The following is a 115,343-nucleotide window of genomic DNA, read 5'->3' on the forward strand; positions in this document are numbered from 1 at the left end:
TTCCACTACTATCAGGGCTAGGGCATTCAGTTTCATAATAAAGTCATTAATATTCAAGTCACGTTTGTCATCCTGAACGGAGTCGAAGGATCGCCAATTAGAACGTAGGCTTCGACTCCGCTCAGCCTGACAAAAAAAGTAAATAAAATCCGCATAAATCCGCGTTTTCGCGATAGCGAATCCGTATCATCCGCGTGCCATTTCTTCATGATTAACCCCAAATTGCAAACTATTTTAAGTACTTTTGACTCCAGAATTATTGCATAAAATCTTCATGAAAAAATCAATCACCATTATAATCACATTTCTAATTTTTACTTCTTCTTTCAGTCAAAATAAATTCGGAAATCCAGAAGTAAATCCAATTCAAATTCAAAAAACTTTCAGTGATTGGTCAGCTTATCAAAGTAAAAATATAATGCTTTCCAGAGATTTTACGGCACTTGATTCTTCTTCAAGTGAAATTTCCAAAGAAGCTTTTTTAGATCAATTAGCAAATGGAAATTTTATTCCAATTAGATTAAAATCAGAAGAGGCGGTTTTTTATTATAAGCTATTCAAAATTCAGCCCAAAACAGATACCAGTATAAAAGCAACGATCAACCAAATAGGTTTTGACGCTCTTAAGAATTATAAGATGGAAGGAACTGCTTTTCCGCTATTTTCATTTAAAGACTTAGATGGAAATGTAGTTTCAAACGAAACCATGAAAGGAAAAATAATCGTGATAAAATGCTGGTATATACATTGTACGCCATGCATAAGAGAATTTCCGCAGGTAAATAAACTAACTGAGGAATACAAAGACAGAAAAGATATTCTATTTATAAGTCTAGCCGAAGATTCAGCAGAACAATTAAAAACATTCTTAGCGAGAAAACCACTTTCATATTCAGTAATTCCAAATATGAAAGAATACATGAATGAATCGTTACAATTGAATTCATTTCCAACACATTTTATTTTAAACAAAGAAGGATTAATTTCTAAAGTCCTGCCAAATTTCGAAAGCTTAGAAGTGGCTTTGGCGAAAGAAAGCAAACTGTAGTTGAATTAATCTCGCAAAGTAACCTCATTTTTGTCATTTCGAGGAACGAGAAATCTTCGTAAGCAGCTCCGCAATAATAAGCTAATCTTTGTCGAGTTCCTCGCGGAGATTTCTCGTTCCTCGAAATGACAAGATTGAGTAATAATCATTTGGATGAAACAAAACTCTGCGTCTTTGCGACTTTGCGAGAAAATCCTCGTTCGCATAAAAAAAACTTAGTCCCTTTGCACCTTTGCAACTCTGAACCTTTTTCACTACTTTTGCACCAAATTAATTAAAAAGACATTCATGTTAACAGTCAATAATTTATCAGTTCAATTTGGCAAACGAATTTTGTTTGACGAAGTAAATACCACATTCACTCACGGAAATATTTACGGCGTTATTGGAGCCAATGGTGCTGGAAAATCTACATTTCTAAAAATTATTTCGGGAGATATGGACCCAACTTCGGGACATATTCATTTAGAACCGGGAAAACGTATGTCGGTTTTAACGCAAAACCATAACTTGTTTGATGAGCATACCGTTTTGGAAACCGTTTTAATGGGAAATAAAGTTTTGTATGCTGTTAAAAAAGAAATGGATGAACTTTATTTAGACTACAACGATAAAAATGCAGACAGAATAGGGGAGCTTCAAGTTCAGTTTGAAGAAATGAACGGATGGAACGCTGACTCTGATGCGGCAGCAATGTTGTCTAACTTAGGAATTAACGAAGAGCATCATTATACCACAATGGGTGATTTGGAAGGAAAAATTAAAGTTCGTGTGCTTTTGGCGCAGGCACTTTTTGGAAACCCAGATTTGCTTATTATGGATGAGCCTACCAACGATTTGGATTTCGAGACAATCGCTTGGTTAGAAAATTTCTTAGCAAACTATGAAAATACTGTAATTGTAGTATCTCACGACCGTCACTTTTTAGATGCGGTTTGTACACATATTTCTGATATTGATTTCGGAAAAATCAATCACTATTCAGGAAACTATACGTTCTGGTATGAGTCTAGCCAATTAGCGGCAAAGCAACGAGCACAACAGAACAAAAAAGCAGAAGAGAAGAAACAAGAGCTTGAAGAATTTATTCGTCGTTTTAGCGCCAACGTTGCGAAATCGAAACAAGCAACTTCTCGTAAAAAAATGATTTCTAAATTGAATATTTCTGAAATCAAACCTTCAAGCCGTCGTTACCCTGCGATCATTTTCGATCAGGATCGTGAAGCCGGGGATCAGATTTTAAATGTAGAACACTTATCTGCATCTGTAGATGGTGAACTATTGTTTAAAGATGTTCATTTGAATATGGCAAAAGGAGATAAGATCGTTCTTTTCTCTAAAGATTCACGTGCAACAACAGCTTTCTACGAAATTTTAAACGGAAACCAAAAAGCAGATTCTGGAACTTTTGACTGGGGAATTACAACAAACCAAGCGTATCTTCCTGCTGAAAATCATTCTTTCTTCGAAAATGATTTGACTTTAGTTGATTGGTTACGCCAATACGCTAAAACAGAAGAAGAGCGTGATGAGGTATTTATTAGAGGTTTCTTAGGGAAAATGATTTTCTCTGGAGAAGAAGCTTTAAAAACAAGCCGAGTTTTATCTGGAGGAGAAAAAGTACGTTGTATGCTTTCCAGAATGATGATGGAGCGTGCTAACGTTTTAATGCTTGATGAGCCTACAAATCACTTAGATCTGGAATCTATTACAGCTTTTAACAACTCATTGAAAAACTTTAAAGGTTCTGTAATTTTTACAACACATGACCACGAGTTTGCACAAACTGTGGGTAACAGAATCGTAGAATTAACACCAAACGGAGTTATCGACCGTTACATGACATTTGACGAATATCTTGATGATGAAAAGATTCAGGAACAAAGAAAGAAGATGTATAATCTTTAATTTTTAAATTCCAAATTCCAATCTTTGATCTTAGAACTTTGTCAAAGTTTAAAACTTTGACAAAGTTCTACATCCATAAAAAAATCCCAAACTCCAAGTTTAATCTGGAGTTTGGGATTTTTTATTTTTTTATTTATTACTATTTACTACCGAACATTTTTGCAAAGATCCAGATAACAATTGCAATTATAAAAATCACAATAAATATCCCGAATCCCATTCCGGCTTTAAAAATGTCTCCAATAACTTCGCAGCTTGTAAATGAAAATAGTATAACGAATACCATTAACAATCTTGTAATTTTATTTTGCATGATTCTGAGTTTTTAAATTTCTATATTAAAATTACTTCAGAAATCAGGAAAAAGCCTTATACAATTTTTGGAAAAAGTTTTAGGATTTGGATTCTAGTTTTACAGTTTTTTTGCGAATGTTTCAGGTCCATCTCTTTGATAAAAGAATTGCGATTGAAATTTTTTACAAATCCAGACTTTTCTCCTTTTTCTAATTCTTTAATTATATTTTCTTTTTTGAACATTTTTTTTCTGATTTATACTTTGTAAATCTTAAAACAAATAACTTTTATTGTTAGCACTCATAAACTGATCAAAATAGCCGCTTAAATTCCTTTGACCAACGGCAACGACTTTTAGTTCAGCGTTTTCTTTTGCAACCATAAAATAATCTGTTCCAAATAAAACCCGCTCTGGGAGGATAAGACCATTTTTCAAATCACTAGATAACTGTATCATGCAATTTTCATCGCACAACGAATACGAAATATCTGTAAACGCATTAGGATATTTATCTATCAGGATTTTTTGTTTGATAATGTCATACCATGATGTTAGATTACCTTCCAGAGTTTTTGCTGCCTGAAACAATTTGGCAGTTTTTGCATCTGGGTTTTTCACACCCAATATTTCAACATCTCCTCCCATATGCGCAATACAAAGTTTTAGTTTAGGGTATTTATCTAAAACAGGAATATAATTTTCAGGATGCGAAAAAAGATTGCATGCTCTCGCATTTTCTCGAAATGATTTGTCAGAAGCCTTTTTATAAGCAGCAATACGGGCTGTAATTACAGGCATTAAAGGATGTGCCGGATTTACTGATGTAGGATTGTCAGGAATAACCGACCAGACATTTTTACCTAAATAATAACTGCCGCCGCGTGTACAATGCGTCATAACAGGAATGTTATTTTTTTCGGCATATTGATAAAGACTGTCTAATCGTGCATCAAAAGGAAAAAAGCCGTTTGCGGGATATAATTTAATTCCAACAAAGGTTTTACTTTCAATTGCTTTTTTAAGATTTTCAAGGTTTTTAATATCCGGGTTTCTTGGATCTACGCCATAAAAAGGGAATAAGTCATTTGGGTATTCTTTTTTTAATTTGTAGATATCTTGTATTTGGGAGTTAAAATCTTTTTCAGGTTTTTTATTAGGATCACTCATATAGTCCATATCAATAGTAAGAGCGATGATTTTTATTCCGCTGTATTCAGAATTATCATAAGCTCCTTTCAAGTCAAGAAAAACTTCTTTTTGCGAAGCCATAACACCAATTTTTAGGAATTGTAAAATCCTTTTCGGAATTAAATTTCCCAATTTTGTAATTAACCAAGAGACAGGTCGGGTTAATATTAACCATTTAAGAAACGTAGAAGCTCCGTCTCCAAGTTTAGCAGCTACCTGTAAAAAGTCTTTCGGGGCACATTTTCCTGTAAAGATGTGCGAATGAATGTTATATATATCGTTCATGATTGTATAATTTTAGGATGGTTTTATTCCGGCTCTTCTAATATTAATTGCTTTAACCATAACTTCAAACCAAAAAGGCGCTCCAAAACTGAGAGCAAATGCTGAAATTATAATTCCACAAAGCCACCACAACAACATTGGCAAAAACTTTTCTTCTTTTGATTTTAAAAAATCAGAATTATATCCAATTGGAAGAGAGCTATCTTCTATTTGAGTAATTACTGATTTGATGCTTTCTATATTTTTAGCAATATCAACTGAATCAATTTTTTGAGCATTAATTTTATTCTCAAGTGCCTTTTTTTCGGCTATTAACACAAGATCTTTGCGATACTTGTCATCAGAATTTAATTTTTTAATTAGAGTAATAGAATCAACATTCAGCGCCAAGCAAACTAAGAAACTTATAATAAGTAAACTTCTTTTTGTTTTTGTTTTATACCAGCCGCTCACTCTTTCCATATAGTCATCAAACCATTTGGTGATTTTCTCCTTTAATTCAGTATAGTTTTCCGTTTTTTCATAGAATGCCCTTAAATAACTTTTTAATGGACTGTAATTCATTTGATCAAGTCCTTTTTTAAATCTCTTATAAGGATCTTCAATACGTTCTTCGACTAGCTTAACATCTACTAGATTTGTAGATCCTTTTGGATCAAAAATATTTTCAAATTTTGTGGTTTCAGACTGACTTCCAATAATATCAATCAAGGCATCTGCAAACATATCAGATGAAATGTATTGCGGGTAAGAATCCCTGTTTTTTTTAAGCTGATCAATGCTAAAGTGGCTGTATAAGCTGGCACCATAGCTTTTGTTGACAGGATCGTTTAATAGTTTAAGAATTGTTTCGTAAAGGAATCGGCCTCTTTTTTGGGTTTTGAAGGAGTACCATTCAAAGAGCAACGAAACGAGCGTACTAAAGAGAAAGTAAAATAAACCTAACGCAATTAGTATTTCCAGAATTTTAGATACTTGCATAGATAATTTGTTTTTGGTTAAAATTTATTAGTTCAATTTTGGTTAGTAAGAAAAACCGTAGCTAATTTATTTAAACAAATGTTAAAATATTATTTGTAAGGTAAATATTTCACTTTAACGAATCTAATTTGTTGTTTAGCGATTAAAATATGAATGAAAAAAACTACAATTTAAAAAGTGTTCACTTTTAAAGCTAAATTGTATACAAACAGATTTATCGACCAAAAAATGCGTTATAGGATTTTTTGAAAATTCTTTAGGATTTAGTGATAAATCTAATTGCGGAGAAATCAACGAAGAGCCAACGGCTCGATCGATATTATAGGACCGGATTTCAATCCGGTTTATCGATTAGGTATAAAAATTTTTCGTTCTCTAACGGATTGAAATCCGTTTCTACAATATGAATCATTCCTTCGGAATTTTAAAAAGAGAATGTTGAAACCCTTGGATTGGATTTATTTTCTAATCGTTTTTATTTCCAGAAATACAAGTCCGGCTATAACAACGATTTCTCCTAAAAAGTAAATAATACCAAATATAGAAATGCTCTTGTAATTAGATAATAAAATACCAAATGTCAAAATACAATAGAGTATGTTAGCGGTACAGATTATTTTTAAATACAATTTCCAATTATTTTTTGCTAGAAAAAAGCAGGTAAGAGAATAAATTGAAAAAAGGAGTGCCAGTAAAGAAAGATATTCTAAAGTGGTTTTTGATAAACCAAAAAAGGTATTGAAAGTTCTAAGAACGAGAAAAAGCAATATAAATGTGAGTAATGCTCCAACAGCATCTATTAGAAAGATGTTCTTTGGTTTTGCTAGAAATTGTTGGACGCTTTTTTTCATTTATATATCATTTTATTCGTCCATATTCCTTTAGTAAATCTTTTAATTGCTGAATTATGTTGATCATTTAAATTATATAGATTATAGTATCATTAATATGAACAATCACTTTCTGAATTGATTATCCAATTTTCTTAGCAATTATTATGGTGTGAATTTCTACATTATCAGCTTTTGGATAATTTATGTCAAACAATTTAATAATGTCAAAATCATTTATTAAAAGTTGATTCCTGATATCTTCTAGAGTATGGTAATAAAAATAAGTGCGATCGCCAGTGCTTCCAGAAATAAAACCAGATTCGGAAGGTTTTCCCTGAACAAAACTTAAATATAAAACTCCATTGTTAGAAAGTATTTTTTCTGAATCGATTATTAATTGAGAACAATCTTCTTCAGATAAATAAGGTAAACAAAAGCCACACATAATGGCATCAAATTTTTGATTTAAGGAACTAAGCTCTCTTGTATCCATTACTTCAAAGTTGGCAGAAGGATTATTTGCTTTTGCCAATTCAATCATTTTTGGAGCAATGTCAATACCTGTAATTTTTAAACTGGGATTTTTGGATAACAAATATTTTGTAACATTTCCTGGCCCGCAGCTAATTTCAAATATGTTTATTTGATCTTGTTTTAGAGTGCCGCAAAAGAAGTTGTAAGTCTCATCGTATAAGCTTAAATTCATAAACTTATCTTCATAGAGATTGGCAATTTTATTCCAGGTTTCAAAAGTTTCTTTGTATTTATCCATTAGATTTTAGTTATGTTCTACTGTTGTCAAAACAAAGTAAGGAGACTTCGCAGAAAGGGAAACTTTTTTAGTTTATTTTTTAATTTAAAATAAGACTAATACTTCCAGATGAACAAGATGTACAAATTTCATCATCTTTTAATATTTGCCCACAATACAAACATTCTGAATTTCTATGTAATTTTCTATTACGGATCCCTAATTTATCTAAAATAGATGATTCATTAATTTCTAATTTACAGAACTCACATTTTAACATTCTTATTTCATGGCCAATTGTTTCTTCAATTAATCTAAGTTGATTAAATTCAATGATAGGTTTTAAATAAATTATTGCAATATTTTTGCAAGATGGACACTCTGTTTTGTCTTTATGACTTGACTGTAAAAGTATTTGAGTCGTTTTTTCTTTTTGCAGAATAAAATTCTCGTTACCACTTGACGATTTCCATATCTCTTGATGAATCTCTAGTAACAATAATAATTTTTTATCTAAATCGGTTTGTAAAGAAGCTGAAATTTTAGAAAGTTTTATGTGTTTTCCATCAAAAAAATGCTTTTTGTCAATTGCAAGCTCTTTTGAAAAAGAAACAAGCATTGTGTAAAAATCACGTTGAATAATTTCTTTAATACTCTGCTTGTTCAATTGATTAAGCTCACAATGAGCTATTACATCTCTTGCTTTAGAGATTGCAAATAAGATGTTTTTATGACTTGAGGTGCTTTCCGAAATTATTTGTGCTCTCAGTAAACTATTGTTAAAAGATATTACATCTGAATTTGGCTTGTTTTCTAATTGTTTAGATTCAGATATGGTTGATAATATTTTATTTGGATATAAAGTTCGTAAAGAATGTTTAAAATCGGGTTCTATTAGAATATATGTTGGGTTTATTTCGTATAGGATACCTTTTAATAATCTTTCACAACCTAATGCCAAATTAAAAGCTAATTGTATAATTTCGGTATCTGGGATATTAGTTTCAATTCTTCTAGAAACTTCTTTAAAGAATATGAAGCTATCATTTAAATAATTATTCATAATTTTTAGAGTCTTTAAATTGTTTTTTTGGAGTGTAAAATACTTTTCCATTTTTAAAAAAGTATCTAAAGTACCCTATCAATAGTATATGTACAATAATAACATAGATTGTGAAAAAATGAGGCTTTGAACAGTATTCGAATTGGAAGAATATAAAATTTTTGTCTAAAGAATTAAATAAATCTTTAAGCCATAAAAGAAACCATAATATAACGGTTAAGTCACTTAATAACATTGTTAGTTTTGAAACAGAAAATCTATAAGGGGAAGTTGTAAAATGCTTACTATTTTTGTAAATTAAGTTCGAAGTTTCACTTTTGAACAAATCAAAATCTAATTCGTTTTCGTAGATTACCGCCATTGTTTCCCAATGTTCTTGCCAATATTTACTTCCTCTAACACTTAATGAAAATATTACATTATAAAGAAGACCTATTAAAGAAATAAATATAAGATATTTTTCATCTACTTTAGATCCAAAATAACCAGCTAGAACAATTGCAATTGTTCCCCAGAAAAAAAGTGTTCGCTTCCAAAAATTTTCAATTTCAAATTTTCGTAATTCTAAAATTTTATCGTAAAGATTTATACCGTAAATTTCCTTTAAATTTTTAAATGTACATGGTATATTTTTGTTACTCATGGTTTTTGATCTATAAAGTAATTGTAATAAGTTTTTTTGACTTTTTACATATTTTATTTGCTAAAATATAATTTTGACTGGAAAAATAGTTTTAAAAATAAGATTTTATTTTTAAAAATTCAGGTATATGTATTCAAAAGTACTATTCTTGACATGAAATTCGCATCTATTCAAAAATAAATATTTCCAACCCCAACACCCCAACAAATAAATTCTGATTTTGTATATTTGCCCAACCAAACATTACAATTACTTATGAGCCAAAAAGTATTACTTAATTCAAAAGAAGTTACTATCATACTCCATCGTTTGGCTTGTCAGTTAATCGAAAAACATCTTGATTTCTCTGATACAATTTTAATCGGGATTCAGCCGAGAGGTGTTTATTTGGCTGAGCGTTTAAAACAAATTTTAGAGAACGAATACCAAACTCCTGAAATTTCACTGGGATATCTTGATATTACTTTTTTTAGAGATGATTTCCGCAGAACCGATAAACCGCTTGAAGCCAATAAAACTCAGATAAATTTTATAGTCGAAGACAAAAAAGTCATTTTTATTGATGACGTTTTGTTTACCGGACGAAGCATTCGTTCTGCCTTAACTGCAATTCAATCTTTTGGAAGACCTTCTGAAATTGAATTGTTAGTATTAATCGACAGACGTTTCAGCCGTAATTTACCAATTCAGCCTGATTACAGAGGCCGTCAGGTAGATGCAATTAATGGCGAAAAAGTAAAAGTGAGCTGGAAAGAAAATGATGGTGAAGATGTGGTTCACCTAGTGACAAATTAAGTTTAATCGGTTAACCGGTTAATTGTTTAATCGGAAGGAACGATTAAACAATTGAAAAAATTAAAAAAGTTGAACCGTTAAATCGGTTAACTGTTAATCGTAAAGAAAGCGATTAAACGATTAAACAAATAAACAGTTAAACATTAAACATGAAAGAATTAAGCGTAAATCATTTATTAGGAATTAAATACATCAATGAGAATGATATTAACCTGATTTTTGAAACGGCAGATCATTTTAAAGAAGTCATTAACCGACCAATTAAAAAAGTTCCTTCATTACGAGATATTACCATTGCCAATATTTTCTTCGAAAACAGTACCAGAACCAAACTTTCCTTTGAATTAGCGCAGAAACGTTTATCTGCAGATGTTATCAGTTTTTCTGCAGCGCAGTCATCGGTTAAAAAAGGAGAGACTTTGATTGATACTGTAAATAATATCCTTTCGATGAAAGTTGATATGGTTGTAATGCGCCACTCTAATCCCGGAGCGGCTTATTTTTTATCTAAAAATGTCAAAGCGAGTATCGTAAATGCCGGAGACGGTGCGCACGAACATCCAACTCAGGCTTTGTTAGACAGTTATTCTATCAGAGAAAAATTGGGCGATGTTGCCGGAAAAAAAGTAGTTATTGTAGGTGATATTCTGCATTCGAGAGTTGCCTTATCCAACATATATGCTTTGCAAATGCAAGGCGCAGAAGTAAAAGTCTGCGGACCAAAAACACTGATTCCAAGATATATTGAATCTCTTGGTGTTACGGTTGAACCAAATTTGCGTAAGGCTTTAGAATGGTGTGATGTTGCGAACATGCTTCGTGTACAAAACGAACGTATGGATGTAAACTTTTTCCCGTCAACACGTGAATACGCACAGCAATACGGAGTTGACAAACCGCTTTTAGATTCTCTTGGAAAAGAAATCGTAATCATGCACCCGGGACCCATTAACAGAGGAGTAGAGATTACTTCTGAAGTTGCTGATTCTGATCATTCTGTTATATTGAATCAGGTAGAGAATGGTGTTGCGATTAGAATGGCGGTTATTTATTTATTAGCGTCTAAAATTCAATAATACTGCATTTTGAGAGATACGCTGAAAATAATAATCCTACTAGTTGGTTTTATATGTAAAGCGCAGGATGTTAATGAAATAAAAATAGATACTGTCTACAATAATTTATTAAACCGAACACCTAAAAATTTTAAAGTAGACGAAATTTCGAAACCAAATAATAGATTTTTTACTTTGGATTTGAATAGTATTGGTAGATTAGAAAGTATTTATCAGTTTCAGAATGAATTTAAACTTAATGAAGCTGAAATTAACTGGCTCAATAAACAAATTGATCAAATTGCTTTGGCATTTTATTTAGAAGGAAACCCAATCTTGATAAGAAAAGTTGGTGGTTATGATGGATGCCCAAATGAAAATGTTTACACGGAAACTATAAAAAGAAAAAAGGTAACGATCTTAAACTTTTGCTTTACTTGTTCTGGTGCAGGAAAATTAGATAAGTTTATTCAAATTTTTAATAATAGAACAAATTCGTTATTGAAATAAACGAGGGCTTCGACTTCGCTCAGCCTGACAAACTTGAAACCTAAAACTTGAAACAACAAGAAAAAAACTTCGTACCTTAGCGCTCTGAAAAATCAATTTTTATATTAGCCCCACAAATTATAAAATGAAAGTAGATCAAAAAGGACATACCGTTACCATAAAAGATACGCAAGGCGATTTTAATGGCTTTGTAGAAAAAGTAACGCAGCAGTTTAAAACCTTTGAAAAACAAAATATTATAATCGATTTGTCGTCAGATTCTGAATTGACGGAAAATGATTTGAAAGTTTTTTTACCGCTGGTTAAGCTTCAGAAAAAAGCAAAAAAATCGTTTGTAATTGTAGCTTCTGATCTTGATTTTAATGCTGTTTCAGATAAATTGGTTGTTGTTCCTTCTCTTTTAGAAGCGCACGATATTATCGAAATGGAGGAAATTGAAAGAGACTTAGGGTTTTAATTTTAGATTTCTGATTTTAGATTTTAGATTTTTTTTAATGCTAAATCTAAAATGTTTTTATCTATGTAGAATCTAAAATCAACAATCTAAAATCTAAAATGAAATTAACTATACTTGGCTGTTATGCCGCAACTCCCAGAACACTTACTAATCCGACTTCACAGGTTTTAGAAATTAAAAATCGTTTGTTTTTAATTGATTGTGGAGAAGGAACTCAGGTTCAGCTTCGAAAGAATAAGATTAAATTTTCAAAAATTAATCACATCTTTATTTCGCATCTTCATGGAGATCATCTTTATGGATTAATTGGAACTATTTCGACTTTTTCTCTTTTGGGAAGAACGACCGATTTGCATATTTATGGACCAAAAGGAATTAAGGAACTTATTCTGCTTCAATTAAAATTGACAGAATCCTGGACGACATATAATTTGTTTTTCCACGAATTAGAGTCGAAGGAAAGTGAGGTTATTTTTGAAGATAATCGTGTCATTGTAAAAACGATTCCGTTGAAACATCGTGTTTATACGAATGGCTATTTATTTCAGGAAAAACCGGGAGAACGAAAGTTAAATGTCGAAGCGGCTCAGCATTATAATATTCATACAGCTTATTATCAAAAAATAAAAAACGGAGGGAACGTTACGCTTGACGACGGAACTGTAATTGAGAACGAAAAATTATCTTTTGACCCAATTCCGGCAATGAGTTATGCTTTTTGTTCGGATACGGTTTATAATGAAGATGTGATTCCGATTATAGAAAATGCCGATGTTTTGTACCACGAATCTACTTTTTTAGAGTCTGAAGCTCCTTTGGCACAAAAAACACTGCATTCAACAGCAAAAGAAGCGGCCAGAATCGCTTTAAAAGCAAATGTGAAGCATTTGGTTTTAGGTCATTATTCAACTCGTTACGACGGAATTGAACGTTTTAAAGAAGAAGCCGAAGAAATTTTCCCAAATGTTATTTTGGGAGATGATGGGTTAAGCTTTGAATTTTAATATAAGGTTCTAAGTGACTGAGGTACTAAGATTCTAAGTTTAGTAACGTGACAACGCATGTCACCCTGAGCGCAGTCGAAGGGCTTTTGTAGCACGAGGGGCTTCGACTTCGCTCAGCCTGACAAACTGAAACCTGAAACAAAAAAATCTAAAATCTAAAATCAACAATCTAAAATAATAAATCATGAGTGATTTAAGCAATTATAGAAAATCTTACGAAAAGAGTGAATTATTAGAAACTAATATTCCCGAAGATCCAATTAACCTTTTTAACCGCTGGTTTCATGAAGTGGAAGATTTTGGCGGAAACGGTGAAGTAAACGCTATGACTGTTTCAACAATTGGCTTGGATGGATTTCCAAAATCTCGTGTGGTTTTATTAAAGAAATTTTCTGAAGAAGGATTTATATTTTACACGAATTATGAATCTGAAAAGGGAAAAGCTATTACGGCAAACCCAAACGTTTGTTTGTCGTTTTTTTGGCAGGAAATGGAACGTCAGGTTATTATAAAAGGAATTGCGCAGAAAACTTCTGAAATTATTTCTGATAACTATTTTGATTCCCGACCAGACGGAAGTAAGCTTGGAGCGATTGTTTCGCATCAAAGTGAAGTTATTCCGTCGAGAACTTTTTTAGAAGAGAATTTAAAGAAACTGGAAGCTGAATTTGAAGGAAAACCAATTCCAAGACCTGAAAATTGGGGTGGATTTATTGTAACGCCGCTGCAAGTAGAATTTTGGCAGGGAAGACCTAACAGATTACATGACAGAATTCGATATACAAGCCAGTCTGATTTTTCATGGAAGATTGACCGTTTATCGTCATAATTGTAAGATTTTTATATTATTTTAAAAAATTTTAATGTATTTCGTCGATTATTTTTGTAGTTTACCGACAAATTGAATACGTTTGGACAATAAAACAGAGAAAAATTGTCACATAATAATTTTTAAAGAATTTGCCCCAACATTTACTTTAAAGCATTAAACTACTACAGATTATGAAAAAGATTATGTGCGCCATGGTGTTCATTGTGATATCTATCACAATGAACTCATGCTCTGCCGATGGCGCCGAAGGGAATGAAAGTAGTACTTCAACAGAACAAGTAATTACTGACTACAACTATAATGCATCTGAATTGGAAACAATGCAGTTAATAAACGATTACAGAGTAAGTATCGGCTTAAATGCATTAGAAAAAATCAATCACATTTCTTATAAGTGCGAAGAGCACAACAAATACATGATCGACAATAATGTTGTTAATCATAATGATTTTGTGTCTCGTTCTAACAATATTATGAGCGTTCTTGGTGCCAAAAAAGTAGGCGAGAATGTTGCTTATAACTACAAAACATCTGCAGCAGCAGTAAAATCATGGCTGGAAAGCCAAGGTCATAGAGAAAATATAGAAGGAAATTATACGCATTTTGGTATTTCAATTACTACAGATGCTTCTGGAAAAAAATATTACACAAATATATTTGCTAAAATTTAAATGTGAACATTTGAACACTGGTTGGTTAGTTTTCGTTGCATTCTTGAGTTGCAGCGTTGTTTTTTTAAAAAAGCTGTCTATGAATAATAGACAGCTTTTTAATTATAGATTGGTTTGGTTTTTACAATTTATAATCCGGTAATGATAAACTCGCTTCGTCTGTTCATTTGATGTTCTTCTTCTGTACATTGTACGCCATCCGAGCATAAATTTACCAGCTGTGTTTCTCCATAACCTCTTCCGGTTAAGCGATTTGTGGCTACTCCGTTGTTTATAAGCCATTCAATGGTTGATTTTGCTCTTCGGTTAGATAAGGCTTCATTGTATTGATGAGAAGCTCTGCTGTCTGTATGAGAACGAATATCTAATTTCATTGTTGGATTCTGTTTTAAAACATCCAGGATTTTTTCTAAGTCTAAAGCAGCTTCGGTTCGAATATTAGATTTATCTAAATCAAAATAAATTCTTTTAATACCAAAGCATTTTCCTAAATCATCGCCCACAACAACTTTGCAGATTGATTTTTCTAAAGCGATAGGAAGATCGGTTTTTCCACTTTCTTTAGAAATTGTTACGCTGACTTCTTTAGTGGCATATTCCGGTTTTTCTGCGCGTACATAATACGTTTTTCCGCATTCGACAGCAAAACTGTATAGTCCGGAAGCATCTGCAACAGCAGAGTTTTTTATTCGCTGCATGCCGTCATACAAAGTAACTTTTGTTCCGGGAAGTATAATTCCGGTTGCAGTATCTGTAATTACGCCGCTTAATTCCTGTACGCATTTTAAGCGTTTAGTTTCTAAAAACTTGTAAATATCATCAGAACCAACTCCGCCGTCTTTATTAGATGAAAAATAACCTCTTCTTGAAACGGGATCTATAATGTAGGCGAAATCATCTTTAGGAGAATTAATATCGGCACCTAAGTTTTGAATATCATCAATAGAACCATCTTTTTCAATTTGCCCCACAAAAACGTCAAGGCCGCCAAGTCCGGGATGCCCGTCTGAAGCAAAGTAAATTTCGTTTTCACTGGTTACATACGGGAACGTTTCTTTTCCTTCGGTATTAATTCCTTTTCCTAAATTTTCGGGAGAACTAAAACCGCCGCTGGCGTTAATGTTTACTTTGTAAATATCAGATTGTCCCATTGTGCCCGGCATATCTGAAGCAAAATATAATGTTTTTTCGTCTGGACTTAATGCAGGATGAGCTGTGCAGTAATTATCGCTGGTAAACGGAAGTGCCGTTACATTTGTCCATTTTCCGTTTTCGAGACTGGCTTTATAAATTTTTAATAAAGTAACTTTATTGGCATCCTTTCCTTTTTTACCATCAACAAAATTGTTTCTTGTAAAGTATACCGTATTTCCATCTTTAGTAAAAACAACTGAAGATTCATGAAATCTGGAATTTACGGTAGATCTGATTTTATTTACTTTTGATGTTGAATCATTTTGAGCACTTATGTCGGCATCGTAAATGTTAGTAAAATATTCGCCTGTCCATTTGTGTTTTCGCTGACTGAAATTTCCGGTGTCTCTTGCAGATGCGAAGTATATTTTATTATTATAAACAAAACTTCCGTAATCTGAATATTTAGAATTGATTCCGGCATTTTCGATTTTATAACGCCCTGAATTTGCTTTAATTTTATCAAGATAATTTACGTTTTCTCTGTAAAGCTTTGCTCTCGAATCATTTTTGAATTTTGCATTAAACTCCTCAAGAATTCTATTGGCTTTGGCTGTTTGGCCTGTTGCTTTTAGAGATTGTGCATATCTGTAATAATATTCAGCTTCGGGAGAAGTATTTATACCGAATAATTCATCGTACCACTTGACAGCACCTTCAAAATTAGAATTGAAGTAATAGGAATCGCCAAGTTTTCTGTATAAAACTTCAGACTTATATCCTTTTGCGGCTACTCGTTCGTAGGTTTTAATAACGTCAACATAGGCGTAGTTGTCGTATTTTTTGGCACCAGCGTTTAATTTTGACTGCTGCGAATAGCTGGAAAAAACATTTAGAGTTATTAAAATAAGAAGAGTAAAATTTTTCATAACTATTATTTTTAAAAGAAACGTGGAGTTACCATTTTGCTGGTGTTTTTAAAGAATTCGTAACGCAGATATATTTCGTGCGATCCTGAATTGTAGTTATTTAGTTTTGTAGTTTCCCGGTCGTAACCATAACCTAAATAAAGTCCGTCTGTGATTTGAAATCCAACAATGCCGCTTACAGATGCGCTCCATCTATAAGAAAGTCCTGCGACAAATTTTTCGAAAAACATAAAATTGGCAGAAACATCGACCTGCAGCGGTGCACCCTCGACCATTTTCACTAATGTGGCAGGTTTGAATTTTATGTATTGTAATTTGTCAAGATCAAATACATAACCGCCCATTAAATAATAATTGATTTTGCTTTTATAAATAGCATAATCGTTATCATCAAATTTTTTGGTTTCGATAAAATTTGGTACTGATAAACCGATATAGGCTTTATCTGAATGCCAGTAAACACCAGCACCAACATTTGGTGAAAATTTATTATCTAAATCCTGAAATTGTGGATCTCCTTGAGTTTCCGGATTTAGTTTGCTAATGTCTAAATTGAATAAATTGGCGCTTCCTTTTATACCAAATGAAAGTTTGAAATCTGGAGATGTTTGAAGTGTATACGATAAATCTGCAGAAATAGTGGTTTCATTTGTTGGCCCGATTTTATCGTTTACCAGCGAAGCACCAACTCCTAAATTACTGTTGTTTATTGGTGAATTTGCAGAGAAACTGGCTGTTTGCGGCGCTCCTTCTAAACCTACCCATTGTGTTCTGTAGAGACCAAAGATGCTCAAAACCCCTCTGGATCCTGCATAAGCCGGATTTACATTTATAGCATTGTACATGTACTGAGTATACTGTGAATCTTGTTGTGCATAACCAGAAATAGTTACAAACATAATGACGAAGAAAAATAATTTTGTTCTCATAGTAGATGTGTATTATTGATTATTACTCATTGATTTCTTAATTATCTTTCAATCAAAAAGTCAATATTTTGCTTATTCAAAAATAAGAAATTTTTTACTATTTTTAACGTAATACATTATATAAGAATGATTTACATAATGTATTACGCTGTTTTTATTTGGACAGATATAGATATCCGTCTTCCTTATTATTTTGAATTTCATTATTACCATTTAATGATTTATAAGTAAGAATGTAGAAATAAGTACCAGATGGTAGTCCGTCAGATTTATTAACAGTAGTTCTTCCTCTGGAAGTTCCATCAAATGCATTGGTCGTATTATTGTAATTTGAGGTTTCAAATACTAATATTCCCCAACGATTATAGATCTCTACTGTATTTTCAGGATAACAGGTTATATCATTAATACTGTCAATTACGAATACATCATTTATTCCGTCGCCATTTGGAGAGAAAGCATTGTGTACTAATATGTTTCCACAGGCTAAAACGTGGCAGTCATTGTTAACTTCCATATTTAGCAGTACACTTCTTGGACAATTTTCATCGGTAATTTTATATTCGAATATATAATTGCCAAGTGCTAAACCAAACGGATTGAATATATTTCCTTGTAATGCATTAGTTTCGTTTGTGTCAATCCATGTTCCGGTTATTGGTGTGCCTTCCGGAAGCAGATTAGACAAGTTTATTAAGCTGGAGTCATCATTACATGACTCGCTGGTTATGTTTACAATTCCATTAGGAACAACTGTTATGGTTACCGTTGCAGTATCGCAATTTTCTGCACTTAGTTTATCACAAATACGATATGTGTAGGTATAAGTTCCGGCTGGTGTTAAACTTGAAACGGTAACATTTCCTTGATTATCGATTGTGATATTTGGATCTGTTTTAGCATTGTTTTCATTTTCTGCAAGCAATGTAAAATTGACTAGTTCAAGTGTCGCAGGAAGTTGTCCTTTGAAATCATTACTTAATACATTTCCAACTAATCCAAAAGTGTTACAGCCAATGTTTGTATATACATCATCATTTGCAACAACCGGAGTAGGAGGTGCAGGTTCAACAATAATTACCGTTACAATGGCAGTATCACAGTTTCCAGCATCGGCATTTTCACAAATTTGATACGTTAATGTATACGTTCCTGCGAGTGAATTTGGAGCCACATCTACAGAACCATCAGGGTTTAATGTTATGGTATTTGTTGGATCTGGCGTTACTGTTGTAAGTGTAACATCGGCAGGGTTTACAGGATCATTATTTAAAGTATCGTTATTGTATACATTTACAATGTTTGTTACTCCGGCTGGTGCTGTAATTGCTGGCGGATTATCATCATTTGCGACAATTGCAAATGTTGGTCTGGCAATACAATATGGATCTGCCGGTGGATAATTAACAGTTATAGTTTCACTTGGATTAACTGATATCGTTAAATTAACTGTTGGACGTAATGATTCAAAACCATCAGCGCCTTGAACCCATTTATTGTTTTCGAAAATCCATCCAGGCCAGTCAATTCCATTTCCAGCTTCATTAACCACAGCTCCCGGCCATAAAACACGACCGCTTAGTGGTAAATTAGTCATAGTGGTTATTACCGTATTTTGTGCATTTGCCCAAGCTATTGTTACGCCATTTACCGGAATGAAATTTCCGGGTGTTACTACATAATCAATATAAGGAACATCGTTTACACAAATTGGTGTTGCGGTTACCGTCATAACCGGAGCTACAATAGTAATCGTTACTGTTGCAGTATCGCAGTTTGAAGTTTGATCTGCTTCACAAATTTGATAAACTAATGTAAGCGTGCCAACCGGAGCATTTGGTAAAACATCTACAGAACCATCTGGATTTAGTTGTAAAAATTCGTTTGGTGTTACTGTAGTAATAATTACGTCAGAAACTGTTACGGCATTACCTTCAAGCGTATCATTTACGAGTACGTTTAGAACATTTGTTGTAGTATGATTAACGCCTGCAAGAGGTCCGGCAGAATCATCATTGGCAACAATATCTCGGTATTCTTTACAGTTTATTCCAAAATCATTATCTAAATGAACTAAATCTTGCGGCGTAACATTTACAATATAACTGTTTGGGCTGGTTGTAGAGCATACTGTATGCATTTGAATTTTGCCCGTTTTAGCGGTTGCTTTTTTATTAGCTAAATTTGGAAGTACTTTTACAAGTCCAGTTGCGCCTAAGGCAGCAGCCATAGCATCCAGATTTGCATCTTTAACTAATTTAATAGTATACTGACCATACGGATTTTCTGTATTAGGTCTGTCTCTCCAATATCCCTCAATTCCTATAATTACTTCTTTGTGATAACCGTTTGGTCCGTCAATTATAACATTTGGACTTGCTGCATTTCCAAAACCTCCGGCGTTTAATTCACCTACGTTTGATGGGCCTTGATAGCTTCCGTCTCCATTAAAATCGATCCATTCCCATAAGCTGTAGTCGATTCCGCCGCCTGAATCAGGAACATTTTTAGTCACAACGCCATCATTGTTAGCATCATACCATTCGTCCTGAATTCCGTTGCTATTTACATCATACCAAACATAATCGCCTAAAACCGGTAGTGTAGAAGATCCATAATTAAATGTATGTTCCTGGAAAGTACAATCTTCAAGAACTGTGAAGAATAAACTTGAATCTGTTGGATATAATTGATAAACACTATTTAAGGTTGCATCTTGCACCTGAACTAAATAACTTCCAGCAGACATTCCTGTGAAGCTGTATCCGCCATCTGTTCCGGTTATGCGTAATAAAATTGGTCCTGTTGTAGTTCCTTGCGGAATCAAGGTCACCATTACATTTGCAATACCAGAGTTGTTGTTTACATTCATAACATAACCTGATATTTTTGTAGAATATTCAGGCTGAGTAATAACAACGGTTGCAGTTGCAGTACAAGTTTGATTTTCACCATTTACAGCAGATGTTGCTGTAAGTGTATAAGTTCCGGCAGGTAAATTAGTGTTGCCAATAACTTCATTTTGATCATTTGTAATAACAACAGTTGATCCCGGACTATTAGTCACTAAAATCGAACCATCGTTTTTTCCAAAGCAGGTAACATTAGTAGCTATGCCTGTTACAGAAACTTTATTCTCAACAGTAAAGGTTTGAACAAGTTCTGTTTTGTTTCCAGAACAATCTGTCAGCGTATATGTTCTGGTTAAGATATAAGCATTTCCATTACAGCCACTTCCTCCGTTATTAGAATCACTAATCGTAATCGTTACTGTACTGCTGCAATTATCTGCTGCATCTATAATAACCTGCGGATTTGGTGCCGGAATGTCAATAATACTTTGTAAATCTGTAACATCAGCCGGAGCAGTTCCTGTTGGCGGAGTTGTATCTCTAACCGTAATAATTTGAGTATGAGAAACGGTGTTGCCGCCACAATCACTAGTAGTCCATTTGCGTGTTAAAGTATAATCTGTGCCGCATTCGTTAAGAACATTGCTTTTAATTTCAGAAAATACAATTGGTAGATTTCCGCTGCAATTGTCAGAAGCTTCAATGTTTGCAGGTTCCGGAACAGCATCACAAGAAACAGTAATATCAGTTGGAAGATTTCCAGTAAAAGCCGGAGGAGTTGTATCTTGAATAGTTATTATTTGGATAAAACTATCAGTAACATTTCCGCAGTCATCTTTTGCGATCCAGCTATTGGTATATGTTCCAGCATTTGAACATCCTTCAGAAGAAACGAATTGTCCGCTTGTTTTTTCATAAGTAACAACTGTACAGTTTGCAGTTGCAGTTGGAGCCTGATTTTGAGCGTTTTCTAAACCAGCAGTATCACTGCATTGTAAAGTTACATTTAGAGTTCCTGCCTGCGTAACCCAAGTTGGCGCTGCAGTATCTTGAATAGTAATTACTTGAGTAAAAATAGTTGAAGTGTTGTTACAGCTGTCTTTTGCTGTCCAGGTATTCGTATAAGTTCCTGTACTTCCACAGCTTCCTCTTTGCAGTTCGCCTGTTGTTTTAGTATAAGTTACAGTTCCGTTGCAATTGTCCGTCGCAATTGGTGCCTGAGTTTGAGCATTGTTCAATCCTTCAGTATCGGTACATTGTAACGTTACATCTAAAGAACCAGTTTGCGTTGTCCAAGTTGGAGCAGTAGTATCCTGAATTGTAATGATTTGCGTGAAAGTATCAGAAGTATTTTCACAATTGTCTTTTACAGTCCATGTATTGGTATAAGTTCCTGCATTTGAACATCCTTCAGAAGCAACAAACTGACCGCTTACTTTAGTGATATTTGAAACATCTGCATCACATAAATCAGAAGCAGTTGGGAATAAAGCCTGGGCCGAAGTTAAAGCTTCAGCATTACTGCACTCTATAGTCTGGTTTAAAGAACCAGCCTGTGTTGTCCAAGTCGGCGCAGTTGTATCTTGAATTGTAATGATTTGAGTGAAAGTATTAGAAGTATTTCCACAGTCGTCTTTTACAGTCCAAGTATTGGTATAAGTCCCAGAATTTGCACATCCTTCAGAAGCCACGAATTGTCCGCTTACTTTAGTGATATTAGTTACATCTAAATCACATAAATCAGAAGCAGTTGGGAATAAAGCCTGAGCTGTTGCTAAAGCTTCCACATTACTGCATTCAATAGTCTGGTTTAAAGAACCATTTTGTGTTGTCCAAGTTGGAGCCGTTGTATCCTGAATTGTAATGATTTGAGTGAAAGTATCAGAGGTATTTCCACAGTCATCTTTTACCGTCCAAGTATTAGTATAAGTTCCAGAATTTCCGCATCCTTCAGAAGCTACAAACTGCCCGCTTACTTTAGTGATGTTAGAAACATCAGCATCGCATAAATCAGAAGCTGTAGGGAATAAAGCTTGTGCCGAAGTTAAAGCTTCCGCATTACTGCATTCGATAGTCTGATTTAAAGAACCACTTTGTGTTGTCCAAGTTGGAGCAGTTGTATCTTGAATGGTAATTACTTGAGTGAAAGTATCAGAAGTATTTCCACAATCGTCTTTTACAGTCCAAGTGTTAGTATAAGTTCCAGAATTAGCACATCCTTCAGAAGCCACAAACTGTCCGCTTACTTTAGTGATATTCGAAACATCTGCATCACATAAATCAGAAGCTGTTGGGAATAAAGCCTGAGCTGCAGTTAAAGCTTCAGCATTACTGCACTCGATAGTTTGGTTTAAAGAACCACTTTGTGTTGCCCATGTTGGCGCAGTTGTATCTTGAATTGTAATGATTTGCGTGAAAGTATCAGAGGTATTTCCACAATCATCTTTTACCGTCCAAGTATTGGTATAAGTTCCAGAATTGGAACATCCTTCAGAAGCAACGAATTGTCCGCTTACTTTAGTTATATTCGAAACATCAGCATCGCATAAATCAGAAGCAGTTGGGAATAAAGCCTGCGCCGAAGTTAAAGCTTCTTGGTTGCTGCATTCAATAGTCAGATTTAAAGAACCACTTTGCGTTGTCCAAGTTGGAGAAGTAGTATCTTGAATGGTAATTACTTGGGTGAAAGTATCAGAAGTATTTCCGCAGTCATCTTTTACAGTCCAAGTGTTAGTGTAAGTTCCAGAGTTTGCACATCCTTCAGAAGCTGTAAACTGTCCGCTTACTTTAGTGATATTTGAAACATCAGAATCACATAAATCAGAAGCTGAAGGGAATAAAGCTTGAGCTGCAGTTAAAGCTTCTTGGTTACTGCATTCAATAGTTTGATTTAGAGAACCAGCCTGTGTTGTCCAAGTTGGAGCAGTTGTGTCCTGAATTGTAATAATTTGTGTGAAAGTATCAGAGGTATTTCCACAGTCATCTTTTACAGTCCAAGTGTTGGTATAAGTTCCAGCATTTGAACATCCTTCAGAAGCTGTAAACTGCCCGCTTACTTTAGTTATATTCGAAACATCGATATCGCATAAATCAGAAGCAGTTGGGAATAATGCTTGTGCTGAAGTCAAAGCTTCCGCATTACTGCATTCGATAGTTTGGTTTAAAGAACCTGCTTGTGTTGTCCAAGTTGGCGCGGTTGTATCTTGAATTGTAATAATTTGAGTGAAAGTATCAGAAGTATTTCCACAGTCATCTTTTACCGTCCAGGTATTAGTATAAGTTCCAGCATTTGCACATCCTTCAGAAGCCACAAACTGTCCGCTTACTTTAGTGATATTCGAAACATCGGCATCACATAAATCTGAAGCAGTTGGGAATAAGGCTTGCGCCGAAGTCAAAGCTTCCGCATTACTGCATTCGATAGTTTGGTTTAAAGAACCTGCTTGCGTTGTCCATGTTGGTGCAGTTGTATCTTGTACAATAATAGTTTGACTTACAGGAAGCGAAACATTTCCACAAGAATCAGTTGCTGTCCAAGTTCTGGTTTTTGTATAAGAACCTGCACAATTTCCTGGAACAATAGCATCTTCATAAGTTAAAGAAGCAATAGTTTCAATATTGTCTGTTGCAGTCGCTTGTGCAAAAGCTGGTTCTGCAGGACAATTGATAGTTGAGGTTTCTGGTAAAGGATCAATTATTGGTTTAACCGAATCTCCATCAATGATAGTAACAGATTTTGTAACGGTACACAAATTCGCATCGGTTACAATAACAGAATAATTGCCTGCTGCTAGCGTAGTAGCGGTAGCAGAAGTTTGCGCAGGATTTGTATTCCATGAATAAGTATATGGACTTGTTCCTCCAGAAGCAAAAACTGTTGCAGATCCTGTATTTCCTCCACCGCAAACAACATCAACTTGTGTCGTTGTGGCGCTAAGAGCTTCTTGAGGCTGAGTAATTGTAACAGTGCAAGTTGTAGTATAACCCAATTTATCAGTAACCGTAACAGTATGTAATCCTGCATTTAAAGAAACTGCCTGAGTTGTCGTTTCATTATTGTCCCATAAATAAGTATAATCACCGTTTCCGCCAATTGCAGTTACAGTGGCTTGACCGTTACTTTCTCCAAAACATTTAACGGCACTATTCTGAGTAATACTGCAAGATAAAACGTTAGGCTCTGTAATTGTTATGCTGCAAGTCGTTGTACAGCCTTTTTCATCAGTTACAGTTACAGTATGTAATCCGGCATTAAGTCCAACAGCTTTTTGTGTCGTTTCATTGTTATCCCATAAGTAAGTATAATTTCCATTTCCACCAATTGGAGTTACAGTAGCTTCTCCGTTGCTTAAACCATTTGCTGTTACCGCTTTATTTTGTGTAATTGAACAAGTTAAAACTGCACCCGGTTGAGAAATTGTAACCGAATTAGATTGAGAAGAACAATTGTCAGTAACAGTCAAAGTATAAGTTCCTGCCGGAAGATTGGATACAGAAGCAGTATTTCCAACTGAAACATTTGAAGAATTTGTCCAATTGTAAATTACGGTTCCAACGGCATTAGTTACTGTTCCTGCTGTTAAACTTCCTGTGCTTTCTCCAAAGCAAGAAACATCAATTTTGGAAGAAGCAGAAAGTGCTAAAGCCGCACTAGGCTGATTAATTGTAACGGAATTAGATCGAGAAGAACAATTATCAGAAACAGTCAAAGTATAAGTTCCCGCAGGAAGATTGGATACAGAAGCTGTATTTCCAACAACAGCGTTTAAAGAATTTGTCCATGAATAAGTTACAGTTCCAACGGAATTCGTTACAACGCCCGCAGTCACCGTTCCAGTGCTTACACCAAAACAAGTTACATCCGTTTTAGAAGAAGCTGCTAAAGCTAAAGCAGCACTAGGCTGCGTAATCGTAACGGAATTAGTTTGAGAAGAACAGCTGTCAGTAACAGTCAAAGTATAAGTTCCTGCTGGAAGATTCGAAACTGTAGCTGTAGTTCCAACCGTAGTATTTGAATTATTTTTCCAGGTATAAGTCACTGTTCCCACAGAATTTGTTACTGTTCCCGCAGTCACAGTTCCGGTACTTGCACTATAACAAGTTACATCTGTTTTAGAAGAAGCAGAAAGTGCTAAAGCTGCACTAGGCTGCGTAATCGTAACGGAATTTGTTTGTGAAGAACAGCTGTCAGTAACGGTCAAAGTATAAGTTCCCGCTGGAAGATTCGAAACCGAAGCTGTAGTTCCAACAGTTACATTTGAAGCATTTTTCCAGGTATAAGTTACCGTTCCCACAGAATTAGTTACCGTTCCCGCAGTCACAGTTCCTGTACTTGCACCAAAACAAGTTACATCTGTTTTAGAAGAAGCAGAAAGTGCTAAAGCCGCACTAGGCTGAGTAATCGTAACTGAATTTGATTGAGAAGAACAATTATCAGAAACCGTCAAAGTATAAGTTCCCTCCGGAAGATTCGAAACCGAAGCTGTAGTTCCAACAGTTACATTTGAAGCATTTTTCCATGTATAAGTTACTGTTCCTACGGAATTGGTTACAACACCAGCAGTCACAGTTCCTGTACTTGCTCCAAAACAAATTACATCCGTTTTAGAAGAAGCTGCTAAAGCCAAAGCCGCACTCGGCTGTGTAATTGTAACCGAATTAGTTTGTGAAGAACAGCTGTCAGTAATCGTCAAAGTATAAGTTCCTGCTGGAAGATTCGAAACCGAAGCTGTAGTTCCAACCGTAGTATTTGAACTGTTTTTCCAAGTATAAGCCACCGTTCCCACGGAATTGGTTACAGCACCCGCTGTTACTGTTCCAGTACTTGCTCCAAAACAAATTACATCAGTTTTAGAAGAAGCTGCCAAAGCTAAAGCCGCATTAGGCTGTGTAATTGTAACAGAATTTGTTTGTGAAGAACAGCTGTCAGAAACCGTCAAAGTATAAGTTCCCGCCGGAAGATTCGAAACCAAAGCTGTAGTTCCAACAGTAACATTTGAAGCATTTTTCCAAGTATAAGTAACCGTTCCCACGGAATTGGTTACAACGCCCGCAGTCACAGTTCCAGTACTTGCTCCAAAACAAATTACATCAGTTTTAGAAGAAGCTGCCAAAGCTAAAGCCGCATTAGGCTGTGTAATTGTAACAGAATTTGTTTGTGAAGAACAGCTGTCAGAAACCGTCAAAGTATAAATTCCAGCCGGAAGATTCGAAACCGAAGCCGTACTTCCAACAGCTACATTTGAAGCGTTTTTCCAAGTATAAGTTACTGTACCAACGGAATTACTTACCGTTCCCGCAGTTACCGTTCCGGTACTTGCACCAAAACAAATTACATCCGTTTTAGAAGAAGCTGCTAAAGCTAAAGCTGCACTAGGCTGCGTGATCGTAACAGAGTTAGTTTGAGAAGAACAGCTGTCAGTAACAGTTAAAGTGTAAGTTCCCGCCGGAAGATTCGAAACCGAAGCTGTAGTTCCAACAGTAACATTTGAAGCATTTTTCCAAGTATAAGTAACCGTTCCCACAGAATTGGTTACAACACCTGCTGTTACTGTTCCAGTACTTTTTCCAAAACAAGAAACATCAGTTTTAGAAGAAGCAGCAAGAACCAACGCCGCACTAGGCTGTGTAATTTCAACAGTTAAAATTCCTGTAGCACATCCATTACTATCTGTAGCTGTTACTCTGTAAGTTCCAAAACTTAAATTCGTTAAATCTTTTGTAGTGGCAAAATCGACATTGTTTTTTGTCCATTTATAAGTGTATGGAGCTTGTCCGCCAGTAGGAGTGTTTAAAGTAATAGCCCCGTTATTTACTCCAAAACAGGTTACATTTGTTTGCGATGCCAATGTTATAATTGGACAAGGCACATTAGTAGTAGGCGAGGTTATATTTTGAAATGTGGTGACACAAGCAGCATTTTGAAAATCTAGTCTTGATGTACTTACTAATTGATTTCCGCAAGTATTAGGTTTTGGAGTCAATCGGTATTTTAAAGTGATAGTTTCAACATTCAAAAAGTCAATGTTCCAGTTGATTTGCTGTCCCACAATTGTTACCGTTCCTTTTGATGGAGTTACCGTTCCAATTATAAAATTACTGTCAACAGTCTCTTTTTCAAAAGCTGTTGAAGGTATTTGTTTTGCAACCCAGGATAATTGAGTAAAAATCTGACCATAAATTCCAGTTAAGTCAGCTGCATTTTCTGTAAAAAAAGAACCTCCAGACTGAATCTGATTTAAAGTATATTGTGCATTAGTTTGTTCAGTGCCGGAAATAGCACCAAATAATCCAACAGAAAAAATTTGATTGTTATAACTCGTACCAGAAACCGTTACCGTTTTTGCAGCCGTCGCAGCTGTTATAGCACTTTGAATACAAGTTCCCTGCTGACCATCAGAACAGCTTGCACCATTCGTTCCTGTTGCGTTAGCAACCCCATCAGTTAATAAAACAATACTTCTGGCAGTAGCACAGTCATAAGTAGCGCCGTCCAAAACTGTTTTTGCTTTTACAAGACCATCCTGAATATTGGTACTTCCATTTGCAGAAAGCCCATTTATAACAGATATTAAATCTGCCTGTCCAGAAGCGAGGGTTAAATTTCTTCGTATTGACGCTGTAGTACTGTAAGTTACTATAGCTACTCTGTTTTTGTTGGTTGTATTATTTGCAGGTAAAAACATTTTGTTGATAAAATCAATAGCAGCATCTTGCGCCCGGGATAATGGCTTAGGATTGTTTCCATCTCCCATACTTCCTGATACGTCAATTACTAAAACAACTTCTAAAGGTCTTGCCACAGGATTTGATCCCTGAATTTTTAGTTCTACATCTAATGCACCACAGACTCCGGGAGCTACAGTAACAATTTTTGTTGGTGTAATGGTTTGTGCAAAGCCTATTGTAGAAAAAAGTAAAAACAACAACAGATAAAATGCTTTGTTAATCTTTTTTGTAAACTTGAAAGAGTGTAAAGTTTTTTTCATTTTATGCAAGTTTAAATTGAAAAACGGCTAAATATTTTTTCAGAATATTTAATTTTCAGAAGGATTGTTTACAATCGTATGTACCACAGTGTTAACTGTGTAGTTAGAGCAGTTTGTAGACACAGCGTTTATTTGCGTGCAATTCCATTTATTGAATGACGTACCTTGCGGAACTGTCAGATGAATTGAAAAAGTTGCAGTTTGATTGGCTGGAACTGTAATAGAAGTTATCAGAGATGAATTGTTATCCAAAAAAGCACTATTTAGATTAACATTATCAGATGTACGGGTACCATCGTTATTGGAGCAGGTTGAATTTACATTAATGGCATTCAAATTATAAACATCTGTCGAATTGCCTTCATTCGTTAAAACAAGAGTAAAATAAGCACCACCTTCGCCAGCATTACTATAGTTTCTGTTTTTCTCAACTTCTAAAGTCGTTTTGCATGCACCCGACTGTGCAAATGAGATGGTAGAGATCAGGAAGAGTGTTAATGAAAAAATGTTTTTTTGAAAGATATTTTTAGAGAGTAAAAAAATATACTTACAATTGCTCACAAATTTTACGGCCTTTTTAAGAGTAGTTTTACTTTTCATAACTTAAAGAATTTAGTTTGTGATATTCTTGAAATTTTAACATAATCAAAATTATATTAGAGTTTTTCTAATTGATTTTTTTTATCTGTAACTAACCTAAAAACTCGTTTAACTACTCTTTTTTTATCAAAAATTGCCTCAAAAAAAGTTTTTTTTAACTGGTTCGGTAAAATTTTATTACTGATTTTTCTTTCTTTTTTGTCAAAAATTATGTTACTTGATCGATACTAAATGGTTAATAATCAATTATTTGGTTAATTTATTGTCAATATCAAAATCTCGTCTAAATGCAGTTTTACTAGACGAAGAACATTTTTTTAGAAATAGAAAAATCAAAAAAAACGGATTGTTAACGTTTTGAGGATTATTTATTCTTGTTAAAATTTCCATTTAATGTTAACAGAAATAAAAAAAAGGGGAGTATTAAAATATCTTTTGTAAATTAGAACTTAAATAAAATCGCAGTCCTTTTTTGCGGTTTTTTAAACCTCCTGTTTATGAAAAATTTAATTTTAATACGTCATGCTAAATCAAGCTGGGAAGCCCCTTTAAAAGATTTCGACAGACCTTTAATGAAGAGAGGGATTTTAGATGCTCACGAAGTTTCGACAAATATTTCAAAATATCTTCCTAAGACTTATATTATATGGAGCAGTACGGCTGCACGTGCTTCAGAAACCGCTTTGATTTTTGCACAAAACATTTCATACCCCATAGAAAGCATCATTTATAAAGACGATCTATATACTTTTGATGAAAGACAACTCGAAAAAGTTATCAAATCGTGTGATAATAGTTTAGAAAGCGTTATTCTTTTTGGACATAACGAGGCTATTACAAATTTTGTTAATAAATTTGGGGATGTTTTTATCGATAATGTCCCAACTTCAGGCTTTGTTTCATTGCAATTTGATTCAGAAAGCTGGGATTCAATCAATAAAGGCAAAACCAATAAAACATTATTCCCCAAAGACCTAAAATAAATCAAGTGTACGAACAGAAATATATCGATAGAGAAAAAAGCTGGTTAGCGTTTAATGCAAGAGTACTTCAGGAAGCCGCAGATAATACGGTTCCGCTTTTAGACAGACTGCGTTTTGTTGGAATTTTTTCAAACAATTTAGATGAATTTTTTAGAGTTCGATACGCGGCAATTCGAAGATTAAGCCTTTCCGGAATTTCCGGCGAAAAATATTTAGGCGGAGTTTCTGCTCATCAATTAATTAAAGATATTACAGAAATTGTAATTCAGCAGCAATCAGAAAGTTTACGTATTCTTGGAAATATCGAAGCTGAGCTTGAAGCAGAAAATATATTTATAATAAACGAAGATCAGATTACAGCAAAACAAGAATGTTTTCTAAAGGACTTCTTCATGCAAAAATTAAGTCCGGAGTTAGTCACCATTATCTTAAATGACCTTGCTGTATTTCCGGTTTTAAAAGATACATTGGGATATTTAGCCGTTCGTCTTGAATTAAAAAATGATGAGGTTCGTTACGCTTTAATAGAAATTCCTAAAACCATAAACAGGTTTGTCGTACTTCCTTCAGAAGATGACAAACAATACGTGATTTTAATTGATGATGTTATTCGTTACAAACTAAAAAACATCTTTAATATATTCGATTACAAAAGTGTTTCGGCACACATGATCAAAATTACGCGTGACGCACAGTTAGATATAGACAGCGATTTGAGTAAAAGTATGCTCGAAAAAATTGCTACATCTGTAAAAGACCGTCGTATAGGAGAACCTGTTCGTTTTATTTACGACAGTTTAATTGAAGATGATACGCTGCGATTCTTTTTAGATAAAATGAAAATCGTAGAAACCGATAGTATAATTCCCGGAGGAAGATATCACAACCGACGCGATTATATGGATTTTCCAAATTTAGGGCGTTACGATTTACTTTATAAACCAAATGAACCTTTACCGGTTCCGGGTTTGAGTCTTGACGGAAGTATTCTGGAAAAAATCAATAAAAAAGATTATCTGATACATACTCCATATCAGTCATTTTCGTATTTGACAAAATTTTTGAGAGAAGCAGCCCTAGATCCAAAAGTAACAAGTATAAAAATTACGTTGTATCGTTTAGCAAAGAACTCACAAATTATCAGTTCATTGATTAATGCCGCAAAAAATGGTAAAAAAGTAGTCGTTCAAATTGAACTTCAGGCACGTTTTGACGAAGCTTCGAATATTTCCTATGCAGAGCAAATGCAGACCGAAGGAATTGAACTTATTTTTGGAATAAAAGGACTAAAAGTGCACAGTAAAATATGTGTAATCGAAAGAACCGAAGACGGAAAAAATCGTCGTTACGGATTTATTTCAACAGGAAACTTTAACGAGTCGACTGCTAAAATTTATACCGATGTAACACTTTTTACCTGCCATCAGGGAATTTTAAAAGATGTTTCGAAAATATTCGAATTCTTCGATATCAATTATAGAATTCACAGATACAAGCATTTAATAGTTTCGCCGCATTATACAAGAACAAAATTTATAAAACTGATAGACCGTGAAATTCTTCATGCATTAGCCGGAAGAAAAACATTTATCAAATTAAAAATGAATAGTTTATCTGATTTTAAAATGATAGATAAGCTATACGAAGCAAGTAATGCCGGAGTTAAAATTCAGTTGAATGTAAGAGGAATTTGCTGCCTGATTCCGGGAATACCTGGAATGAGCGAAAACATTGAAGCCATAAGCATTGTCGATAATTATCTGGAACATACAAGAGTATACATTTTTGGAAATGCAGGTCTAAACGAAGTATACATTTCGTCAGCCGATTTCATGACCAGAAACCTTGACGGAAGAGTAGAAGTAACCTGCCCGGTTTACGATCACGAAATCAAAAAAGAACTAATCGACAATTTCAATATTGCCTGGAAAGGAAACGTAAAAGTAAGATACCATTCCTATAAATTAGATAATAAATATAAGCCTAGAAATCATCATGCCCCATTTAGAGCACAATTTGAAACCTATAAATATTATCAAGATAAAATTGCGGTACTAGAAGAGGTTCCTCAAAAAGTAGACTAAATAATTAAATTCAATTACAAAAATCATAGAGTGAGCATGATTAATATAAGGAAATTTGCAGCAATAGATATCGGTTCAAATGCCATGAGGCTTCTGATTTCGAATGTTGTAGAACAAGATGGAAAAGAACCGCAGTTTAATAAAAGTTCACTTGTTCGTGTGCCAATTCGTTTGGGACAAGACGCCTTTACCGTAGGAGAAATTTCAGAAGAAAATATAGATCGAATGGTCGATGCCATGAAAGCATTCAACCTTTTGATGAAAGTACATAAAGTAGAACGTTATATGGCATTTGCAACCTCTGCAATGCGCGAAGCTTATAACGCAAAAGAAGTTGTGGCTTTAATCAAGAAAAAAGCCGACATTAAAATTGAAATTATTGATGGTAAAAAAGAAGCAGCAATTATTGCTTCTACAGATTTGCATCATTTATTAAAAAGAGACGAAACCTATCTTTTTGTTGATGTTGGAGGCGGAAGTACAGAATTTACTTTGTTCTCTGACGGAAAAATGATTACTTCAAGATCATTCAAAGCCGGAACGGTTCGTTTGCTGAATAATATGGTTCACGAGGTAGTTTGGGATGAAATCGAAAAATGGATTAAAGCCAATACTGCAGATTACGATGAAGTTACATTGATTGGTTCTGGAGGAAACATCAATAAACTGTTTAAAATGTCTGGAAAACAGCAGGAAAAACCGCTTTCATACATTTACATCAATTCACAATATGCCTTTTTAAATTCATTGACTTACGAACAAAGAATTGCCGAATTAGGTTTAAACTCAGACCGTGCCGACGTTATTATCCACGCAACCCGCATTTATTTAAATGCGATGAAATGGAGTGGAGCGCGCCAGATTTATGTTCCAAAAATCGGACTTTCTGATGGAATTGTAAAAGCGATGTATTACGGTAAAATTTAATTTTTTTAGCCACGACTCGAGCGATAGCGAACAGGCGAAGCAATTACACGAATTTACACTAATTTCGTTATTCAAAAGTGTAAAAATAATTCGTGGAAATTCGTGTAATTTGTGGCAAAACCTTCATAAATGAAATCAATTTTTCAGTCCATACAGGATTTCTCTGAGGGAGAATTATCCCTTTTAGATGATTTAATAACTTTTCGTACACTGAAAAAAGGGGAACTTTTATTGACTGAAGATCAAGTTTGCAACGAAATTGTATTTATAAAGAAAGGAATTTTACGTTCCTTTTTTTTGAACCATAAAGGCGACGAAATCACGAATTGTTTCGCTTTCGAAAATGAATTCATGGCCTCATTTGCCAGTTTTATAACAGAAGAAAAAGCAGAAGAAAACATTCAGGCCTTAACTGAAACTGAACTTCAGATTTTAGATCGTAAAGGTTTAGAAAAACTCTATCAATCAGGCTCTAACTGGCAGGAAACAGGAAGAAAATTAACAGAATTAGAATTTGTAAACCTGCATAAAAGAATGGTTTCTTTTCAGAAATTATCCGGAGCCCAACGTTATGAAGAATTGTATAAGAATCATCAAAAATACATTCAGTTAATTCCGCTACAATATCTAGCATCTTATTTAGGCGTAACACCAAGGCATTTAAGCCGAATCAGAAAATCAGTTTTGAGTTTTTAATTTGAAGATGTAAAAGAAAAAATCTAATATTTTTAATTAGTTTTTCAGATTTAAAAAAAATCATTAAAATCCTTTTAATCTGTGGCAAAAAATAAATTTTTCTAGACATTTGTCCAGTAAAATAAATAACCCGAATAGTATTTTTGAAAAAAAATTGATATGAAAAAAATACTGATTATAAACGGACATCCAAATCCCGACAGCTTTAATTTTGCTATTGCCGATGAATATAAAGAAGGAGCACTTGCTTCTGGCGCAATTGTAGAAACTATTACAATTGCTCATTTAAACTTTAGCCCAAATCTAAAATTCGGTTACCAAAAACGAACCGAATTAGAACCGGATTTATTAGAATCGTGGGAGAAAATCAAAAGAGCCGATCATTTGGTTTGGGTACATCCCGTTTGGTGGGGCGGACTTCCGGCAATTACAAAAGGATTTATAGACAGGTTATTTTTACCCGGAATGGCTTTTCAATACAGAGAAAATTCAGTTTGGTGGGATAAATTACTAAAAGGAAAAACAGCACATATTATAACTACTTTAGATCAGCCAAGCTGGTATTACAGATTATTTTTTGGAAGACCGAGTGTAAATCAATTAAAGAAATCAACGTTAGAATTCTGCGGTGTAAAACCCGTAAAAGTAAGCTACGTTGGAATTATAAAAGGATCTCACGATCTCCAAAGAGCAAAATGGCTCGATAAAATCTACGATTTCGGTTTGAAAAATAAATAGTATTTAGCCACGAATTTCACGAATTTCCACGAATTATTTTTTAGAATTTCAGCATAAAGAAATTAGTGAAAATTTGTGAAATTTGTGGCTAAAAAAAACTAAGAAGGTAATTCCAATCCAAATGTAGAACGTAAAAGTTCAATGTTTGGATTGATTTCATGTAAACGATTGTATCTGTCCTGATCGTTTAAATTTCTTTTAGTTTCAACTTTTTCATTTACAATTACTTCAATAGTAATATCATGATTGTGCAGATGACCTCTTAAATGCCCTAAAAGTGCATTCATCTGACTTTCGAATTCCAGTTTAGAACCTTCGTTAGGAAGTTCATAAGTAATGTTAGTTCCGTTTAAAACAGGATCATTGATTAATAAGATCGACTCCATGATCTTCAAACCTTTCTGGCCTAAACGTTCGGCATATTTATTCCATTGCACTAACATTTCTGTTTCTGTAAACTCTTCAGTAGGCAAAACAGATGAAGATGATGGTTTAACGTAAGATTTACTGCTTAATTCTAATTCTTTCTTCTTGCGAATACTCGCCAAAGAAAATGCAGAAACTTTTGGTTCACCGCCTATTTCTACTCTTGGAGTAGGAGTTTCAACTTTTGGAGTTTCAGCAACAGGAGTTTCACTCGCAGTATTTACAGCAGGTTTATCATTGTCATTGCTATTTTGATTGATATTGACATTGGAATTTCCTTCCGTATTTGGAATTTGGGATTTTAAATTTGGAACTTCAACAATTGAAAAACTACCGTTTTTAAAATAAGTAGGCGGAATTATGAATTGCTCAACTTTTTTTTTTCTCCATCAAAGTTGATAGAGGCCAATTGCATCAAACATAATTCGACTAAAAGACGCTGATTCTGACTCAGTTTGTATTTTAAATCGCAGTCGTTTGCAAGGTCAATTCCTTTCAATAAAAATTCCTGAGAACATTTTTGAGACTGAACGCCATACATTTGCTGTGCCTGTTCTCCAACTTCTAATAAAGCAATTGTAGCAGGAGTTTTGCTTACTAACAAATCCCTAAAATGAGACGCTAATCCGGCAATAAAATGATGTCCGTCAAAACCTTTTGAAAGAATGTCGTTGTAGGCAATTAAAAGATCCGGGATTTTATTTTCTAAGATCAAATCTGTAACAGAAATATAAGTTTCGTAATCTAAAACATTTAGATTTTCGGTTACAGCCTGACGCGTTAAGTTAGTTCCGCAATACGAAACCACACGGTCAAAAATAGATAAAGCATCACGCATCGCACCATCAGCCTTTTGAGCAATAATGTGCAAAGCGTCATCTTCAAAATTGATTCCCTGACTTGTTGCAACTTCTGCTAAATGTTCTTTAGCATCTTTTACGGTAATTCTTTTGAAATCAAATATCTGACAACGAGATAAAATCGTTGGAATGATTTTGTGTTTTTCTGTTGTTGCTAAAATAAAAATAGCGTGTTTTGGCGGTTCTTCTAATGTTTTAAGAAAAGCATTAAAAGCAGCCGAAGACAACATATGAACCTCGTCAATAATATATACTTTATATTGTCCGGTTTGCGGCGGGATTCGAACCTGATCAATAAGGTTACGAATATCATCAACCGAGTTGTTTGAAGCAGCATCTAACTCAAAAACGTTAAAAGCAAAATCTTCAGTTGGATCATCATATCCGGGTTGATTTATTTTACGAGCCAGAATACGTGCACAGGTAGTTTTTCCAACTCCACGCGGTCCGGTGAATAAAAGAGCAGAAGCAAGGTGATTGCTGTCAATAGCATTCAACAACGTGTTGGTAATGGCTTTCTGCCCCACAACATCCTTAAAGGTCTGCGGGCGATATTTACGAGCCGATACTACAAATTGTTCCATATTCTTTTTTATTCGATAGCAAATATATGACTTTTGTTTCGTTGTTTAAAGTCGATTTTGCTTATTTGCCGAAATTCTTTTTCTTTATAAAAATAAAGATTAAACTCAGAAATAATACGATGTTGACAATCAAAGAAATGATGATATATCTGCTGTATGTTTCAAGTTTTGCCTCGGTCTTTTCTTTTACTGAAATTTCATTTTGAGATTTTTTATAAGCTCTTAATTTCTCTATTTGATAAATCCAATCTTGTAAATTTCGATTTTCAAATTTCAGGTCCCAAACATAAAAAGACAATGTTTTTATTTGATCATCTGTCTTTTGAGAGATTTTGATTTCGGGTGGGGAAGGCATAGAGTCACTTCCATAGGGTTGAAATCCTGTACTTGGAGAACAACCACTCACTTCTATAGTTTTATCGTCATTAAAATTGGCATAAACAATCCAAAGTTGTTTTAAAGATGGAACATCAGAACAATTACCCGAATACTTTTGTGTAATGAACTGAGAATTGTATTTTCCTTTAAAGAGTTCTATGATTCTAAAAGTATAAATTCTGTTTATTGAATCTACTTTTATAACTTCTCCATGAAATACAATTTCATACTTTAATCCTGTTTCTACTATATTTTTACGGTCAATTGGTTTACAATCGCAAGAAAAAGAATAGTTGTAAATAAAAAATAATGCAGATAAAAATATATATTTTAATTTCATAGGCTAAATTTTTAATACAATGATAATCATTATTCAGAATCAAAAAAAACATTATTTTAGCCACAACCAAAAACACATTTAAATAAACTAACCACTTTCTGAAATGGAAAAAATACCCTCTAAAATTCTTTCTTTACAACCTGTAACTTTCATAATGTTATTTATTATTTTGCCCTTTGTTTCGTTAATAGTTACAGGAATAATAACTTTTATAGGCTTTTTTGCCAATTTTGAATTTATCTTTCCATTAGTTTTAATTTCTGTAACTATAGTAGGGATTGTATATTTTATCTGGGTTTGGAGTATTGTATATCATATCGAAGAAAAAGAAGTTTCAGAGAAAAAGTATTTTAATATTTCGTTTTGGATATTATTTTCTTACGGTTTAATTAGGTTCATATTAGGTTTAGAAATGGACATCACAAAAAATCCAATTTTATTAGAAAACTCAACTTGGGCTATTCTTGAAGCTCTTGGGAGTTTATATACATTGATTGTATTTGCCAGCTACATTTACGTAAGCTATTTTGTTGCTAAAAAAATCACTTTATTGCAAAATGACACTCGCATTCCAGAATTTTTTTATTTTGCGGCAGCTTGGTGCTTTCCTATCGGGATTCCTTTTTTGCAAGCCAAGTTGCTAAAGAAAAAGACCATTTTTGATTTGATTTCTAAATAATAATAAGGAAAGAAATATATTAAAATCATTTCAGATCATAATAATGAAAAAACATACTCAACATTTTGAAAATATGCAGATGATGTGCCGCTATTTTGAGTCAAACTCAAAATTAAATAAATTCTATTTACCAGAATTCACAATATCTAAGAAGATAAATGATATAATTGAAAATGAAGAAAACAGTTTTGACGGCATAATGAAAATATTAGAATTATTAGCTGAAATTGACAATTTAGAACATCCAAATGATGTACACTGGTTCGATTATAAATTACATGTCTTGAGCGTATTAAGACAAAACGGATTTAGTGAAAATGAATAAGTAAATCAAAAAAAAACTTAAACAAATCTATATGAAACAATACACTCTGGAATTTAATACTCTAAACTTAAAAGTAAAAAAATCGCCTTTTATAATTCGGCTAATTATGTTTCTTTTGGCTTTTTTGTTTTTTGTCGTTCCCGTATTAGGAGTTATTTTAAGTATTGCAACCGGAAATGGATTACATATAGGTTATTTCATAGCAATTGGTGTATTTGGACTTATAGGATTTTATCTTTTGCGAGTTTCATTGTGGAATACATACGGAGAAGAAATTATAGACTTTTTACCCAATAAAATTATTTATGAAGCCAATTACGGCTGGTTTAAAGATGCTAAAAAAGAAATGGAATTAATCCTTCCTCAATATTCGTTTAAGTCCGTTGGTTATGAAGAAGATAATGAAGCCGTTTTAGTTATAACTTGTGAAAATTCTGAAATAGAAACCGCTGTAAAAATGCCAATAGCTCAAGTTGAAGAATTGATTATGGCTTTGCAGCCGTCATATAATTAAAGGCTAGAAGAAAAAACAATTGAAATATATTTATGAATCAGAATAACCTATATTCGTTATTAGATTTAATTTGGGAAAAGCCACATTTGTATATTGGGGATAAACATTTATCAACACTTTATTATACGATAAACGGTTATCAATTATATGTTTTGAATAATAAAGTAAACGAAAATCTAATTCCAGAATGGAGTTCATTTCATGATTTTGTATCTGTACAATTAAATTATTCTGAATCTACTTCGGGTTATAGAACGATGATACTTGAAACCTGCAATTTTGATGAAGAAAAAGCATTCATTGAATTTTACAGACTTTTTGATCTTTTTAGAAAAATCTAATTTAAACGAAACTAATTATTTGAAAATTACAAGTCAATTCTCAGTAGAAGATTTTGAAAGGATTAAACAATTTATTCTAAAAAAAGGAAACAGAAAAACCTATCGAAACTTCGATAACAATAATCCGTTTTATGATTTTGGAAAATTTCAAGGTTATTTAGGAGCCGACATTGGACAGCAAAATATTTACAACGACCCTAAAATATCTGATTTTAATGAATTGACCTTAAAAGATAATGATCACTATTATAAAATTCTGATTGTTAGAAAGGGAGATATTCTAGCTTCTAAAAAAGGAATTCAAAACGGAATGCAGGAAAATGAAGTTTATTTTGTAGATGTTTATCAGGAAAGATTAGATAAAGCTCCTGATTTGCTATTGGAGTATCTGAACTTAATAAAAGCAATTAATTAGTTACATTAAATGAAAGACAATAAAGAGATTGATGAAATACGAATAAAGTCTAGATTCTTTTCCCGACTGCTTATTTTCGAAGTTGCCTATTGCTCTGTTTGGTATATGTTTTTTGCTGTTTGTATTTCAAAATCTAAGTTTCTTTTTTCTGCGTATCTATCTGTTTTAATCGTTTTGCCATTTGTATTAAATGTTTATCTCTACCGCAAAAGCATTAAAAATCAAGATTATATTCAGGCTAATAATGTGATAATTATTCAAATTTTAATTTTATTCCTTTTGTTTAAATGTTTTATTCATAAGTAGAAATAGCTTTTTATTTAACCGCAAAGTTCGCTAAGCTTTACGCAAGGTTCGCAAAGTCATTGGGAGGAACGAAGCAATCTCATGTAGAAATTCGGCAAAGATTTTTTGTAAATATTATCAATTTTAGGCAACTTTACATTTTAGATAAAATTTATATGGAAAGAAATCCTTCTACATCTTTAGTATATCATTCAGATGATTTCATTGAAAATAATTTTTCAGAAAGAAGATCTGAAAAAAAGAATGAAGTTAGAGATCGATTTGAAGACGATAATAAATTATTAATTTTAAAAAGATTAGTTCAGGAAGGAATTGACAGTGGTCTTAGTTTGAATTTCGATCCTAAAAATCATCTCGAAAATTTAAAATCAAAAAGAAAAAAATGACTAAATATCTTTGACCAATTAAGCATTCAAAAATTAGTAGATTAATTGTAAAAATTTCCACATTTTATGTCATTTCGACGAAAGGAGAAATCGCACTAGAAATTCCGTACAGTTGATCTTCAATCTTCGTCGAAATGACAAAACTGGATGTAATCATAATTACCTTCCCCTAATACTTAAATCAAATAAAAATTTGGCAGTTTCCTGATCTGAATCGGCGGAAAAACCTGCTACATAAACGCCCTTTTTACCGTTAACGGACTTAATTCCGTATACAACTGCCTCATCGCCAGGGTCAGATTCCCCTTCGTATCGATACACATGAACAATTTCAAATTTCTCAGGATTCTTTTTAATCGCGTCTGCATTTCGATTAAAATCACAAGTAAATCCTTTCTCATTCAATTGATCTAAAGCCTTTGAAACAGTTGCGTAGTGATACATTCTTTTCATGATAGACCGAATTTAAAAATTATGGAATTTTAAAGATAACTATTTTAAAATTAAAATGTTACGAAAACCAAGCGAAAATCAGAAATTTAAATTCATTATTCTTAGTCTATAAAGTGTTACTTTTGCAGCGCAGACCGCCTTATCGCCGTTCCAATTAGGGAGGGAGGAAAGTCCGGACACCACAGAGAAGCATAGCGGGTAACGCCCGTCGGTCAAGATAACTTGTTATCGGGATTAGGACAAGTGCAGCAGAAAGTATGTACAGGTAATGCTNNGCTGTAGTGAAACCAGGTAAACTCTATGCGGTGAAATACCAAGTATATCAGCATTTAAGGGCTTCTCGTCCGTTGTTGAAGGGTAGGTAGCTTGAGTCATGCAGTAATGCATGATCTAGATAAATGATAAGGCCTTGATTTATCAGGGACAGAATCCGGCTTATAGGTCTGCTTTTTTTATATATTTGTGAAAGACTCTAATCTATCTTCATGAATATAACCACTCCAAATCCTGCTTCAAAAGCAAACAAAAGCCTTTTTAAAACTATAATTACCAATCTGACATTTTGGGTTTTAATAGCCATTATTGCCGGTGTTTTACTCGGACATTTTTCACCGGATAATGGTGTGAAAATGAAAATTGTAGGCGAAAGATTTGTCGATATTATCAAACTATTTATTGGTCCAATTATCTTTTTGACTATTGTCTTAGGAATTTCCGGAATGGGAAATCTAAAAAAAGTAGGCCGAATTGGGGTTAAAGCTTTAGGATATTTTGAAGTAGTTTCAACCGTTGCATTAGCCATTGGCGTTGCAGTTGCTTATTTATTTCAACCCGGAAAAATTGACAAATCGGGATTGACTTTGGGTGATGCAAGCCAATATACAAACTCAAGTGCAAAAGATTTTTCTTGGCTTCAGTTTTTCTTTTCCAATTTTACACTACAGGTTTTACTGGCAGCAATTGTATGCGGAATTGCCTTGAATTTTTATAAAAAAAGAGAGCAGACCATTTTAGTTTTAGAACGAATTTCAAAAGTCGTTTTCATCGGCTTAAAATATGTAATGTACCTTGCTCCAATTGGTGCTTTTGGCGGAATGGCCTATACAATTGGTAAATTCGGATTAGAAACTTTAATTCCGTTAGGGAAATTAATGCTTTGCGTTTATCTCACCATGGCGTTGTTTGTTTTCCTAATTTTAGGAACGATTCTGCGCTATTATAAAATAAGTATACTTTCGATTTTAAAATACATTAAAGAAGAACTTTTACTGGTTTTGGGAACTTCCTCTTCTGAAGCTGCTTTGCCAAGTATTATGGTTAAACTCGAAAGAATGGGCTGCAGTAAATCGGTTGTGGGATTAGTGATTCCAACAGGATATTCCTTTAATCTCGATGGAACTTCGATTTACTTGTCGATGTCGGTGATATTTTTGGCGCAGTTGTACGACGTACATTTGAGTTTTTTCGAAATTTTGACAGTTATCGGAATATTGATGATTACTTCAAAAGGTGCAGCAGGCGTAACCGGAAGCGGATTTATTGTTCTAGCGTCAACTTTAACAGCGCTGCATAAAATTCCTGTAGAAGGTTTGGCTTTTTTATTAGGAGTTGATAAATTTATGAGCGAAGCGAGAGCTATTACAAACTTGATTGGAAATACAGTCGCAACGATTATAATTTCGAAAACAGAACACGATTTTACAGAACTGGATTTGAATCCTGTTTTGGAGGAATAATTTTGTTTTGCCACTAAGACACAAAGGCACTAAGTTTTTGTTTTTCTTTTTGGCTTAAAATAACTTTGTGACTTAGCGCCTTTGTGGCATTAATTTGTAGCATTAAATTGATTTATTATGAAAAGAATTGGAATTTTAGGACTTGGAGGGGTTGGAGGTTATTTCGGCGGACTTTTGGCGAAAGCCTATCAAAAATCTGATGATGTTGAAATCATTTTTATCGCACGAGGCGAAACTCAAAAAGCGATTGCCGAAAATGGATTAAAGATTGTAACTGATGATTCTGAAGTAATTGTTCGTCCGAATTTAGTTTCGAATAATCCGTCGGAAATTGGAGAATTGGATTATTTAATCTGTGCAACCAAAACATATGATATTGAAGAGAGTTTAACGTCTTTAAAAAATTGTATTAAAAAAGAAACAATAATTCTTCCGTTATACAACGGCGTTGATGCGCAGGAAAGAATTCAAAAAATATTTCCTGAAAATGAAGTTTTACAAGGCTGCGTTTACATTGTTTCGATGATTTTTTCGCCTGGAACTATTCGTAGAATCGGATTTTATGAAAAGTTGTTTTTTGGATCTAAAACAGCTTCGTTTTCAAAATTAGAAGAATTACAGAATATCCTTCAAAAAGCAAAAATCGAAAGCTATTTAGTGGAGAATATAGAAGAAACCGTTTGGGAAAAATTCATTTTTATTTCAGCTTTAGCATCTGCAACTTCTTATTTAAATCAGAATATTGGTGAAATTTTAAGTAATTCAGAAGCGAAAATAACCTATATCGAACTACTTCATGAAATTGAAGATGTGGCACAGGCAAAAGGCCTGAAATTACCACATGATATTGTAGCGCAGACGATTCAAAAATTAGAAAAATCGCCAAAAGAAGCGACTTCGTCAATGCACAGAGATTTACTGGCCGGAAAAAATACCGAAGCACTATCACTCACACAATATGTGGTAAACGAAGGAAAAAAATACGGCGTAAAAACTCCTCTTTACGAAAAGATTGCAGCTGTTTTGGTCAAATAAATTTTTTTAAAACACATAGAAACATAGGTTTTTAGTTTTAATTAAAAGAATAAAAAAATCTCGCTTTTACACATAGTTTGCTATTGTAACTTAATGCGAGTGAAACGACTTTTTTACGTCTTAAAACTATGTTTTTATGTGTTTAAAATATTATGATTCGTCTTTTGTTGTACGAACCAAACTGATTCCTGACGTAAAGAAAACGATTCCCAGAATACCGTAAATAATTACAGATTTGATATCTCTGGTTTCTGCTGATGCGCCGGCAAAAAGTACCGCCGTATAAATAAGTCCTACAATCCCGAGAATTGTTAATAATCCTCCGAAAAATCTTTTTAGGTTCATGACTTTAGATTTTTAAGTTATTAACAAATATAGGATTACAATCTGTAAGAGTTGTTACAGAATTGTTTCGTAAACTTTATATGATTTGCAGGATTATTTTTGAATTTTAAATTCTAAACCAATATTTCGAACGCTTTCAATTTTGATTTTTGGATCTGAATTAAAATATTTTCTAAGCCTGCTGATAAAAACATCCATGCTTCGACCTGAGAAATAATCGTCTTTTTTCCAAACAGACATTAAAATATCATCTCTCTTTAATAATTGATTATGGTTGAGATATAAATACTCAATAAGAGCAGCTTCTTTCTCTGTAAGCTGCTGCACGTGATTTTTGTTATTGAGCGTTAAACGTTCGTTATCAAAAATATACGAACCAATTTCAATAGTATTGTTTCCGTCCAGACTTCTTTTTTGCTCGATTCTCTTCAGTATATTCTGCAAACGCAGTACCAGTTCGTCGACTTCAAAAGGTTTCGCAATATAATCGTCTGCACCTAGTTTTAATCCAATGATTTTGTCTTCTTTTAACTTTCTTGCCGTTAAAAAAATAAAGGGAGTTTCGGGATTGATTGTAATTATTTTTTCGGCCAATGAAAAACCGTCCAGTTTGGGCATCATTACATCAAAAATACAAATATCAAAAGTTTGATTTTTAAAATAATCCAAAGCTATTTCGCCATTTTCTGCCCAAATTACTTCAAATTGATGAAGTTCTAAATATTGTTTTAAAATTGCTGCAAAATCGTGATCGTCTTCAGCTAAAAGTAATTTTTTCAAAATAGGGTAATTAAACTTTTAATAAAATAGTAAACTGAGTTCCTTTTCCTAAATCACTAATCACGTTAACAGAGCCCTGATGCGCTTTTACGATTTGGGCAACATAATACAATCCTAAACCTAAACCTTTTGTGTTGTGGAGATTTCCTTGTTCAACACGATAAAATTTCTCAAAAAGGAGTGATTGTTTGCTTTTTGCAATTCCAATTCCATTATCTTCAATACTAATCGAAAATTGATTTTCAACTTGTTTCGTTTTTACAATAATCGTGTTCGAACCGTATTTTACAGCATTTTCCAAAACATTTAAAAGAGCCGTTGTTAAATGAAATTTATCCAGAATCAGATTCGTTTTTTGAGTCTGAAAATCAGTTTTAATGCCAATTTTAGGATACGTGATTTTAAAATCATTTACAATTGTCTGCAGGAAATCTTCGGTTTCGATTTTTTCTTTTTTCAGTTCAATTTCATTTTCTGCCAATGAATTTGCCATAACCTGATCAATTAAACTTTGAAGACGATTGTTTTGACGCGAAATAGTATTGACAATTGCATTGAAATTTTCATCGTTTTCACGAATGTTTTTCTGTTCCAGAATTTTGGTCGAAATACCTAAAGTTGCCAAAGGCGTTTTCAGTTCATGCGTAATATTATTGATAAAATCGGTTTTTACATCGCTTACTTTTTTCTGTTTTATTAAAGCTTTAAGGGCAATTACAAAAAGCGTTATAAGCGTGAGAATCGAGAATAAAGACAAAACTAAAATAAAAGCCATTCGTCTTAAAATAATCATTTCCCAATCGATAACCGAAACGTACATCGAATCTTCCGTCAATAATTGATATTCCTGATTATCAAAAGTTCCGTTTGTAGTTCCAACATAATTGCGGACTAAAAAAGCATGATTTAGAGAAGCCAGATTTCCGTATAATTTGTTTCGAATAAAAGGCTTTTCAGAAAAAATAGTATCGGCTTTTTTGGTGTTTTTGTACAAAATAAATTTGTTGAGAACAATCGCAAAATCAATTTTGAAATTAGGTAAATCTCTTTCGAATTTTCGCTGAATTTGTGCCGTTAATGCGCTTCGGTATTCATTTTCTAAAATCCCTTTTTTAATGTCAATTTTAGAATTTTTTCCCTGAATGTATTTCTCGGATAAATGGGTATAAAGTGCTTCTTTTCTGGAAACTAAAACCGAATCAATATCGCTGTAATTATTAGAAATCTGAGCAATTTCATTTTTAATCTGCGTATGAAACTGTGCCACTTTATAATCGTAAGTGGTTTTTACCAAATAGCATTGCACAGTCGATAAAACGATCAACGCCATAACCGAAAATGCTATTAATAAATTGATTCTTTGTTTCATTTTGTTTTTTTGCCCGCGGATGATACGGATTAAACGGGTTTACACAGATTATATTTAAACTAAATCTTAAAAAATAAACCAGCGTAAACCCGTTTAATCCGTAAAATCCGTGGCCCATTTTCTCCACCCAAAAATAATGCTTTTATGCAACAAAAATGACGTTAACTCCGCATTAACCTTCAATTAACCTACGCAGCGCTTTTTTAGAAGCATTTTTGCATCATCACAAAATCAAAAAACTTTTAAAAATGAATATTTATCTGCCCTTAAAACTTCTTCTTGCGCTTTTACTTTTTTGTCTTTCATTTGCTGTAAAGGCTCAAAATGAAACACAGAAAGATTCCATTTCAAATGAACAATTAAAAGAAGTTGTTATCACTCAAAACAAAAAAACGTTTACCAATACCAACGGAAATATAAAAGTTGATGTTGCTAATTCTGTTTATAATGCAATTCCAAATACAGTCGATTTATTGGCAAAACTGCCAACTGTGCAGGTAAGTTCAGACAAAGAAAATATTACCGTTGTAGGCAAAGGAAATCCGCTGATTTATATCGACAATCAAAAAGTGGGAATAAACGATTTAAATGCTTTGGCTCCCGCTGATATTAAAACGATCGAAATCATCCAGAATCCATCTGCAAAATATGAAGCTGAAGGTCGTTCGGTAATTTTGATCACTCGAAAATTCAGTAAAAAAGACAGTTTTAGAACTGAAATTTCTGAAGTGGCTTCTTTTAAGAAAAATTACAACAATTATCTGGGATTGAATACGAGTTTCAAGAAAAACAAATTCGAATGGAAAGCTAATTTCAATTACAACCGACTCAATCCGTGGGAAAGTCATAGTATTGATTATCAAATTCAAAATGCAGACATTGCATCTAAATATGATGTTATGGCCGAAACGAAACGAAAGCAATATGTTTTTGGCGGAGGTTTATTTTATAAAATAAATGACGATGATTATTTTTCGTTTAATGTTAGTTCCAGACTTCGTACAGACACTTTTCCCATTAATACTTTTACATACAATAAAAATCAAAACGTTGAAAACAACGTTTTAACCTGGAGCGATAATTCGAGTAAAAAGGATTTTGTAAACGGATTTCTGAATTATTCAAAAAAAATAAAAGCAATAAATACACAGCTTTTTGCAGGTTTTCAATATTCGAATTTTCAGCAGAATTTAGCAACTATGGTCGAAAATAATTATAACGATACTGAATTTGCTTTGTCTCAAAACCGAAATCAAAAGTTTAATGTTGATGTTTTTTCGGGAAGAATTGATTTCGAAAAAAAGTTTAAAAACGAACTAAATCTGGAATACGGCGGAGTTTATTCTGCAGCAAAATCCAAATCAAATACTGCTATTTTTGATTTCGAAGAAAATAAAAACACAGCTTTAGATTATGATTTTAAAGAAGAGAATTCGGCGGCTTATACACAGCTTTCGGGAAAAATTAAAAAGATCAGTTTTTCTGCCGGACTTAGAGTTGAAAATACCAATGTAAGCGGAAAATATAGAACAGATACTTCGGCTTTGATCGATAAAAATTACACGAATCTTTTTCCGAAAGTGCAGTTTTCTGTGGCAATAGACAACACTAAAAATATTAGTTTAAATTATGCTAAAAGCATTTCACGTCCCAATTATTCGTCGTTAAGTAATATTGCGACTTATATAAATCCGTATTTTATATATGCAAGTAATATCAATTTGGGGCCAACATTTAATAATGAAATTTCGTCGACTTTTCAATACAATGACAAATCAGTAAAAGTGAGTTATTGGCAAAATAAAAATCCTGTTTATAATAGTTTTCTCTATGATAAAAATCAAAATATAATGACTTTTAAAGATATAAATTTTGATAAAGAAGCGGGTTTAAGTCTTGATTTTGAATTGCCTTTTACCTATAAATTTTGGACCACTACCAATTCGCTGGTTTTTATTCTCGAAAAAATAGAAGATCCTTCGGCTGAATTTTTAGACTCAAAACCGTATTTATATTATTACTCCAACAACGAATTTAAGCTTCCAAAAGAATATACTTTTGTTTTAAGTTTTTGGGGATTAACGGAACAGAAGAAAGGTGTTTTTGAAAGAAATCCCAGATTTGTTGTTGATATGGCGCTTTCTAAAACATTCTTAAAAAAATGGAACTGTACTTTAAGCTGCAACAACGTATTTAAAAATGTAATTGAAACAGAAGAATTCACAATTAATGATACCAGTTCAAAAGCAAGATATGTAGTTGATGCTCATGAAATTTCGATTTCGGTTAAATATTCTTTTGGGAAAGTGAAAGAAACCGCATTTAAGGAAAAGAATGTGAATGAAAACGAAGATAGAATTCGATAAAATAAAAGATTCCAAATTTAAAATCCCAAATTCCAATTGAAGTTTGGAATTTGGGATTTTAAAAATTTGAAAATTGATATAGATTATCCTTCGTCTTCTTCAACAATTTTTAAAGGAGATTCTCCCGGAAGTTCTTCATCATCATCTGTAGAATTCAATTCAAAGAAACTGAAAAACGAACCGCCGTAACTTTTCTGAAATGAGAAATTACTTAAATGATCCATTTTAGTATATTTCGAATGTTCGATAATCATCATTCCATCTTCTGAAAGTAATTCTTTTTCAAAAACAGTAAGAACAATTTTCTCAAACGCAGTCTGATCTAATCCGTAAGGTGGATCGGCAAAAATAATGTCGTATGAAGTTTTGCAGTTTTCCAGAAACTTGTAAACGTCACTTTTAGTGGCTGCGATATCAAAATCGTATTCTGATGAAACTTGTTTAATAAATTTAACGCATCCAAAATCACCATCGATTGAGGTAATTGGTGCGCTTCCGCGTGAAGCGAATTCATAACTGATATTGCCGGTTCCCGAAAATAAATCTAAAACCTTTAAGCCATCAAAACTAAAATGATTATTCAAAACATTAAACAATGCTTCTTTACTCATATCAGTCGTAGGTCTTACAGGAAGGTTTTTTGGTGGGAAGATCCTACGCCCTTTGTATTTTCCTGAAATGATTCTCATGATTGAAATAAGATATAATGTTTTTGATTCTGAGCTGTTGTATAGTTGTTTTTTTCTTTTAAAGAGCTAACGTCAAGAAAAGAAATATTACGGATGTATTTGTAAGCAATGTCGTAAAACGGATCGTTTTGGTGAATTGTTCCAAGCAGTTCCAATTGAAAAATCTCTGGATTTAAATTTAATTGCTCGGCTGTAAAAAGAATGTAATAAATAAAATCCTCAGGAGTTTGATATTCAAAAGAGTTGAATAACAATAACTTTTGATTTTGTACCACGATAATTTCAAAATGCTCCGGATTAAAATTAACCACCATTTTTTTCTCGTCGTTGTTTTTTGAACCTTCCAGAATTTTCTCTACTAAAATACTGTTTACGTGTTTGTAATCGAAAGAACCAACGTTATCAATTAAAAAATTATTGATATTGATATACGGAATGTAAACCGAATGCATATCGTAATTTGAGATTTGATCGAAAGTAAAAAAATCGGTCTCAAACACTTTTGTAGTATACTGCAGGTAACTTCCTAAATAATCTTCATCAAACAATGGCGTTGGCACAAAAGTCGAAAGATTGTTATTGTGAATGACTAAAATGTCGTCGTAAGTTTCTTTTAACTCAGCATAATTTTTAAAAGCAGAAGCGTATAAATCTTCAATTTTATTCTGCTTTTGGGCAGCATCAAACTGAACTTCATTAAAAGCAGTAATCGTATTATTTAAGGTATCAAAACAACAAAAAGAGAATCCGTTCAGCGAAACCTGAATCGAAAGTTTTTTGTAATTTTTTGATGTAATATTAGTATTGTGTATTGACATAATTGATTTACAATTCGTTACCTGTTTTGTTTCAAGAAAGAATTTAAGGAGAGCACAAACTTACAAATTAAAAAGCAACTAATATAATTGCAATTTTAAAAAACAATATTACAAGAACGTTAGGGCAGGATTATCGTTGCGTTATTTTTTTTCTTTTTCTAAACCATATAAGTTATATAAGTAATTTAAGCTTACTGGATGTTTGTTTTGATTTTTTTAGAACATATAAGTTATGTGAATTCAAAAAGTTAGAACACTTAGTGTAAAACTTAAATTTACTTATATCACTTATATGGTTTTAAATTATTGACTTTGCCATTTAAAAAGTCGAACTTTGTGTTTCAAATTTACCTTATGAATTCAGCATCATTTTACGGCGTTTTGCAAAAAAGATTTCCTTTTGCACCTACTTACAAACAGGATATTTTTTTTCAAAAAATCGCCATTTTTTTGACCGAACCGGCAAACAATACCATTTTTGTATTAAAAGGATATGCCGGAACCGGAAAAACAACGGTGATTTCAACAATCGTAAACAATCTTGGAGATATTAATAAAAAATTTGTTTTGCTGGCACCAACCGGACGCGCGGCAAAAGTAATTGCGAATTATTCAAATACATCAGCTTTTACGATTCACAAGAAGATCTATTTCCCTAAAAAATCATCGGGTGGAGGAGTAGCTTTCACCAGACAAGTCAACAAACATAAAAACACCATTTTTATAGTCGATGAGGCTTCGATGATTTCAGACAGTACTTTAGACAGCGGTTCGCTTCTGGATGATTTGATTAATTATGTGTATTCGGGAACCAATTGTAAAATGATTCTTTTAGGCGATACAGCGCAGCTTCCTCCGGTAAATTTAGATATTAGTCCAGCTTTAGATACGCATACTTTGGGCGTGCATTACGACAAAGAAATTGAACATATCGAATTGGATGAAGTAATGCGTCAGGAAGAAAGTTCAGGAATTTTATTCAATGCAACCGAATTACGTGAATTATTGAAAGAAAGCTTTATTACGGAGTTTAAATTCAATGTAAAAAAGTTCAAAGATATCGTTCGTTTAACCGATGGATATGATATTCAGGATGCCATAAATACGGCTTACAGCAACTATAGTATTGAAGATACGGCTTTTATTGTCCGTTCCAATAAAAGGGCAAATCAATATAATGAACAAATCAGAACCCGAATTTTGTTTAAAGAAAGTGAGCTTTCTGTAGGCGATTTTTTAATGGTCGTAAAAAATAATTATTTCTGGCTGAAAGAAACGGATGAAGCAGGATTTATTGCAAACGGTGATATTATTGAGGTTTTGGAAATGTTCGGGATCAAAGAATTGTATGGTTTTACTTTTGCGAGAGTAAAAATAAGAATGGTCGATTATCCGGATCAAAAACCTTTTGAAACAGTATTGATTTTAGATACGATAAAAAGTGAATCTCCATCATTAACCTACGAAGAATCAAATCGTTTGTATGAAGAAGTAATGAAAGATTATGAAGATGAATCGACAAAATATAAGAAATTTCAAAAGGTAAAAGAAAACGAATATTTTAATGGCTTACAGGTTAAATTCTCATACGCTATAACGTGTCATAAATCACAGGGAGGGCAATGGAACACGGTTTTTGTAGAACAGCCGTATTTACCAAACGGAATCGATCATGATTATATAAGATGGCTGTACACAGCAATGACGCGTGCCAAAAATAAATTATATTTGATAGGATTTAAAGACGAGAGTTTTGAAGAATAGTTTTTTTGCCACAGATTAAAAAGATTCTCACTGATTTTAAAAGCAGACTTAAAAATCTTTTTAATCCTTTTAATCTGTGGCAAGAAAAAATAATTCGTGCTAATTCGTGAAATTGCTTCGCCTGTTCGCTATCGCTCGGGTCGTGGCGAAAAAAACTTTAGAAAATGACAACACTAAACGACTTACATTCGATTTCGTCTACGTTTTCGAATACAGATAAAATGCCGGTTTTGTTTTTAGGACACGGCAGCCCAATGAATGCTATTGAGGAAAATCAGTTTGTGGCTGGTTTCAGAAATCTGGCAAAAACATTACCGCAGCCTAATGCGATTTTATGTATTTCGGCGCATTGGTTTACAAAAGGCACAAAAGTAACTTCAATGGAAATGCCGAGAACAATTCATGATTTTGGAGGATTTCCGCAGGCACTTTTTGATGTGCAGTATCCCGCAAAAGGAAGTCCAGAACTGGCATTGGAAACTCAAAAAATCTTAGATCCCGTTCAGGTAGATTTAGATGAACATTGGGGTTTGGATCACGGTGCGTGGAGTGTAATTAAACATTTATATCCTAATGCAGATGTTCCGGTAATTCAGTTAAGTATTGATTATACAAAATCAGGACAATACCATTTTGAGCTGGCGCAGAAATTACAATCGCTTCGTCATAAAGGCGTTTTAATAATCGGAAGCGGGAATATTGTGCACAATCTTCGTTTAGTTGATTTCAGAAATTTTGATAAAGATAATTACGGTTACGATTGGGCAATTGAAGCTAGGGAAACGGTAAATAATTATTTATTAGATGGAAATTTTCAGCCGTTAATTGAGTACGAAAAAATGAGTAAAGCGGTTCAAATTGCAATTCCAACTCCGGATCATTATCTGCCTTTATTGTATACTTTAGGTTTAAAAGAAAAATCAGAAGAATTGAACTTGTTTAATGATAAACTTTTGGCTGGTTCATTGAGTATGACCTCAGTAAAAATAATGTAAACTTTGTGAATCTCTGCGAAACCTTTGTGCATCTTTGCGTAATAACTTTCACAGAGATTCACAAAGATTTGCACAAAGATTCGCAAAGAAAATAAATTAGTAATGAGGATGAGATTGCTTCGTTCCTCGCAATGACATAAAAAATGAAAATAATAGCGGTAATTCCGGCGCGATACGCATCAACACGTTTTCCTGCAAAACTAATGCATGATTTGGGAGGTAAAACAGTAATTTTAAGAACATACGAAGCTGCGGTTTCAACAAACTTATTCGACGATGTTTTTGTTGTAACCGATTCTGATTTAATTTTTGACGAAATTGTTTCTAACGGAGGAAAGGCCATAATGAGCATCAAAGAACACGAATCCGGAAGCGACCGAATTGCCGAAGCCGTTGCCAATCTTGATGTTGATATTGTGGTAAATGTACAAGGCGATGAACCTTTTACAGAAGCCGGACCTTTAGAACAAGTTTTATCCGTTTTTAAAAACGATGAAGAAAAGAAAATTGATTTGGCTTCGTTAATGCGCGAAATCACAAATGAAGACGAAATCAATAATCCGAATAATGTAAAAGTCGTTGTTGATCAATCGCAGTTTGCCTTGTATTTTTCAAGATCGGTAATTCCGTATCCAAGAGAAAAAGATGCCGGAGTTCGTTATTTTCAACACATTGGGATTTATGCTTTTAGAAAACAGGCTTTATTAGATTTTTACAGCCTTCCTATGAAATCTTTAGAAGCTTCTGAAAAGTTGGAGCAATTAAGGTATTTAGAGTTCGGAAAACGCATTAAAATGGTTGAAACCAGTCATGTTGGAATTGGGATTGATACGGCGGAGGATTTAGAAAGAGCGAGAGCTATGTTGAGAGATATTTAATTACTAGTAGTTTGAACGCGGATTTTACGGATTCGCTTTCGCGAAAGCGCGGATTAATACGGATTTTATGTCTTTGCGAGGAACGAAGCAATCTCACTTGCTAAATCTATACGTGATTATAATAGGGAGGTTGCTTCGTTCCTCGCAATGACTTTCACTTTGTGTATAAAAATAAAAGCTCCAAAATATTGGAGCTTTTTTTATTATCTAAAGAAATCAAATTTAATACACAACAACCGAAGTCACCTTACCATTTACGCCATAAAATTGTAAACTGGCCAGATAACCTTCGCAGCTGTAATCTATAGAGAATATTTTTGTTTTTCCGGAAAAGCCGTCATTGAATGCTGGAAAACAAGAACCTGGTCTGTTTGTTACTTCTTGATCAAAATTAGAATCGTTGAGTTCAAAGGCACGTGGATCAAATTTGATAATAACTATTGGGAAAAATTGAATGCGGGTAACGTTGCTGTTTTTAAAGGCTATTTCATAAGTACCATTCTTCGTTTTGTATCTATTCGCCGAATATTCGTCTCTGTTAAAACCTTGACCAACATTCATTTTAAAGTTTTTGGCAATTGGAGCTCCAAGGTAGCTTTTTACTATATCATCATTTTGTCCTATAAGAGAACGCAGTTTTATTTTATTTGGATGTTCTGTCTGCCATTTTTTAGCTGCTTCTTTTCTCTCTAAGGCAATTCTTATTTCCTCAGCTTTAGAATATTTATCATACCATGTTTTGCAGGCTTTATCACCGTAACCTTTTTCATGAAAATAGAGCAGATCTGTTTTATACAATAATAGACATGAATTTTCTGTATCTCCCATTTCTATCCCTAATGTTGCTCTTTCTATTGTTGTTTGATTATAAGCATAAGGTTCCAATTTATTGTTCTCAAAATAGTATTCAACATATTCTTGTCTTTTTTTTAGGATATCCAGCAGTTCATTTTTATCAACATTCGGATCGGCTTTTTTCGCTTTGTAAACTTTTTTTATACTATCGTAAGCAGCGGTATTTTTTTCCTGATAAACGGTAGAAATTTTGTATAAATTAGATTCGTTAAATAGTATTACTTTCTTTTTGGAATCTGTGAGTAATGAATTAATCTTTTCAGTATTAGCGATAACTTCTTCTTTTTTAAATCCATTGAGATAGGCATTAGAGAAATGTTCTAAAGCTTTATAAAAATAATATCCTTCACCAAAGTCTCCACTTTTAAATTCTCTTTCTCCACGTTCCAATGAATGCATTGCAAAATCATAATTTGCTTTAGACTGTAATTCAAAAGCTTCGCTATTATTTTTATCTAATAGTAAGGAATTACGAAGATTATCCACCGCATTTTGATATTTATAGGGATTTGTATCAGGCATTTCTAAATATTTTTTAGCGAGAAGTAGATAATAGTTGGAATCTTTCTCTTTATTTCTATAGGATTCGATTGGTCCCGGAGCATAAATTGTTCCTCTTAAGTTATATTCTGTATCAATAATTGAGGATGTTTGAGCGGTTACTTTTTGAATATTTAATGCTAATGAAATTAGAATAAGAAGTATTTTAATGGTTTTCATAATTTAGAATAAGTTGTTTTTGGTTTAATTTATACTAAAGATGGCAGAAACTGCGATTAAAAATTGGTAAGACTAAAATAATATTTATTCTGTTTTATCTTGTTAAATTATGATTGTTTTTTGAGGGTAATTATCAGCCAATTTTTAGATAACTGGATTTTTTTTAATAAAAAAAGCCCCAAATCAATTTTGACTTGGAGCTTTTACGTTATTTAAGTAATCTAAATTTTTAGTACAAACTAGGAAATTTAGAAGGATTAACTTCATTCATCATGCTGTAAATTTTCTCGAAAATATCTTCTGCAGAAGGTTTGGAGAAATAATCACCATCAGTTCCATAAGCTGGTCTGTGTGCTTTTGCAGCAAGCGTTTGTGGTTTACTATCAAGATATTTGTAAGCATCTTGTTCTTCCAGAATCTGCTGTAAAATGTAAGCCGAAGCTCCGCCCGGAACATCTTCGTCAATTACTAAAAGACGATTTGTTTTAGCGACACTTTTTACAATATCTTTATTAATATCAAACGGAAGTAACGATTGAATATCAATAATTTCACAGTCAATTCCTAAAACTAATAATTCCTCAGCAGCTTGTTGAACCAATCTTAAAGTCGATCCGTAAGAAACTAAAGTAATATCTGCACCTTCTTTTAATGTTTCAACAACACCAATTGGCGTTTTGAATTCACCAAAGTTCAAAGGCGTTTTTTCTTTTAAACGGTAACCATTCAAACATTCAATAACTAAAGCCGGTTCGTCGCACTCTAAAAGAGTATTATAAAATCCTGCAGCCTGAGTCATATCTCTTGGAACCAAAACATGGATTCCGCGAATAGCGTTTATAATCATTCCCATTGGAGAACCAGAATGCCAGATACCTTCTAAACGGTGTCCGCGGGTTCTGATAATTAATGGAGCTTTTTGTTTTCCAACCGTTCTGTATTGTAAAGTAGCCAAATCATCACTCATGATTTGAATCGCATACAATAAATAATCAAGATATTGAATTTCAGCAATAGGGCGTAAACCTCTCAAAGCCATTCCAATTCCCTGACCAATAATAGTTGCTTCACGAATCCCGACATCGGCAACACGAAGTTCTCCGTATTTTTCCTGCATGCCTTCAAGACCTTGATTTACGTCACCAATGTTTCCAACATCTTCCCCAAAAATCAATGTTTCAGGATATTTGCTGAATAAAGCGTCGAAATTATCACGAAGAATCATTCTTCCGTCTAAATCCGGTTTTGCATTTTCGGCATATTCAGGAAGTACTTTTTCTACAGAAAATACATTTTGTGCAGATTCTGAATGCAGGTTACTGCTGAATTTTCCCTGAGTCTCTCCAATAAAATTTGTAATCCAGTTTGATAAAAGAATTTTACTGTTTGGAACTTCTATAAAACGAAGAATCTTTCTTGCATAAACCAGAATTTCTTTCTTTAAAGGCGCTTTTATCGCACTTAATTCTGAAATATATTTTCTGATTCTATCTTTATGATTGATGCTTGCTTCTGCAATTTGCTCCAATAAATCTAAAAGATTTTTTTGGTCTTCAATAATCGGATTGATGAAATCATTCCATGCATCTTTTTTAGCTTCAAGAACTTCTTTCTTTAATTCAAAATCAATTTCAGCTAATTCTTCAGGAGATGCAATGTTAATAGCAATCATCCATAAACGCATCTGACGAATACAGTCAAAATCTCTTTCCCAGGCTAATCTTTCTGCATTTTTATAACGTTCGTGAGAACCAGAAGTAGAGTGACCTTGCGGCTGCGTTAATTCGTTTACGTGAATTAAAACCGGAATATGCTCTTCACGCGCAATGGCGCCCGCTCTTTCGTAAGTCGAAACTAACTCTGCATAATCCCATCCTTTTACTCTAAAAATTTCATAACCTTTAGAATCTTCATCTCTTTGATATCCTTTAAGAATTTCAGAAATGTTTTCTTTTGTAGTTTGATGTTTCGCGTGAACCGAAATCCCGTATTCATCATCCCAAACACTCATTACCATCGGAACTTGTAAAACTCCGGCAGCATTTATAGTTTCAAAAAATAAACCTTCAGACGTACTTGCGTTTCCTATTGTTCCCCATGCAACTTCGTTTCCATCTACAGAAAATTTATCTTTAATGGTAATTCCATTAACGTTTCTGTAAATTTTTGAAGCCTGGGCTAATCCCAATAATCTTGGCATTTGTCCTGCTGTAGGCGATATATCTGAACTTGAATTTTTTTGTTTTGTTAAGTCTTTCCAAGATCCGTCTTCGTTTAAACTGTGCGTTACAAAGTGTCCGCCCATTTGCCTTCCGGCAGACATTGGATCATGATTTAAATCAGTATGACCGTATAAACCTGCGAAAAACTGTTTAGAAGTTAATTCGCCAATCGCCATCATAAAAGTCTGATCGCGATAATAACCAGAGCGGAAATCCCCATTTTTAAAGGCTTTTGCCATTGCAAGCTGCGGTACTTCCTTTCCGTCACCAAATATTCCAAATTTGGCTTTTCCTGTCAATACTTCTTTACGACCTAAAAGACTACACTCACGGCTAGTTACTGCAATTCTGTAGTCGTTCAATACCTCTGTTTTAAAATCTTCAAAAGTTAAAGTTGTATTGCTTTTTTCTGTTATCATAATCTTGTGGGTCATGTTATGACTGCGAAATTACTTAAAAACAATCAATAATCATAATTCTTTAAAATAAATATAATTTAATTATTTGTATTTAAAAACAGAAAACTACGTACTTTAATTGTGTTATTTTTATGGTTTTTGTCTTTTTTGTGATAATAATTTATATTTTTGATTAAAATTTATTTAATTAAAACCATTTTCGGGTAAAAAGAGTGACTAATGCTTTTGGTGCCAAAGTGATAACAAATCTGATTTTTTCGTTGTAATTCTTTTGAGAAATTTCCCACCCGTTATTTGAATAGACCGGAAAATAAAGTTCAAAGTAGTCTGGAACAAGATTTAACCGCACTCCGCTATCATAAGCAAAAAATGCATCCTGATGTTTGTTTTTCAAAAGTCCAACATCGCCATAAACTTCAACCCAGTCCCATAAAGCATAACTGGCGTTTAAAGTGGTCATCCATTGATTACCAAATGAAGGGTCTATTTTTGATTTAAAACCTCCCTCGGCAATTACATATTGCTGGCTGAAAATCCCACTAGTTTCGGATCTTCCCAAAATATTATAGTCAAATAAATAATCTGTAGGCTTATCTAAACCAAAACTAAAATAATCAGAATTGGTTTTATTGTACAAGAAACTTCCGGCAAACAATCTTAAGTTTAGTTTTCGATTATTTTCAAATAATCTTCTGTATTCAGCTTCTCCCGAAACTTTTCCAAAGCCTCCGCCAAACTGAACATCAGTCATGAAATTAAAATGATTAACCAATTCCGTTTTTGTGTTTACATAACGCGCATCAAAAACAGAATAATTAGGTTTAGAATTATCTGTAATAAAGGCGCTTGCTTCCCTGTTTACAATTACCTGACGAAACAAAATAAGCTGTTTTCTATTGTCCCTAAAATTCTCTTCGCGAATGCGCAGCTGCACCATAGGATTTAATCGCAGGTAAGTAGCATCTGGCGCATAATGAAAATAGTTCTGACTTATAGAATATCGCACATTATATAAAGTACTGTTTCGATAAAACTGATTCAGCGAAAAAGCCGACGAACCAGAAATTGTTCCCGCTTTTATGGAATACGCAGGATTAATATCAAAAGTAAAAGGTTTGTCTAATATCGTTTTATTGTGAAAACGAATTCCCGGCGTTAATCCGTCATAATAATTATATGTCAATGTCGGAATATATAAAATCTGGTTGTAATAAGGATCTTCAAGATCTTTAGCAAAATTAAATTTTATAGGACGATTGGTAATAACCAGACTTTTTAACGATTTCCAGTTGTTTCTTTGGTTGAATTCCGGAACCTCGTTGTCGTAATTAATAACTAATTTATCCGCATTTTTTCGGTCAAATTGATAAACAGAATCTGTTTTTTTAGGTTCAATCCATTCCTTAAAAACAACTTCATTTTTCTTTAATCCATAAACCGGAATTGGAGCATAAATGTTTGTTTTGTTTTTTATCGAAAATTGAATGCTGTCTGCCGTTTTAGCAACATGCGTAAACTTATAGTCGATAATTTCTCTTGAATCGATTATAGTTTTAAAAAACCAGTCGATATTTTTTGGACTTTTATCGGTTAAGATTTTTTCAAAATCATAACGATTTGTCTGCTGCGTTTTATTTAAATTATAAAACTCCTGAATACTTTCGGGAACAATATTATGATTCAAATAATCATCAAGATAACTTAAACTTAAGCCCGCGCGGTATTTACTCGCAATTTGCTCGTTAAATTTTATCAGCGTATTCTTTGGATCTCCAAGCGGCTGATCCAGGTTTTTACGAGCCATCAGCATATAATAATAACTGTATTGCTCGTTAAAAGTCAGGTTGGTGATATTATAACTTCTAAAAAGTTTCATTCTCGAAAGTCTGCCCAGCATTTTTTCATCCAGATGATTTTCTTCCATATACTTCATCATGGCATAAATCTGGATTCCGTCATAAACCCAATTGTCTTTTCGAGGATCGAGGCGAAGTGAATTCTTTAAATAATTGTTCAAATAAGTTTTGAAGAAAGTTACTTCAAACATAAATTCATCCGAAAACGGACTCAGAAACGAAGGCAGCTGATTTAACCCATAAAAAGGATTTCGTTCATAATCTGCCTGCGAAACCGTAATTTTTTCATTAGGGTATTTACCAAGAAATTCATTTGCAAATGCTGCAACGCGATCAATTATAATCGCTTTTTGAACCTCGCTGATCTTTTTGTTTTTTAAATCCGAAAGAACTTCGATCGTCCCATTATCATAACTCTTAAAATTATTTTGTCTTTCGATAATTAAATTAAAGTCAGATCTGTTTTTTCCCGAAAAAGAATAATTAGTAAACGCCGAATTTGAAATATCTTTTGAAACCGAATTTAAATCCGTAGTAATCGAATAATCATTCGGGATTTTTATGTCAACCTCATAATCGACAACCGCATTTGCAATATCGTCAAGATTAAAGTTATTGTATCTTATAAAACGATGATTTTCAAAACGTGCAGGATTTAAAAACCAGTTTTTTAAATTCATTCCGTTTTGATTAAACCCATAATGCGTGAATTTATCACTCGGAATCTTCGAAATATAATTGATATGTAAAGTGATTTGTTCTCCCGGAAGTACTTTTTGGTTTAGCTTAACCAAAATAAAATCTGGGTTTTTATCTGTTCTTTCCCATTCAAGCACCGTAAAGCCTGAATCAGTAAGATTTAAAATTGTAGTATTTCCTCTTTCAATAGCTTTTGCCAAATGAAAACCGCGATAAAATTCATCAGAAAAACGTCTTGCCAAAGGCGTATTTTTATCTGCAAATGCATTATTCCAATCATTCAAAACAATCGAAACCAGCGTGTCGTTTGAAGTATTAAAATACGTAATATCCTGTTTTACATTCAGCGTTTTTAGCTCAAGATTAACCGCCACTTCCATCTTAGACTGATGTTGTGCATACTGTTTTATCGAACTAAATAAAACAAAAAAGAGAATTACAATTTTATATGTTGATTTCAAGAATTGGCGTAAAAATTATAAATATACCTAAAATTTCGTGCATAAATTATTCATGGCTTTATGTAAAAATAGCATAAAAAAAGCTGTTTTAAAAAACAGCTTTCAATTTTTATATCGTAATAGGTGTAAATTTAACCTTATAGGTAAAATAAGTGCAGATTTTTTTAAGAATACTTAATCTTACAAAATTTATTTACCCTACAAATATTTTAGAAATTCGGACTTAAGTCGTATTTCTTGTAGAATTTATCTAAAACATCAACAACTTCATCTTCAGTATCTACAATTTTGAATAAGTTCAAATCTTCAGGACTTACAGTTTGCATTTTTTCTACCAAAACTGTTTTTACCCAATCCAATAAACCAGACCAGAATTCAACTCCAACCAAAATAATTGGGAATTTTCCAATTTTTTTAGTCTGAATCAAAGTGATTGCTTCAAACATTTCGTCAAGTGTTCCAAAACCACCTGGCATAACCACAAAACCTTGCGAATATTTTACGAACATAACTTTTCTCACAAAGAAATAATCGAAATTCAGGTTTTTATCGTGATCTATATAAGGGTTAAAATGCTGTTCAAAAGGCAGTTCGATATTTAAACCAACCGAAGTTCCGCCGCCTAAATGTGCACCTTTATTTCCAGCTTCCATAATTCCCGGGCCTCCTCCCGTAATTACACCATAACCAGCTTTACTAATTTTAAAAGCAATTTTTTCTGCCAGTAAATAATATTTATCATCTGGTTTTGTTCTCGCCGAACCAAAAATAGATACACACGGACCAATACGCCCCATGCTTTCGTAACCGTTTACAAATTCGGACATGATTTTAAAAATCGCCCAGCTGTCATTTGTTCTAATTTCATTCCAGGTTTTTTGTTTTAAACTGTCCTGGATTACTTTATCCTCATCATTATCAAAATCTTCTAATCTCATTTTAGGTATTTTAATTATTTATATTTTATTAAGGTGTTCTATTTTGTCATCCTGAGCGTAGTCGAAGGAAGGAGCTAATCCTGCTGTCCACTATATCTTTTGCGGCGAACCCCGCCACAAAAGGATGCCGTTCCCATCAGGGCTAGGGCATTAGGTTTCAATTAAACAATTGGTTTATTCGAAGAATTCTTTATTAATACGTTTGTTCTTCAATTGATTTCGTAATGTTGCTTTTTACCTTTCCGGTATGTTCTGTAGTTTTAGATTCTATCAGCATTATCAAACATTCTTCTACCGATGAAACTCTATGATTTATACCTTTTTTTACAACAAACAAATCACCTTTTTTCATTGTAACTGCTGGTTCATTTTCAATTTCCATTAAGAGTTCACCATCGACAATGTAAAATAACTCATCTTCATTTTCATGATTATGCCACGGAACTTCCTGACCTTTTATTTTTGCTACTTTAATATATTGATCGTTTACTTCGTCAATTATTTTAGGCGAAAAATATTGGTCTACATTACTGAATTTGTCTTTTAGATTCATAGATTATATCTTAGTCTTTTTGTCAAAATGAAAAAGCGTTGACAAAAAGGGCGTACTAAATTAGTGCTTTTTTTAAGAATTGTTATAAAAATGTACATTTATTAATTGAAATGTAACATTTCTTTATTGGTTCTTTTTCTTGAAGATTAATAATCAAGGGATTAAAAATATTTCGAAAATAGGAATAGTTTTGTTGGAATTGAATTTATGATTGAAATCCGTTGTGTCAAAAAAACTAACGGATTGAAATCCGTTTCTACAATATGTACCGTTCCTTCGGAACTCTATTGTTGGGACGCGTCCGTATTTTCAACGGATTAAAATCCGTTGCTACCGATATTTGGTTCCTACGGAACTAAATTATAATGCATGGAGATTTCGGTAGATTTAAAGTTAATTATGTTTGGATTATTTCTCTAAAACTTCACCCCAATCTAACATTCTTTTGGGTGAAGCTTTACTATTTTTTAATTCTACTCAGAACTATTTTTTGATGCTCAATAGGAATTTCAATTTCATCATCCATAATTCTTAAAATGATTTTGCTTTTAAGTTTTAAATAAAGTTCCGTAGGAACGACATATCGGTAGCAACGGATTTTAATCCGTTGAAAATGTCGATTTGCCTCAACAATAGAGTTCCGAAGGAACGGTTCATATTGTAGAAACGGATTTCAATCCGTTAGAGGTTTCAATATAACGCATTTTAATCCGCTAGAGATTTCGATATAATCGATTTTAATCCGTTATTGATTTTACACAACGGATTTTAATCCATCCCAATTATTGACAATATTTTTATTCCAATTCCTTTTTCAAAAACTTAGCCGTATAACTTTTTTTATTTTTCGCCACTTCTTCCGGAGTTCCTTTTGCGATTAATTGTCCACCGCCTTTTCCGCCTTCAGGGCCAATATCAATAATATAATCCGCAAGTTTAATAACGTCCATATTATGTTCGATAACAAGAATTGTATTTCCTTTATCAACCAATTTATTGATAACATCCATTAAAACGCGGATATCTTCAAAATGTAAACCTGTTGTAGGTTCATCCAGAATATAAAAAGTATTTCCTGTATCTTTTTTAGATAATTCTCCAGCCAGTTTGATACGTTGTGCTTCACCACCAGAAAGCGTTGTACTTTGTTGACCAAGCGTGATATAACCTAAACCAACATCCTGAATCGTTTTTACTTTTCTGTGGATTTTCGGAATGTTTTCAAAAAACGGAACCGCTTCATCAACCGTCATATCTAAAACATCCGAAATTGATTTTCCTTTGTATCGAATTTCAAGTGTTTCTCTGTTAAAACGTTTTCCCTGACACGTTTCACATTCCACGTAAACGTCTGGTAAAAAGTTCATTTCGATAGTTCTAACACCAGAACCTTCGCAGGTTTCGCAGCGTCCGCCTTTTACATTAAAGCTGAAACGTCCGGCTTTATAACCACGAATCATGCTTTCAGAAGTCATGGTGAAAAGATTTCTGATTTCGGTAAAAACTTCCGTATAAGTCGCTGGATTCGAACGTGGCGTTCTTCCAATCGGACTTTGGTCAATATCAATTACTTTGTCAATATGTTCTAAACCTTCAATCTTTTTATAAGGCTGTGGTTTTTTTACGCCGTTAAAATAATAAGCATTCAAAATAGGGTAGAGCGTCTCATTAATCAAAGTTGATTTTCCACTTCCTGAAACTCCTGTAACGCAAATCATCTGTCCTAAAGGCAATTCAATCGAAACATTTTTCAGGTTATTTCCTGTTGCTCCGGTTAGTTTTAAAAATTTTCCGTTTCCTTTTCTTCGCTCTTTCGGAATTTCTAATTTCATTTTACCATTCAAATATTGAGCGGTAATAGTATTCGATTTTAAAGTTTCTGCAGGAGTTCCAATGCTGATAATTTCCCCGCCATATTTTCCGGCTTTGGGGCCAATATCAATTACATAATCTGCCGTTTCGATCATGTCTTTGTCGTGTTCAACCACAATAACCGAGTTCCCAATATCACGTAATTGCTCCAGAGATTTAATTAACTTTTCATTGTCTCTTTGGTGTAAACCAATACTCGGTTCATCCAAAATATATAAAACACCAACCAGCTGTGAACCAATTTGTGTCGCTAATCGAATACGCTGTGCTTCACCGCCCGAAAGTGATTTTGAACTTCGGCTTAAAGCCAGGTAATTCAAACCAACATTCATTAAAAAGTTCAAACGATCTTTGATTTCTTTTACAACTTCAGAAGCAATTAAAAGCTGTTTATCAGTTAAATGCTTATTCAAATCCTGAAACCAAGCCGTTAAATCTGAAATATCCATATCACACAATTCGGTGATGTTTTTTTCATTAACTCTAAAAAACAATGCTTCTTTTTTAAGACGTGAGCCTTCGCAAACCGGACAATTAATTTCGTCCATGAAATCTTTTGCCCAGCGTTTTATGCTTGTTGTTGCACTTTCGTCATATTGATTTTTGATGAAGTTTGAAATTCCTTCAAAATCAATTTTGTATTCTCTTGTAACGCCAAGATCTTTTGAGTTGATGGCAAACTTGTCTTTTCCTCCATACAAAATCATTTGCATAGCTTCTTCCGGAATTTTCTCAATTGGATCTGTAATCTTAAATCCAAATTTTTCTCCAATAGTTTCTAACTGTTTAAAAATCCATGAAGATTTATATTCGCCAAGCGGAGCAAATCCACCGCTTTTAATTGATAATTTCGGATTTGGAATAATCTTTTTAACATTGATTTCGTGAACCGTTCCTAATCCGTTACAATGCGGACAAGCGCCTTTTGGTGAATTAAAAGAAAATAAATTCGGTTCTGGATTTTGATACGAAATTCCGGTTGTTGGACACATCAAATTTCTACTGAAATAACGAACTTCGTTAGTATCCTGATCTAAAATCATTAATACATTTTCGCCATGATGCATCGCTGTATTAATACTTTCAGCCAATCGTTTTTGATTGTCTTCGGTATTTTCAATCAACATTCTGTCGACTACAATTTCAATATCGTGAGTTTTGTAACGATCCAGTTTCATTCCTGCAACTAAATCCTGAACTTCACCATTTACGCGAACTTTCAAAAATCCTTGTTTGGTAATTTGCTGGAATAATTCGGCATAATGCCCTTTTCTGGCTTTAATTACCGGAGCAAGAATATTAATGCGTTTGCCATTATAATCCTGAATAATCAAATCTTTAATTTGTTCATCAGAATACGAAACCATTTTTTCTCCGGTGTTGTAACTATAAGCGTCAGCACCACGAGCGTATAAAAGTCGAAGGAAATCGTATATTTCAGTAATAGTTCCAACAGTTGAACGCGGGCTTTTACTGGTTGTTTTTTGTTCAATTGCAATAACCGGCGAAAGTCCGTCGATTTTATCAACATCAGGGCGTTCTAATCCGCCAAGAAACTGCCTCGCATATGCAGAAAAAGTTTCTACATAACGACGCTGACCTTCAGCATAAATCGTATCAAACGCTAATGATGATTTTCCCGAACCCGAAAGACCTGTTATAACAACAAGTTTTTCACGCGGAATAGAAATATCGATATTTTTTAGATTATGAACTCTTGCACCAAGAACTTCAATAGTATTGTCTTTATCTAGCATAAATTTGAGCAAAACGCAAAGTTACCACTTTGATTTGTTCTTTTAGTACTAGAGTATAGAAGTTTATGTTAAAAATTGTAACAAAATAACGCTAGCCGAAACTAGCGTTTTCTTTTTCTTGTTGCCATATATTCTTCGATGGCTTCTTTGGTTGTGTACCAGTTTCGGCCTTCTTTATAAGCGTCAATTTTTCCTGTTCTGGCTAGTAAACTTACATATTCCTGACCGTAAGTGGCTTCTGGTTCGCTTACAATATTTATGATAGGCTGATAATCATAACTGCTTCCCGGCATTGCGGTTAAATATATATTTAACGTGCGTTCTAATGCCTGACACATCAAAAGGGTTAGTTTTTGATAATTGCCATTGTTTGCCTGATTTAACGCTTCATAATATTTCTTTCTATCATTTTTAAGTACAATCGCGGGCGGAAAACCGCATCGCATCAATAACAGATTCATACTCAAACGAACTGTTCGGCCGTTTCCATCAAAAAATGGATGAATCCAGACTAATTTATGATGATAAATAGTGGCCAGTTCTATATCATTTAATCCTAAAGGATTTGTATTGACAAACTCAATTAATTCATCGAGAAGATCTGAAACTTTATTGGCGTTTGGAGGCATAAAATTAGCTCCTGAAATTCGAACGCCGCCATTTCGTAAACGACCTGCAAAATCGTCTTCGATAGAACGTAAAACTAAACCATGAATGGAAAGAATATCAATACTTCGAAGTTTGTAATTATCATCTACAATTGAGTATAAATAATCGATTGCTTTATCGTGATTGTGTGTTTCAAAATGTTCACGAAGTGATTTCCCTTTTATAGTGATTCCTTCCTGAATTACCATTTGGGTTTCGCGTAAACTCATTGTGTTTCCTTCAATACTGTTTGAATTGTAGGTCCATTCGAGCGATAAACTTTCGCGGATTTTGTGTAAAGCGATATTGGGCAGTGGTCTGCTGTTTTGCAAATCAAGCCTTTTTTGATATAATCGATCAAATGTCGATTGAAATTCTTCTCTGTATGTTAAGTCAATGTTCCACATAATCCTACAAAAGTACTTCTTAATATCGGATACTGCAAATTTTTAACTTATCCGATATTAAGCTTATTCTATTGTCATGGAACGAAGTTTCATTCTGTATGCCTCAAGTGCAATAGATTTTGAGATCATACCGAAATATTTTTCATTTCGTAAAACGGGAAGAAAAGCAGTTTTAGATCTTTCGAATTTTGTCATTACGATTTCCATGCTGTCATTTGAAGAAATAGTTGCAGGAGGAGTTTTCATTACATCTTTTATCAAAGTATATTTTACGCGGTAAGCATTAAATATAATTTCTCTGATATCATTAAAATGGACAACACCAACAAGCTCTCTTTCATTATCTACAACAGCAAAAATTACCTGATTAGAGTGCGAAATAAGATCAACTAATTTGCTTAAATGTTCTTCTGGAGAAACGGTTAAATAGTCCGTTTGAATGATGGTATCAATATCTAAAGTTGATAAGATATTCGAATCTTTATTGCTGGTAAAAGCATGTCCTTTTTTGGCCAGATTTTTTACGTCAAGCGAATATTTTTCAAAACGTTTAGAAATCGCAAAACTAATTGATGAAACAATCATAAGCGGAATCATCAAACCGTAACCTCCGGTAATTTCTGCAATAAGGAAAATTGCGGTAAGCGGTGCATGAAATAATCCGCTCAAAATTCCGGCCATTCCAACCATTGTAAAATTGCTAATTGGTAATTTTGCTAAACCGGTTAGAATGATAAATTTCGAAAAGAAATAACCCAGATAAGATCCTAAAAACAGGGAAGGAGCAAAATTTCCTCCATTTCCACCGCTTCCAATTGTAAGTCCCGAAGCAAAGACTTTTATCATCATGGTACAACCAACAAAAAGCAATAAAACCCATTGGTTGTTTCTCCAGCTGGCAAATAAGGTATTATCTAATAATTGCCCAGGATCACTTTCAGATAAGATTTTGATACTTTCGTAACCTTCACCAAACAACGTTGGAAATATAAAAATAAGAAGTGCCAAAAGCGACGAACCAATCAATGCTTTTTTATAAGGCCCCATTTTTAATTCTGAAAAATAGTGCTCAACTTTTTGAAAATTTCTAGAATAATAAACAGCAATAAAACCTGTTAATAAACCTAAAACGACATAGAAAGGAATATTGTGATAATCAAAAGTTTCTTGTTTTTTGAAAGATAAAAGAATACTTTCATCTAACACAATTGCCGAAACCAAAGCTCCGGTCGCAGCCGAAATCATAATTGGCGTAAAGGCCGAAATACTAACATCGACCAAGAGAACTTCTATAGCAAAAAGAACTCCGGCAATAGGCGCATTAAAAGCGGCTGCAATTCCTGCCGCAACCCCACAGCCAATAAGTAAAGTTCTGTCTTTATAAGCTAATTTATAATTCTGCGCATAGTTGGAGCCAAAAGCAGCTCCCGTAATTACAATTGGACTTTCTAAACCTGCAGATCCTCCTAAACCTACAGTCAAAGAGCTGGTAACAATCTGCGCATACATTTGCTTTTTCGGAATTATACTTGCCTTTTTAGCAACTGCATATAAAATTTGCGAAGTTCCTTTTTGAATAGTTCCGTTTAAAACTTTTTTAACCACCAAAACAGTCAGTAAAATACCAATTATAGGCAGGATACTATTAATGAAACCTAATTTTAAAATTCCGCTGATATAAGTTGCAAAGGAAAAAACGCTGTGGGCAAATGTTTTTAAAACGATTACCGCAAATGCACACGAAATTCCGACCAAAACACTGGATAAAAAAATGAATTGCTTTGGTGTCAAAATAGATTGAGCCAAAGCAATAATGCTTTCTAATCTTCGAAAAAGTTTCTTTATCATTGTGTTTTTAAAAAGTTACGGAGAATGCAAATTTAGCTTTAAACATTCGATTTTGTCAAATTTTTCTACTAAAATCTTTTTTGCTTTAAAATCCCGCAGCTTTGTCATCACCACGAAAATCAGCACCTCCTTCGAGAGTATTGTCTGGCAAAACCAAAATAGCATCTACTTTACCAATTACAGGTGTCGTTTTTTCGTTGATTAAATATCCTTTTGCTTTTAAACTTTCGATTGTATTATAATTGAACGTATTTGGCTCAAATGTAATAAGATCCGGAAGCCATTGATGATGAAAACGAGGAGCATTTACAGCTGCCTGCATGCTTAAATTATATTCGTAAACATTCAAAATAGTCTGTAATACTGATGTTATAATTGTAGATCCGCCTGGAGAACCTACAACCATGAATAATTTTCCGTTTTTCTCTACAATTGTTGGTGTCATAGAGCTAAGCATTCTTTTTTGAGGCGCAATGCTGTTTGCTTCGTTTCCAACCAATCCAAACATATTTGGCGATCCCGGTTTTGCACTAAAATCATCCATTTCGTTGTTTAAGAAAAAGCCTAATTCATCACAATAATATTTAGAACCAAAACCGTCATTTATTGTTGTAGTTGCAGAAACGGCGTTTCCAAATTGGTCGACAATAGAATAATGTGTTGTTTCGGTACTTTCGTTATAAGTAATTTTTCCTTCTTTTATTTCTGATGATAATGAAGCTTTTTCGGAATCAAAATTGGACATTCTTTCTTTTAAATAAGAATCTGATAAAAGACCTTTAATTGGAATTTTTACAAAATCAGGATCTCCTAAAAACTGGCTTCTGTCTGCGTAAGCTCTTCTTTCTGCTTCCACAATTACCTGAATTGACTGTTCTGAATTGTGTCCCATTTTTGATAAATAAAACGATGAAATCATTTTCAGAATCTGTGCAAGGCAAATCCCGCCGCTGCTAGGAGGAGCCATCGAAGTAATTTTTAAATCTTTGTAATCAAACTGCAATGGATTTCTCCATTTTGCTTCGTACGATGCTAAATCTTTAAGTGTAATAATGCCGCCTTTTTTCTTAAGATAATCGACTAAAACCTGAGCCGTTTTGCCTTTGTAGAATTCATCTTTGCCGCCTTTTAAAATTCGTTTAAGCGTGCTGGCAAGTGCAGGATATTTGATTGTATCGCCTTCTTTAAATTTCCCGGCCATTAAGGTTGTTGGTCCATTTGCTTTTACAATGGCATCATGATAGTTCTCAAGCTGTTTTTGCTGTTTTAAAGTTACAACAACACCTTTTTCTGCAAGTGCGATAACTGGTTTCAGAATTTCTGATATTGGCAGAGAGCCGAATTTTTTATGAACGGCAAAAACTCCGGCGATAGTTCCGGGAACGCCAATTGCTAAAGGAGTTTCGGTACTTTTTCCAGGAATTACGTTTCCGTCTTTGTCCTGAAACATATTTTTTGTTGCGGCAAGCGGTGCTTTTTCGCGGTAATCTAAACTTCCAACTTCGCCGTTTGCTTTTCGGTAAACCATAAATCCACCGCCGCCAAGATTTCCGGCATATGGATAAGCAACAGCAAGAGCCAGTTCTGTCGCGGCCATGGCATCAAATGCGTTACCGCCTTTTTTCATTATTTCTACACCAATTTTTGATGCTTCGGCACGGGCCGAAACGACCATTGCTTTTGATGCTGTTAAACCAGTTGGTGAGGCTGTGTTTTGTGCAAAACTGTAAAGGGATATAAAATAAAATAAAAGTGAAATTTTTTTCATAACAAGAACATATTTTATAAAATGGTTAGGTTTATAAGGAAAGTAATTTTTGCTTGGCTTGTTGTTGAATATCCTCAAAAAAGAGAGTGAATTCCTGTTCAAATTCTGTATAAAATTCTTTTAATTCTTCACTAGCAAACTGCATTTTTGAAACATTTCTCGATCTTCTGTCCATCTGGGTTAAAATTTGATGAATTCCTTCGACAGTCCTGTAACTTAAAAGCCAGTTTCTTTCTATCATATAAGGCATTAAGCCTTGGGTTTTTTCGGTTAAAACATCGTAATTTTCGTGTAATGAATTGTAAAAACGATTGATAAAATCTTCTAGTTTTTCATCTGAATAATTCGACCAGTTTTTGGCTAAAAAATGATCGTAAACAATATCTATAATTACTCCGGAATAATGGTGGTATTTTTCGTGAAGACGTCTTGTGCTTTGTCTAAAAACATCGTGAGAGTCTGTGTAAGTATCTATAAAACGGTGTAAAAGAATTCCTTTTTGAACATCTTGCGGAAAATGTTCAAATTGTTTTCCGCGAATGCCATCGGCCATAAAATTGCCAATTTTAATTAAGTCATTTTCACCGGAAAGATATATATGGGCTAAGAAATTCATTTTTTTTATCTAAGTTACTAAGGTTCTAAGTTGCTAAGAAACTAAGTTGTTTTAGTAAAAGTATGAAAACTTTTTTAGATCGTTTTTATTATATTATTTAGCTTTAGATTTTTGTTATTAATTATTCTTTGAAAATCTTAGAATCTTAGCAACTTAGAACCTTAGTAACTTTTTTTTCAAAATCTTAGCCTCTTAGCACCTCAGAAGCTTAGTAACTTTTTTATATTTGTAATAAAATAACCAGAACTCACAAAGATGACTTTAATAAAATCGATTTCAGGAATACGAGGAACAATCGGTGGAAAAGTGGGAGATAACCTGACTCCAGTTGACGCTGTAAAATTTGCATCGGCATACGGAACTTTTCTTAAAAACAATACTTCAAAAGAAAAACTAACAGTTGTAATAGGCCGCGATGCAAGAATTTCCGGGCCAATGATTCATAATCTTGTTGTAAATACTTTAATAGGTTTAGGAATTAATGTAATTGATCTTGGACTTTCGACAACGCCTACGGTTGAAGTTGCTGTTCCTCTTGAAAAAGCGGATGGAGGAATTATTTTAACAGCATCTCATAATCCAAAACAATGGAATGCTTTAAAATTATTAAATGAAAAAGGAGAATTTTTAAGCGGCGATGATGGCGCTAAAATTCTTGAAATTGCCGAAGCTGAAGCTTTTGATTTTTCTGATGTTGATAATCTTGGAGAAATTACGCTGAATGATGCTTATATGGATATTCATATTGATGAAGTGCTGAATTTGCCTTTAGTTGATGTTCAGGCTGTAAAGGATGCTAAGTTTAAAGTTGTTGTTGATGGTGTGAATTCTTCTGGCGGAATTATAATTCCGAACTTGTTAGAACAAATGGGCGTTGAAGTGGTAAAATTATACTGCGAACCAAACGGACATTTTCCGCATAATCCAGAACCTTTAAAAGAGCATTTAACGGATATTTCTGAGTTGGTTGTAAAAGAAAAAGCGGATTTAGGAATTGTTGTTGATCCAGATGTTGATCGTTTGGCTTTTATTAGTGAAGATGGGGAAATGTTTGGTGAAGAATATACATTAGTTGCCTGTGCAGATTATGTTTTGAGTAAAACTCCGGGAAATACAGTTTCGAATATGTCTTCGTCTCGTGCATTGCGTGATGTAACAAACGGACATAACGGAAAATATGAAGCAAGTGCAGTAGGAGAGGTTAATGTTGTTGAATTAATGAAAAAGAATAATGCAATTATCGGTGGTGAAGGTAACGGCGGAATTATTTATCCTGAATTGCATTACGGACGTGACAGTTTGGTGGGAGTTGCTTTGTTTTTAACACATTTAGCAAATAAAAAAATAACAGTTTCGGCATTGAGAGCTTCTTATCCCGAATATTATATGAGTAAAAACAAAATCGAATTGACTCCTCAAATTGATGTTGATGCTATTTTAACGGCAATGACAGAGAAATATAAAAACGAAGATATTTCGACAATTGACGGTGTAAAAATTGATTTTGCTAATGAATGGGTTCATTTAAGAAAATCGAATACGGAACCAATTATTCGAATTTATACTGAAGCACCTTCGCAAAAAGAAGCGGATACTTTAGCACTTCGTATTATTGATGAAATAAAAGTAATTGCTGGAATTTAATTTCTGGTTTTTAAAATAAATAGAAAGGCTCTTTTGTTAATTCTAAAGAGCCTTTTTTAGATATAAGAATTTGATAAAATAAATAGAACGCAGATTTAACGGATTCGCTATCGCGAAAACGCTGATTTACACAGATTTTTTAATTTATAATATTTGATAAATCCGTTTTTTTTCTGCGTCTTTGCGATAGCAAATCCGTGTCATCTGCGTCTAAATTCTGCACAAGTGTATTAAACATCACTTAAATCTCTTTAATTCTTTATAATTTTCATTGATTTGGAAATTGAACCATAGGAAACGTTTACAATATAAACTCCGGTGGCTAATTTATCACCAATCTTAATATCTTCGTTTGTAGAATAATCATTAGAAGAGAAACATACACTTCCTTTCATGTCTACTATTTTTAAAGATATAGGTTCTGTTGTAAATGATTTTATATGAAGCGTAGATTCAACTTTAATTGGATTTGGATAAATAGTAAAAGAATCATTATCTGCTTTTGGATCATTTACACCTAAGTTTCCTGAAGCTACATCAATATAATTAAAATTCATATCGCTTGATTTGAACTTAATTTTTAAATAAACCTCACCTTTTGGCAATGTAACTCCGTTTACAACTTTATCAGCATACGTTTGATATCCACCAGTTACAGGAAATGTTTCATCTGTTTTTACTACAACATCATTAACCAGAATATCAAATTTTCCCGGAACAGTTGGCGATGCCACTCTAAACGTTAAATTATAAGTTCCTGCATTGGCAACATTAAGCATAAATTCGTTCCAATCGCCGCTGTCTATAAAACATACATTTTGTCCGGTTTCGGAATCTGTTGTGTTTTGAAGTCCGGTTCCTTTTCTTCTGTAATGTTGATTGGCTGTAATTCTACCCGGAACATTTAATTTTTTTGTTGTATAACTAACATTGATATATTCTGTTCCAATTGGTTTTAAAACACCACTTGTTGGGCTTAACAATTGTCCCTCCTGCATATCTGTCCAGTCTGCAGGTACTCGGCCTGTAAACCAAGAATATCTGTAAATATCCGGATCATTTTCAAAACTATTCAGGATTTGTTTCATAAATGCTGTTTTATCAGCTGCACTCTGAATAACTCGGTTTGCAAATTCGGTTACCCAAACTGGGCGGTTGTATTTTTTTAAAAGACTTGTTACGCCAATAACAGAGCCAGCTGTATTATCATAAGTATGAAAGGCAATATAATCGACTTTACAATTGGGACACAAAAGAAAAAACTGATCATGCCATGCAGTAGGACTGCTGATGTTGGCATAACTTTTATTTGGATCATTAAAGGCCGGAGATGCGCTTACGATTTCTAAGTTTTTTGCAGCGGCAACTTTTTCTACGTTTACCCATGCATCAACAGCTTCCTGAGGAGATAAACGAGCGCCATCATTAAAGTTAGGTTCGTTAAAAGCTAATAAATACTTAGCACCTGGTTTAATTTTGTTTATAAAGTTTTGTACGTCTGCATCGCTTAATTTTCCCCAAATCATTGGAACATATTCAACTCCAAGAGTTGCATAATTCGCATTAACGTCATTTTCAGGAAGTGATCCCCAATTGTACCACCAGGAAATTCCCGGTTTAAGTGCTAATAAATCTGCCGTTGAATTATTTCCATAAGCAATTCCGCGTTTTGGACTCTGTGCAAATGCTGTAATCGAAACGGTTATTAGCAAAAATGTAAAAAGTAAATTTTTAATCATGATTAAAATTTTGGTAAGGTTTTTTTATTCGATTTAGTTAGCTTCAAATTTATGTGGTTTAAGTAGTTTTTAAGTCAAAAAAAAATATTACAAAAACCCATCAAGATGTATTTTAAAGTCTTTAAAAACCTTATAAACAAGATTTGCCGGTTTCATCAAAAAAGAAAATCCAAAAAGCGATAATTACTTTTTGGATTTTCTTTTGTATATTATTTGTCCACACGATGTTTCCATCTTTTATGTGTCCATAGATAAAATTCAGGAGCTTCAAGAATTTGTTTTTCTACTTCTTTCAGGTATTTCTCTGTAATGTCAAAGTTTTTATAATCATGCGGATTATCAGCAATTGATAAAAAAGTAGCTTCATAATGACCTCTTGAAACCTTTTTTACTTTTACCATTATTACGCTTAAATCATATTTTTTTGCCAGCATTTCGGCTCCTGTATGTACGGGAACTTCAATACCCATAAATTTCATCGAATGAAAAATTCTGTCCAGTTTAGGCGATTGATCACTTGCAAGTCCGTACATGCTTAGTTTTCCGTCACGCTGATTTTGAGCCATTGTTGGAATCGCTTTTCTGGTTTCAACTAATTCAGTATCGTATTTTGAACGAATTTTTCGAATCAATTTATCAAAATAAGGATTGGCAATTTTTTTATAAACTGCAATTCCCTGAAAACCAATTTTAGGGTTTATTGTTAAAAGCCATTCATAACTTGCATAATGTGAAGCAACAAGAATTACACTTTTACCTCGTCTTGCATAATCCTGAACCAATTCTATATTAGTTACATGGAATCGTTTTTCCATTTCTTCAGGTGTAATGCTTATTGTTTTTACCATCTCTAAAAACATATCACACATATGGTGATAGAATTTTTTCTCGATAACTTTTCTTTCAGCCTTGCTTAAATGAGGAAAGGTAAGTGCCAGATTTTCACGTACTACACTTTTACGATATCTAATAATTCTGTAAACTAAAAAGTATACAAAATCTGATAACAAATAAAATAAGCGAAATGGGAGTATAGAGATTAGCCAAAGTAAAGGGAAGGCTATTATATAAACAATAAATTGCATCTAAAATTTTTTTCTACAAATATAATGTAAAAATGAATAAGCTCGATATTTTGGAATCTCATCAACTTATGTTTGATATTGTTTATCTTTACCCTTCACATTAAATATTATTTATGAATGCTATTTTAATTGGAATTATAGTGGCCAATGTACTGATTAGCTATAAAGGTTTTAACGATCTTTATTTTTTTAGAAAATACGAATTTCATGTTGGAAGCATCCGTGCCGGAGAACAAATCAGAATGCTTTCGTCTGGTTTTTTGCATGTAGACATTATACATTTAATTTTTAATATGTATACACTTTGGATGTTTGCGCCAGTGGTTATAGACTGGATGGGAGGTTTTTCTTTTGTTCTGGTTTATTTTGGAAGTTTAATTTTCGGAAGTCTTCTTACTATGATATTTCATAAAAACGATTACAGTTATCGTGCTGTTGGAGCATCTGGAGCAGTGACTGGAGTTTTGTATTCTGCAATTTTGCTTCATCCGGATATGACACTTGGAATTTTTGGTATAATTCCAATTCCCGCTTATCTTTTCGGAATTTTATATTTATTGTATTCTATTTATGGAATGAAAGCTAAAAATGATAATATTGGTCACACAGCGCACTTTGGAGGTGCAATTGGCGGATACTTAATTACTTTGATAAAAGAACCGTCATTAGTTTATGATAATACCTTTATTGTAGTTTTACTTTTAATCCCAATCTTGATCCTTTTTGGAATGGCTAAATTGGGAAAATTGTAATGCTGGCACAACTTTTGAAATGCTTTTATCAATAACTTAAAATATAACAGAAATGAAAAAATTAGTATTATTTTTAACAATCATGTTTATGACTATGTCTTACGGCCAAGAAACCAAGCAAATTCCTCAAATTAATGTAAATGGAGAAGGAAAAGTAAAAGTAGCACCTGATCAGGTTTGTATTTCGGCTACGGTTGAAACAAAAGGGAATAATGCTAAAGACGTCAAAAAGCAAAATGACGAAAAAATTGACGCAGTTTTAAAATTCATTAAAAAATTGAATCTTCCTGCTGCAGATTACAAAACAAAACAAGTAGCACTTAATCCGCAATACGATTACGAGAAAAAGAAAACTAGCTACAATGCGACTCAAACTGTAGAAATCGTTTTAAAAGATTTGTCTAAATATGATGAATTGATGGAAGGTTTGGTTCAGCAGGGAATTAACCGTATTGACAGAGTTTCTTTTGAATCTTCTAAATTAACAACATTACAATCAGAAGCTAGAAAATTAGCAATGAAAGATGCTAAAGCAAAAGCAGAAGATTATGTTTCAGTTTTAGGTCAAAAAGTAGGTAAAGCTTATATTATTTCAGATAACTCTCAAATTTATCACCCACAGCCAATGTATGCAGCGATGAAGTCAATGGCTGCAGATAATGCAGGAGCTGAAAACGAAACGTTAGCAATTGGAGAAATCGAAATTACAGCAAATGTTAGTGTAAGTTTTATTTTGGACTAAATAATTTAAATTCCAAATAATATAATTCCAAATTCCAATTTTACGATTGGGATTTGGATTTTTTTTTGACCAATGACGATTAATCTTTTTAACTTTGATAAAGTCAAAATATACTGAAAATGCTAAAAGAAGATTGTAATAATATGCTGGAACAGTTCTGTAATCATTTAGATCTTTTTCATAAAATTTCTTCGGAAGATAAAAATAGTATTGCGCAATATTTAGAATATAGAACTGTAAAAGAAGGTGAAATTTTAATTGAAGAAAATAAAGTTGCAAACGAAATCTTTTTTGTCTGTAATGGCGTATTGAAAATTGCTAGTGTCAGCGATAAAGGAAATGATGTTATTCATTTCTTTTTCGGTGAAAATCACTTTTGTACTATTTTGAAAAGTTTTACCGAAAATATAACATCTCCAGATATTGTTCAGGTTGCTTGTGACTCAGAAATAATTGTTTTGGAAAGAAATAAATTAGAATCTTTAATTAAAGATTTGCCTTATTTTAAACCAATGCTGGATACTATTTTTCAGCAAGCTTTGATTAATAAAGTAGAACTGCGCAATTTTTATCTTGATACTGATGCAACTTCACGTTATCAAAAGTTTATTGAGCGACAACCTAATATTGCCTCCAGAGTATCACAAACTGATATTGCCTCTTATCTTGGAATCGCCAAACAATCCTTAAGCAGAATTAAAAAGAATGCATTCTAAATTTCCTTTTTAACATTTGTTAAATCCATTCCGTAAGTGACTTTCTACTTTTGTTCGACTAAAAAATAGTCAATAATAGTAAACAAGAAACAATGGAAAATCTAAAAGACAAAAAAGTAGTTATTATAGGCGGAAGTGCCGGAATTGGTTTGGCAACTGCAAAATCAATCGCGTTAAAAGGAGCAAATGTAATTATCGCTTCAAGTAATCAACAACGTATCGATAAGGCTTTACAGGAAATAAAAGGTCATGCAAGTGGACAGGTTATTGATGTAACTGATGAATTGCAAGTCAAAAGTTTTTTTGAAAAAATTGGCCCGTTTGATCATTTGATTTTTACTGCGGGCGAAAATATTATGCTTTCCAATGTTGAAGATACTGCTTTAGAAACTGCCAAAAATTATTTTAATATTCGTTATTGGGGCGCTTTTACAGCAGTAAAATACGCTTCACCATTTATCAATTCTACAGGTTCAATTGTACTAACAAGTGGTATTGCAAGCAACAGACCAAATAAAGGCTGGACATTAGGTGCCAGTATCTGCGCTGCTATGGAAGGTTTTGCAAGAGCATTGGCAATGGAATTAGCACCAATAAGAGTCAATATTGTTTCGCCGGGAGTTGTAAAAACAGAGCTTTGGGGCGGTATGTCTGAAAGTGAAAGAAATGAAATGTATACCAATATTGGAAACGCATTGCCTGTAAAAAGAGTAGGTGAGGCCGAAGATATTGCCAAAACATTCGTTTATTTATTAGAGCAGGAATATGGCACAGGACAGACTTTAATTATTGATGGAGGAACTTCATTAGTATAATTTCAATCTAATTTAATTGATAAGATAAAGGAGCCAATGAACATTTTCAACGGCTCCTTTACCAATATTTTTGCATCCACTTTCAACTTTGCATTAAAAAAGTTTCAGGTTCAGAATCATCTTCATTTTCCAGTTCTTCCCAGTCATTTTCGTCGTATTCTGATTCCATATCATCATCGAGGAATTCATCTTCAAGATCATCCAGTTCAAGATTGAAATGTTTATGAGACATTAATGTGTTCGAAAGATTTCCTTGCAGATAATCATCATAATTTAAAAGCAGCTGCTCTTCGTAAGAATTTGTGTCGCCTGTAGATTCTTCGGGAATATAATAGTAATCGTCAAAAATCATAATAAATAGATTTAAATTTATAGCTTAAGATTTATCTAACTTTTTCAATTAGAATAACTTAAAATTAAAATTTTTTACTGCTACCATTTTATACAATTTTGAGAATCAGTTACTAAATTCTCATTTTTACTATAAATCGATTAATTATTCTTTCCAGGGAGAATGCAAAATACAATCGCAAAAATTCTTGCGATGAAAATTCGGAATCATATAGGCACAAACATCGGCTTTTATGTTTCCAAAAGTAGTTTCTGTTTTGTGTTCAAATCCGCTGAAAAAAGTTGGAATAATTTTGTTTTTGAAATCATCACGCGGGAAAGCGTCCAGAATTTCAATTCTGTTTTGATCGCTTAAATGTTCATATCCTTCTCCCATAACATCCAGACCAACTCCAGAATACATAAGCGCGACTTCTGGTTCTTTATGTTCCGCAATACCAATTGTGGTATGCAGGGCGATAGTATCCCAAACTAATTGCAACGATTCTTTTGGTAAATTATGGCTTTTTAGGAAATCTCTCGCCGCATTGGCACCATCTACTTCAAAACGTAAATCTGTACTGCTGTAGTGTTTTGTTAAACCCAAATCGTGAAAAACGGAAGCCACATACAATAATTCTTCATCATATTTAAGCTGTTTTCTTTTTCCGTTTAAAGAAGAAAATAAAAATACACGCAAAGAATGATTGTAGATAAATTCTGTACCGTGTTCTAATAAAAGTTCTGTAGCCTGCTGTGCAATAGAACTATCCGGAATAATTATTCCTGCAACTGTTTTTAGTTTGTTTACTGACATGATAATTTGTTTTTTTCAAAGGTATCGTGAGAAACTCGTTTGAGGAATGTCAAATTACGTCAAGCGCATGTCAAAAACTACGGAAATATTACTAAGGACTTAATTTCCAATATTTAAAAAAAGCAATCTGTATTCATGAGGGGAAACCTGAGCATTCTTTTTAAAGAAATGACTGAATTGCTCTGCGGTATTAAAATTGAACTGAAAAGCAATTTCTTTTATTGGGTTAGAAGTAAATTGCAGTGCTCTTTTGGCTTCGGCAATGATTTGTCCGTTTATTAATTCTTTTGCGCCTCTGTTACTGCAGCGTTTGCATAAATCTGTTAGTTTACGTGCTGAAATTCCTAAAAGTTCGGCATAATCTGCGACTTCTCTGGACGTTTTATAGTTCTTACTGATTAATTCTAAAAACTGTGCGTAGGTTTGATTTTCATAGCTGTCAAACCCTTTTGAAAGCGAATGATTTACGTTTGCAATCTTAATCATTATAATTTTTAGATACGCAGCCAACGCATCTAATTGATTAATGTATTCTTCCTTTTGATATTCATACCACAAAGATTTAAAAATTGAAATAAGCTCAATGTTATTCTGATGGTTTAACGGAATGGTTTGATTGGCAGAAGCATTATTAAATAAAACAGCTTTACAGTTGTTGGCACTCGAAGGCGTTCTTTCCCAAAAGCAATCTCCAAAACTAAGTTCGTAAGCGGTAAATTTTGTTTCGGAATTAAAACTTATAAATTGTCCTTTTGCGATTAAAAATAGTTGTGAAGATGAAATTTGAAAAATTTGATCGTCAATAATTATTTCTCCTGCACCGGATTCAATTAGTAAGATTCGGTTATAAACAAGTCTGTACGTTGATTTTTGCTCGTATCTCTTGTCTTCAAGAAAGCGTATAGAGAATGAATTTTTAATCTCTTCTTCTACAACCAAATTTGATATAGAAAGCATATTTTTTGACGTAATTGTTTAGAAAAGTGAAAACAAAGGTCAAAGGTAGTTAGAAATTTTTTGAACAGCGGTATTGGATTGTATCAAATAGCAAAGATTAAAATAAGGTTCGATGGAAATTTTCATAATAAATATCGATTAATAATTCGGCACCATTTGCAGACGCTAAATCGATCAAACTTATTTCACAAAGTGCATCTATTCTGCACATTTGATCTTTCGTCGATTTTACTTTGCCTACCGCTTTATCAAAAATGGCAATGTTTTCAATAGCATTTTTTATTATGGTAATCAATTGTTTAAAATCATCGGGAGATAATTTACTTTCTTTTACATAATTTTCTAATCGGGCACCTTCTCTGTAATTAGGATAATTTTCTAAACCCATAAAATTCAGCATCCAGACTTTATTGTAATTCCATATTGTTTTAATAATTCCAATATAATCTGCTATTAATTCATCGTGCAGATTATTAGTGGCTTGTCCGTATTTTTTGAGCGTATATAAATGCGTTAATTCATGTTCTTTTCGAATAGAAATAGAATATGAAATCCATAAATCTTCTTCTAATCCTAATTGACTTGCTGGTACATTGCTGTAAGGTTTTGTACTTAAAATGACCAATTTATCTTTATACAAAGATTTATTGGGCATAATATTGTTTGTAAACTCGGTATTCCAATCTCCAAAAGGATTGTTCTGCAGCCAGTTTTTTTTAATGATATTAAACCGTTTCGAGTTATTAAGACCATTTAACAACACAGCTCCCATTGATGCGGGAATAGGCAAGGGATTATTTTTATGTATTAACGACTGTAATATCTTTACAAAATCTTCTTTATTAGGAATAGTTAAAACCGGAATTTTGCCTGCAATACTTTGGTGAAGTTCTAAACTGATATTTTTTGTGTCTTCTAATTTTATATAAGAGGTCAATTTTATATCGTTTGTTTTTGCATTTAAAAGGATGTTGTTATACAATTCGGCTTTATCTATTTCTTTTTCAATCAGAAAATTTAATGGCGGATAACATTCTTTTAGCGCATTAAAAATGTCTTTTCCATTTGAAAAATTCTTTAAAAAATCTTCCCAAAACTGAATTTCCGGACCTTCAGTAAAAGTGGAAGCTGCAGAATCATCATTTAAAGGAAACTTATTAAAAAGATAGGCTTTAAGTTTGTCTGATAAATCAATTGATGCAACTTGATCAACTGGTTCGGGGAGAAATGAATTATTCATGATCATTACGAAATTTGGCGTTTAGCCAGTTGTGTAAATAGGCCATCTTGCTGCATTAGCTCTTCATAAGTACCACATTCTTTGATTTCTCCTTGGTCCAGAACATAAATACGATCTGCGTTTTTAATGGTACTTAATCTATGTGCGATTACAATACGTGAAGCCTGAAGTTTGTCTAAGCTTTCGGCAACAATATTTTGAGTTCTGTTATCGAGAGCACTTGTCGCTTCATCCATAAATAATAGTCTTGGTTTATGTACAATGGCTCTTGCAATCATAAGGCGTTGTCTTTGTCCTCCGGAAAATGTTCCTGCGCCTTCGCTTACAAGAGTGTGCATTTCCATTGGCATATTTTTGATATCTTCTTCCATTCCTGCCATACGCGCGGCATCCCATGCATCATCTAAGGTCAATTCTGAATTCCCAACAATATTTTGATAAATGCTTCCGGCCATAAGTGCTCCATTTTGCAATACAACACCAATTTGTCTTCTTACAAGCTCTTTGTTCATGGTATCAAAAGTATTTCCATCATAATATATAGAACCCATTTCAGCATGTTCAAATCCTAAAAGCAGTCTCATAATAGTTGATTTTCCGGAACCCGAAGGCCCAACAAAAGCGACCATTTCGCCCGGTTTAATTTTGAAAGTAATATTTTTTAAAATCAAAGGCTGATTTTCGTTGTATCTAAACGAAACAGAATTCATTTCGATATCGCCAGCCAATTCGCCCGGATCAATACTCTGATCCATAGATTCTGCTTCTTCTTCTAAAATTGGTTTTACCCTTTCATATAACGGGATAACATTTAAGGACGTTATAAAAGCCATACTTAGCCTTAAACTATCACCTAAAAATTTATTAAAAGCAGTAATAAATGCCATAAAAGAACCTACAGAGATCATGTTTGCTCCCGGAACAGTAGGATTAAGGACACTGTAATAAATGAAAGAGAAAAAGAAAATACTGGTAAAGAGGGGATAGGAACTATTGAAAATTTCAACAAAATTTTGATAACTGCCTGAGCTAAAGCCTAATTGTTTTAGTTTAGAGAATTTTTCTGCCCATAATGTAAAAACTCTTCGTTCTCCGCCTGTTATTCTTATTTTGCTTATACCGGATAAAAATTCAAAAAGAAAACCCTGAATTTCTCCCTGATATTTAGAAACTTCCCGATCATATTTTAATTTTAAACAACCCATAGTTATCATAAAAATAACAGCGATTACAGCTAATGCAACGCCAATCCATGCCAAACTAGAGTCGTAGTAAAAAAGAAGGATCAGATTTACAAAAGAGAAGGCTCCACTTAATACAGCCGTCATTAAGGTGCTTGAAAGTATTTGTCGTATCGAATTGATACTTAAAACCCTATTGGTAAGATCTCCCGCAGTATATTTTTTATAAAAAGTTACCGGTAATCGCAATATATAATCCATTACACCTGCCTGCAAGTTAATACTGGATTTTGATTCTACTCGCATTTGCAATACGCCTTGGGCAAGCTGAAGTCCTGCTGTTACCAAAGCGATTATGATCATGATACTAAATATTTCTAAATGTATTGATCTGTCTGCGGTAGGGATAACATCATCAAAAATAACTCCTGACAAAATAGGGACTAATAGTCCAATTAAGCTTCCTGCTAATGAAGCCAGAATTAATAGTTTGGCATCTTTTTTAACGCCATTCATAGCAAAATTTAATACCTTTTTCATAGAATCCATCTTGACATCGAATCCAGAAAAAAACATATAACCAATTGGTTCTAATGATGCTGCTATTTCATTGTTCACAATAGACTCAGTACCATCGGATAAATTTTTTATTAAATAAGAACTGGACGTTTTTTGTATAAGTGCAACGGGTTCGTTTTTTTGTTTGGTAAAAGCCAGCAAATGCCCGTTTTCTTCTTTCCACCAGGCATCTCTTAAAATGATTTTACGAACTCTTATTTTAGAACTTTTCGCAATAGCATACAGCAAGTTTTTTGCACTGGTTTCGTTGGCATCAATATGTTTGGGTTCTTCAAATTTAAATTGGCTGTGATCTGCAATAACCTGACAGGTTGAATAAAGTACACTTTGCTTATTTAGTTTTGAAGCGGTTACATGCGGTACACTTTTTTTACTGCCTGTTACTATAGATTTTATTTTTTCGAGTGTGTTTTTTAACTCATCTTCTTCGCTGACCAGTTTAGCATTAAAATGCTCGTTTTCAAAAACACTATTATTTTCTATTGTTTTTGCAAGTTGTGTATAAAAGTAAGATTGTATTTTTTCTAAAGAAATCAAAAGATTAACTTCTTCTTCGATAACTTCTCTGGTGCTTAATATTTTAATTTCTGTTTGATCGGATAGGGATTTTACCCATAATTTATTCGATACCGGAATTGGGAAATTAGAGGCATCATCAAAATTAACAGTGATATCTGATGAAAACGCAGAAACACTTCCGTTGTTTAAGTTTACCCAGTTTATACCGTGTGAAGGATATGCAACCGTATTTTCTTTTAAATTTATGGTATTAAAATCATCAAGCGCGGTATAAACTCTTGGCGCATTTTGAAAATTTAATTCAGAAGATGTTTTGGATATCCATTTATTGATCAGATTTTTCAAAAAGAAAGGATCAATATTCAAAAGGTCACTTTTTTGAATTGCCAGTAATTTAGCTTCATTCGAATAAACGATTAATCTAATATTTTGGGTGCATTCCTGAGGTAATAAGCTAAATAGTAATTCGCCTTGTTTTGCAGAATACAGGTATTTTAAAGGGCATAAATACTCTCCGTTTTCATCAATTTTAGTATGAAACACATTTACTTCTCCCGAAATAACCATCCAGAAACTGTCTGTGCTATTTAGAATCAATGGATTTTCAACGCCTATATGTATTTTCTCTTTCACTGACATGGTATTAAATTTATTTTGATTCGATCAAATGTGCATAAACACCATTTTGTTTTAGCAATTCCTGATGAGAACCACGTTCTACTATTTTTCCCAGTTCCATTACTATTATTTCGTCGCAATCAATAATAGTGCTTAATCTGTGCGCTACAATCAGGCAGGTACAGCCTCTTTTCTTGATATTATCCATTACCGTTTTTTCAGTAGTTGGGTCAAGGGCACTGGTGGCTTCATCCATAACTAAAATAGTCGGATTGCCGGATAAGGCTCTTGCAATTTCAATACGCTGGCGTTGTCCGCCGCTAAAATTGGTTCCGCCTTCCATTACATGACTGTCATAACCGTCACTTCTGGCTGAAATAACATCGTGAATCGCCGCATCTCTTGCAGAATTGATAATGTGTTTTTCAGAAATCATAGAATCCCAAAAAGAGATATTTTCTTTAATTGTGCCATTAAATACAATAACATCCTGATCGACTACGGCTAATGAACTTGTAATGATATTTCTTGCAATGGTTTCTCTGTTTTTTCCATCTAATAAAACTTCACCCTTCCACGGATCATAAAGTCCCGAAGCTATTTTGGCTACTGTTGATTTCCCGCTCCCTGAACCTCCTACTAAGGCAACTCTGCTTCCCGGTTTTAATTTTAAATTAAAATTTTCTATTAATGCCGGCATTGTAGTGTTATAGCCAAATGTGACATCTTTCATTTCAAAATACCCAATCAGTTTGTTTTTAGGAACTTCATTAGTGTCTGACTGATTGGATTCTTTTTCTCTAAACTGATTATCAATTTCATAATTCAATACATCATCAATTCGGCTCATATCACTTTCTGTTTCATGCAGTGTATTACCTACGGTTACCAATTGATTAACGGGTGTAATAAAATTGTTCATTAAATAGGTAAAAGCTACTAATGCACCCAGAGTCATTTCGCCGTCCATAATTCGTAAAGCTCCAATTCCCAGAATTAAGAAATTGGTTAATGAGGTGATCAAATTTGGAAGAACATTTAATCGAATAGTTAACCAGCCCAGTTCTTGCTGTGCGTTCATAACTTTAGCCAAATATCCAATCCAGTTGGTAAAAAAATCATTTTCTCTTCCAGATGCTTTTAAGGTTTCAATCATACTAATTCCGGAAGTAGTTGTACCTAACAATTTTCCGGTTTCATTACTCAATCGGCGGCTTCCGTCTTTTCGGGCTGTGGCTACACATTTTAAGATGATGATATTTAATGCCGCCATAAAAATCCCGATTAAGGTTAGCGTAACATCATAAGAAAACATTAGGATAGCATAAAAAATAACCACTATAACATTTAAGGCTGCGTTAGCTAAATCGCCGCTTAATAATTTGGCTACTTTATCATTTAAGGAAACCCTGTTACCAACTTCTCCGCTGTAACGCTGTGTGAAAAAAGCAATTGGTAAATGAAAAACGTGCCACAAAAATTTACTGGAAGTAACTAAGGCTAACTTAGTTTCGAGCTTAAGTAAAAAGTATTGCTGAAGATAAACTAAAACCGAATTAATAATTAATATTCCGCCCATTATCAATAATAAAGGCATTACAAAACCAGAAAAATTGTTGACTAAATATTTATCTATAAAAACAGTAAGAAATGAAGGAATTATTAAACCCGGAATTACTAAAAATAAGCTGGCAATAATGATATAAGTAATGCTTAATCTAGAACTGGCTACTCTTGAAAGTAAAGACCCTATAAGCCCTTTTTTCTCATTTCCTTTTTCAAAACTTTCGTTAGTATCAAAAGTCAGTACAACTCCGGTATAAGCATCATCAAATTCCTGATGACTTACAGAATATCTTCCTTGTGCGGGATCACTCAAGTATACCTTTTTTTTGGTAAAACCTTCGAGCACTAAGAAATGATTAAAATTCCAAAAAATAATGGCCGGCGTTTTAATCTGCATTAGCTTTTCAATAGATTTGGCATATCCTTTTGCATCTAATCCAAACTCTTTAGCGGCCTTAATAATATTAGTTGCTTTAAGCCCATCTCTGGAAACTCCGCAAGCTATTCTTAATTTTTCTAAAGGAACGAATTTGCCAAAATGACCTAATATAATACTTAAAGCTGCCGCGCCACATTCAACGCTTTCCATCTGTAATACAGTTGGAACCTTAACTGGCCGGGCTTGTTTTTCAATAACAAAATTTGCAATATCTCCCATTTGTATTTATTAATATAAATCAAAAAATTTCTTGAATGCGGGAACTACTATCGTCACAGGAGGTTCTTGTTTTATGGTCACTTTTCCCATGCATGAAGTACCTTCTTTTATAAAAATCTCAGGCCCTTTTGCCGATGTCCATTTAAAGCCGCTGTATGATTTTGGATCTTTTTCAAAATCAACATGAACTTCAAATAATGGACCTTGTGCCAAAAGTCCTTTTGCAAGCTGATCGTTTTTAACAGAAGTCAGCATACCTTGCTGTGTAACAGGAAAATCAGAAACATAAGTTACTTTCCCTTTTATAAAACCATATTCTTGCGGCTGAACGGTTGATGGAACTACTAAAGCTTCCATGCCTTTTCGTATTTTTTTTCCATCTTGTGATGGAATGTAAAGAATCCCTTTTAGCTCGCTTAATTTTGTTTCGTCCTGATTTTTGAGTTTAAATAAAGGCGTCCCGGATGCAACAACAATTCCGGCATCCGTTAAAACTTCAACCACTTCGCCGTCATAAGGGCTTTTTATATTTTTTTGCTGATCGTATCTTTCGGTTAAAAAATGCAGGTTTCTTTCTGCTTCTGCAATTCTCTGGTTTTGCAATGTCACTTTTTGCTGCATATCAAAACCTAAATTGTGCTGCTGGTTTAAGGTTTCTACTGTTTGACCTTTTAGTCGTTCAATAGTATTTTTTGAAGCTTCTATTTGCTGTTTGGTATTGGCTACTTCAGATTTTGTTATTAAGCCTTTGCTTATCAAACTATTTTCAGATTCTAATTGATTGTTTAAAAACGCCAGTTTCTTTTTTTCAGATTCAATTTCGCCCTGAATACTTACACGTGACTGCTTAATCATTTCGCTCTGCAATTGCGTTCCCTGATTTCCGTATGAGGCTAATTTTCCCATTTCAAACTTTCGGTCAGAGACTACTGCTTTTGCATCTTCTATTTGCTGAAGCAGTTCCGGCTGTTTTATCGTGGCAATAATGTCTCCTTTTTTAACATTGTCACCAATGGCTACTTTTAGCTCTACTAACTGCCCTTGTGAAGTAGCTACTACTTCATGAACATCGCCGCCTTGTACTACACCAACTACATCTAATTTTGTTTTTACGGTACCCGCAAAAGACCATAAAACTGCTGTAAATAATATTACCGCAACTGTAGTCAAAGCTATCCAGGCTTTTGGACCTGTAACCTTAATTAATTGATCTAACTTTTCTGGTGTAGAAAGCTTTTCTAACGCTGATTTTCTGAAAAAACTTGCTGACATAGTTTCTAAATTTTTATTAATTTTCTATAGTTGGAACAGTATAAAATACATTTTGATCTACTTTAAAACTGGACTTTTCTTTAGATAAAAGTGTTCCTGTTTCGTGTCTGAGGCTTACAATTGCATTTGAAAACTGCTGCTCTGCATTTAGATATTCTAATTCTGAATAAGTGAATCTTTCCTGAAATAACATTAAATTCAAAAGTGTGGTTAAACCCATTTGAAATTTTATTTTTTCGTTATCAAAAGCTTCTTTATGGAATCCCATAGATTCTTTTGCTTTTTCAAGAATTAAGACACTATTGTTTAGGTTATTAAGCGCCATATTTACGTTTAAATCAACATTTCGCTGGGTATTATCGCTTATTACGGCCTGATCTTTTACAGCAATTTTATTAATGGCATAATTTCCTTTTGCGAGATTATTGTTTAAAGCAAATGAAAAGGTCAGTTTTGCGCCTACGCCAACATCTTGTCCCTGATTGTTTACAAACGAAGAAAATGTTTTGTCGACTCCATTTCCCACACTTGTGCTGCCGTAATAGGCAAAACCGGTTAAATCGAGCTGAGGTTTCAAATTGTTTTCGGCTAGTTGATATTGAAGCTCTACGGCTTCGGTAACTTTTTGTATGGCTTTTAAATCTCCTCGATTGTCTTTAGCACTTTTAATAAGCGCACTTTTATTGATGTTTTGCTTGTAACCGCTTTCTGCAACTGCAGGGAAATCATTTACCGGATCGCCCAGTTCCTGACTTTCTTCATCAGATAAACCTATTGCTCTTCCCAGATTTAATCTTGCATTGTATAAATTTTGCTGCGCCACAAACGTCAATCTTTCCTGATTGGTTAAATCGGCATTTACCTGAGCCATATCGCTCTCGGGTTTTTTGTCGGCTTTTATTAATTCTCTGGTCATTTCCAGAACGTTCCTTACCCGGCTTTCGTTTTGTATGTAAACATCAAGACTTTTAAATGCGGTATAGTAATTCCAATAAGCAATGCCAATTTGCAGGATTTCATAGGAGTTTGTAAACTCAGAATCGAATTTATTTTTATCGATATAAAGACTTGCAACTTGTTCTCCGGTTGTTACTACTTTTTTTCCTCTGCCTCTTAAAAGCGGCTGGGTCAAGGAGAAATTAAGCACTCCGGTATGAGTTCCATAAAATTGACCGACAAACTCATTGAAGGTATTAAGCGGAAAATTACTGTCGTTATAGAGATATCTTAAACTTACTTCGGCAATTTGCGATGTTCTAAATCTTTTTTGCAGTCCGGCAGAAAAATCTACTGAATTTGACTTGAGTGATCTCTCGATATATTGATTTCTAGGATCTGCATCGTAGAGATTCAGTCTGCTGTTTTTGTATGAAAGTCCAGAATTCAAATTAAAATCAAATGTGCTCCATTGTACCTGAAGTTCTCCTTCGGCATTTTCTATCGCATAAAAAGTCCTTTTAATATTAGGGCTTTTATCAAATGCTATGCTTGAAATTTCAATTAAATCACATTTAATTTTAGACTGACTTTGCACGTTAGTAACAACAGCAATCCATATTGCAAAAAAGGAATAGTATAATCTCATTTAAATTTTGGTCTTAAAATTTATACTTTATTATGCCTCCGAAAATCGATGCAAAATCTGTCCAAAACGGGAGCCTGCCTGAGCAACTCCATCTAAAATTCTTGTATCGATTAAATCTTCTTCTTCCGCAGTTCCGTAACCCAATTGATCTGTTGTTTTTCTTAATCTGTTAGACAGGAATAAGGCTAAACCATAATAAAAATTGGCTTTGAAATCCGGGTTTGTAGTCAATCGCAGTTCGATCACCTCGCGGGATATTTTATAAACTACGGATGTTTTTCTAGCGATTACAGAAACAGATGGCGGTCTTGTTTCTAAAAAAGACATTTCACCAACAACTTCTCCAGATCCTAATGTGGCAATGTCTTGCTTATCACCATTCTCTGCACATACAGATAATTGACCTGATAACACGATGTATAGACTATCAATAAAATTGCCTTTTTGGATAAGTTTTTCGCCGTTTCCTAATTCTATTTTCTGGCCATTGTTAATGAACCATTCTACATCTCTGTTATTAAACTGACCTAAGAAAAAAAGTGCTCTTTTCATAATTTTATTTTTTTTAAGGTTATACTAATTTATTTGTAATTCGTTTGTTGATTAAGACAAAGAATCTGTGATTTCTGACACCTGAAAATTCTATTTATATATATTCCCTAAAGAATCATATAAACCTTCGTAGTCATTAGTAGTACTAGTGCGATTAGAAGTTCCGCCGCTTAACTTGTCCAGCTTTTTTTCGTCTAATTCCTGATCCTTTTGCTGCATCTTGATAGGAATGTTGATGTACAGATATTCGGGATCTGACTGGTCTGTCACTTTGATCTTTTTCCCGATTGGTAATTTTCTACCAAAAAACTTTTCTAATGTTTCTTCGGGGTTTGTAATTAATGATTTTTTGAAATCATCGTTTACCCAGGCTTCTGTAATTATCCTAAAAAAAACATCCTGACCCTTTTTTTGTTCTTCTGTTAAAATCATTTTATTTAGTCTTAAATTTATATTTTGTTTTGGAGTTTATTGTATTGATAAATAATGTTTTACCGTAAAGAGTTTATTAATTCTTTAGGCGAAATGTCATATTGATACGAAAACAATTTGGAGAAATAATGCACATCGTTGTACCCAACAGAATAGGCTATTTGCGAAATGGAGTTTTGTATATAATTATCAATCATATATTTGGCTTTATGAAGTCTCAATATTCGTATGTACTTATTGGGTGTGAGGTGAACTAAATTTGCAATTTTTCTATGCAGTTGTCTTTCGCTTACAGCCATTTTATAGGACAGTTCATAAAGGTTCATATCATTTTGGCTGATAGAATTATAAATTTCCTTTTCTAAATTCAGTAGCCAGTCCTGATCTAGTTTTGTAACTTTTTGTGGATTAATTTTGTTTATACACAATTCCTGAACATTTTTATTAGATTCATATATGTCAAAAATTTCCGGACGTCCCTGAACTGTCAAACTCACAGATTTAGATTTGATTCCATCTAAAATTTCATCAATCAGATCATTTATCTGTTTACTGCTCGAAAAAATAATTTCACTTTGTGTTTTATTATCTGTTATGCTGGGTTTGCTGGCCTCAATAATGTTTTCTAAAGGGTTTTTAATATTCTGAACTATTTGGTTCAAAATATCTGGAGAAGACCAATCTATTGTGGTATTTTTTATCATTTCATTCATGATTCTAATAGAATTAACGGGTTAATCAATAATCTGAAAAATCTCAATTAGGTCTTGTAATGCGCAGTATTCGGGGATGGGGGATAGTGGTTTTGGCTTATATCTTAATTTATTTCAGGAAGAATTAACATGCCTGAGAGTGATATTTCCTCTTTTTAAAGGTTTTATGGGATATTTTATCGATAGAGAAAGAGGTTACAAAATTTTTATTGTTATTATAAAATTCCTTTAAGCCCTCATAATTCAACGCTATTGGTATAGTTTCAGAACCCAGATAGTGAACAGAGGCTCCTATAACCTGAGCTTTTATTCCCAGCAGCTTCATAATTCTTAATAGTTTGCTATCGCACTCGGCAAAGGCAACACCGTTTTTTTGTTCGCAAATAGGAGCAATGGCACAAACCATTAATCTTTTAAAAAGGGTTTTATCCTCGATATTTTTTTTAGTTGCAAATCGGCCGATGTGCCAAACGGATGAAAACTTGTCAGAATAACCGAAGACGCTTAACGGATCAATATTAAAAATTTTCTGAAGAGGGAGTTTTGTTTTATAATCCCATTTAATTACTCTAATCGATCCCTGAATATTTCCTGAAAAATCTTTTGCAACGAAAATTTCAGAATCTTTAAAATAATTTAATTCTTCATCATACACTTCCTGAGTGTCTGTTACAAGTTCATTACTATTTACATCTTCACAATGATGACTGAAGTTCTCTTCGACTACAAACTTGGCTAATTCACTCAGCTGGTCCAGTTCTAGTCTTTCTAGGTAATTTTGAGTTATAATCATGAGTTCTTTGGTTCGTTGGTTCCTAACAAAGCTAATTTTCATATATCATAATTTTACTACACTAAATAGTGGTATTTTATTGTAAATCAATAAACTACACTTTAGGGTAGTACCCACTTTTTTTAGTTAAAATGCAAAGAAGAAAGAATGTTTGGTGAAAATAAACAAGTCGTTTTTGGGATAAGAACCGAATTTTAGAGGGGGTTTTCCAATAAAAATATTGATCATTTTATATACAAAAACAGAGTAACAAATTGAAATTCAATACGTTTTAATGTTATTATTATGCAAGATCTTTGTAATTTTTTTCAGACATAATAAAAAAAAGTTAAATTTGGATTAAAATAAGGTGTGATGAAAGAACCAGATTTAAATTCATTTTTTGACTCCAGAAATATAATTGAAGGATTGACAGACGAAGAAAGAGCTCAAAAAAATGATTATTTAGAACCTATTAAAGCTTTTGCAAGAGCAACATATACAAGTATTTACGTTATAGATTATTTGAAACAAGGATTTGAATTTGTTTCAGATAATCCGCTGTTTTTATGTGGAAATACGGCGGAGGAAGTTTTGGAAATGGGCTATGCTTTTTATTTCAAACATGTTCCTCCAGTAGACCTGGAGTTATTATTGAAAGTCAATTCTGTTGGATTTGATTTTTATGAAAAAATTCCACACGAAGAGAGGATTCTCTATACGATTTCTTATGATTTTCATTTAAAAAATCAGGAAGAAAAATTGATTTTAATCAACCAGAAACTTACTCCGGTTTTTTTAGCCAATACCGGAAAAATATGGAAAGCGATATGTATTATTTCGTTATCATCTGAACGTAAGGCAGGAAACATTAAAATACATAAAAACGGAGAGAATAAAGTGCACAACTATAATCTGGATAAAGATCATTGGGAAGAATCTAAAAAAGTCACTTTATCTAAAAGAGAAAAGGAAATTTTGCAGCTCTCTACCAGAGGTTTTACGATAAACGAAATTGCCGATGAGATATTTGTTTCTCCGGATACTGTAAAATTTCACCGCAGAAAATTGTTTGAAAGACTGGAGGTAACCAGTATTACAGAAGCGATCGCATATGCTACAAATAATAAGCTGATATAACTATTAATGTTTTACGGCTATATTATTCCTTTAATTTCTTTTGATATTAATCCAGCGATTAATAAATTCCAATTGTTCTTTTTTATGTTCAGGAGAAATGGCATCAATTCTTCTGTTTATATTTTCAATACAATTGAATTCGAATATTTTTGAAGATGCATTACAATCAAGTACATTGTCCAGACTATTTAGGCTAAATATCGGAATGTCTCCGTTAAGCATTTGTTGTAATTCAAAATCAAATATAAATTTGTACGTTTCCATATTTTGTCCCAAATAAGCTTTAGACAATAACTCTGCTAATTTTGCATTATAAACTTCAAAACTAGACATAAGAGCGGCGGTACGCATAAATTTTAATATTTTAAAATATATAAAAGTAGGTCGCCAAACATATCTTACTTCTTGATTTTTAAACACTTCAATTGGTGAATTAAGAGATTTTAATTCTTCTTTATTATTCGAAAACAAGTCATACACTACAGAGAATCCTTCAAGAAAACTATTGCTGTAATTGGTTGGAAATATATAATGGTTCTTAAATTTCGGAATATTATTTTCTGCAATTTGTGTGAATAAAAAGCGCGTTACCCTTTTAGAATTTATGGTATTTGGGTTAACGATTCTTTTTTCCAGTTCTGTTACCTGTAAGTTATTGCGAACGCCATAACCTGCAAAATGTACGGGAACACCAGTATCGTCATTTACAATCAGTGCGTTTTCCAAAACCGATAAATTAGGTATTTTACATTGGTCATCCCAGGAATTATTAATCAGGCCATTTGATAAAAAGGGCTGAATAATGGTTTCGTGGTCTATAATAACGGGATTTTTTCCAGATGCAATAACATTTTCACGATGGCAGTCTTTGCTTCCCAAAAGATAGGCTGTGGCAAGTAAAGCTCCTGCTTTATGATAATATTCTTCTAAATCATTTTCAGAACTTATTTCTTCGTTATTTACAAATTCCAGCCATCCATATTCACCGCAATCAAGTGCCTGAAATGTTTTTAAATCTAATTTTAATTTTTGATTGATCCAGTTGATTAGTACATTATAAGAATTGGTCAAATTGATATTTCTGGGTTTGTAGATCAGTTTGGTTTCATTTGATAAATGAATCAAAGCAGTTCCTTCGCCGTTATGACCGTCACCAAGACTTGCGTCAATATCTGTAATTTGTACTTCACCTAGTTTAAATACAGCTTTTATCTTTTCGTAATCGTTATGAAAACGGTCTGTGATTTTGGAAATATGACGAGAAAAATTGGCTGCTTTTTGTTTCATCATATGATCTAAAACCGGAAAATCTGCAACTAACGATTGATTCATTTTTGCTGTAAAAATTTCTATCTCTGTATTACCTTCGAGAACGAAAGAGTCTAATGACTGCTGTAAAACAATTTCAGAGAAAGTACTCAGCTCTTTTACCAGTTCCAAATGCAGTTTTTCTTTGGCATTATCTGGTAATTCTAATTTTAAGCCCTCCAGAAAAGATTCTGTATAAGGAAGAATGATTTCGACAAAAGGAATTGTTTCAAAACTTTTGCTAATAAATGGGGTTGATTGATTATTCATTTTCTAAGGCTTTAGTGTGAAAAGAATGCTGAATGATAAAAGATGTAATGCTGTTTTTTATTTACTACAAAACTGGAGAATGTTTTAAAAATTAAAAACACCCTTCGCTTGCACACAGGGTGTATTTTATATTGATCGAATAGTTTACGATTTCTTATTCTTGTTTAGCTGAACTACGCTGTAAAACAGTACGATAATGGCCAAAATAAAACTGGCTGTTCCCAGAAAATTATATTTAAAGCTTACTAATACTGATCCGGAAATTACTAAAAAGATCCCTGCGAATAATGATATTTGTCCGTGCTTTTCCATCTTTTTAAATTTTAGAGAAAACCCTTGAATCTTATTTCAAAATTTTAATAAACTTCGAATTGTTCAAGGGTTTTTATTTTATTATTTTATTTTTCATTTCTTAATGAAGGTAATCCCATAAAGCTGCAGCTCCAAAGCCGCCGGCTACAGTACCAACCACAACAACTAAAGTTAAAGGAGTAAGACCACCTGCAACGATTTCTAATTGCTCAGAAGATAATTCTAACTCGTCTAATTTTGGTTCAGCCGGAATATTGAAGTAAATGATTGAATCACTGCTTTGATCTTCAACTACAACTCTTTTGTTGCTTGATGATTTTTTACCAGTAACCGCTTCAATAGCTGCTTGAGGGTTAGTTAATAATTGATTTTTAAAGTCAGGGCTTTGCCATGCTTTTTCGACTAGAGTTTTTAATAATTCTTGTCCTTGTATTTGAGCGTCTTGTGAAATTTTCATGTCTGTAAGATTTTAAATTATTGATTATAAAGTTGTACTCCTGCTGCAAATGCTGCTACACCTAATGCATAAAGTCCTATGACAACTGCTGGTGTAAGTCCGCCTGCAACTAATTCTAACTGCTCTTCAGTTAATTCTAAACCGTCCAGGTTTGGCTCTGCAGGAATATTAAAATAAATTACAGATTCGTTGGTTTGATCTTCAACTACAATGTTTTGATTTTCTGGCAATACAAAGCTTTTGTTTGTAAACTCCTGAATTGTTGCTAGAGGATTTTTTACTAATTGGTCTTTAAAAGCTGCACTTTCCCATGCTTTTTCTACAAGACCTTTCATTAATTCTGCTCCTTTTTCCTGATGTTCTTTAGTATATTTCATCTTTATATTTTTTATATTGTTAATAGAATAGTGGGTTGATTAGATTGTTTCGATTGGAATAGTTGGAAAAGTTGGTGAAGGAAACCAAGGTGGTATTATTCCAATTGGAGGCCATATAGCGATACCACCAGCAACAGACTCTAACTGTTCTTCACTTAATTGTGCATCTGCTGATTGTTTTACCGCAGCCGGAATGTTGATGTAAATAACAGAATCATCTGTTTGATCTCTCACCACAATTGTTTTACCAGCAGGTAAATCCAATTTTTTTCCTGCAAATTTTTCAATTGCAGCAACAGGATTAGCAATTAATTCTTTTTTAAAATCAGCATTTTCCCATGCTTTTTGTACTAGCTCTGCATAAAGCTTTTGTTCTTGTGTGAATTCCATGATATAATATTTTAGATTGGTTAATTTATTTAGAAAAGAAGAATATCTTTTGGGAATGTTGGAGTTGGGTGCCATATTCCACCTGGAAAATCCGGTGGGAAACATCCTCCTTCAATAACACCGCCAGCAGCAGCTTCTAGTTGATCATCAGTTAATTCTGTATCTGCATATTTTGTCGAAACAGGAATGTTGATATAAATAGTAGAGTCGCTGGTTTGGTCTTTTACTACTAATGTTTTACCTGCAGGCAGATTCAATTTTTTACCAGTAAATTTTTCGATTGCAGCTACCGGGTTTGATACCAATTCATTTTTAAAGGCAGCGTCTTCCCATGCTTTTTGCACAATATCTGCGTAAATCTTTTGTTCTTGAGTTAATTCCATGATACTTAAGTTTATATAGGTTAGTGTTTTGTTAGCTTAACAACCATTTAGCAAGTGGAATACCGATATATTCTATTGCTAGTTCAGCAGGAGTTGTATAACCTCCGGCAACAATTTCTAATTCTTTTTCACTTAATTCTACATCATCTAAATTTGCTTTAGCAGGCAGATTAATGTAAATTGTAGAATCATCAGTCTGATCTCTTACTACTAATGTTTTTCCTTCTGGTAAAGTCATTTTTTTACCAATTACTTTTTCAATTGCAGCTAATGGGTTTTGCACTAATTCTTTTTTAAATTCTGCATCTTCCCATGCTCTTTGTACGATCTGTGCGTACAATTTTTGTTCTTGTGTAAATTCCATGATAATAAATTTTTAAAGTTGATTAATAGTAATCGTTGATTTAAAGTATGTAAGAGGGCTGGTTTAGAAATTAAACAGGGTTACTATTTAATTTGCCCTTTTATTTTAAACTATGATGTAATCTTTTAAGGCAGGAAATAAATTATTGACTAAATCAATCCATACTGTTTGTCCGCCTCCGGCAATAATCTCTAATTGTTCTTCTGATAGTTGAATATCTTCTATGTTGGGTTCACTTGGAATATTCATGTAAACTTTAGACTTATCTGTTTGATCGTTTACTACAAGTGTTTTTCCTTCGGGTAATACAATTTTAGCTCCGGTTAGATTTTCGATTGCTTTTATAGGATCTGCAATTAAGCTTTTTCTAAAATTAGCATCTTCCCAGGCTTTAGAAATTACCAATCGTAAAACCTCTTCTTCTTTTTTCTGTTCCATGATTTATTTCCTTTTGTATAATGTAAAATTAGTCCTTCAAAATATTATAAAAATGCCAAAAAAACTGACAAAACATTGTTTATATATAACTGTGATCTAATACTATAGGGGTATTTACCAGTGAAATAGCGCTTTTCTCGACAAAATACATTTTGATCTCTCCTTTGCCTTTTGCATAAATTTTACCGCGGTATTCAAACACAAAAGATTCTTCGTCCTTAATTAAATTATATAGCGATTCGCTTATGTTCACTTTTTCTACCATTCCGTTGCTTTCAATTCGGCTTGCTGTATTCACCGTATCGCCCCAAACATCGTATTGAAACTTTTTTACTCCCACGATTCCCGCTACAATAGGTCCGGCGTGAATACCCAAACGCATTTCAAAAGCCGGCACATCTGCCGCTATATTGATTATTTTTCTTTGAATCATAAATTCCTGCATTTCTAATGCGGCAGAAACAATGTTTTTTAATGAATTTTTATCTGGATTAGGAATACCGCCCGCAGCCATGTAAGAATCTCCAATGGTTTTGATTTTTTCGATATTGTACTTATCAGAGATAAAGTCAAATGCTTTAAAGCACACATTTATTTCTTCAACAAGATTTTGCGGCGTCATTTTTTCTGCAGTCTGTGTAAAAGATTTAAAATCAGTAAATAGAATAGAAACCAGATTAAAATCGCGGGCATTTACAAAGCCCTTTTCTTTTAGTTCTTCGGCTATTTCTTCTGGCAGAATGTTGAGCAGTAATTTTTCTGAACGGTCTTTTTCTATCGTTAATTCTTTTCTGGATCTTCTAACATAATTTAATCTGTTCCATAAAGCGATCGTAATCAATAGGATAAAGCCAAGAGAGATAATGATTAAGTTTCGTTGTTTTTCTTTCTTTTGAACTTCTTCTTTATGTTTAAGATCAATTTTATGCACTTTTGTAACATAGGCAATACTGTCAATCAACATTGCTTTTTGAAACTCCATATTCAATACTTTATTCGAAGTTTCTTCAGATTGTAAACTATCTTTATAATCATTTGACTTTTCGTAGTAATGAAGTGCCAGATTATTGTTGCCTCTTGCTTTATAAGTTTCGTAAAGGCATTTGCAGGCATCTTTTTTTACGGATAATGCTCCAAGACTTTCTGCAATATCCAGTCCTGTTTTACATTTTTTAAGTGCTTTATCACTCTTGCCAAGTTTGTTTAATATGCTGCCAATTGCTACTTGTGTAATGCTTATATATTGTAAACTGTTTATTTTTTGGGAAGAGGCTAAACAAAGATTATAATAGGATAGGGATTTGGTAAGATCACCCTGAGTATTAAAAAGTTCTCCCAAATTATAAAGTACTTCTATTGTTTTTTGCTTGTCGTCTATTTTATTTGCAATAGCCAAAGCCTGATTGAAAAATTCATTTGCTTTTGCATATTCTTTTTGCATCATGTAAATTTTGCCTGCTCCATTTAGGTTATGAGAAATCCCTATGGAATCTTTTAATTCTCGATAAATGGCATTGGCTTTTTGAGAATAAACCATCGCATTAGAATAATCTCTAATGTCAACATAAATTCCTCCAATGTTTTGTGTAGCGGCGGCAATGACTTTTTTATCGCCTATTTTTGTTTGAATTTTAATGACTTGAGTGTAAAAGTCCAGTGCTTTGGGATAGTTGCCTAAATAATAATAAACTGCTCCCATATTATTTAATGCTGCGGCAACTCCTTTATGAAAATTGGCTTTTTCATAAGTTTTCTTGCATTTTGTGAAGTAAGAAAGGGCTTTTAAATAATCTCCCTGATAATAGTAGTTTGTTGCTATTTTATTATAACTGTCTCCAATACCTTTTTGATTGTTAGATTTTTGATAAATCTTTAAACCTTTTTCGAACAAAGACATTGCCTCTAAAAATTTTCCGGCATTCTGGCATTTTTCTCCCACGTTTAATAAACTATCAGCAGTTTGTTTATTTTCAGGAATATTTTCCAAGTCACGTTTAGATGACACTTTTGATTGTGCATCTAAACCTGTTCCGTTTATCAGAAATAAAAAAAACAATAAATATGTAAACAAGATTTTCACAATAGTAGTTTTAAATTAAAAAACGCATATGTTCATAATGAGCACACACGTTTTTATTTCACGTTAACTATCCTGCGGTATTTGTTTTTAACCAAAAATACCTGGAGAATAATTACTAGCACTCACAATGATAGGCGGTGTATGATCTGGCTCAGCTCCACCTGAAATTATATCCAATTGTTCTTCATTCAATTCCATATCCTCAAAGTCCGGTTCGGCAGGAATATTGATAAAGATTGTTGAAGAATTGGACTGATCTACAAAGGCTATCGTTTTACCTTCTGGTAAATGGATTGGATGTCCTAAGAAATTTTCTATTGTCTCAACAGGACCTTTTATTAAATTGTCCTTAAACACCGGATCGCTCCATGCTTTTTTTACAATAGATTCTAAAACCTTTTGTTCGTTAGTTAATTCCATTTTTTTGTGATTTATAATTAGACCTAATTGTTCTGCTATTGTAAAATTATTTGCATTAGGTGATATAGAATTGCCAAATAGACTGACAAAAAGGTTGCTTTTTTAGCCTTATTTTTTACAATAGTTACTTGAAAAGTGGAAAGAAAATTGGAAAAGGGACTCAAAATTTTAATAAAAAAAGCTGCTTCAAAATAATTATTTGAAGCAGCTTTTAAGAAAAATCTTTTAAATTAGAGAAAATAAACTATGAAAATAGATTTTGTAAATTTCTATTTGATCGTCGTCAAATAAAACTCCGGAAATACTTTTACGGGATTATTTGCAGCGATATCAAACGCAATATTGGCACAAATTCCGGCAACTAGCGAGGATGCAATGGAGAGTTGTGGAGGAGAAAGATTTTTACCTTCATTTTTATATTGCTCCAGGATTTCTTCAAGCCATCGCTGAGGTTTTTCCCAAAATCTCATATAATCTAAAACATAATCGACTACATTAATTTCGGTAAATTTTTCATTTGGTTTTCTCAAGGATTCCAGTCCTTCTTCATCTGAAATAACTAATACCAATGCGCCCCATCCCAAATTATACGGATGCAAAACAGGTATTTTTTTCTTTTGGCAGATGGAATCAAACATAAGCGGAACATCTGAAGTAAAATCCAAAGCGTTAATAGCAATTTTATAATCTGTTATGTATTCTTCAACATTCTCCGGCGTTAAAAAACAATTGTAAATCGTAATTTTTGCGTTGCTGTTAATAGAAAGTAATCTTTCTTTAAGGGCTTCTACTTTTGGTTGTGAGATGTTTTTTTCAGTATAATTCTGTCTGTTTAAATTGGATAATTCGACAATATCTCCATCAATTATGGTCAGGGTTTCAAAACCTAATCTTAATAAACATTCTGCAATAACACTTCCAATTCCGGCTCCGCCTAATAATATGGGTGTGTTTTTTATGGTTTCCTGTTCGTCAGGAGTAATATAAAGCCTATTTCTTATATGCCGTTCATTCATGTTTATTTTTTTACAATAATTAAATTTTATTTTTTTTGAGTAGAGATAGGGGAGAACAAAAATACCTGAATTTTATAAGATGTGTTATTTTATAAATCTATTTCATGGCTCAATTTTGCCTTGCCCTAAAAATTAAATATCTAACGATAGCTTAAAAAACTTCAATTTTTCCTGTCTGAATTTCGCCTAAACTTGTAATTATTTTATAGAGATAAATTCCAGAGGAAGGATTTTTTAGATTGATGTTATTGTTTTTAGAAAGTAATGGGGAAGTGATAATATTTTGCCCGCTGATATTGTATAAATAGAAAATAGCGTTTCCTTCTTTTTGGGTCTCAATATTTAATTCTACATTTTTGGCTAATAGGGTGGGATAGACAAAAAACAAATTATCACCTAAATAATTAGTATCCAGAATTAGAGAACTTACTATAGTATTGTTTTCTAAAATTATATTTATTTTGTACTTATTGCTGCCTTTTATTGGCGTAGCATCTAAAAAAGTGAATGTTTTTGAATTGATATTATTTATTGTGCTAATAACATTTTCGTCATTATTAATTATTTTCACTAACTCAATTCTTTTTATATTGAACAAGCTGAAAAGACTGGCATTAATCTTTACGTTGTTCTCGTCATAAACTTCGGCAAAAGCCAATTCGAAATAACAATTTGAGTTTTGAGCATACTGTAATGTTGATTCACTTTTTATTCCTTCACTATTGTCAAATACAGGAATAACGGTATAAATTTTTCCATCAGTATAAGTATAAACAGTGTTTGTTGTCTCCTCTTTAAATTCTAAATGATCTCCTGCCAGTTGGTAAATATTAAATGAAGCAACGTCAGCAGGTTTGTCCCAATTAATTTCTGTTGTGCCATCACAAACTAAACTGTTTCTGATATTTAAATCATAAGAAATCGTAAAGCTGTCAGAGACATAATCGGTATTATCAATGGTCATTTTTAATTTTGCTTTTGAAAATTTTTGTTCTGCAGGTGTATAAGTAAATTGTTCATTATCCAGATTTATATCATTTGCAATAATTTCCCAAGTCTGCCCATTATTGTAGCTAATAGACAATTGCGCAGAGATACCAGAAAAGGAAGAATTCCACTTGAAAGGGGAAATAGTCTTGCCATCATAAGGGAAATTATCATTCTTAACAGGGTAATTCCATTCAAATTGATTTTTCAATTCATATTGATAAGCGATGCTGTATTCTTGAGATGCATTCGATACATATGAGCCAATAACATTAATAGTATAAGATCCTGATGCAGGGTTTTCAACAGTTACTTGCTCTATATTATTAATTTTGTCTTTTCCTCTTACCGCTGGCTGATCAGGAATATCAGGATTAAGAATCCAAGGCAAAAAAGTAGTGTTGTCAGCCGAAATAACTTCTATGTCTAAATCGTTTACCAAACTTATATTACTATTGATTGCTGCAGGTAAATCGTTCCACACTAATGTGATTTTTAAGTTTTTTGCATTTGTAGGAAGCGTTATGGTATGTGAATTGGTTTGTCCTGATATTAAATTACCGGAAATAATTCTGTTTTCACTGATCGTTTTTAAACTTTTATCAGCATTGATATTACCATAACCATAGGTGAAATCCGGGCCTGTGTTACCTAAGTCTTTTGCACTATTAATTAAAATTGCTTTTGTCTGGTCATTCGTCAAAGAAACATTGTTTATAGTTTTATAATGTTGTTTCATAAGCGTAATAATTCCTGTAGCTAATGCCGTAGAATTTGAAGTTCCTTGTGAGCTAAAAGCTGTTAACTCTGGTTTTATTCGGCCGTCATAGGCTGGACCTTTTGAAGAAAACGGCATAATTACTTCGTTCTGGTCAATACAGCCAAATACGATACTATTTTTGGATTGCTTGAAATTACCGGTAATAGATTTATAACCTTGAAGTCCGTTATTACCGGAGGAAAAACAATGCGTTAAATCCGTATTTAAGAATAATTGAGCGTCATAAGCATTAGCGAGCGAGCCATAAAAATTTTCAATTTCTGTACCGTAGGAATGATTTTGAGTGGTTGCACCTTGTAAAGTTGTTACTTCATCAGGATAAATATTTAAAAAGTCAGACGATTGTATTTTAGCCTTTTGAGCGACTCCTTTTCCTAATGCAGAACTGTTTCCTAATCCGGAAATTATAGTTGCCATTGCCGTAGCATGGCTCGATACAACAGCAGATTGTGTTGAAGAAGGAATGTGTTTATTTAACAGATCAATATCATTTGCATCAAAAAAATCATCTTTGACAGATGCAATTTGATTTTCGCCAGTTAAAAGAGGAAAATTAACAATGGCTTTATTTATAGAATTGATGCTGAAATTTTGATCTACTATTTTTGATTCGCCTTTTGGCAGTAATGATTCCTGTGAAATAGAAGATACACTATTCAAAGCTATCACTTCATCCATAATTTTTTTGGAATCACTTTTTATGATTACAAGATGGTTATTGAGTATTTTGATGTCAGAAATGTTCCTTGATTTCAAATCACTAATTAATGCTTTGATAGTGTCAGTCGCTATTATATACTGCTTGTCTTCGTTATGATTTGAAAAATTGGAGGGTAATTTCCATAAACTATTAACGGGAAGAATTTTTTTTAAAGACTTATTAGATTTTAAACTTTCATTTTCGACAATACAAAAAGTACTGTCTAATTTTTTTACAATCTTGTATTTGTTGTGATGTGCATTTTCTAAAGATGTAAGATAGTATTTCTCAAATTTTGTTTCGTTTTCTTTTTTTATGTATTGTTTCCATCTTTCAGCATTTTGCGAGAGACAGATGGTTGTTATCATAAAAAGGAGAAAAGTAATTGGTTTCTTCATTTACTGTAAATGTTAGGGCAATTGCAACATTGTTTTCAATCGTACAAAATTGACTATTTCAGATCTTTATTACTTCTTGATGGAGATAAAGCAAAGATGAAATTAGTATTCAATTATTTCTCTTTGAAATATTTATCAGTTGCAGGTAATTCAAAGTTATTAAAATATTTGTAAAAATTTTATTAGTTTTTATTTCATTCAATCTTCAAAATGTGTAAGAATAATTCTTTTTTGTCACCTTTTTTAATTTTAAATAGCATCAAAAAGCGTAAAATCATTTTTTAAAACCTTCTAAGTAAAATTAAATTTAAAAATAAGATTATTCTGTCTAACAAGTTGATTTGTATTTAATTATTGATTTTACTGGGCTTGCCGTAATTATAAGATAATTTTTATAAATAATTTTTATAAAAATAAGACAGCAAAAAGTGTTAAAAATGTTAAATATTCAATTTATAAGTATTTTAAGATTAAAATTTACATAAATTTGGATATAAATATTGTTAATATTTTGTAAAGAACCCCCTAATTTATCAAATTGTTTAAAACCAAAAGAACTACTTATTATGAAGAAAATTAAATCAATTTTAGCGTTGTCATTTGTAGCGCTAGCCGTATTGTCCTGTAATAAAGAAGAAGAAGCAGGTCAATCAAATCAAGAATCTCTTAAAGTAACACAAGATGTGTTAAATAAAATAGATGCACTTGCATTAAATAACAAAGATGTTCAAGTCATCAAAAACACGAAGTTAGATGGCACCACTGAGGACGCGTTCCTGATAGAAGGTGACATTATCGTGACACAAGAACAATTAAACAAAATGGATATTCATGGTGGTATTACTACAGAACAATACCGTACTACGAATTTAGTATCTGCTCCAAGAACTATTAAAGTTGTTGGATTAACAGGGACTGGTACAACAGCTCTGTCTACAAATATGCGTGCGGGATTGCAAGCGGCAATAAATAGATATAACAATTTAGGATTGTCTATTAACTTTACACTTACCTTTAGTTCAAGTACTTCAGGTGCAAATATCGTTGTCCGGAGACAAACTGGCTCTGCGGGTGGAGTAGCAGGTTTTCCTTCAGGAGGAGCACCTTTTAATTCAGTTACATTATATTCTGGGTTAGATTCTTATTCAACAAACGTAAATGCACACGTAGCGGCACACGAAATTGGACACTGTATTGGTTTACGCCATACAGACTATTTCAGCCGTCAGAGTTGTGGTCAGAATTCAAATGAAGGAGCATCTGGTGTTGGAGCAATTCATATTCCGGGAACACCTACAGGGTATGACTCAACTTCTTACATGAGAGCATGTTTCTCTTCAAGTGAGACTGGAGCTTTCAATGCTAACGATGTTACAGCTCTGAATTATTTATATTAGAAATTAGAGGATGAATTAGAGTTCTCTTTACAAAATATAAGAGGCTGTTTCATAATTTGTGAAGCAGCCTCTATTTTATTTGGATATTTCGTTCTATACATAAAAAAGCCTGCAAATCTTGAATTTGCAGGCTTACCCTTTTTTATTTTATTGGGGTCAAATTATTTAAAGTTATTTAAATATTATAGAGCATCCCAAGAAGCACTAGGATAATAAATTGAACTTGTTACAGGAGCTTTCCAATATTCCTGGCTACCGCCACGGAATGTGTGTAAACTTACTGCATTAACATTACGTTTGGCATCGTTAGTCACCCAGCGAATAGTTTGATTTAAAATCTCTGTACCATTTACATAATATTTTACGTATCCGTTTGTACTTGATCCAGTATTTAACTTAACAGATATTTGACAGTTGTATGTCACGTTTTCCTGTATATAGTATTTTTTTCCAAAATCATTACCAAATTGTCCAGGCTGATCTCTGTAATAAACGTAAGGCTGAAGATAAGCTCCGCTTCCTTTAGCAGAGTTTGATCCATTTGGGCAATACCACATAAATCTTGCACTACCGCCATTACCATCCCATCCCGGATCGCCACCAGTATTTTGATCACCAATTAGGATACCATATCCGCATTTTCCGCCACGGCTCCAATAGAATCCAGAGTTAAATCTCATTTGGAACCAAACCGTGTAAACGCCCGTTGACCAAACACCATACGATGTACATAAACCACCAGGACATGATAGCGTATTGGTTTGCAATGTGATCGTTCTCGGTCCGGCGCTTCCTGCTAATGCTTCAGCAAGAGGGTCTGCCGCTGCAGTGTTTGAAGAAACTTCTTTGTTATTGCTTTCCTGCGCTTCTTTGTTAACGCTTTGCGGCTCAATTACTTCTTGTTCCTTGTCGCAGGAATTAAATACTAATACTGTAATAAATAGGAAACTTGTTAATTTTAGGAATTTTTTCATTTTTAAATAATTAAAGGTTAGTAATAATTAATTTAATGGTTAGTAAAATTGATAGTTAAATAGCATTGGCTGCAGAAACAAAAAACTTTTCAGTTCTCAAAATAAGCATCAATGTATACGTAAGTAAAAATGTTTTTATTTACGTATGGGTCATGCAATTTGTCTAGACATTGCTTTACATACAAATTACATTTGCGGTGGTTGCGCACTTAGTAATTTGACAATGTAAAGTTGATTAAAAACAATTCGAAAGGGGAGTAATAAAGTACGTAATTGGGTACAAAAAAATCTTGTATATGTATTTTGTGCATTTTTTTCAGGTTAAAAAAATGGGATCAATAAAAAAAGAGCAAAAAAAGCAGACAAAGTTTAAATAATTTGAGATTTAGTATTGTCTATTTTAAAAAAGGCTGTATATCTATTTGATTTGGAGAAGTTTGATGTTAATTGAAATAGATAAACAAGATTCCCCGAAATAAAAAAAGCGAGTTAAATATATTAACTCGCTTTTTGCTTTAGCTTTCTTTTGAATAAAGCTATTTATTATTGATCATTTTCTAAATCCTCAATTTAAGGTAATAAAGAGATTTAAATTTTGCTTTCATCTTCAACAGCATCCTGCCATTTATCCCAGATTTTAACGCCTGCATTGTAACCACTATAACCAAAGTTCTGACTTAACTCACCTTTAAGATTAGGCTCTATAGCAAGTCTAAATGGAATTGGCCAGTAATTATTACGTTTGTCCATAGTATAAAACTTTACACCCGGTTTAAGAGAAATACCTGCGGGATATTTGTTGTAAAGGGTGTAATGTACAATACGCTGATACCAATAACTACCTCCGCTTGCATCTGTTCCAGATTGTTTATCCCAATTTGTTAAACTGTAAGTATGACCCCACTCATCTGGTTTACCACTCATTGCTAAACAGTGTGAAATACGTTTTAATTCAACATTTCTCCATTCTTCCATATAAAGTTCTCTTCCTCTTTCTGCACAAATATCACCAATAGTCACTGTAGAATACATTTGCGAAGCTTTTGCTCTTGCTCTTACAACATTAACATCCTGAGCTGCTCCGGAAACATTTCCTTGATAAAAACGAGCTTCTGCACGTAATAAATAAGTTTCAGCTAAACGATATATGTACATGTGAGCGCTTGATCCGGCAGTAGCTCCCTGAAAATCATTTGCTGCAGGGTTAGCTTCGGCTACAACATCATGATAATAGATTTTATAATGCGGAAAATCAAACCAGTCACGAATAGAATCTTGAGCTAACAATTTGCCAGCTTCTCTCATTCTAAAATTCTGCCCAGCCCATGTTGCACTTCCCCCTGGCCCGGGAGCATATTTAAGGTCTTCCATATTTACCCAGTTTCCAACTGTGCTGTTATGTCTAAGATCCTGCTTGTCTTCAATATTGTTTACAACCCACATAGGATGTTGTGAATAATAAGAACCACTAATAGTACCAATACCACGTCCTATTGCTCTTTGATAATCATATTTTGCGTTATAATTCGTTTTATCAGTCAATGGAAAACGCGGTGCAGCTGTTTTACCATCAGGAGTAATCAAATTGGCATCATTCCAGTTAGGGCTAAAAATTCTCATCGAAGCAAATGCTAAAAATGATTGTGCTCCTCCATTTGGTGCAACCAAGATAGCTTCAGTATTAGCAGAAATTACTTTGTTCTCAGGTCTGTGCAAATCCCAGATTACGTTTCTTGTAATTGGCCATGCCGTAGGATTTCCTCCCGGATCAAAAATTCCTAAATTGTTTTGTACCAAAGTATAACCTGATTGACCAATTAAAATATTAGCCTGCGCTTCAGCTTCTGCAAATCTTCCGGATGCTAAATAACATTTAATTAGTAACTGACGGCATGCTCCTTTGCTAACCATACCAACATATCCTATTTTTGACTGCTCTGGTACATATTGTACAGCTTTCTCCATATCTGCTGTAATCATTTCAATGATGGCTTCCTTTTTAGTAGAATAGTAACTTTGCTTTGGAACTGACAAAATTTTAGTAATCAAAGGAATGTCTCCGAATTGATAAACCAGATTTAGATAACGGTATGAGCGGTGAAAATAAGCCTGCCCAATATATTTATTTTTAACCTCTTCTGATAAACTTGTCACACTGCCAATATACGATAATACAGTATTTGCATTTTTAATACCAGTATAAGCTTCGGTCCACATAAACCCAAGATAAATAGATTCTCCACTTGGATCTCTTCGAAAATCTCCGGTAGGAACAATAGTATTCGCATAATCAGCAATATTACTTCCTGTGTCTGTTTTTCCATATTGAGCCATGTCCGAGAAAAGATACTCAGTACCAATAGGTACACTTACACCAGAAAAACCATAGTGAATATAATTATTACGCAGCTGTTTATCGCACAGCGCTAAAGTTGCCTGTAACCCGGCTTCTGTAGTAAATGTATTTCCAGGTTCGTAAAATGAAAGCGGATCTGAATCGAGAAAATCTTTTGAACAAGAGCTAGATAATACGGCCAATAGAACAAAGGGCACTAGTCTTGTAACTTTATTTTTTATATATCTTTTCATTGTTGAATAATTATTAAAGTTGGAAATTAAAACCTAAATTAAACTGTCGTGTAGCTAATCCTCCTGTTTCCGGATCTCCAAAATATTTCCATTCTTTAGAAGCTGACCATGTTGCTACGTTTTGAACAGAAGCATAAATTTTTATATTTTTAATATGCGCACGATCTAAAAGATCTCTAGGAAGCGTATAAGCTAACGAAATGTTATCCAGACGAATAAAACTACGATCATACAATCTTCCTGGTGCAACCGGAGTTCCTGCAGGGCCTTTTGCATCAAGACGTGCCCAGTCATTAGTTGGGTTGTCAAGTGTCCAATACGGATTTACATATGGATTGAAGTTGAATTTATATAAACTGGCATCGTTGAAAGTGTTCATATAAGTTGAACTAAGTGATTTACCTCCCATATTTGAATACATACTGATAGCCAAATCCCAATTTTTATAAATTTTAAAATCATTACGCATTGACCATTGCACAGGAGAGTTTGAATTACCTAAAAACTGCTTGTCTTTTTCATTATAAACCGCTTTTTTATAAGGAGTACCATCTGGATCTACCGCATCTACATCATCTGCTGTATAGCTGTTTGCAACTTTTGGGTCTCCGGGACGCTGTCCATATCTTCGAGCCTCTTTCCATTCCTCTTTTTGCCATATTCCAGTTACTCTGTAATCCCAGATCTGACTAATTGGTCTGCCTATAAACCATCCATTAGCAGAATCATTTCCTTCTTGTCTCCCAATAACATTACCATTTTCATCTTTAATATCTACCATATTGCCATATAATGACACAATTTTATTTTCGTTATAAGAGATTCCAAAGGTAGTGCGCCATTCAAAGTTTGGCTTTTTCATATTAAGACTGTTAATACTCAATTCAAAACCTTGATTTTGAACCTCTCCAAGGTTGGTTGTAATTGATGAAAAACCAGTAAAACCAAGTAAGGACTGACTCATAATCATATCATGTGTAGATGCTCTGTAAAGGTCTAAAGTAGCAGTGATACGATCATTTAAGAAACCTAAATCAAGACCAATATTTGTTGAGGTTGTTTTTTCCCATTCCAAATCTGGATTAGCCAAACGGTCAAGTGCTAAATATTTAATCTCTAGTGCTTTTCCTGAAGGGTCTAAATACCCCATCGTTCCGGTATTCACCAAGTTTGCTAGAGAAACGTATGGGTCTGCAAGCGATCTGTTTCCATTTTTACCCCAAGACAAACGCAATTTACCGGTACTCATCGCATCTAATGGAAACCAGTTTTCATTTTTGAAGTTCCACGCAACTCCAAAAGAAGGGAAAACTGCGTAAGGATTTGAAGATCCAAATGCTGAATATCCATCTCGGCGTATAGTCGCTGTAAGCATATAACGATTATCAAACGAATAGAAAAGTCTTGCCATCAATCCATCTGCCGTTTCATGGGTGTCGTTTGATCTAAGTGCACTATTTGCCATTGTTGCTGTATTTACAAGGTGGAAACCTAAAGCATCTGAAGGCTGAATATTATAAGCATCCATTCCATCTGACCAATAACGGCGCTCTTCGGCTTCTTGTACAAAAGTTGCAACGATGTGATGTTTTTCAGCAAATGTATAATCCCACGTTATGGTATTATTTAGGTTGTAATCAAATCTTATGGCATTATTTCTATTTACTCCTGTGGTAGCAGCAGGCCAGTTTGGATTTTGTGTTGACCTGAAATAACGATCATGGAAAAATTGATAACGAGGAGCAATGTTAAATGAATACGTAATACCCAAAGGTAAAGTTACCTTTGTATTAAAAATAGAATTCAACGTTGTATATCCTGTCTCCTTGTCAATAAATTGGCGTTCGTAATAATAGTTATAATTCTGTCCAGAGACATTTTTTCCCATTGGCTGTCTTTCATAATTGCCATTTGCATCTCTAAAAGTTCCAAACGGGCTGGTTCTCATCATGTTATTATCCCCGGCATTTGTACCCAATGAAGGCGTAATATCTCCATCTGAACGATCCTGAAAATTAATGTTTGCCCCAAAGTCAAGCCAGTCTGTAATTTTAGCATCAACTTTCATGTTAGAACGAGCTGCTTTATAATCATTTCCAACAATTGCTCCTTGTGAGGTTAAATAACCAAAAGACATGTAATAATTAACTCTTTCGCCTGCACCGGAAATACTCAAATTATTATCACGATTAATCCCCGTTCTAAAAGAACTGTCACTCCAATCGTGTGTTTTATCGTCAAGGAAATTAGCCATCAGCGAAGGATCAAAATTCAATCCCAAACGTGCTCCCCATACTTCTTTAGAACTTTTCCCATTTGTTTGGGCAGCTGGCTGATAAGCTAACCATTGCGCTTCTGTGATTCCCCATTTACCTAAATCATTAGGATTTGAGAAATACCCTGGTTTACCATTAGCAACTGTTCCTGATATCCATGCTTCGTATTGTCCGGTTGCTGTGTTGATACCATAAGTTTGGGCAGTTTCCCAATCTTCACGATATTTTAAATATCCCTCTGGAGAATATACACCGCGATAGGCGCTCTTATTACTAATTGTTGTGTTTGTAGTAAAACTAATCATAGGTTTACCTGATTTACCTTTTTTAGTTGAAATAAGAATAACCCCTGCTGCCGCTCTCGATCCATACACAGATGCCGCCGATGCATCTTTTAAAATATCAAGCTGGGCAATATCATCAGGATTGATTTCTGATAGCTCACCATAAAATTGCATTCCGTCTAAAATAATAAGCGGTGAATTATGAGGTCCTCCCGTTTTTTGATCATTACCGGTATATACAGAAGTCTGCCCACGAATTTGGATATTTCCACCTCCTTTTGCAGATGGGTCATAACCTACTCTTAAACCTGGAGTACCTCTTAATATATCCTGAACAGTCTGCGGATTTTGGTTCGCCAGTTTATCAGGTGTTATCTGAACAATTGCCCCCGTTAAATCCTTTTTCTTCATTTTACCATACCCTACAACCACAACTTCATCTAGTGATGTTGTTGCTTTTTGGAGTTTTACAGTAATTGAAGTTTCTCCTTTTAAAGTAATCTCTTTGGTTGTATAGCCTAAATAAGATATTATCAGGACAGCATTATCATTATCTGTTTTTAAAGTAAATTTTCCATCAAAATCTGTTAAAGTAGAATTTTTACTTCCTTTTTCTAAAATAGTAACTCCCGGCAGCGGCATACCATTTTCATCATTAACTTGTCCCTTGATGTTTTTTTGTTCCAGTACATTTTTTAGGTTAGTTGTACTCTTTGAACTAATTGCGTAGCTATGAACCTGAGATAGAGAAAATAATACACAGAGCATCATCATTTTCTTTTTCAAATTAAACACAGATTCGCAATCAGGACTTTTTTTGATCCTAATTAGATTTGTCATTTTTGGTTTTCATTTTTGGTTAATAATTAGTTAGTATGAAAATCACTATGGTTTGGGTTAAGTGGATAAGTGATTAACTGTGCAAAAATGAATAATAATGGGTTTTGTAAGGAGTAATAAAATACGAATTAGGGTATTCAAAAGTCTTGTGAAATAGTTTTTGATATTTTTTTAACCTTAAAAATTTATTATTGTAAGAAAAAGTATTAAAAAAATATTGAATATATAAAAAACGGCAATTTCGGTCTAACTAGTAATGGCTAGCATACTTTTTTAAAACGATTAAATGGATTTATACCTGAAAAATCAGCATCCTGCAAAATCTGTACATTTATTATACTGCTAACAAATAAGTATTTATGCCAAAACCATTTGTTGAGGCTTTTGAGCAGTTCCATCCATTACTTTTTTTGAGTTGAAAAAAAAATTTCATTTTGAAATAGGGGTAAAGTGTTATTCGGTTGTATTACTGCTGTAGCAAGAGTACAATTATTAACTTTTAATCTCCAATTGCCTTATGATACTTTTAATTATCACTGCCGCATTACTATTTTGGTTATTTAAAAAATGCGTTTCCCTGCATGAGATTTTCAGTTTTCAAACCATAAATCTTCAGGTAAAATCTGTCATGTTCTTTTTTCTTTCTACAGCTATCTCTTACGCACAGGAAAAGACCGTAAACTATAATGTACTTCGAAATGGTGCTGTCATTGGGCAAATGCAGTTTTATCAAAACAATAATAATGGTGAAGTTTTTTTGAAAATTTCTTCGGAAGTAAAAACCCGATTGATTTTTGGTATTAATGTAAAAACAGAAGAAGGTTCACATTTTAAAAACGGAAAATTAATATCCTCCTACGTAAAGCGTCATGTTAACGGAAAAGAAAAAGCCAATAAAACCACGCAGCTCATAGATTCAAATTACAAAACTTCTGACGAGAATAGAAAGGGAGAAATCAAACAACAATATATCAATTATAATCTGATGCTGCTTTACAGTAAAGAACCTGTAAGTGAAGACAAGGTTTATTCAGATAGTTTTCAGCAATTTTTAACGATCAAAAAAACAGACAATCACTCGTATCGTATTGAATTGCCCGACGGAAATTATAATGATTATCATTTCCAGAATGGTATATGTCAAAAAGTCGAATTGCATCATTCTCTATTTACAATCAACATTCAAAAAGCATAAATCAATCAAAAAATCATCATGATAAAAATCATCAATTACCTGTTTATTAAGCTGACCATTTTTGGTGCAAAGCCCATTGCAATGGATAGAATTTATGAAGTAGAAAAAAGTGCTCCCAATTTAATAGTTTATGCGCTGCCCGTTGTATTGTTTTTTACGGTACTGGAATTTGTCGTTTTTTATTTTTTAGAAAGAAAGGAATACGATAAAAAAGAAACTCTGGGATCTGTATTAATAGGTCTAGGAAATTTAACGGTTAATTTAATAATGAAAACGGGACTGCTTTATGCCGTAGTCGAAATTTACAATATTCTTCCTTATCGAATGGAGTTTAACTGGTGGAGTTTAATTCCGTGTTTTATATTATATGATTTTAGTTCGTATTGGACACACCGAATTTCTCATTACTGCCGATTTTTCTGGGCGACCCATGTCGTGCATCATTCTGCAGAACAATATAATCTTACGGTAAGTTTTAGGCAGAGCTGGTTTCAGTATATAAAAATTGTATTTTTTATTCCGTTAATTTTTGCCGGTTTTCATCCAGCTGTATTTTTTATTGCCAATCAGCTGAGTGTTTTATATCAGTTTTGGGTGCATACGGAAGCCATTGGAAAACTGCATCCTTTTGTTGAAAAATATTTCGGAACGCCGTCTAATCATCGTGTACATCACGGAAGTCAGGAAAAATACCTCGATAAAAACTTTGGTGCGACTTTCATGATTTGGGATCATTTATTTGGTTCTTTTCAATATGAAGAAGAAAAACCGTGCTATGGAATTACGAGTTTGCTCAAAAGCAAGCTAAATCCTTTATATCTTAATATACATGAATTTCAGGATATTATTAGGGATGTAAAAAAGGCAAAAGGTTTCCGGAAAAAGATGTATTACATTTTTGCCAGTCCCGATATTATTGCCAAAAACAAATTAAAAAAAGAAACAACTCAACCTCTTAAACTGCCTATATCATGCCAACAAGTCAAGAAAAACAACAAACATTTCAACAACAGTTATTCGAATACTTTAGCCGAAAAGATAATTGTGTAAAAACCATTGGTAATGAAATTGTAATTACCGAAGGAACAGATAAAGGATTATCTTTTACATATCTCTCAGATCACAGCTGTATTGTTCACTGTTATGAATTTAGCCTGAATACAGATCTCGATCTCGATACCACGATTGATGCATTTATTCAGCTATTGGCCAGTCATAATATCATATACGATCAGCCGAGTCCTTCTTACAATTAATCAAAAAAATAATATTAAATATAAAAAGTATATATCTTTGATTGAATGTCAAAACGTAATAGTGGAGTATAGTAATATAGATCCTATTAGTTCTATAAAGAACGGAAACGAAGCAGCTTTTGAAAAGGTTTTTAAAACGTATTTTAGAAACCTTCATGCGTTTGCCTACACTTTTATGAAAGATGATAGTATTGCCGAAGAGATTGTACAAAATGTGTTTTTTAGGATTTGGGAAAAAAAAGAACAATTGCAAATTGACGATTCATTAAAAGCGTATCTCTACAGATCAGTTCATAATGAAAGTCTCAATCACCTCAAACATCTCAAAATAAAAAACTCATTTCAACTCCAGTATTCAGGTAATATGGAATCCTCAAATCAAGATGCCTCAAACCAAATGGTGGCAGCAGAACTCGAAAACGATATTCAAAAAGCAATCAGCGAATTGCCTCCGCAATGCCGAACCATTTTTCAAATGAGTCGTTTCGAACAGCTCAAATATCAGCAAATAGCCGATCAATTGAATATCTCGATAAAAACAGTCGAAAACCAAATGGGCAAAGCCCTTAAAGTATTACGATCAAAACTGGTTGAATATCTTCCGTTTCTATTATCCTTATTACATTTAATCCGAAGATCATGAGCCAAAACAATATGAATATGAACGATGATTTACTAGTGAAATATCTAGTTGGCGAAACTGATGCAGACGAAAATGCAGCAGTAGAATTTTGGCTTAAAGCCGATGAAAAAAACCTGAATTACTACAACGGTTTTAAGAAAATTTGGGAAGACAGTCTTTTAATTGCCGCCGAAAATAAAACCAT

The 115,343-nt window shown here is 33.3% G+C and carries 97 protein-coding genes and 1 other RNA gene (1 of these 98 running past the window's edge); 40 read left to right on the forward strand and 58 right to left on the reverse strand.

The genetic code is table 11. The features are described 5' to 3' along the window. Positions 1-274 precede the first annotated feature (274 nt). On the forward strand, positions 275-1,048 hold the full coding sequence (locus B3C18_RS18580; RefSeq protein WP_291150024.1) for a TlpA family protein disulfide reductase: 774 nt from the start codon (positions 275-277) through the stop codon (positions 1,046-1,048). A gap of 288 nt (positions 1,049-1,336) precedes the next feature. Beyond that, entirely contained in the window at positions 1,337-2,956 is a 1,620-nt protein-coding gene (locus B3C18_RS18585) for an ABC-F family ATP-binding cassette domain-containing protein (RefSeq protein ID WP_291150027.1), read from the forward strand. A gap of 139 nt (positions 2,957-3,095) precedes the next feature. Here the strand turns inward: B3C18_RS18585 and B3C18_RS18590 are convergent, their stop codons facing one another. The 6 genes from B3C18_RS18590 to B3C18_RS18615 all read right to left on the reverse strand — a co-directional run bounded on the left by B3C18_RS18590 (position 3,096) and on the right by B3C18_RS18615 (position 8,995). Further along, a complete protein-coding gene (locus B3C18_RS18590) occupies positions 3,096-3,269 on the reverse strand; it encodes a hypothetical protein (protein ID WP_165871969.1) in 174 nt (57 codons plus the stop codon). Positions 3,270-3,521: 252 nt separating this feature from the next. Next, complete coding sequence (locus B3C18_RS18595; RefSeq protein ID WP_291150031.1) at positions 3,522-4,724, reverse strand: amidohydrolase family protein; 1,203 nt, start codon at positions 4,722-4,724, stop codon at positions 3,522-3,524. A gap of 12 nt (positions 4,725-4,736) precedes the next feature. Next, a complete protein-coding gene (locus B3C18_RS18600) occupies positions 4,737-5,705 on the reverse strand; it encodes a hypothetical protein (RefSeq protein ID WP_291150032.1) in 969 nt (322 codons plus the stop codon). 972 nt (positions 5,706-6,677) lie between these two features. After that, complete coding sequence (locus B3C18_RS18605; protein WP_291150034.1) at positions 6,678-7,310, reverse strand: class I SAM-dependent DNA methyltransferase; 633 nt, start codon at positions 7,308-7,310, stop codon at positions 6,678-6,680. A gap of 79 nt (positions 7,311-7,389) precedes the next feature. Next, positions 7,390-8,352, reverse strand: coding sequence for a hypothetical protein (locus B3C18_RS18610; RefSeq protein ID WP_291150036.1), 963 nt, complete (start codon positions 8,350-8,352; stop codon positions 7,390-7,392). Further along, positions 8,345-8,995 carry a hypothetical protein gene (locus B3C18_RS18615; protein ID WP_291150039.1) on the reverse strand — a complete coding sequence of 217 codons (651 nt, stop codon included), beginning with the start codon at positions 8,993-8,995 and terminating at the stop codon, positions 8,345-8,347. Before B3C18_RS18615 ends, B3C18_RS18610 begins: the two co-directional genes overlap by 8 nt. A gap of 255 nt (positions 8,996-9,250) precedes the next feature. On the opposite strand from B3C18_RS18615, the gene pyrR reads away from it, so the two are divergent. The 7 genes from pyrR to B3C18_RS18650 all read left to right on the forward strand — a co-directional run bounded on the left by pyrR (position 9,251) and on the right by B3C18_RS18650 (position 14,319). Then, the gene (pyrR, locus tag B3C18_RS18620) at positions 9,251-9,790 is read left to right on the forward strand and encodes a bifunctional pyr operon transcriptional regulator/uracil phosphoribosyltransferase PyrR (protein WP_053470147.1); all 540 of its coding nucleotides are present in this window, start codon (positions 9,251-9,253) and stop codon (positions 9,788-9,790) included. A gap of 149 nt (positions 9,791-9,939) precedes the next feature. Next, entirely contained in the window at positions 9,940-10,866 is a 927-nt protein-coding gene (locus tag B3C18_RS18625) for an aspartate carbamoyltransferase catalytic subunit (RefSeq protein ID WP_029273654.1), read from the forward strand. A gap of 9 nt (positions 10,867-10,875) precedes the next feature. Further along, positions 10,876-11,355, forward strand: a complete 480-nt coding sequence (locus B3C18_RS18630) for a hypothetical protein (RefSeq protein ID WP_291150058.1) — start codon at positions 10,876-10,878, stop codon at positions 11,353-11,355. A gap of 124 nt (positions 11,356-11,479) precedes the next feature. Next, positions 11,480-11,812: a ribonuclease Z gene (locus tag B3C18_RS18635; protein WP_291150061.1), complete on the forward strand. Its 333-nt coding sequence runs from the start codon at positions 11,480-11,482 to the stop codon at positions 11,810-11,812. A gap of 98 nt (positions 11,813-11,910) precedes the next feature. After that, on the forward strand, positions 11,911-12,816 hold the full coding sequence (locus B3C18_RS18640; RefSeq protein ID WP_291150063.1) for a ribonuclease Z: 906 nt from the start codon (positions 11,911-11,913) through the stop codon (positions 12,814-12,816). Between the two features lie 184 nt (positions 12,817-13,000). Beyond that, positions 13,001-13,645, forward strand: a complete 645-nt coding sequence (gene pdxH, locus B3C18_RS18645; RefSeq protein WP_291150066.1) for a pyridoxamine 5'-phosphate oxidase — start codon at positions 13,001-13,003, stop codon at positions 13,643-13,645. Between the two features lie 173 nt (positions 13,646-13,818). Next, positions 13,819-14,319, forward strand: coding sequence for a CAP domain-containing protein (locus B3C18_RS18650; protein WP_291150069.1), 501 nt, complete (start codon positions 13,819-13,821; stop codon positions 14,317-14,319). Positions 14,320-14,447: 128 nt separating this feature from the next. Here B3C18_RS18650 and B3C18_RS18655 read toward each other — a convergent pair whose 3' ends face one another. The 4 genes from B3C18_RS18655 to B3C18_RS18670 form a co-directional block, all read right to left on the reverse strand. Further along, on the reverse strand, positions 14,448-16,382 hold the full coding sequence (locus B3C18_RS18655; RefSeq protein WP_291150072.1) for an OmpA family protein: 1,935 nt from the start codon (positions 16,380-16,382) through the stop codon (positions 14,448-14,450). A gap of 11 nt (positions 16,383-16,393) precedes the next feature. Next, complete coding sequence (locus B3C18_RS18660) at positions 16,394-17,311, reverse strand: PorP/SprF family type IX secretion system membrane protein (RefSeq protein WP_291150074.1); 918 nt, start codon at positions 17,309-17,311, stop codon at positions 16,394-16,396. A 154-nt stretch (positions 17,312-17,465) separates the two neighbouring features. Next, the gene (locus tag B3C18_RS18665; RefSeq protein WP_291150076.1) at positions 17,466-28,151 is read right to left on the reverse strand and encodes a gliding motility-associated C-terminal domain-containing protein; all 10,686 of its coding nucleotides are present in this window, start codon (positions 28,149-28,151) and stop codon (positions 17,466-17,468) included. 48 nt (positions 28,152-28,199) lie between these two features. Further along, on the reverse strand, positions 28,200-28,751 hold the full coding sequence (locus B3C18_RS18670) for an Fn3-like domain-containing protein (protein WP_291150079.1): 552 nt from the start codon (positions 28,749-28,751) through the stop codon (positions 28,200-28,202). Positions 28,752-29,248: 497 nt separating this feature from the next. Between B3C18_RS18670 and B3C18_RS18675 the strand changes: the two genes are divergently transcribed. The 5 genes from B3C18_RS18675 to B3C18_RS18695 all read left to right on the forward strand — a co-directional run bounded on the left by B3C18_RS18675 (position 29,249) and on the right by B3C18_RS18695 (position 34,179). Next, a complete protein-coding gene (locus B3C18_RS18675) occupies positions 29,249-29,734 on the forward strand; it encodes a SixA phosphatase family protein (protein WP_291150082.1) in 486 nt (161 codons plus the stop codon). A 5-nt stretch (positions 29,735-29,739) separates the two neighbouring features. Continuing rightward, the gene (ppk1, locus tag B3C18_RS18680; RefSeq protein WP_291150085.1) at positions 29,740-31,818 is read left to right on the forward strand and encodes a polyphosphate kinase 1; all 2,079 of its coding nucleotides are present in this window, start codon (positions 29,740-29,742) and stop codon (positions 31,816-31,818) included. A gap of 36 nt (positions 31,819-31,854) precedes the next feature. After that, positions 31,855-32,745, forward strand: coding sequence for a Ppx/GppA phosphatase family protein (locus B3C18_RS18685; protein ID WP_291150088.1), 891 nt, complete (start codon positions 31,855-31,857; stop codon positions 32,743-32,745). A 129-nt stretch (positions 32,746-32,874) separates the two neighbouring features. Continuing rightward, positions 32,875-33,441, forward strand: a complete 567-nt coding sequence (locus B3C18_RS18690) for a Crp/Fnr family transcriptional regulator (RefSeq protein ID WP_291150089.1) — start codon at positions 32,875-32,877, stop codon at positions 33,439-33,441. 159 nt (positions 33,442-33,600) lie between these two features. Further along, a complete protein-coding gene (locus B3C18_RS18695; protein WP_291150095.1) occupies positions 33,601-34,179 on the forward strand; it encodes an NAD(P)H-dependent oxidoreductase in 579 nt (192 codons plus the stop codon). A gap of 98 nt (positions 34,180-34,277) precedes the next feature. Here the strand turns inward: B3C18_RS18695 and B3C18_RS18700 are convergent, their stop codons facing one another. Further along, positions 34,278-34,727, reverse strand: a complete 450-nt coding sequence (locus tag B3C18_RS18700) for a hypothetical protein (protein ID WP_053470653.1) — start codon at positions 34,725-34,727, stop codon at positions 34,278-34,280. On the opposite strand from B3C18_RS18700, the gene B3C18_RS18705 reads away from it, so the two are divergent. Next, positions 34,711-34,860 carry a hypothetical protein gene (locus tag B3C18_RS18705; protein ID WP_291150099.1) on the forward strand — a complete coding sequence of 50 codons (150 nt, stop codon included), beginning with the start codon at positions 34,711-34,713 and terminating at the stop codon, positions 34,858-34,860. The genes B3C18_RS18700 and B3C18_RS18705 overlap by 17 nt on opposite strands. A gap of 103 nt (positions 34,861-34,963) precedes the next feature. Here the strand turns inward: B3C18_RS18705 and dnaX are convergent, their stop codons facing one another. Next, positions 34,964-36,049, reverse strand: a complete 1,086-nt coding sequence (gene dnaX / locus B3C18_RS18710) for a DNA polymerase III subunit gamma/tau (RefSeq protein ID WP_291150102.1) — start codon at positions 36,047-36,049, stop codon at positions 34,964-34,966. 61 nt (positions 36,050-36,110) lie between these two features. After that, positions 36,111-36,767 carry a hypothetical protein gene (locus B3C18_RS18715; RefSeq protein WP_291150103.1) on the reverse strand — a complete coding sequence of 219 codons (657 nt, stop codon included), beginning with the start codon at positions 36,765-36,767 and terminating at the stop codon, positions 36,111-36,113. Positions 36,768-36,921: 154 nt separating this feature from the next. Between B3C18_RS18715 and B3C18_RS18720 the strand changes: the two genes are divergently transcribed. From B3C18_RS18720 to B3C18_RS18745, 6 genes are all read left to right on the forward strand, one after another. Then, complete coding sequence (locus B3C18_RS18720) at positions 36,922-37,446, forward strand: hypothetical protein (protein ID WP_291150105.1); 525 nt, start codon at positions 36,922-36,924, stop codon at positions 37,444-37,446. A gap of 43 nt (positions 37,447-37,489) precedes the next feature. After that, complete coding sequence (locus tag B3C18_RS18725) at positions 37,490-37,771, forward strand: hypothetical protein (RefSeq protein WP_291150107.1); 282 nt, start codon at positions 37,490-37,492, stop codon at positions 37,769-37,771. Between the two features lie 31 nt (positions 37,772-37,802). Next, a complete protein-coding gene (locus B3C18_RS18730; RefSeq protein ID WP_291150109.1) occupies positions 37,803-38,285 on the forward strand; it encodes a hypothetical protein in 483 nt (160 codons plus the stop codon). Positions 38,286-38,317: 32 nt separating this feature from the next. After that, complete coding sequence (locus B3C18_RS18735; RefSeq protein ID WP_291150112.1) at positions 38,318-38,626, forward strand: hypothetical protein; 309 nt, start codon at positions 38,318-38,320, stop codon at positions 38,624-38,626. 19 nt (positions 38,627-38,645) lie between these two features. After that, the gene (locus B3C18_RS18740; RefSeq protein WP_291150114.1) at positions 38,646-39,041 is read left to right on the forward strand and encodes a hypothetical protein; all 396 of its coding nucleotides are present in this window, start codon (positions 38,646-38,648) and stop codon (positions 39,039-39,041) included. A 461-nt stretch (positions 39,042-39,502) separates the two neighbouring features. Further along, positions 39,503-39,733 (forward strand): type II toxin-antitoxin system ParD family antitoxin, encoded by a 231-nt coding sequence (locus B3C18_RS18745; RefSeq protein ID WP_291150117.1) that lies wholly within the window; start codon positions 39,503-39,505, stop codon positions 39,731-39,733. A gap of 159 nt (positions 39,734-39,892) precedes the next feature. Here B3C18_RS18745 and B3C18_RS18750 read toward each other — a convergent pair whose 3' ends face one another. Beyond that, complete coding sequence (locus tag B3C18_RS18750) at positions 39,893-40,186, reverse strand: hypothetical protein (RefSeq protein ID WP_053470661.1); 294 nt, start codon at positions 40,184-40,186, stop codon at positions 39,893-39,895. 126 nt (positions 40,187-40,312) lie between these two features. Between B3C18_RS18750 and rnpB the strand changes: the two genes are divergently transcribed. From rnpB to B3C18_RS18765, 3 genes are all read left to right on the forward strand, one after another. After that, an RNA gene (gene rnpB, locus B3C18_RS18755) (RNase P RNA component class A) lies at positions 40,313-40,640 on the forward strand. Positions 40,641-40,671: 31 nt separating this feature from the next. Further along, positions 40,672-41,922, forward strand: coding sequence for a cation:dicarboxylate symporter family transporter (locus B3C18_RS18760; protein WP_291150122.1), 1,251 nt, complete (start codon positions 40,672-40,674; stop codon positions 41,920-41,922). Between the two features lie 117 nt (positions 41,923-42,039). Beyond that, on the forward strand, positions 42,040-42,957 hold the full coding sequence (locus B3C18_RS18765; RefSeq protein WP_291150125.1) for a ketopantoate reductase family protein: 918 nt from the start codon (positions 42,040-42,042) through the stop codon (positions 42,955-42,957). Between the two features lie 150 nt (positions 42,958-43,107). Here B3C18_RS18765 and B3C18_RS18770 read toward each other — a convergent pair whose 3' ends face one another. The 3 genes from B3C18_RS18770 to B3C18_RS18780 all read right to left on the reverse strand — a co-directional run bounded on the left by B3C18_RS18770 (position 43,108) and on the right by B3C18_RS18780 (position 45,451). Then, positions 43,108-43,302 carry a hypothetical protein gene (locus B3C18_RS18770; RefSeq protein ID WP_291150128.1) on the reverse strand — a complete coding sequence of 65 codons (195 nt, stop codon included), beginning with the start codon at positions 43,300-43,302 and terminating at the stop codon, positions 43,108-43,110. A 93-nt stretch (positions 43,303-43,395) separates the two neighbouring features. After that, positions 43,396-44,082 carry a response regulator transcription factor gene (locus B3C18_RS18775; RefSeq protein WP_291150130.1) on the reverse strand — a complete coding sequence of 229 codons (687 nt, stop codon included), beginning with the start codon at positions 44,080-44,082 and terminating at the stop codon, positions 43,396-43,398. A gap of 10 nt (positions 44,083-44,092) precedes the next feature. Then, positions 44,093-45,451 carry a sensor histidine kinase gene (locus B3C18_RS18780; protein ID WP_291150132.1) on the reverse strand — a complete coding sequence of 453 codons (1,359 nt, stop codon included), beginning with the start codon at positions 45,449-45,451 and terminating at the stop codon, positions 44,093-44,095. Positions 45,452-45,699: 248 nt separating this feature from the next. On the opposite strand from B3C18_RS18780, the gene B3C18_RS18785 reads away from it, so the two are divergent. Further along, complete coding sequence (locus B3C18_RS18785; protein WP_291150136.1) at positions 45,700-47,817, forward strand: outer membrane beta-barrel family protein; 2,118 nt, start codon at positions 45,700-45,702, stop codon at positions 47,815-47,817. 83 nt (positions 47,818-47,900) lie between these two features. On the opposite strand, the gene B3C18_RS18790 is transcribed toward B3C18_RS18785, so the two are convergent. Beyond that, entirely contained in the window at positions 47,901-48,506 is a 606-nt protein-coding gene (locus B3C18_RS18790; RefSeq protein WP_232680122.1) for an RsmD family RNA methyltransferase, read from the reverse strand. After that, positions 48,503-49,324, reverse strand: a complete 822-nt coding sequence (locus B3C18_RS18795) for a DUF3822 family protein (protein ID WP_291150141.1) — start codon at positions 49,322-49,324, stop codon at positions 48,503-48,505. Before B3C18_RS18795 ends, B3C18_RS18790 begins: the two co-directional genes overlap by 4 nt. Before the next feature lie 354 nt (positions 49,325-49,678). Between B3C18_RS18795 and B3C18_RS18800 the strand changes: the two genes are divergently transcribed. The 3 genes from B3C18_RS18800 (at position 49,679) to kdsB (ending at position 52,961) form a co-directional block, all read left to right on the forward strand. After that, a complete protein-coding gene (locus tag B3C18_RS18800) occupies positions 49,679-51,088 on the forward strand; it encodes an ATP-dependent DNA helicase (protein ID WP_180858851.1) in 1,410 nt (469 codons plus the stop codon). A gap of 164 nt (positions 51,089-51,252) precedes the next feature. Next, a complete protein-coding gene (gene ygiD / locus B3C18_RS18805; protein ID WP_053470670.1) occupies positions 51,253-52,083 on the forward strand; it encodes a 4,5-DOPA dioxygenase extradiol in 831 nt (276 codons plus the stop codon). A gap of 143 nt (positions 52,084-52,226) precedes the next feature. Then, positions 52,227-52,961 carry a 3-deoxy-manno-octulosonate cytidylyltransferase gene (gene kdsB, locus B3C18_RS18810; RefSeq protein ID WP_291150145.1) on the forward strand — a complete coding sequence of 245 codons (735 nt, stop codon included), beginning with the start codon at positions 52,227-52,229 and terminating at the stop codon, positions 52,959-52,961. A 222-nt stretch (positions 52,962-53,183) separates the two neighbouring features. Here kdsB and B3C18_RS18815 read toward each other — a convergent pair whose 3' ends face one another. The 10 genes from B3C18_RS18815 to B3C18_RS18860 form a co-directional block, all read right to left on the reverse strand. Beyond that, entirely contained in the window at positions 53,184-54,536 is a 1,353-nt protein-coding gene (locus B3C18_RS18815; protein ID WP_291150148.1) for a hypothetical protein, read from the reverse strand. Positions 54,537-54,765: 229 nt separating this feature from the next. After that, positions 54,766-57,177, reverse strand: coding sequence for an alpha-ketoacid dehydrogenase subunit alpha/beta (locus B3C18_RS18820; RefSeq protein ID WP_291150151.1), 2,412 nt, complete (start codon positions 57,175-57,177; stop codon positions 54,766-54,768). A gap of 187 nt (positions 57,178-57,364) precedes the next feature. Continuing rightward, positions 57,365-60,112 carry an aminopeptidase gene (locus B3C18_RS18825; RefSeq protein WP_291150328.1) on the reverse strand — a complete coding sequence of 916 codons (2,748 nt, stop codon included), beginning with the start codon at positions 60,110-60,112 and terminating at the stop codon, positions 57,365-57,367. A 290-nt stretch (positions 60,113-60,402) separates the two neighbouring features. Next, a complete protein-coding gene (locus B3C18_RS18830) occupies positions 60,403-61,131 on the reverse strand; it encodes a TIGR00730 family Rossman fold protein (RefSeq protein WP_053470674.1) in 729 nt (242 codons plus the stop codon). Positions 61,132-61,324: 193 nt separating this feature from the next. Continuing rightward, on the reverse strand, positions 61,325-61,684 hold the full coding sequence (locus tag B3C18_RS18835; protein ID WP_291150154.1) for a cupin domain-containing protein: 360 nt from the start codon (positions 61,682-61,684) through the stop codon (positions 61,325-61,327). A gap of 797 nt (positions 61,685-62,481) precedes the next feature. Beyond that, positions 62,482-65,313, reverse strand: coding sequence for an excinuclease ABC subunit UvrA (gene uvrA, locus B3C18_RS18840; protein WP_291150156.1), 2,832 nt, complete (start codon positions 65,311-65,313; stop codon positions 62,482-62,484). Positions 65,314-65,414: 101 nt separating this feature from the next. Next, positions 65,415-66,368 carry a Fic family protein gene (locus tag B3C18_RS18845; RefSeq protein WP_180858857.1) on the reverse strand — a complete coding sequence of 318 codons (954 nt, stop codon included), beginning with the start codon at positions 66,366-66,368 and terminating at the stop codon, positions 65,415-65,417. Positions 66,369-66,431: 63 nt separating this feature from the next. Next, complete coding sequence (locus tag B3C18_RS18850; RefSeq protein ID WP_291150159.1) at positions 66,432-68,216, reverse strand: chloride channel protein; 1,785 nt, start codon at positions 68,214-68,216, stop codon at positions 66,432-66,434. Between the two features lie 85 nt (positions 68,217-68,301). Next, positions 68,302-69,984: a gamma-glutamyltransferase gene (ggt, locus tag B3C18_RS18855; protein WP_291150162.1), complete on the reverse strand. Its 1,683-nt coding sequence runs from the start codon at positions 69,982-69,984 to the stop codon at positions 68,302-68,304. A 31-nt stretch (positions 69,985-70,015) separates the two neighbouring features. Then, complete coding sequence (locus B3C18_RS18860) at positions 70,016-70,600, reverse strand: acyl carrier protein phosphodiesterase (RefSeq protein WP_291150164.1); 585 nt, start codon at positions 70,598-70,600, stop codon at positions 70,016-70,018. A gap of 255 nt (positions 70,601-70,855) precedes the next feature. On the opposite strand from B3C18_RS18860, the gene glmM reads away from it, so the two are divergent. Beyond that, positions 70,856-72,244 carry a phosphoglucosamine mutase gene (gene glmM, locus B3C18_RS18865; RefSeq protein WP_291150166.1) on the forward strand — a complete coding sequence of 463 codons (1,389 nt, stop codon included), beginning with the start codon at positions 70,856-70,858 and terminating at the stop codon, positions 72,242-72,244. 251 nt (positions 72,245-72,495) lie between these two features. On the opposite strand, the gene B3C18_RS18870 is transcribed toward glmM, so the two are convergent. Both B3C18_RS18870 and B3C18_RS18875 read right to left on the reverse strand, forming a co-directional pair. Next, positions 72,496-73,983, reverse strand: a complete 1,488-nt coding sequence (locus B3C18_RS18870) for a glycosyl hydrolase (protein ID WP_291150169.1) — start codon at positions 73,981-73,983, stop codon at positions 72,496-72,498. Positions 73,984-74,192: 209 nt separating this feature from the next. Continuing rightward, positions 74,193-75,068 (reverse strand): lysophospholipid acyltransferase family protein, encoded by an 876-nt coding sequence (locus B3C18_RS18875; protein ID WP_291150175.1) that lies wholly within the window; start codon positions 75,066-75,068, stop codon positions 74,193-74,195. A gap of 113 nt (positions 75,069-75,181) precedes the next feature. On the opposite strand from B3C18_RS18875, the gene B3C18_RS18880 reads away from it, so the two are divergent. The 4 genes from B3C18_RS18880 (at position 75,182) to B3C18_RS18895 (ending at position 78,093) form a co-directional block, all read left to right on the forward strand. After that, positions 75,182-75,820: a rhomboid family intramembrane serine protease gene (locus B3C18_RS18880; protein WP_291150178.1), complete on the forward strand. Its 639-nt coding sequence runs from the start codon at positions 75,182-75,184 to the stop codon at positions 75,818-75,820. A gap of 52 nt (positions 75,821-75,872) precedes the next feature. After that, the gene (locus tag B3C18_RS18885; RefSeq protein ID WP_291150181.1) at positions 75,873-76,562 is read left to right on the forward strand and encodes an SIMPL domain-containing protein; all 690 of its coding nucleotides are present in this window, start codon (positions 75,873-75,875) and stop codon (positions 76,560-76,562) included. Positions 76,563-76,681: 119 nt separating this feature from the next. After that, complete coding sequence (locus tag B3C18_RS18890; RefSeq protein WP_291150184.1) at positions 76,682-77,278, forward strand: Crp/Fnr family transcriptional regulator; 597 nt, start codon at positions 76,682-76,684, stop codon at positions 77,276-77,278. 92 nt (positions 77,279-77,370) lie between these two features. Then, positions 77,371-78,093: an SDR family oxidoreductase gene (locus B3C18_RS18895; protein WP_291150186.1), complete on the forward strand. Its 723-nt coding sequence runs from the start codon at positions 77,371-77,373 to the stop codon at positions 78,091-78,093. Between the two features lie 82 nt (positions 78,094-78,175). Here B3C18_RS18895 and B3C18_RS18900 read toward each other — a convergent pair whose 3' ends face one another. The 12 genes from B3C18_RS18900 to B3C18_RS18955 all read right to left on the reverse strand — a co-directional run bounded on the left by B3C18_RS18900 (position 78,176) and on the right by B3C18_RS18955 (position 91,947). Then, positions 78,176-78,445, reverse strand: coding sequence for a hypothetical protein (locus B3C18_RS18900; protein ID WP_291150189.1), 270 nt, complete (start codon positions 78,443-78,445; stop codon positions 78,176-78,178). Positions 78,446-78,589: 144 nt separating this feature from the next. Beyond that, complete coding sequence (locus B3C18_RS18905) at positions 78,590-79,240, reverse strand: HD domain-containing protein (RefSeq protein ID WP_291150195.1); 651 nt, start codon at positions 79,238-79,240, stop codon at positions 78,590-78,592. A 99-nt stretch (positions 79,241-79,339) separates the two neighbouring features. Beyond that, complete coding sequence (locus B3C18_RS18910; RefSeq protein ID WP_291150197.1) at positions 79,340-80,197, reverse strand: helix-turn-helix domain-containing protein; 858 nt, start codon at positions 80,195-80,197, stop codon at positions 79,340-79,342. Between the two features lie 97 nt (positions 80,198-80,294). After that, positions 80,295-81,437: a DUF7005 family protein gene (locus B3C18_RS18915; RefSeq protein ID WP_291150200.1), complete on the reverse strand. Its 1,143-nt coding sequence runs from the start codon at positions 81,435-81,437 to the stop codon at positions 80,295-80,297. A 5-nt stretch (positions 81,438-81,442) separates the two neighbouring features. Next, on the reverse strand, positions 81,443-84,355 hold the full coding sequence (locus tag B3C18_RS18920) for an NHLP bacteriocin export ABC transporter permease/ATPase subunit (RefSeq protein WP_291150203.1): 2,913 nt from the start codon (positions 84,353-84,355) through the stop codon (positions 81,443-81,445). A gap of 10 nt (positions 84,356-84,365) precedes the next feature. Beyond that, positions 84,366-86,558 carry an NHLP family bacteriocin export ABC transporter peptidase/permease/ATPase subunit gene (locus B3C18_RS18925; RefSeq protein WP_291150206.1) on the reverse strand — a complete coding sequence of 731 codons (2,193 nt, stop codon included), beginning with the start codon at positions 86,556-86,558 and terminating at the stop codon, positions 84,366-84,368. Between the two features lie 9 nt (positions 86,559-86,567). Continuing rightward, positions 86,568-87,830 (reverse strand): NHLP bacteriocin system secretion protein, encoded by a 1,263-nt coding sequence (locus B3C18_RS18930; RefSeq protein ID WP_291150209.1) that lies wholly within the window; start codon positions 87,828-87,830, stop codon positions 86,568-86,570. A 16-nt stretch (positions 87,831-87,846) separates the two neighbouring features. Next, complete coding sequence (locus tag B3C18_RS18935) at positions 87,847-89,415, reverse strand: TolC family protein (RefSeq protein WP_291150211.1); 1,569 nt, start codon at positions 89,413-89,415, stop codon at positions 87,847-87,849. Between the two features lie 30 nt (positions 89,416-89,445). Next, positions 89,446-89,967 (reverse strand): cyclic nucleotide-binding domain-containing protein, encoded by a 522-nt coding sequence (locus B3C18_RS18940; RefSeq protein ID WP_053470694.1) that lies wholly within the window; start codon positions 89,965-89,967, stop codon positions 89,446-89,448. Positions 89,968-90,057: 90 nt separating this feature from the next. After that, entirely contained in the window at positions 90,058-90,399 is a 342-nt protein-coding gene (locus B3C18_RS18945) for an NHLP leader peptide family RiPP precursor (protein ID WP_291150215.1), read from the reverse strand. A gap of 59 nt (positions 90,400-90,458) precedes the next feature. Continuing rightward, the gene (locus B3C18_RS18950; RefSeq protein WP_291150218.1) at positions 90,459-91,103 is read right to left on the reverse strand and encodes a helix-turn-helix domain-containing protein; all 645 of its coding nucleotides are present in this window, start codon (positions 91,101-91,103) and stop codon (positions 90,459-90,461) included. Between the two features lie 133 nt (positions 91,104-91,236). Continuing rightward, positions 91,237-91,947, reverse strand: coding sequence for a hypothetical protein (locus B3C18_RS18955; protein WP_291150220.1), 711 nt, complete (start codon positions 91,945-91,947; stop codon positions 91,237-91,239). Positions 91,948-92,259: 312 nt separating this feature from the next. Here B3C18_RS18955 and B3C18_RS18960 point away from each other — a divergent pair, with 312 nt between their 5' ends. Next, on the forward strand, positions 92,260-93,024 hold the full coding sequence (locus tag B3C18_RS18960; RefSeq protein WP_291150223.1) for a response regulator transcription factor: 765 nt from the start codon (positions 92,260-92,262) through the stop codon (positions 93,022-93,024). Between the two features lie 30 nt (positions 93,025-93,054). Here the strand turns inward: B3C18_RS18960 and B3C18_RS18965 are convergent, their stop codons facing one another. From B3C18_RS18965 to B3C18_RS19020, 12 genes are all read right to left on the reverse strand, one after another. After that, positions 93,055-94,602 carry a type 2 lanthipeptide synthetase LanM gene (locus tag B3C18_RS18965; RefSeq protein ID WP_291150226.1) on the reverse strand — a complete coding sequence of 516 codons (1,548 nt, stop codon included), beginning with the start codon at positions 94,600-94,602 and terminating at the stop codon, positions 93,055-93,057. 144 nt (positions 94,603-94,746) lie between these two features. After that, positions 94,747-94,914, reverse strand: a complete 168-nt coding sequence (locus tag B3C18_RS18970; RefSeq protein WP_291150228.1) for a hypothetical protein — start codon at positions 94,912-94,914, stop codon at positions 94,747-94,749. A gap of 100 nt (positions 94,915-95,014) precedes the next feature. Continuing rightward, complete coding sequence (locus B3C18_RS18975) at positions 95,015-95,371, reverse strand: NHLP leader peptide family RiPP precursor (protein ID WP_053470700.1); 357 nt, start codon at positions 95,369-95,371, stop codon at positions 95,015-95,017. 17 nt (positions 95,372-95,388) lie between these two features. Continuing rightward, a complete protein-coding gene (locus B3C18_RS18980; protein ID WP_291150231.1) occupies positions 95,389-95,748 on the reverse strand; it encodes a class IIb bacteriocin, lactobin A/cerein 7B family in 360 nt (119 codons plus the stop codon). 39 nt (positions 95,749-95,787) lie between these two features. Then, complete coding sequence (locus tag B3C18_RS18985; protein ID WP_053470702.1) at positions 95,788-96,138, reverse strand: NHLP leader peptide family RiPP precursor; 351 nt, start codon at positions 96,136-96,138, stop codon at positions 95,788-95,790. Positions 96,139-96,167: 29 nt separating this feature from the next. Beyond that, a complete protein-coding gene (locus B3C18_RS18990; protein WP_291150233.1) occupies positions 96,168-96,521 on the reverse strand; it encodes an NHLP leader peptide family RiPP precursor in 354 nt (117 codons plus the stop codon). Positions 96,522-96,552: 31 nt separating this feature from the next. Further along, positions 96,553-96,885: an NHLP leader peptide family RiPP precursor gene (locus B3C18_RS18995; RefSeq protein ID WP_291150236.1), complete on the reverse strand. Its 333-nt coding sequence runs from the start codon at positions 96,883-96,885 to the stop codon at positions 96,553-96,555. 105 nt (positions 96,886-96,990) lie between these two features. Then, positions 96,991-97,323 (reverse strand): NHLP leader peptide family RiPP precursor, encoded by a 333-nt coding sequence (locus B3C18_RS19000; RefSeq protein ID WP_291150237.1) that lies wholly within the window; start codon positions 97,321-97,323, stop codon positions 96,991-96,993. Positions 97,324-97,402: 79 nt separating this feature from the next. Beyond that, entirely contained in the window at positions 97,403-99,403 is a 2,001-nt protein-coding gene (locus B3C18_RS19005; RefSeq protein ID WP_291150239.1) for an adenylate/guanylate cyclase domain-containing protein, read from the reverse strand. Positions 99,404-99,490: 87 nt separating this feature from the next. Then, positions 99,491-99,823 (reverse strand): hypothetical protein, encoded by a 333-nt coding sequence (locus tag B3C18_RS19010; RefSeq protein WP_291150240.1) that lies wholly within the window; start codon positions 99,821-99,823, stop codon positions 99,491-99,493. Between the two features lie 269 nt (positions 99,824-100,092). After that, entirely contained in the window at positions 100,093-100,839 is a 747-nt protein-coding gene (locus B3C18_RS19015) for a ThiF family adenylyltransferase (protein WP_291150242.1), read from the reverse strand. A 151-nt stretch (positions 100,840-100,990) separates the two neighbouring features. Further along, entirely contained in the window at positions 100,991-103,705 is a 2,715-nt protein-coding gene (locus tag B3C18_RS19020; protein ID WP_291150244.1) for a S8 family serine peptidase, read from the reverse strand. Between the two features lie 566 nt (positions 103,706-104,271). On the opposite strand from B3C18_RS19020, the gene B3C18_RS19025 reads away from it, so the two are divergent. Beyond that, positions 104,272-105,102 carry a M57 family metalloprotease gene (locus B3C18_RS19025; protein WP_414655356.1) on the forward strand — a complete coding sequence of 277 codons (831 nt, stop codon included), beginning with the start codon at positions 104,272-104,274 and terminating at the stop codon, positions 105,100-105,102. A gap of 182 nt (positions 105,103-105,284) precedes the next feature. Here B3C18_RS19025 and B3C18_RS19030 read toward each other — a convergent pair whose 3' ends face one another. The 3 genes from B3C18_RS19030 to B3C18_RS19040 all read right to left on the reverse strand — a co-directional run bounded on the left by B3C18_RS19030 (position 105,285) and on the right by B3C18_RS19040 (position 112,065). After that, complete coding sequence (locus B3C18_RS19030) at positions 105,285-106,076, reverse strand: polysaccharide lyase (protein WP_291150248.1); 792 nt, start codon at positions 106,074-106,076, stop codon at positions 105,285-105,287. A 588-nt stretch (positions 106,077-106,664) separates the two neighbouring features. Continuing rightward, entirely contained in the window at positions 106,665-108,665 is a 2,001-nt protein-coding gene (locus B3C18_RS19035; RefSeq protein ID WP_291150250.1) for a RagB/SusD family nutrient uptake outer membrane protein, read from the reverse strand. Between the two features lie 13 nt (positions 108,666-108,678). Beyond that, a complete protein-coding gene (locus tag B3C18_RS19040; protein WP_291150252.1) occupies positions 108,679-112,065 on the reverse strand; it encodes a SusC/RagA family TonB-linked outer membrane protein in 3,387 nt (1,128 codons plus the stop codon). Positions 112,066-112,582: 517 nt separating this feature from the next. On the opposite strand from B3C18_RS19040, the gene B3C18_RS19045 reads away from it, so the two are divergent. The 5 genes in view from B3C18_RS19045 to B3C18_RS19065 are tightly spaced (at most 37 nt apart) and all read left to right on the forward strand, a layout consistent with a single transcriptional unit that may run on beyond the window. After that, complete coding sequence (locus tag B3C18_RS19045) at positions 112,583-113,260, forward strand: DUF6134 family protein (protein WP_291150254.1); 678 nt, start codon at positions 112,583-112,585, stop codon at positions 113,258-113,260. Between the two features lie 18 nt (positions 113,261-113,278). After that, positions 113,279-114,310 carry a sterol desaturase family protein gene (locus B3C18_RS19050; RefSeq protein WP_291150256.1) on the forward strand — a complete coding sequence of 344 codons (1,032 nt, stop codon included), beginning with the start codon at positions 113,279-113,281 and terminating at the stop codon, positions 114,308-114,310. Beyond that, on the forward strand, positions 114,232-114,516 hold the full coding sequence (locus B3C18_RS19055; protein WP_291150259.1) for a hypothetical protein: 285 nt from the start codon (positions 114,232-114,234) through the stop codon (positions 114,514-114,516). The genes B3C18_RS19050 and B3C18_RS19055 overlap by 79 nt, the downstream gene beginning before the upstream one ends. Before the next feature lie 37 nt (positions 114,517-114,553). Further along, the gene (locus B3C18_RS19060; RefSeq protein WP_291150261.1) at positions 114,554-115,159 is read left to right on the forward strand and encodes an RNA polymerase sigma-70 factor; all 606 of its coding nucleotides are present in this window, start codon (positions 114,554-114,556) and stop codon (positions 115,157-115,159) included. After that, positions 115,156-115,343, forward strand: the 5' portion of a protein-coding gene (locus B3C18_RS19065; protein WP_291150264.1) for a FecR family protein. The gene runs 793 nt beyond the window's last position; only the first 188 of its 981 coding nucleotides appear in the window; its start codon is at positions 115,156-115,158; its stop codon lies off the right edge, out of view. Before B3C18_RS19060 ends, B3C18_RS19065 begins: the two co-directional genes overlap by 4 nt.

Source organism: Flavobacterium sp. UBA7680 (genome assembly GCF_002482975.1).
GTDB lineage: Bacteria > Bacteroidota > Bacteroidia > Flavobacteriales > Flavobacteriaceae > Flavobacterium.

Excerpts from the sequence above, each read along its gene's own strand:
- B3C18_RS18975 (WP_053470700.1), bottom strand. The coding sequence starts at position 95,371 with ATGAAAATTTCACAAGACGCTCAAATACAAGGACAAGAATTATTAAAA.
- B3C18_RS18995 (WP_291150236.1), bottom strand. The coding sequence starts at position 96,885 with ATGGAATTTACACAAGAACAAAAATTGTACGCACAGATCGTACAAAGA.
- B3C18_RS18900 (WP_291150189.1), bottom strand. The coding sequence starts at position 78,445 with ATGATTTTTGACGATTACTATTATATTCCCGAAGAATCTACAGGCGAC.
- B3C18_RS18830 (WP_053470674.1), bottom strand. The coding sequence starts at position 61,131 with ATGAGATTAGAAGATTTTGATAATGATGAGGATAAAGTAATCCAGGAC.
- B3C18_RS18715 (WP_291150103.1), bottom strand. The coding sequence starts at position 36,767 with ATGAAATTAAAATATATATTTTTATCTGCATTATTTTTTATTTACAAC.
- B3C18_RS19015 (WP_291150242.1), bottom strand. The coding sequence starts at position 100,839 with ATGAATGAACGGCATATAAGAAATAGGCTTTATATTACTCCTGACGAA.
- B3C18_RS18615 (WP_291150039.1), bottom strand. The coding sequence starts at position 8,995 with ATGAGTAACAAAAATATACCATGTACATTTAAAAATTTAAAGGAAATT.
- B3C18_RS19020 (WP_291150244.1), bottom strand. The coding sequence starts at position 103,705 with ATGAAGAAACCAATTACTTTTCTCCTTTTTATGATAACAACCATCTGT.
- B3C18_RS19055 (WP_291150259.1), top strand. The coding sequence starts at position 114,232 with ATGCCAACAAGTCAAGAAAAACAACAAACATTTCAACAACAGTTATTC.
- B3C18_RS18605 (WP_291150034.1), bottom strand. The coding sequence starts at position 7,310 with ATGGATAAATACAAAGAAACTTTTGAAACCTGGAATAAAATTGCCAAT.
- B3C18_RS18815 (WP_291150148.1), bottom strand. The coding sequence starts at position 54,536 with ATGAAAACCATTAAAATACTTCTTATTCTAATTTCATTAGCATTAAAT.
- B3C18_RS18640 (WP_291150063.1), top strand. The coding sequence starts at position 11,911 with ATGAAATTAACTATACTTGGCTGTTATGCCGCAACTCCCAGAACACTT.
- B3C18_RS18935 (WP_291150211.1), bottom strand. The coding sequence starts at position 89,415 with ATGAGATTATACTATTCCTTTTTTGCAATATGGATTGCTGTTGTTACT.
- B3C18_RS18860 (WP_291150164.1), bottom strand. The coding sequence starts at position 70,600 with ATGAATTTCTTAGCCCATATATATCTTTCCGGTGAAAATGACTTAATT.
- B3C18_RS18585 (WP_291150027.1), top strand. The coding sequence starts at position 1,337 with ATGTTAACAGTCAATAATTTATCAGTTCAATTTGGCAAACGAATTTTG.
- B3C18_RS18915 (WP_291150200.1), bottom strand. The coding sequence starts at position 81,437 with ATGAATAATTCATTTCTCCCCGAACCAGTTGATCAAGTTGCATCAATT.
- B3C18_RS18695 (WP_291150095.1), top strand. The coding sequence starts at position 33,601 with ATGAAAAAAATACTGATTATAAACGGACATCCAAATCCCGACAGCTTT.
- B3C18_RS18960 (WP_291150223.1), top strand. The coding sequence starts at position 92,260 with ATGAAAGAACCAGATTTAAATTCATTTTTTGACTCCAGAAATATAATT.
- B3C18_RS18725 (WP_291150107.1), top strand. The coding sequence starts at position 37,490 with ATGAAAAAACATACTCAACATTTTGAAAATATGCAGATGATGTGCCGC.
- B3C18_RS19045 (WP_291150254.1), top strand. The coding sequence starts at position 112,583 with ATGATACTTTTAATTATCACTGCCGCATTACTATTTTGGTTATTTAAA.
- B3C18_RS18690 (WP_291150089.1), top strand. The coding sequence starts at position 32,875 with ATGAAATCAATTTTTCAGTCCATACAGGATTTCTCTGAGGGAGAATTA.
- B3C18_RS18655 (WP_291150072.1), bottom strand. The coding sequence starts at position 16,382 with ATGAAAAATTTTACTCTTCTTATTTTAATAACTCTAAATGTTTTTTCC.
- B3C18_RS18820 (WP_291150151.1), bottom strand. The coding sequence starts at position 57,177 with ATGATAACAGAAAAAAGCAATACAACTTTAACTTTTGAAGATTTTAAA.
- B3C18_RS18895 (WP_291150186.1), top strand. The coding sequence starts at position 77,371 with ATGGAAAATCTAAAAGACAAAAAAGTAGTTATTATAGGCGGAAGTGCC.
- B3C18_RS19030 (WP_291150248.1), bottom strand. The coding sequence starts at position 106,076 with ATGAAAAAATTCCTAAAATTAACAAGTTTCCTATTTATTACAGTATTA.
- B3C18_RS18635 (WP_291150061.1), top strand. The coding sequence starts at position 11,480 with ATGAAAGTAGATCAAAAAGGACATACCGTTACCATAAAAGATACGCAA.
- B3C18_RS18945 (WP_291150215.1), bottom strand. The coding sequence starts at position 90,399 with ATGATTTTAACAGAAGAACAAAAAAAGGGTCAGGATGTTTTTTTTAGG.
- B3C18_RS18770 (WP_291150128.1), bottom strand. The coding sequence starts at position 43,302 with ATGAACCTAAAAAGATTTTTCGGAGGATTATTAACAATTCTCGGGATT.
- B3C18_RS18760 (WP_291150122.1), top strand. The coding sequence starts at position 40,672 with ATGAATATAACCACTCCAAATCCTGCTTCAAAAGCAAACAAAAGCCTT.
- B3C18_RS18980 (WP_291150231.1), bottom strand. The coding sequence starts at position 95,748 with ATGAAATATACTAAAGAACATCAGGAAAAAGGAGCAGAATTAATGAAA.
- B3C18_RS18925 (WP_291150206.1), bottom strand. The coding sequence starts at position 86,558 with ATGGGAGATATTGCAAATTTTGTTATTGAAAAACAAGCCCGGCCAGTT.
- B3C18_RS18580 (WP_291150024.1), top strand. The coding sequence starts at position 275 with ATGAAAAAATCAATCACCATTATAATCACATTTCTAATTTTTACTTCT.
- B3C18_RS18965 (WP_291150226.1), bottom strand. The coding sequence starts at position 94,602 with ATGAATAATCAATCAACCCCATTTATTAGCAAAAGTTTTGAAACAATT.
- pyrR (WP_053470147.1), top strand. The coding sequence starts at position 9,251 with ATGAGCCAAAAAGTATTACTTAATTCAAAAGAAGTTACTATCATACTC.
- B3C18_RS18985 (WP_053470702.1), bottom strand. The coding sequence starts at position 96,138 with ATGGAATTCACACAAGAACAAAAGCTTTATGCAGAGCTAGTACAAAAA.
- B3C18_RS18665 (WP_291150076.1), bottom strand. The coding sequence starts at position 28,151 with ATGAAAAAAACTTTACACTCTTTCAAGTTTACAAAAAAGATTAACAAA.
- ggt (WP_291150162.1), bottom strand. The coding sequence starts at position 69,984 with ATGAAAAAAATTTCACTTTTATTTTATTTTATATCCCTTTACAGTTTT.
- B3C18_RS18785 (WP_291150136.1), top strand. The coding sequence starts at position 45,700 with ATGAATATTTATCTGCCCTTAAAACTTCTTCTTGCGCTTTTACTTTTT.
- B3C18_RS18835 (WP_291150154.1), bottom strand. The coding sequence starts at position 61,684 with ATGAATCTAAAAGACAAATTCAGTAATGTAGACCAATATTTTTCGCCT.
- B3C18_RS18890 (WP_291150184.1), top strand. The coding sequence starts at position 76,682 with ATGCTAAAAGAAGATTGTAATAATATGCTGGAACAGTTCTGTAATCAT.
- B3C18_RS18800 (WP_180858851.1), top strand. The coding sequence starts at position 49,679 with ATGAATTCAGCATCATTTTACGGCGTTTTGCAAAAAAGATTTCCTTTT.
- B3C18_RS18795 (WP_291150141.1), bottom strand. The coding sequence starts at position 49,324 with ATGTCAATACACAATACTAATATTACATCAAAAAATTACAAAAAACTT.
- B3C18_RS18730 (WP_291150109.1), top strand. The coding sequence starts at position 37,803 with ATGAAACAATACACTCTGGAATTTAATACTCTAAACTTAAAAGTAAAA.
- B3C18_RS18870 (WP_291150169.1), bottom strand. The coding sequence starts at position 73,983 with ATGATTAAAAATTTACTTTTTACATTTTTGCTAATAACCGTTTCGATT.
- B3C18_RS18845 (WP_180858857.1), bottom strand. The coding sequence starts at position 66,368 with ATGTGGAACATTGACTTAACATACAGAGAAGAATTTCAATCGACATTT.
- B3C18_RS18745 (WP_291150117.1), top strand. The coding sequence starts at position 39,503 with ATGGAAAGAAATCCTTCTACATCTTTAGTATATCATTCAGATGATTTC.
- B3C18_RS18650 (WP_291150069.1), top strand. The coding sequence starts at position 13,819 with ATGAAAAAGATTATGTGCGCCATGGTGTTCATTGTGATATCTATCACA.
- B3C18_RS18880 (WP_291150178.1), top strand. The coding sequence starts at position 75,182 with ATGAATGCTATTTTAATTGGAATTATAGTGGCCAATGTACTGATTAGC.
- B3C18_RS19050 (WP_291150256.1), top strand. The coding sequence starts at position 113,279 with ATGATAAAAATCATCAATTACCTGTTTATTAAGCTGACCATTTTTGGT.
- B3C18_RS18790 (WP_232680122.1), bottom strand. The coding sequence starts at position 48,506 with ATGAGAATCATTTCAGGAAAATACAAAGGGCGTAGGATCTTCCCACCA.
- B3C18_RS19010 (WP_291150240.1), bottom strand. The coding sequence starts at position 99,823 with ATGGAATTAACTAACGAACAAAAGGTTTTAGAATCTATTGTAAAAAAA.
- B3C18_RS18910 (WP_291150197.1), bottom strand. The coding sequence starts at position 80,197 with ATGCTTTCTATATCAAATTTGGTTGTAGAAGAAGAGATTAAAAATTCA.
- kdsB (WP_291150145.1), top strand. The coding sequence starts at position 52,227 with ATGAAAATAATAGCGGTAATTCCGGCGCGATACGCATCAACACGTTTT.
- uvrA (WP_291150156.1), bottom strand. The coding sequence starts at position 65,313 with ATGCTAGATAAAGACAATACTATTGAAGTTCTTGGTGCAAGAGTTCAT.
- B3C18_RS18625 (WP_029273654.1), top strand. The coding sequence starts at position 9,940 with ATGAAAGAATTAAGCGTAAATCATTTATTAGGAATTAAATACATCAAT.
- B3C18_RS18990 (WP_291150233.1), bottom strand. The coding sequence starts at position 96,521 with ATGGAATTAACTCAAGAACAAAAGATTTACGCAGATATTGTGCAAAAA.
- B3C18_RS18685 (WP_291150088.1), top strand. The coding sequence starts at position 31,855 with ATGATTAATATAAGGAAATTTGCAGCAATAGATATCGGTTCAAATGCC.
- B3C18_RS18660 (WP_291150074.1), bottom strand. The coding sequence starts at position 17,311 with ATGAGAACAAAATTATTTTTCTTCGTCATTATGTTTGTAACTATTTCT.
- B3C18_RS19035 (WP_291150250.1), bottom strand. The coding sequence starts at position 108,665 with ATGAAAAGATATATAAAAAATAAAGTTACAAGACTAGTGCCCTTTGTT.
- B3C18_RS18780 (WP_291150132.1), bottom strand. The coding sequence starts at position 45,451 with ATGAAACAAAGAATCAATTTATTAATAGCATTTTCGGTTATGGCGTTG.
- B3C18_RS18930 (WP_291150209.1), bottom strand. The coding sequence starts at position 87,830 with ATGTCAGCAAGTTTTTTCAGAAAATCAGCGTTAGAAAAGCTTTCTACA.
- B3C18_RS18825 (WP_291150328.1), bottom strand. The coding sequence starts at position 60,112 with ATGGAAGTGGCGGTTAATCTTGAGCTAAAAACGCTGAATGTAAAACAG.
- B3C18_RS18875 (WP_291150175.1), bottom strand. The coding sequence starts at position 75,068 with ATGCAATTTATTGTTTATATAATAGCCTTCCCTTTACTTTGGCTAATC.
- B3C18_RS18675 (WP_291150082.1), top strand. The coding sequence starts at position 29,249 with ATGAAAAATTTAATTTTAATACGTCATGCTAAATCAAGCTGGGAAGCC.
- B3C18_RS18885 (WP_291150181.1), top strand. The coding sequence starts at position 75,873 with ATGAAAAAATTAGTATTATTTTTAACAATCATGTTTATGACTATGTCT.
- B3C18_RS18595 (WP_291150031.1), bottom strand. The coding sequence starts at position 4,724 with ATGAACGATATATATAACATTCATTCGCACATCTTTACAGGAAAATGT.
- B3C18_RS18850 (WP_291150159.1), bottom strand. The coding sequence starts at position 68,216 with ATGATAAAGAAACTTTTTCGAAGATTAGAAAGCATTATTGCTTTGGCT.
- B3C18_RS18955 (WP_291150220.1), bottom strand. The coding sequence starts at position 91,947 with ATGAAAATTAGCTTTGTTAGGAACCAACGAACCAAAGAACTCATGATT.
- pdxH (WP_291150066.1), top strand. The coding sequence starts at position 13,001 with ATGAGTGATTTAAGCAATTATAGAAAATCTTACGAAAAGAGTGAATTA.
- B3C18_RS18970 (WP_291150228.1), bottom strand. The coding sequence starts at position 94,914 with ATGGAAAAGCACGGACAAATATCATTATTCGCAGGGATCTTTTTAGTA.
- dnaX (WP_291150102.1), bottom strand. The coding sequence starts at position 36,049 with ATGGAACAATTTGTAGTATCGGCTCGTAAATATCGCCCGCAGACCTTT.
- B3C18_RS18735 (WP_291150112.1), top strand. The coding sequence starts at position 38,318 with ATGAATCAGAATAACCTATATTCGTTATTAGATTTAATTTGGGAAAAG.
- B3C18_RS18950 (WP_291150218.1), bottom strand. The coding sequence starts at position 91,103 with ATGATAAAAAATACCACAATAGATTGGTCTTCTCCAGATATTTTGAAC.
- B3C18_RS18720 (WP_291150105.1), top strand. The coding sequence starts at position 36,922 with ATGTTATTTATTATTTTGCCCTTTGTTTCGTTAATAGTTACAGGAATA.
- ygiD (WP_053470670.1), top strand. The coding sequence starts at position 51,253 with ATGACAACACTAAACGACTTACATTCGATTTCGTCTACGTTTTCGAAT.
- B3C18_RS19040 (WP_291150252.1), bottom strand. The coding sequence starts at position 112,065 with ATGACAAATCTAATTAGGATCAAAAAAAGTCCTGATTGCGAATCTGTG.
- B3C18_RS18670 (WP_291150079.1), bottom strand. The coding sequence starts at position 28,751 with ATGAAAAGTAAAACTACTCTTAAAAAGGCCGTAAAATTTGTGAGCAAT.
- B3C18_RS18940 (WP_053470694.1), bottom strand. The coding sequence starts at position 89,967 with ATGAAAAGAGCACTTTTTTTCTTAGGTCAGTTTAATAACAGAGATGTA.
- B3C18_RS18920 (WP_291150203.1), bottom strand. The coding sequence starts at position 84,355 with ATGTCAGTGAAAGAGAAAATACATATAGGCGTTGAAAATCCATTGATT.
- B3C18_RS18905 (WP_291150195.1), bottom strand. The coding sequence starts at position 79,240 with ATGTCAGTAAACAAACTAAAAACAGTTGCAGGAATAATTATTCCGGAT.
- glmM (WP_291150166.1), top strand. The coding sequence starts at position 70,856 with ATGACTTTAATAAAATCGATTTCAGGAATACGAGGAACAATCGGTGGA.
- B3C18_RS18750 (WP_053470661.1), bottom strand. The coding sequence starts at position 40,186 with ATGAAAAGAATGTATCACTACGCAACTGTTTCAAAGGCTTTAGATCAA.
- B3C18_RS19000 (WP_291150237.1), bottom strand. The coding sequence starts at position 97,323 with ATGGAACAGAAAAAAGAAGAAGAGGTTTTACGATTGGTAATTTCTAAA.
- B3C18_RS19025 (WP_414655356.1), top strand. The coding sequence starts at position 104,272 with ATGAAGAAAATTAAATCAATTTTAGCGTTGTCATTTGTAGCGCTAGCC.
- B3C18_RS18765 (WP_291150125.1), top strand. The coding sequence starts at position 42,040 with ATGAAAAGAATTGGAATTTTAGGACTTGGAGGGGTTGGAGGTTATTTC.
- B3C18_RS18590 (WP_165871969.1), bottom strand. The coding sequence starts at position 3,269 with ATGCAAAATAAAATTACAAGATTGTTAATGGTATTCGTTATACTATTT.
- B3C18_RS18610 (WP_291150036.1), bottom strand. The coding sequence starts at position 8,352 with ATGAATAATTATTTAAATGATAGCTTCATATTCTTTAAAGAAGTTTCT.
- B3C18_RS18600 (WP_291150032.1), bottom strand. The coding sequence starts at position 5,705 with ATGCAAGTATCTAAAATTCTGGAAATACTAATTGCGTTAGGTTTATTT.